Origin of the sequence: Bradyrhizobium shewense (assembly GCF_900094605.1) — a bacterium.
In the GTDB taxonomy this organism is placed as follows: domain Bacteria; phylum Pseudomonadota; class Alphaproteobacteria; order Rhizobiales; family Xanthobacteraceae; genus Bradyrhizobium; species Bradyrhizobium shewense.
In genome coordinates this window covers 170474-278998 of the sequence record NZ_FMAI01000011.1, presented here as the reverse complement: position 1 = coordinate 278998, position 108525 = coordinate 170474, and the positions used below count along the sequence as shown (strand labels likewise).

The window sequence follows — 108525 nt, the reverse complement described above, 5'->3', positions numbered from 1 at the left end:
CCCGCATCGCGTTCCGTCCCAACAGACATCATCCGGAACTGCCGCCAAGGCTCAAACGCTACAACCGCCTCATCGCGCGCCGACGAGCCCAGGTTGAGACCACCTTCGCCACTCTCAAACGCCGCATGCGACTGACTTGCATCCGCTACGTTGGTCTGATGAAGGCAAGCGGGCAGGTCCTGCTCGCCTCGATCGCCTTCAACATGAGGCGGTGGGCCACGATCGCGGCCTGAGCCGCCCGCCGAGGGCGACCACTACAGACTTGGCTGGCAATTGCCGTAACCACGGCCCTTCTCCTGCCGTCCTCAACTTCAAAAGCCGATAACGCAACAGGCCCCTTGTGGGAGAAGGTGGCGCGAAGCGCCGGATGAGGGGTCTCTATCGGCAGGGGAAGGTGTGGAAAGATACCCCTCACCGAAGTGAGCTTGTGTGTGCCGTCCTCCCTGCCCTCTCCCACAAGGGGCGAGGGCACATCAACGCGCATCTCGCCTTATTGCCGCGCAGACGACAGCCTCAAGCCACTGCCGCCGGGATCGGGCGCGGGCTCACGACGTATTCGCGCATGACCTTGTCGTTGGCATCGACCTCGATCAGCGCGACGTCGTAGGTCCAGAGATCGGCCAGGTGCTGCAGCACCCGCTTGGCGTCGGTCTCGTTGAGCTGCGAGCCCTTGATGACGTGGTGGTGCAGGATCAGCCGGCGGTCGCCGGAGAGATCGACGTCGACCACCTCGATATTGGCGTCGATGAAGCCGACATCGTGCTGCCGCGCCAGTTCGCGCCGCACGCGGCGGAAGCCGCGCTCGTCGTGGATGGCATCGACCCGGATGCCGGCGCGCTCCTCGGGATCGTCGTGCAGATGGAACATGCGGAAGTGCCGCATCAGCTTCGGGCTCAGGAACTGCGCGATGAAGCTCTCATCGCGGTAGTTGGCCCAGACGTCGCGCAGCACGCCCATCACGTCGCCCTTGCCGGCGATGTCGGGGAACCATTCGCGGTCCTCGTCTTCCGGCTTGGTGACGATGCGCTCGATGTCCTGCATCACGGCAAAGCCGAGCGCATAGGGGTTGAATCCGGAGAAGCGCGGGTCGTCGAATTCGGGCTGGAACACCACATTGGTGTGCGATCCCAGGAATTCGAGGAAATTGCCGTCGGTGATGCGGCCCTGCTCATGCAGCTTGGTCATGATGCGATAGTGGACGTAAGTGGCCGTCCCCTCGTTCATGACCTTGGTCTGGCTCTGCGGATAGAAATATTGCGCGATATGGCGGACGATGCGCAGCAGCTCGCGTTGCCACGGCGCCAGCCGCGGCGCACTCTTCTCCAGGAAATAGAGCAGGTTTTCCTGCGGCAGGCCGAGCAGCTTGCGGCGGCGCTCGATGCTGAGCGCGGACCGGCTCTTGGCGGCGCCCTTAGGCACGGTGCGCCAGAGGTCGTTGAAGACCTCCTCCTCGTGCTGGCGGCGCCGCCCTGCCCGCTTCTCCTCGGCGCGCAGGTCCAGCTTCTTCTTGCCGGGATAGCGGTCGATGCCGTGCGACATCAGCGCATGCGCGGCATCGAGCGTGCGCTCGACCTCGACGCGGCCGTAGCGCTCCTCGCATTGCATGACATACGTCTTGGCGAAGTCGAGATAATCCAGGATGCCGTCGGCGTCGGTCCACTGCTTGAACAGATAGTTGTTCTTGAAGAAGTGATTGTGGCCGAAAGCGGCGTGCGCGATCACCAGGGTCTGCATCGTCGCCGTATTCTCCTCCATCAGATAGGAGATGCATGGCGAGGAGTTGATCACGATCTCATAGGCGAGCCCCATCAGGCCCTTGCGATAGGACGCCTCATGGAAGGCGAATTGCTTGCCGAACGACCAGTGCTTGTAGAACAGCGGCATGCCGACGGAGGAGTAGGCATCCAGCATCTGCTCGGCGGTGATGACCTCGATCTGGTTCGGATAGACGTCGAGCCCGAGATCTTTCGTCGCCACCACCTCGCACGCATCGGTGATGCGCTGCAAGGTGTGGAAATCCCAATCCGCGCCTTCGAACAATCGTTCCGTCATGGAGCGGCTTTCTCCTGGGCATTTTCGCGGCGCTGGAACAGATCGTGGAACACCGGAAAGATCTCGCTGCGCTCGCTGACCTTGCGCATCGAGAGCGGTGCGCCGCCGTTGCGCAGGCGGTCGTAAAGGGTCCAGAGCGAGGAGTCGGAGAGATCGAAGGCACTGCCGCCGGATTCCCCGACCTCGAGATAGGCAAAGAACTGGCAGACCGGCAGGATCTTGTCGGTCAGCAGGAGCCCCGTGAGCTCGCCGTCGGAATAGGAATTGTCGCCGTCGGAGGCCTGCGCGGCATAGATGTTCCAGTCCGACGGATTGAAGCGCTCGCGCACGATCTCGTGCATCGCCTGCAGCGCGCTCGAGACCAGCGTGCCGCCCGAGGCCGGGCCATAGAAGAAAGTCTGCTCGTCCACCTCCTCGGCGCGGTCGGTGTGGCGGATGAACACGATCTCGACGTGCTTGTAGCGGCGCTTCAGGAAGACGTAGAGCAGCATGTAGAAACGCTTGGCGAGATCCTTCATGTGCTCGGACATCGAGCCCGACACGTCCATCAGGCAGAACATCACCGCCTGCGCCACCGGCTTCGGCACCGTCTCGAAGCGGCGGTAGCGGATGTCGAGCGGATCGATGAAGGGAATGCGCTTGGACTTCGCCTTCAGCTTTTCGAGCTGGGCGAGAAGCACCTCACGCTCGTCCTCGTCCGTACACGCGGCGATCGCGGCTTCCAGTTCCTCGATCTCCTCCCTTCGGGGACGCTTGAGCGCGATGCGGCGCGCAAGCGCGAGCTTCACCGTCCGGCTCACCGAGATGTTGGCGGGCGAGCCCGACGTGGTGTAGCCGGCGCGCTGAATGCCCTCGCTCTCGGTCTGCGCGATCTTGCGCTTGGCAAGATCCGGCAGCTCGAGATCGTCGAGGAAAAGATCGACGAACTCATCGCGGGAGAGCACGAAGCGGAAGGCATCCTCGCTGTCGCCTTCGCCCGGGCCGGAATTCTTGGCGCTGCCCTGGCCGGAGCGCTGCAGATAGTCGCCCTCGATGAACTTCTTGTTCCCGGGCAGCACCATGTCGCGCGTTCCGCCTTCGCGGCGGAAGCGCGGCTCGTGCATGCCGTCGAGCGGTATCGTGACCTCACCACCCTCCAGGACGTCCTTGATGTCGCGTTCCTGCGAGGTCTTCTTGACGGCGCCCTGCACCAGGGATTTGGCCCGACGCAAGAACCGCTGGCGGTTCTCAAGACTCTTGCCGCCTGGATTCAGGCGCCTGTCAATAATGTGAATGGGCACTTTACCATCCGCCTCAACCGGCCTGCTTCACACGCATGTACCATTCGACGAGCCGGCGAACCTGACGCTCGGTGTAGCCACGCTCCACCATGCGTGCGACGAACTCGCCGTGCTTCTTCTCCGTCTCGCCGTCCTTCTTCGATCCGAAAGAAATGACCGGAAGCAGGTCCTCGACTTGCGAGAATATCCTCTTTTCGATCACGTCGCGAATCTTCTCGTAGGAGGTCCAGGTCGGATTTTTGCCACCGTTCTGGGCCCGCGACCGTAACGAGAATTTGACGACCTCGTTACGGAAGTCCTTGGGGTTGGCAATGCCCGCCGGCTTCTCGATTTTGGTCAGCTCCTGGTTCAAAAGCTCGCGATCGAGCAGCTGGCCGGTGTCGGGATCCTTGAAATCCTGGTCCTCGATCCAGGCGTCGGCATAATCGACGTAGCGGTCGAACAGATTCTGGCCGTAATCCGAGTAGGATTCCAGATAAGCCTTCTGGATCTCGTTGCCGATGAACTCGGCGTAGCGCGGCGCCAGATCTGCCTTGATGAATTCGAGGTAGCGCTTCTCGACTTCCTCGGGCAACTGCTCGCGCTTGATCGACTGCTCCAGCGCGTACATCAGGTGGACGGCGTCGGCGGCGACTTCCTGCGGATCGTGGTTGAAGGTCGCGGCCAGGATCTTGAAGGCAAAGCGGGTGGAGACGCCATCCATGCCCTCGTCGACACCAGCGGCATCGCGGTATTCCTGGACGCTGCGCGCCTTCGGATCGGATTCCTTCAGGCTTTCGCCGTCGTAGACCCGCATCTTGGCGAACACCGTGGAATTCTCGTGCTTGCGCAGGCGAGACATCACCGAGAACCGCGCCAGCGTCTCCAGCGTCGAGGGCGCGCAAGGCGCCGCCGCGAGTTCGGATCCCTGAATCAGTTTCTCGTAGATCTTCTGCTCCTCCGTGATCCGCAGGCAATAGGGCACCTTGATCACGCAGATGCGGTCGATGAAGGCCTCGTTGTTCTTGTTGGCCTTGAAGCTCGACCACTCCGCCTCGTTGGAGTGCGCGAGGATGACGCCGGTGAACGGGATCGCGCCGATGTTTTCGGTGCCGATATAGTTGCCTTCCTGCGTCGCGGTCAGCAGCGGGTGCAGCATCTTGATCGGCGCCTTGAACATCTCGACGAACTCGAGCACGCCCTGGTTGGCGCGGTTGAGGCCGCCGGAATAGCTGTAGGCGTCGGGGTCGTTCTGCGCGTAGGTCTCGAGCTTGCGGATATCGACCTTGCCGACCAGCGAGGAGATGTCCTGGTTGTTCTCGTCACCGGGCTCGGTCTTGGAGATCGCAATCTGGCGCAGCCGCGACGGCTGGATTTTTGCGACACGAAACTGGGAGATATCGCCGCCGAAGGCTTCCAGCCGCTTGTAGCACCAGGGGCTCATCAGGCCGGTGAGACGACGGCGCGGAATGCCGTATTTCTCTTCCAGCATCGGCCCGAGATGATCGGGATCGAACAGGCTGAGCGGGCTCTCGAACACGGGCGAGAGTTCATCGCCGGCCTTGAGCACGTAGATCGGATGCACTTCCATCAGCGACTTCAGCCGCTCGGCGAGCGAGGATTTGCCGCCGCCGACCGGGCCGAGCAGATAGAGGATCTGCTTGCGCTCTTCGAGACCTTGCGCCGCATGCCGGAAGAAACCGACGATGCGCTCGATCGTTTCTTCCATGCCGTAGAACCCGGCGAAGGCCGGATAGGTACGGATCGTACGGTTCAAAAAAATACGGCCAAGGCGGGTATCCTTGGCCGTGTCAATCGTCTGGGGGTCACCGATCGCTGCTAGTAGTCGTTCGGCCGCGTTCGCGTATTTCATGGGATCGCTTCGACACGATTCCAGATATTCCGCCATCGACATGTCGTGCTGGCTTCTCGCCTCGAACGACCGAGCGAAAGCGTTGAATAGAGAATCGTTGTACATGATCCCTCTCCGCGTGAGTTCCGCTACAAGCTGAAACGAAAGCAGTTACCGGACCGTTCCTCAGGCCATTTCGAATCAGCGTGAGCACATGACGATCATTGGACACCCGGGTGCAGACACGACGCAACGCACAACGTAGGCACTCGTTGAGTTACGAACAGGCACCTGCCCGTAATTTGTGCGAATCTCTATCTATATTGGCTCATTTCCAGAAAATGTCACTTGGTCGCAACATCCGGGCGTTACCGGGGATGAGACCATCCGGCGTTGCAGCATAGCGAGCTGCGAGCGGCGATCTTATGACGCTTGTACGGCGAAGCCTTGAGCGCCGCCTTGGTTGCCGCGTTCATCTTCCTGCTGCAATGCGGCGCGCGGAGTGCTGGCAGCGTGACGGTCGCGGCAAGCGCGCAGCAATGTGTCAAAATCGGTCGCCAGGCCGTCCGACGGGATGACGATGCGATCGTTTCGCGCGCAACGGGCCAGATCGCGGATGCCGCAGAGCTGCTGCTGCAAGGCCGGCGTCGGCGTCAGCACGATCATCTTGTGGCCGCGGCTTTCCTCAGCCGAAATCTCTGCAATCGAATCCCATGGCAGAAATTCATTGCCGATACGGAGATCGCGGATGCCGTAGGGGGTGACGACCACCACCGCCCCCCGTTCGGCGGGCAGCATCCAGATCAGCCGGCAGGTCACCAGGCCGAACAGCGCGACGCCGGCATAGCCGAGCGTCGTGTCGTAGTCGCCCAAACCGTCCCACAAGTCGAAGGCGAGGCTCGCGCTGAGCAGGGTCATCGCAAAGCCCGCCGCGACCAGCAGCCGCAACTGCGTCGCGCATCGCCTGATTTCGAGATCGCGGGATGCGTCGATGGTCATGGCCGATTGCTGGCTGTCGGCGACAGCAAATGCCAGACCTTCAGGATGGGCGTGCATGCTCTTCCCCAGCATGGCCATTCGCGGCCGAACCACGATGCACCAGACGGACCGGAATCCGCTGATGGCACTCCACGCAGCCACTGGCTGACGACGAAGCGGCCGGAGTTACGCAACGAGACCCGGCCGAACCTTCGGCCAACGACTTTTTACGCAACGACCGCTACTGCCGCCCGGATCGCCATGATCGCGACGGAGTTACACTGGAGGGTATGACGCCTGTACCCTTGATTGGTTCCCTCCCGGGAGCATGTAAGCTAGAGGATAGCGCGTCAGGACCGGCGCGGAAACCCCTCGCCCGCAGGCTTGGAGATAAATAAGCATCATGAATCCCGTCAAAGAACTGGAAAAGCACGGACAAGCCGTCTGGCTGGACTTCCTGGCCCGCGGCTTCATCGCCAAGGGCGACCTGAAGCGGCTGATCGACACCGACGGCGTCAAGGGCGTCACCTCCAACCCCTCGATCTTCGAGAAGGCGATCGGCAGCTCGGACGAATATGACGCCCCGATCGGCAAGGCGCTGAAGCGCGGCGACCGGACCGTGGCCGATTTGTTCGAGGCCGTCGCGATCGAGGACATCCAGAACGCAGCCGACGTGCTGCGCCCGGTCTATGACCGCCTCAAGGGCGGCGACGGCTATGTCAGCCTGGAGGTCTCGCCCTATCTCGCCATGGACACATCAGGCACGGTCACTGAGGCGCGCCGGCTCTGGAAGGATGTTGGCCGCAAGAACCTGATGGTGAAGGTGCCGGCGACGCCGGAGGGCCTGCCGGCGATCGAGCAGCTGATCGGCGACGGCATCAGCATCAACATCACGCTGCTGTTCTCCAAGGCGGTCTACCTGGAGGTCGCCGAAGCCTACATCTCCGGGCTCGAGAAATACGTGGCAGGCGGCGGCGACCCCTCGCATGTCGCGAGCGTGGCCAGCTTCTTCGTCAGCCGCATCGACAGCGTGGTCGACAAGCAGCTCGACGACAAGATCGCCCGCGCCAACGACCCATCCGAGAAGGAGCGGCTCGCCGCGCTCAAGGGCAAGATCGCGATCGCCAACGCCAAGGTCGCCTACCAGGACTACAAGCGCCTGTTCTCGGGTCCCCGCTGGGACAAGCTCGCCGCCAAGGGCGCCAAGCCGCAGCGGATGCTGTGGGCCTCCACCGGCACCAAGAACAAGGATTACAGCGACGTCCTCTATGTCGAAGAATTGATCGGCCCCGACACCATCAACACCGTGCCGCCGGCAACGCTGGATGCATTCCGCGACCACGGCAAGCCGCGCGACAGCCTGGAGGAGAACGTCGACGACGCCTACCGCGTGCTGGAAGAGCTTGAGCGCTCGGGCGTCTCGCTCGATGCCATCACCGAGGAGCTCGTCAAGGACGGCGTCAAGCTGTTCGCGGACGCCGCCGACAAGCTCTACGGCGCCGTCGCCCACAAGCGCGCCACGGTGCTTGGGCCCGCGCTCGACCGCCAGCTTCTTTCGCTCGGCGACGGGCTCGGCAAGGCCGTGGTGAAGAGCACGGAGGAATGGCGTGCCTCCGCCAAGATCCGCAGGCTGTGGCAGCGCGACAAGTCGGTCTGGACCGGCACGGACGAGGACAAATGGCTCGGCTGGCTCGACAGCGCGGCCAAGGCCGACGTCGCCGATTACGAGGACTATGCCGGCCGCGTGAAGGGGCAAAAGTTCTCTGACGCCGTCGTGCTCGGCATGGGCGGATCGAGCCTCGGGCCGGAGGTGCTGGCCGAGACTTTCGGGAAAAAGCCCGGCTTCCCGAAGCTGCATGTGCTTGATTCCACCGACCCGGCGCAAGTGCGGGCGATGGAGGCCCGGATCGACATCGCCAACACCGTGTTCATCGTCTCCAGCAAGTCCGGCGGCACCACCGAGCCGAACGCGATGAAGGACTATTTCCATGAGCGCGTTGCGCAAGCGCTTGGCCCGAAGGCCAAGACGGGCTTCCGCTTCATCGCGGTGACCGATCCCGGCTCGTCGCTGGAGAAGGCCGCCAAGAAGCTGAACTACGCCCGCATCTTCCATGGCGAGCCCTCGATCGGCGGACGCTATTCCGTGCTGTCGCCGTTCGGCCTCGTGCCGGCGGCGACCGCCGGCATCGACGTCAAGACCTTCGTCAAGCATGCGCTCGCCATGGCGCGCTCCTGCGGACCGGATGTGCCGCCAAGCGAAAACCCCGGCGTGCAGCTCGGCCTCGCCATCGGCCTCGCCGGCCTCGAAGGCCGCGACAAGGTGACGATCCTGTCGTCGAAGAAGATCGCCGATTTCGGCGCCTGGGCCGAGCAGCTCATCGCGGAATCGACCGGCAAGGAGGGCAAGGGCCTGATCCCGATCGAGGGCGAGCCGCTGGGCGACCCTTCTGTTTATGGCAACGACCGGTTCTTCATCGACATCCGCATCGAAGGCGAAGCGGACGCCGCCCATGACTCCAAGCTTGCCGCGATCGAGGCGGCCGGGCATCCCGTGGTGCGCATCGTGATGAAGTCGATTGACCATCTCGGCCAGGAGTTCTTACGCTTCGAGATGGCGACCGCTGTGGCGGGCTCGATCCTCGGCATCAACCCGTTCGACCAGCCGGACGTGGAAGCGGCCAAGATCAAGACCCGCGAGCTCACGGCATCGTTCGAGAAGACCGGCGCCTTGCCGGAAGAGCAACCGGTGGTCAGCACCGATGAGGCCGATCTCTATACCGACGAGGCCAACGCGACTGCGCTGCGCGCCGCCGGCGCCAACGGCGACCTCACCTCGTGGCTCAAGGCGCATCTGTCGCGCTCCGGCGACGGCGATTACGTCGCCCTGCTCGGCTATATCGCCCGGGACAAGGTGACCATCGACGCGCTCCAGGCCATGCGGCTCGAAGTCCGTGAGAAGCGGCAGGTCGCAACCTGTGCCGAATTCGGACCGCGCTTCCTGCACTCCACCGGGCAGGCCTACAAGGGCGGGCCCGACAGCGGCGTGTTCCTCCAGATCACCGCTGACGAAGCCAAGGACCTGGCGGTGCCGGGCCAGAAGGCTAGCTTCGGCGTGATCAAGGCGGCGCAGGCACGCGGCGATTTCGACGTGCTCACCGAACGCGGCCGGCGTGCGCTGCGCGTGCACCTCAAGGGCGGGCTCAAGAAGGGTCTCGCGGCACTCAATGCGGCACTCAACGACGCGCTGAACTAAGGGAATATCGCAGATGCAACTCGGCATGATCGGCCTCGGTCGAATGGGCGGCAACATCGTTCGCCGCCTGATGCGCCACGGACATTCGACCGTGGTCTACGACAAGGACGCCAAGGCCGTCGCGGGCCTTGCCGCGGACGGGGCAGTCGGCTCCTCAACGCTCGAAGACTTCATCTCGAAGCTCGAGCGGCCGCGCACGGCCTGGGTGATGCTGCCTGCGGGGCACATCACCGAGACGACGATCGACACCATCGCGGGCGTGATGCAGGCGGGCGACGTCATCATCGATGGCGGCAACACCTTCTGGCAGGACGATGTCCGCCGCGGCAAGGCGCTGAAGGAACGCGGCATCCACTATGTCGACGTCGGCACGTCGGGCGGCGTCTGGGGTCTCGACCGCGGCTATTGCATGATGATCGGCGGCGAGAAGCAGGTGGTCGACCGGCTCGATCCGATCTTCGCCGCGCTGGCGCCCGGCGCCGGCGACATTCCACGCACGGAAGGACGCGAGGGCCGCGATCCCCGCATCGAGCAGGGTTACATCCATGCCGGCCCGGTCGGCGCCGGCCACTTCGTCAAGATGATCCACAACGGCATCGAATACGGCCTGATGCAAGCCTATGCCGAAGGTTTCGACATCCTCAAGAACGCCAACATCGAGGCTCTCCCGGCAGATCACCGCTACGATTTCGATCTCGCCGACATCGCCGAAGTGTGGCGGCGCGGCAGCGTGATCCCGTCCTGGCTGCTCGACCTCACCTCGACGGCGCTCGCCGACAGCCCGCAGCTCAGGGAATATTCCGGCTTCGTGGAAGATTCCGGCGAAGGACGCTGGACCGTGAACGCGGCGATCGACGAGGCCGTGCCGGCCGAAGTTTTGACCGCGGCGCTCTACACACGTTTCCGTTCCCGCCAGGAACACACTTTCGCCGAAAAAATTCTCTCCGCGATGCGCGCAGGTTTTGGCGGCCACAAGGAGCCGAAGCAGCCGGGCGCGGCGAAGCCCAAATAAGAGCTCAGTAAGCGTACCCAAGCGAAGGCCGACAATTCGTGACAAAAGACCCGCAAGTAAAGCGCAAGCCGGAAAATTGCGCCTTCGTCATCTTTGGCGTGACCGGCGACCTCACCCATCGCCTGGTGATGCCATCGCTCTACAATCTGGCGGCCGAGCATCTGTTGCCGGAAAAGTTCTGCGTCGTCGGCGTGGCCCGCAGGGGGCAGTCAGATGACGAACTGCGCAACAGCCTGTTGAAGGGACTGCGCCAGTTCGCGACCCGTCCCGTGGACGACGACATCGCAAAGAAGCTGCTGGAATGCGTGACCTTCGTCGAGGCCGATCCGAAGGACCCGCCGTCGTTCGATCGCCTGCGCGAGCACCTGGATTCGCTGGAATGCGCGCAGGACACCGGCGGCAACCGGCTGTTCTATCTGGCAACGCCGCCCACTGCGTTCGCACCGACGGCGCGCGAGCTCGGCCGCACCGGCATGATGAAGGAGAACGGCGCCTGGCGGCGGCTGGTGATCGAAAAGCCGTTCGGGACCGACCTCGCCTCGGCCAAGGCGCTGAATGCCGAGTTGCTGAAGATCATGGACGAGCACCAGATCTACCGGATCGATCATTATCTCGGCAAGGAGACCGTGCAGAACATCCTGGTGCTCCGCTTTGCCAACGGCATGTTCGAGCCGATCTGGAATCGCAACCACATCGATCACATCCAGATCACCGTGGAGGAGAAGCTCGGCGTCGGCCATCGCGGCGGCTTCTACGATGCCACCGGCGCGCTGCGCGACATGGTGCCGAACCATCTGTTCCAGCTGATGTCGCTGGTGGCGATGGAGCCGCCGGCAAGATTCGACGCCCATTCCGTGCGCTCCGAGAAGGCCGAGGTGCTCACGTCGATCCAGCAGCCGAGCCGGGAGGAGGCGCTGAAAAACTCGGTCCGCGCGCAATATCTCGCAGGCCGCGTCGGCGATGACGATATCCCGGACTATCGCAAGACCGAGGACGTCAAGTCCGGCAGCAGCACCGAGACCTTTGTTGCGCTGAAGCTGATGATCGACAATTGGCGCTGGGCCGGCGTGCCGTTCTATTTGCGCACCGGCAAGGCGCTGGGCCACAAGCGCACCGAGGTCGCGATCAAGTTCAAGCAGGCGCCGCTGTCGATGTTCTCAGGCACGACCGTCGATCGCCTGTCGCAGAATTTTCTGACCATCGGCATCGCGCCGACCGAGACCATCGAGCTTCAGTTCAACGCCAAGATTCCAGGACCGAGCGTCACGATCGACGGCGTCGAGATGAAATTCCGCTACGGCGATTATTTCCGGGCCGATCCCTCGACCGGCTACGAGACGCTGATCTACGACTGCATGATCGGCGACAACATCCTCTTCCAGCGCGCCGACGGCATCGAGGCCGGATGGCAGGCAGTGCAGCCGTTCCTGGACGCCTGGAAAAGCGCGGGCACCAACGGCATCGAGACCTATGAAGCCGGCAGCGACGGCCCGGCCTGCGCCGACGAGCTGCTCCGGCGCGACGGGCGAAGCTGGCGGAAATTTTCGTGATGGCGGCGGCCGGACTGCCGGAGCTGATCGTCGCGGCCGACGCCGGGGCGCTGGCCCAGGCCGCAGCCGAGCGGGTGATGGCGCGGATCACGGCCAACCCCTCCCGCATCGCGATCTGCCTCACCGGCGGCTCCAGCCCGAAGAAGCTCTATCAATTGCTCGGCAGCGACCCCTGGCGCGGCAAGATCCCGTGGAACCGCGTGCACTGGTTCATCGGCGACGAACGCTTCGTGCCCGAGAGCGATCCCCTCAACAACATGGCGGTCGCGCGCGCCACCTTTCTCGACCGCAATGCGCCGTCCGGCCATATCCACCCGATCCCGACCACGGCTGACAATCCGGACCGAAGCGCCGAGGCCTATGCGCGCGAGCTGCAGGCCTTCTACGGGTCTGAAAGCCTCGATCCGGCCCGGCCGTTGTTCGACCTCGTCCTGATGGGCGCCGGCCCCGACGGCCACACCGCCTCGCTCTTCCCGGGCTTCCCCGAAATCGAGGAGACCCAACGCTGGGTCGTCGGGGTGCCCAAGGCCAATGTCGCGCCTTTCGTGCCGCGGGTCTCGCTCACTTTGCCCGCTCTGGCCTCCTGCCGCGAAATGCTGTTCGAGATTGCCGGGCACGACAAGCAGCCGATCTTGACGCGCCTCCTCAATGGCGAGACTCTGCCGGCGTTGCGCGCGCGCTCGAATGGTGAGACCGTCTGGCTGGTCGACAGGGCCGCGCTTCCGGAGGGGATTCGTGGCGGGCGTTGAAGCAACTTGTGCATTGATCGTGATGGGCGTGTCGGGTTCGGGCAAGAGCACGGTTGCGGAAGCACTCGGCGAGCGGCTCGGCTGGCGCTTCGAGGACGGCGACAGCTTTCATCCCGCCAGCAACGTCGAGAAGATGCGGGCCGGCCATCCCCTCACCGACGAGGACCGCTGGCCCTGGCTCAACGCCATCGCCGACGAAATCGCACAGGTTTGCGACAAGGGCGGGCATATCATCATCGCCTGCTCTGCGCTGAAGCACACCTATCGTGACGTGCTGCTGCGTGGACGCGACGACGTCCGCTTCGTGTTCCTGAAGGGAACCAAGGAGCTGATCGCCGAACGGCTCGCGCAGCGCAAAGGTCATTTCATGCCACCTGGGCTACTGACGAGCCAGTTCGACACGCTGGAGCCGCCGGAGGCGGGCGAGCACGTCATCACCGTCTCGATCGACGAAACCGTCGAAGCGATCGTGGACGGCGTGGTGCGACAGCTGAAGCTGGGCGGGGCGAAGCGCTGAGACCTGGAAACCTGAAGGTTCTGTCATGACGCAAATCTCCCTCGTGGTCTCCGATGTCGACGGCACGCTCCTGACCAAGGACAAGACGCTGACCGAACGCGCGAGGAGTGCTGTGCAGCGGCTGCACAAGGCCGGCATCGGCTTCACCATCACCTCCAGCCGTCCCGCCATCGGCATGCGCTTCCTGATCGAGCCGCTGGCGCTGTGGCTCCCGGTCGGCCCGTTCAATGGCTCCTCGATCGTCGATCCCGAGATGCGGCCGGTCGAGCAGCACCTGATCCCCGCAAGCGCGGCCGAGCGGTCCTTGCAGATCCTCCGCAAGTTCGGCGCCGACATCTGGCTGTTCACCACCGACAAGTGGCTGATCGACAATCCCAGCGGTAAATACGTCGCGCACGAGCAGCATACGATCCGCTCCGATCCCACCATCGTGACGGACTTTTCGCCTTACCTTTCGAGCGCCTGCAAGATCGTCGGTGCCAGCGCCGACGCCGCCGGCCTTGAGGCTTGCGAGAAGGCGATGCAGGAGGCGCTCGGCAGCGAGGCCACCGCGGTGCGCTCGCAGACCTATTATCTCGACATCACCCCGCCGGGCTTCAACAAGGGCACCTTCGTCGAGGCGATGGCCAGGCGCCTGGGCATTGCGACCGGTGCCGTCGCCACCATCGGCGACATGCAGAACGACCTTGCGATGTTCGCCGTCAGCGGCATCTCGATCGCCATGGGCAACGCCACCGACAACGTCAAGGACCAGGCGACGCACGTCACTGCGAGCAATGAGCAGGATGGTTTTGCCGAGGCGATGGAGATGATCTTGAAGCGGAATGGGGTGGGGTGAGACCTGATGTGACGAGCCTCGACTAGCGCCCAACGACGGTGCTAACCCTCCCCCCTTGTGGGGGAGGGTTAGGGAGAGGGGTGGCCAAGGAAAAGGTGCCTTTAGTAATTCCCAAGCGCTGGTGCGCGGTCGAGAGAATCCCCGTGTGGGTACCCCCCTCCCTCCCCCTCCCCCGCAAGGGGGAGGGAACGGAGAGAGTCCCACAGCCTACTACTTCGATCGCTGCACCGCCGGCTTCTCGCTCTCCTGTCTTGCCGCCGACAGATTATGCGCGGTGTTGATCAGCGCGATGTGCGTCAGCGCCTGCGGAAAGTTGCCGGTCTGGCGCCGCGCGTCGGAATCATATTCCTCCGCCAGCAAGCCGACATCGTTCGCGATGCCCACGACGCGATCGAGCAAGACCTGCGCCTTGTCGAGATCGCCGGCGAGCACATGGGCATCGGCGAGCCACAAGCTGCAGGCCAGGAACGCGCCTTCGAGCGGCGGCTGCCCCGCAGGCAGCTCGCGTGGATCGTGCCGCAGCACGAAGCCGTCGCGCATCAGGCATGTCTCGACCGCGGCGATGGTGCCGCGGATGCGCGGATCCGACGGCGGCAGAAAGCCGACGGCCGGCAGCAGCAGCACGCTGGCGTCGAGCAGTTTCGAACCGTAGGATTCGACGAAGGCATTTTCCTCCACGTCGAACCCCCGGTTGCAGACGTCGCGATGAATGGCCTCGCGCAAGGTGCGCCAGTGCAGAAGCGGCGCCTTGAAGCCGAAGGTCTCGGCGCTCTTGATGCCGCGATCGAACGCGACCCAGGTCATCACCTTGGAGAAGACGTAGTGCCTGGGCTGGCCGCGCCGCTCCCAGATGCCGTGATCGGGCTGGTCCCAGACTTCGGCCAGATGATTGAGCACGGCACATTCCAGCGACCATGTCGTTTCATCATCGAGCTTGAGCTTGGCCATGCGCGACTGGTGGAAGGCGTCGATCAGTTCGCCGTAGACGTCGAGCTGGAGCTGCGCATGCGCGGCATTGCCGACGCGCACCGGCTTCGCGCCCTCATAGCCGTCGAGCCAGCCCGCCTCCCATTCCAAGAGCCGCCGCTGGCCCCAGATGCCGTACATGATCTGCATGTTCGCCGGCGAGCCGGCGGCCGCGCGCAGCAGCCAATTGTGCCAGGCCAGCGCTTCCTCGGTGTATCCCGAGTTCATCAGCGCCAGCAGCGTGAAGGTGGCATCGCGCAGCCAGCAGAAGCGATAGTCCCAGTTCCTGCTGCCCCCGAGCTTTTCCGGCAGCGAGGTGGTGGGTGCCGCGACGATGCCGCCGGTCGGCGCGAAGGTCAGCGCCTTCAGCGTGATCAGCGAGCGCATGACGAGGTCTTGATAGTCGCCGTCGCGGGTGCAATGGCCGCACCAATCCTGCCAAAAATTTTCGGTGTCCTGAAGCGCGATCTCCGGATCGATCGGCGCGGGCGGCTCCAGATGCGAGGGGCCGTAGGTCAGCACGAAGGGTACCGTCTCGCCGGCCTTCACCTCAAAATCGGCAACCGTGGTCAGATCCTCGCCGCGAGTCTCGACAGGCGTGCGCAGCACGGTCATATCCTGGCCGGCGATGGCCATCAGCGAATGGTCGATCCGCCGCACCCAGGGGATATCGGTACCGAAGCCGAAGCGGATGACGAGCTCCATCCGCATCTCCACCGCGCCGCTGACGCCGCGGACCAGCCGCACGATGTCGGACGCCTTGCCGCGCGGCGGCATGAAATCGATCAGCGCGACGGTGCCGCTGTTCGTCTCGAAACGCGTTTCGAGGATGAGAGTGTTGCCGAGATAGCGGCGTGAGATGCTGGTGACGTCCTCGGCCGGCGTAACCAGCCAGCGGCCGTTCTTATCGCTGCCGAGGATCGCTGCAAAGCAGGCATCGGAATCGAAGGCGGGCCAGCACAGCCAGTCGATCGAGCCGTTGCGCCCGACCAGCGCCGCGGTCTCGCAATCACCGATCAGCGCATAGTCCTCGATCCTCTGAGACAATGTCGTGCGAGCCTTGAAAGAGCCCTTGTAACCCTCGCGCGTCAACTCCCGCCATTCAGCGAACGTTCCCGCGTCGCGGCTCGCAAGGCCGTGAGGTCGACCTTCGAGGCGATCTTGTCGAGCGCAACGGGAAGGCGCTGACGCCAGTTCGGATGTTCGTCGATCGTGCCGGGAATGTTGGGCTGGTCGATCACGCCGAGCAGATCCTCCATGGAGACCGCGAGCAGCCGCGACGGCGTGCGCGACAGGAAGGCGAGCACCGAATAGAGGTCGTTGGCTCGAATGCCGTTCTGGCGCAGGATCTCGTCGAGCCTGCCGAGCGCATCCCAACGCGCCTGGTCATTCTCGCCAGGATCGAGCCCGAGCGAGCGCTTCATCTTGAGGTCGCCGAAGGAGCGCCAGCCGGCATAGGTCGACAAATCATGGGTGTTCAGCGTGACCAGCGCATTGGGCCGGTAATGGTCGACGTTGCGGAAATGGCCGGCATCGTCGCGCTCGAACATCATGACGAGATAGGACCAGATGCCGAAATCCTGCATGGTCTCGCGAAAACCTTCCGGCACGGTGCCGAGGTCCTCGCCGATCACGATGCATTTGTGGGCCGCGCTCTCGCGCGCCACGGCGCCAAGCAGCGCCTCGAACGGCATCTGCACATAGGCGCCGTTGTCCGGCTTGAAGCCGCGCGGCACGAGATAAAGCCGCTTCAGGCCGAGCACGTGGTCGAGCCTGATGGCGCCGGCATGGCGCATCGAGGCCGCCAGCATGTCGGCGAACGGCACGAAGGATTGCGCTTCCAGACCGCCGGCGTTGAAGCCGGCAAGGCCCCAGTCCTGGCCGATGGTGTTGAGCACGTCGGGCGGCGCGCCGACGGCGAGATGACGGGAGATCGCCATCTGCTCGTTCCAGGCATCGAAGCCGTTGGACTGTACGCCGACGGCGACATCAAGATAGAGCCCGACGCGCATGCCGAGCTGGCCGGCCAGCTCCTTGGCCGCATGCAGCTGGCTATCTGCGGTCCATTGCGCGAATTCGACGAATTCGACCTCGCGCTTGTCAGGCCCATTGCGCAAGCCGGCGCATTTCGCCTCATCCGGTTGCTGCCATTCGACCGGCCATTCCCACCATGGCGCGGTGAAACGATGGCGCAGCACCTCGAAGCAGGCGAAGCGGGACAATAGCGGCGCGCGGGCGGCGCGGAAGGCGTCGAACGCCTTGCGGCGCGCCGCGCTTGCCGTCGTCACGAAGCTGTCAAAGGCGGCGCGCAGGCCCAGCCATTTCAACGCCGCCATGTCGGCATAGGGGACGCGATCGCCCTGGCGCAGACGGGCGGCGGTCGCGGCGGCGTCGGGCACGAGGTCTGCGGAGAATTCGGGAATGGCCTCGACGTCGATATAGAGCGGGTTGAGGAACAGCCGGCTGTTCGGCGAATAAGGGCTGCAATCGGCCGGGTGGTCGTCGAACAGGACATGCAGCGGATTGAGTCCGACACCGTCGGCCCCGAGCTGCTTTGCGAGCCGGACGAGATCGGCAAGATCGGTGAAATCGCCGATGCCCCAATTGCGGTCCGAACGGACGCTGTAGAGCTGCACGGCAAGCAGCCAGCCGCGATCGAAATCGCCGCCAAAGGCGCGCTCGGGCGCCACGATCATCGGCACCTCTTCCGTCACACCTTCGGCATCGGTCAGTGTCAACCGGTGGTAGCCGAGCGGCAGGCCGGCAGGCCAGGCGATCACGGGCTCGCGGGCCTCGCCCTCGGCGATCACCTCCGCCTTTGCGGTCAATTTCCACTTCAGCGGCGGCGCGCCGATCGTCGCCAATTCGGTGCGCGGGTGCCCTAAGGCGCGGACCACGACCGGCCCGCCGACGAAGCGGTAAACCCGCTTCTCCGGCAGGGCGTCGAGGATGGATTTGAGGGCCACGGGATCGGTGACCCGCAGCTTTCCGAGGGCGTCGATGAATTCGGATTGAACGCCCTTGATGCGGGCTTGAGCTAAAAGATCCATTCGGCACGCAGCTTGCAGGCCACCCTTTTGCCGGGGGCATCAATTTTAACGAGACGGTGGAAGACGTTAGTCAGCCCTAACTCGCAGACCGCGCTACCCGTTCCCGAGGGAACTAATGACACACAACCGGCTTTCTATATAGGTACCAAGCGTAGGTTCCCGACAAGGGAAACGGGCTCCTGCTTTCTTGTCAATGGCATCACCGTGAACAAGACAATTCAAACTGTCGAAAGTGCCGCAGCCGGCAGCGCTTTCCTGATCGAGGACGTCTATCCCGCAATCGACGCCGGCCGCTTCGCCGTAAAGCGGATCGCGGGTGAGCGCATGGAGGTGTGGGCCGATGTCTACCGCGATGGCGACGCCGTGGTCGGGGCCGCGCTGATCTGGCGCCGCGAACAGGACCGCGACTGGAAGCGCGAGCCGATGGACCATCGGGGCAATGACCGCTGGTCCGGCGGATTCACACCCGTTGAGCCCGGCCAATATATCTACGCGATCGAGGCCTGGACCGACGAGTTCGCCACCTGGTCGCACGGGGTCGCGCGCAAGCAGCGAATGGGTGCCGATGTCAGCCTCGATGCGATCGAGGGGGCCGGGCTCCTGACCAAGGCGCATGGCGCGCGACAGGACGCGGCGGCGGTCATCGTCAGACAGTGCGAGGATTATCTTCAGACTGGCGACGTCGCCTCGCTGCTTGCGGCCGAGCTCGGCAATGCCATGGCAGAGAGCCAGTCCCGGCCGGACCTGACCCGCTCGCAGCCTTTCCCGCTGACTGTCGACCGCGACAAGGCGCGCTTCGGCGCCTGGTATCAGATGATGCCGCGCAGCCAGAGCCAGGTCGCCGGCCAGCACGGCACGCTGCGCGACTGCATCGCCCGCGTGCCTGATATCGCCGCGATGGGTTTTGACGTGCTCTATTTCACGCCGATCCACCCGATCGGCCGTCGCCGCCGCAAGGGCCGCAACAATGCGCCGGTGGCAACCGAAGGCGAGCCCGGCTCGCCCTACGCGATCGGAGCCGCTGAGGGCGGCCACGATGCGCTGCATCCCGAGCTCGGCACCATCGAGGATTTCCGCGCACTGGTCGCGACCTGCCTGGAATACGGCCTCGAGCTCGCGCTCGATTTCGTCGTGCAATGCTCGCCCGACCATCCCTGGCTGACGCAGCATCCGGAATGGTTCAAATGGCGGCCGGATCGCTCGGTGCGGACCGCGGATGGACCCTATTCGGACATCGTGATCCCCGATTTCAACTCCGTCGACAGGGCCGGGCTGTGGAATGGGTTTCGCGACGCCATGCTGTTCTGGATCGACCAAGGCGTCACCATCTTCGCCATCGACAACCACGACACCGCGCCGCTTGCGTTCTGGGACTGGCTGATCCGCGACATCCGTCGCCGGCATCCCGAGGTGATCCTGTTCTCCAAGACGTTTGCCCGGCCGAAGCTGATGAAGGGCCTCGCCAAGCTCGGCTTTGCGCAGTCCTTCACCTATTTCCCGTGGCGCACGACGAAGTGGGAGCTGGAGCAATATCTCGGCGAGCTGACGCGCTATCCCGAGCGCGACTTCTATCGGCCGAACCTGTTCGTCAATACGCCCGACCTGCTGCCCTATCATCTCCAGGGCGGCGAAGCCTGGGCGTTCAAGTCACGCGTTGCGCTGGCGGCGACGTTGTCGGGCAGTTACGGCGTCTACAGCGGGTTCGAGCTGCTGGAACACGAGGCGATGCCCGGCCGCGAGGAATATCTGGATTCCGAGAAATACCAGATCCGGCAACGCGACTGGGAACGGGCCGGCAACATCAAGTCCTACATCGCCGCGCTCAACCGCATCCGCAACGACAACGCCGCGCTCCAGCAAACGGCGAACTTGCGGTTTCTCGGCATCGACGACGGCGAGACCATCGCCTTCGTCAAGGAAGCGGCTGAGCCGGCCAATACCGTCGTCGTCGTGATCGCGCTTTCGGGCCATTCGCGCGAATGCTGGCTGCCGCTCGGCGACGTCACCGTTGACGCCGGCGGTCAGCGGCACCATGTGACGACACTCGAAAACCTTCTCACCGGCGAACAGTCCCGCATCGAATGGGGCGGGATCAAGTTGCGTATCGATCCCGACCGCGATCCGGCGCTCTTGTTCCGCTGCCTGGCGTAAGGGGTCACGCCATGAATGTTCTGTCTTCCGTCGACACCAAGAAGCTTGAGGCTGCTGAGATCGTGGATGAGCTCTGGTACAAGGACGCCATTATCTATCAGCTCCACGTCAAGGCCTTCGCCGACAGCAACAATGACGGGATCGGCGATTTCGCCGGTCTGACCGAGAAGCTGCCCTATCTCCAGGAGCTCGGCGTCACCGCGCTGTGGCTGCTGCCGTTCTACCCCTCGCCCGGCCGCGACGACGGCTACGACATCGCCGACTATGGCTCGGTCAATCCCGATTTCGGGACCATGAAGGATTTCAAGCGCTTCATCCAGGAAGCGCAGAAGCGGGGCTTGCGCGTCATCACCGAGCTCGTCGTCAACCACACCTCGGACCAGCACAACTGGTTCAAGCGCGCGCGCCGCAGCCATCCGGGCTCCAGCGCCCGCAATTGGTATGTCTGGAGCGACACCGACCAGAAATACCAGGGCACGCGGATCATCTTCACCGACACCGAGAAGTCGAACTGGACCTGGGATCACGAGGCTGGCGCCTTCTACTGGCACCGCTTCTTCTCGCACCAGCCGGATCTCAATTTCGACAATCCGCGCGTGGTCAGCGCGCTGATCCAGGTGATGAAGCGCTGGCTGGACGCCGGCGTCGACGGCTTCCGGCTCGATGCCATTCCCTATCTGTGCGAGCGCGAGGGCACCTCGAACGAGAACCTTCCCGAGACGCATGCGATCATCAAGCGCCTGCGCCAGGAGCTGGATTCTTACTCCAAGGGCAAGCTGCTGCTCGCCGAGGCCAATCAATGGCCGGAGGACGTGCAGGAATATTTCGGCCGTGGCGACGAGTGCCACATGGCCTACCACTTCCCGCTGATGCCGCGCATCTACATGGCGATCGCGCAGGAGGACCGCTTTCCGATCACCGACATTCTGCGCCAGACGCCTGATATTCCGGCGAGCTGCCAATGGGCGCTGTTCCTGCGCAACCATGACGAACTCACGCTGGAGATGGTCACCGACGTCGAGCGCGACTATCTCTGGACCACCTACGCCAACGATCCCCGCGCCCGCATCAATGTCGGCATCCGCAGGCGCCTTGCGCCGCTGATGGACAATGACCGGCGCAAGATCGAGCTGATGAACTCGCTGCTGCTGTCCTTCCCCGGCACGCCGATCATCTATTACGGCGACGAGATCGGGATGGGCGACAACATCTATCTCGGCGACCGCAACGGCGTGCGGACGCCGATGCAGTGGAGCCCCGACCGCAACGGCGGCTTCTCGCGCTGTGACCCGGCCCGCCTCTACGCGCCGCTGATCATGGACCCCGTCTACGGCTACGAATCCGTGAATGTCGAAGCCCAGTCGCGCAGCCTGTCGTCGCTGCTCAGCGCCACCAAGCGGCTGATCTCGGTGCGCAAGTCGACGCTCGCTTTCGGCCGCGGCACCATGACCTTCATCCGCCCGGCCAATCGCGCCGTGCTCGCCTATGTCCGGCAATATCGCGACGAGGTGATCCTCTGCGTCGCCAATTTGTCGCGCGCCGCGCAAGCGACCGAGCTCGACCTGTCGCCCTGGAAGGACCGGATCCCGCAGGAGATGCTCGGCCGCACCCGCTTCCCCGCGATCGGCGAACTGCCCTACATGATCACGCTGGGGCCCTACGGCTTCTACTGGTTCCAGCTCCAGGAGCGCGACAAGTCCGAGCCGGTGACGCCGCGCGCGGTGCCGGAGTTCGAGACGCTGGTGGTGCCGGTAAACTCGAACTGGGTGTCGCTCGCCCGCGAGCGCGGCGTGTTCGAGCGCGACGTGCTGCCGGGATTCTTGTCACGGACGCGGTGGTATCCCGAGCACAATCCCAAGCAGATCAAGACCACGCTGACCTCGGCGGTGCCGTTCTGCGACATCGGCGACAACAGGCCCTGGATCGCTTTTTTCGAGAAGGCCGACCAGGACGCCGCGTCGCGCTACGTGCTGCCGATGCAGATCGAGTGGGTGCGCTTCGACCGCGAGCGCTTCAACCCGAAGGCACTCGCCGCCGTGCGCCAGGGCGCGCGCGAAGGCACGCTGCTCGACGTGGCGACCGATCAGATCTTCATTGGCCTGTTCCTGCGCAACCTGTCGCAGAATTTGGTGGTGGAAGAGAACAATCTGCGGCTGGAGTTCAAGGCGACCAGCCGCTTCGCCGATTACACCATCAAGGAGCCCGAACGCATCCGCGCGATCGAGCAATCGAACAGCACCGCGCTGGTCGACAACCAGTACGTCGCCAAGCTCTATCGCCAGCTCGAAAGCGGCATCAATCCCGAGATCGAGATCGGCCATTATCTCACCGAGGTTGCGCGCTTTGCCAATACGCCGGCGTTGCTCGGCAGCGTCGAGCTGGTCGAAGGCAATCAGCGCAGCACGCTCGGCGTGCTCCATGCCTATGTCGAGAACCAGGGTGACGGCTGGACCGTGACCACGGGTTATCTCGATCGCTATATCGACGAGCAACGCGTGTTGTCGGCAGGCGAAGCGCCGCGCGAGACCCAGGAGCAAGCCCCTTATCTGCACTTCATCGCGCAGATCGGCCGGCGGCTCGGCGAGTTGCATGTCGCCCTTGCGGCGGCAAAGCCGGACGATCTCGCCCCGGAGCCGATCGGCCCTGCGCACGTCAAACGCCTCGTGTCCGACCTCAAGGCGCGGGCCGAGCGGGTTTTCGAACGGCTGGCCGACAGCCGCGACGGCCTGCGGGAGGCGGATCGGCCGCTGATCGACCGGCTCGCCGCCGTGCGCGCGTCCCTGCCCGACCACCTGAACGCGCTATTGCCTTCCGGGATCGGCGGGCTGAACATCCGTCATCATGGCGACTTCCGCCTCGGGCAGACTCTGATCGTGAAGGACGATATCTTCATCATCGACTTCGACGGCGATCCGCGTCTGCCGCTGGCCGACAAGCGGCGCAAGGCGCCGGCCGCGCGCGACGTCGCCCGCCTGATCCGCTCGATCGATCTTTCGGTTAACGCGGCGCTGAGCCGTGCGCTCACGGGTGCTGCCGACGAGCAGGGCCGGATCACCGCCGCGCTCGACGAATGGCGCGAGCGAACCGCCGCGACCTTCCTGTCCGCCTATCGCGAGGCCGTGACCGATCGACGGCTATGGCCGGAGGATCGGCAATCCGCGGAAGGCCTGTTAAGGTTTTTCCTGCTTGATCAAGCCTTCGATGAAGTAGAGTACGAGCTGTCCAACCGGCCTGAGGGGCTCCATGCGCCGCTGACCGGACTGCTTCGCATTCTGTCCAGTGCCGGGAGCGAAGCCCATGCCTAAATTGCCTGCCGAGGCCTATGCGATCATCGAGGGCCGCCACTCCGACCCCTTTCACTATCTCGGACGGCATCCCGAGGGCGATAAAAGCGTGGTGCGCGCTTTTCTCCCCGAGGCCTCAAATGTCGAGGCAGTCGGCGAGCATGGCGAAGTCGCTCCGCTCGACCGCGTGCACGATTCCGGCCTGTTCATCGGGGCCCTGCCCAATGGCTCGAAGCATTATCAGCTGCGCGCAAAGTTCGGCGGCAACGTCGTCGAGTTCGAGGACGCCTACCGCTTTCCGCCGATCCTGACCGATTTCGACCTCTATTTGCTCGGCGAAGGCACCGATCAGCGCCTCTACGACAAGCTCGGGGCGCATCCGATGCGGCTCGAGGGCATCGACGGCATCGGCTTCGTGGTACTGGCGCCGAACGCACGCCGCGTTTCCGTGGTCGGCGATTTCAATTTCTGGGACGGACGGCGCCATCCGATGCGGGTGCGCGGCGCCGGGTATTGGGAATTGTTCATTCCGCATGCCAAAGCCGGCGATCACTACAAGTTCGAGATCATCGGCCCGCACGGCCATCTGCTTCCGCTGAAATCAGACCCGATGGCCTTTGCCAGCGAAGTGCGGCCGAAGACGGCCTCTATCGTGTTCGACGAGGCGGATCTGGCGCGTCCGCGCCCGGCGCCCGACGGCATCAATGCGCTGTCGGCGCCGATGTCGATCTACGAGGTTCATCTCGGCTCGTGGCGTCGCAAGAACGGCGATGAATGGCTGACCTATCGCGAGCTGGCCGAACAGTTGCCGGCCTATGCCCGCGACATGGGCTTCACCCATCTCGAATTCCTGCCCGTAAGCGAGCATCCCTTCGATGGCTCCTGGGGCTATCAGCCGACCGGCCTCTATGCGCCAACCAGCCGCTTCGGCACGCCGGAGGATTTTGCCGCCCTCGTCGATGCCTGCCACCGCGAAGGCGTCGGCGTGCTGCTCGATTGGGTGCCCGGTCACTTCCCCGACGATCCGCACGGGCTCGGCAGTTTCGACGGCACCGCGCTCTACGAGCACGCCAACCCGCTCCAGGGCCGCCACCTCGACTGGGGCACCTTGATCTACAATTACGGCCGCACCGAAGTGACGAACTTCCTGGTGTCGAATGCGCTGTTCTGGATGGAGCGATATGCCATCGACGGCTTACGCGTCGATGCCGTCGCGTCCATGCTCTATCTCGACTACAGCCGGCCGCCCGGCGCCTGGATCCCGAACCAATATGGCGGCCGCGAAAACATCGAGGCCATCAACTTCCTGCGCCGCTTCAACACGGAAGTCTTCGCGCGCTTCCCGCAGGCGACTACGGCGGCCGAGGAGTCCACCGCCTGGCCGCAGGTCTCGCGCCCGGTCGAATTCGGCGGGCTCGGCTTCGGCTACAAGTGGAACATGGGCTGGATGCACGACACGCTGAACTACATCAGCAAGGATCCGATCCATCGCAAGCACCACCACGGCGACATCCTGTTCGGCCTGCACTACGCCTTCTCGGAAAACTTCATCCTGCCGCTCTCGCATGACGAGGTCGTGCACGGCAAGCGCTCGATCCTCGGCCGCATGCCCGGCGACGAGTGGCAGCGCTTTGCGAACTTGCGCGCCTATTACAGCTTCATGTTCGGCCATCCCGGCAAGAAGCTGTTGTTCATGGGCGCGGAAATCGCCCAGAGCCGCGAATGGAATCACGACCAGTCGCTCGACTGGCACCTGCTCGAATACAAGTATCATTCCGGCATCCAGGAGTTGATCCGCGACCTCAACCGGCTCTATCGCGCGGTGCCGGCGTTGCACCAGATGGACTGCGACCAGGCCGGCTTTGAATGGCTGATCACGGATGACGCCAACCGCAACGTGTTCGCCTGGCTGCGCAAGGGATTTGACGAGCAGGCGCGGTGTCTCGTCATCATCAACTTCTCTCCCAATGTCTATCGCAACTATCGCGTTCGCGTGCCCTTTGCCGGCAAGTGGAAGGAAGTGTTCAATTCGGACTCCGCCCATTATGGCGGCAGCAATGTCGGGAACATCGGTGAGGTTCATGCCGTTGGAGGCAAGGCGCCCGAGCTCCGCCTCACCATTCCGCCGCTCGCCGCGATCTTCCTCGTTCCGGAAAGCTGACACATGCGCCTGACTGCTGGATCGCCTGCACGCCTCGGCGCAAGCTGGGACGGACGCGGCACCAATTTCGCGCTGTTCTCGGCGAACGCACAGAAGGTGGAACTCTGCCTGTTCGACGCGCAAGGCCGCCGCGAGCTCGAGCGCATCGAGCTGCCTGAAAGAACCGAGGATGTCTGGCACGGCTATCTCAACGACGTCTCGCCGGGGCAACTCTACGGCTATCGCGTGCACGGCCCCTACGAGCCCGAGCATGGCCACCGCTTCAATGCGAACAAGCTGCTGCTCGATCCCTATGCCAAGCGGCTCGCGGGACGCCTGGTCTGGAGCGATGCGCATTTCGCCTACCGCACCGGGAGCCCGCGCGAGGATCTGTCCTTCGATCGGCGCGACAATGCCCGCGGCATGCCCAAGGCCGTCGTGGTCGACGAGACCTTCAACTGGGGCCGCCGCGAAATTCGCCCCAATATCCCCTGGGAAGACACCGTCATCTACGAGGCCCACGTCAAGGGTTTGACTCAGAAGCGCGATGACGTCCCGCCGAACCTGCGCGGCACCTATGGCGGGCTGTCCTCGCCGGCGATGATCGAACACCTGAAGAAGCTCGGCGTCACCACGGTCGAGCTGCTGCCGGTGCACAGCTTCGTCGATGACCGCATCCTGGTGGAGAAGAAGCTCGCCAATTACTGGGGCTACAACTCGCTCTCCTTCTTCGCGCCGGAGCTGCGCTACGCCCAGGACAATGCCCTCGACTCCTTCCGCACCACGGTGGCGCGCCTGCACGATGCCGGCATCGAGGTGATGCTCGACGTCGTCTACAACCATACCGCCGAAGGCAACCATCTCGGCCCGACGCTGTGCTACCGCGGCATCGACAACGCCTCCTATTACTGGCTCAACCGCGAGAACCCGCGCTATTACGACGACTTCACCGGCTGCGGCTCGTCGGTCAATCTCACCCATCCGCGCGTGCTGCAGATGGTGATGGATTCCCTGCGCTACTGGGTCGAGGTCTGCCACGTCGACGGCTTCCGCTTCGACCTTGCCACCACGCTCGCGCGCGGACCGAACGGTTATGATCGCGGCATCTCGTTCCTGACCGCGATCCGGCAGGATCCGGTGCTCGCGACCGTCAAGCTCGTCGCCGAGCCCTGGGACCTCGGCCTCGGCGGTTACCAGGTCGGCGCATTCCCCTCGCAATGGTCGGAATGGAATGATCGCTATCGCAGCGCCATGCGCCGCTACTGGAGCGGCGAAGGCAGCCTGATCGGCGACATCTCCAGCCGGATGACGGCGTCCTCCGACCTGTTCAACCACGACGGACGGCGGCCGCGCGCCAGCATCAACCACATCACCGTCCACGACGGCTTCACGCTTGCCGACCTCTTCAGCTACAACGAGAAGCACAACGAGGCCAACGGCGAGGACAACCGCGACGGCTCCAACGACAACCACAGCAACAATTGCGGTGTCGAGGGTCCGACCGACGATCCTGATATCATCGCCCTGCGCCGTCAGCTTCGCAAGAACGTGCTGGCCTGTCTGATGCTGGCGCAGGGCGTTCCGCTGATCCTCGCCGGCGACGAGGTCGGCAACTCGCAATCCGGCAACAACAACGCCTATTGCCAGGACAACGAGATCGGCTGGGTCGGCTGGGACAATCTCGGTAAAGAGGGCGACGACATGGTCGATTTCGTCGGCCATCTCGCCGACATCCGCCGCCGGTTCTCGCAGCTTCGCAGCCATCGCTGGCTCGACGGCCGCCCCGCAGACGGCGTGTCGTACGGCGCGTTGTGGCTGACACCTGCGGGTGACGAGATGACGGAGAACGACTGGAAATTCCCGGAGGGAAGATTCCTCTCCTATGTGATGGGCCCGGTGGAACCGGGTGGGGCCGCGATCTTTATCGTACTGAACGCCGCCCCCGAAGAGATCGCATTCAAATTGCCCAAAATGACCGAATACAAGAGCTGGCAGCAGATCTTGAACACGACCGATGCCAAGCTGAATACGGTCGAGTTCCCGCCTGGGAGCGACAGCAAGGCGCCGCCGCGCTCCGTGCTCGCCTTCGCGGGGGCGCTATGAGGCCATCCTTCGGGGCGAGGCCAACAAAGGACGGCGTGTCGTTCCGCCTGTGGGCGCCTGGCGCGCGCCGTGTCGACCTCCTGCTCGACCGAAGACACGCGATGCAGCGCCGGCAGGATGGCTGGTACGTAGCCGAGATTTCCGGCCTCACCGCCGGCAGTCCCTACAAGTTCAGGATCGACGACGAGATCGAGGTGCCCGATCCGGCTTCGGCCTTTCAGCCCGAGGATGTGTTCGGCCCGAGCGAGGTGATCGATCACGACACCTTTTCGTGGCGTGCGCGCGATTGGCGCGGCCGGCCCTGGGAAGAGACGGTGCTGATCGAGACCCATGTCGGCACCTTCACCTCTGAAGGCACCTATCGCGCCATGATCGACAAGCTCGATCATCTCGTCGCAACCGGCATCACCGCGTTGGAATTGATGCCGCTGGCCGATTTCGCCGGGCGCCGCGGCTGGGGCTATGACGGCGTGCTGTGGTACGCGCCCGACAGCGCCTATGGTCGGCCCGAAGACCTGAAGACGCTGATCGACGAAGCGCATCTGCGCGGGCTGATGGTGTTCCTCGACGTCGTCTACAATCATTTCGGGCCCGAGGGGAATTATCTCGGCCGCTATGCGCCGACCTTCTTCACCGACGCACACACGCCCTGGGGCAGTGCGATCGATTATCGCGTGCCGCAGGTGCGCGCATTCGCGGTCGAGAACGCGCTGTCCTGGCTCAGCGACTACCGTTTCGACGGCCTGAGGCTGGATGCCGCCAATCACATCATGGCAATCCCCGGCGAGCAGTCGATGCTGCAGGACCTCAGCGTCGCTGCCGGCGAGCTTGCCAAGGCCACGGGGCGGCACATCCATCTCGTGTTGGAGAACGGTGACAATCGCGCCAGCCTGCTCGACGCGGCGCAGGAGCCGCCGAACGGCAAATATCGGGGACAGTGGAACGACGATTATCACCACGTCTGGCACGTGATGCTGACCGGCGAGCTCGCCGGATACTACGCGGATTATCAAACGCCGCGGCTCGATCTCGCCCGCGCGCTGGCCTCCGGCTTCGTCTACCAGGGCGAGGTTTCGGAGTTCTGGGGCAAGAAACCGCGCGGCGAGCCGAGCGGCAAGCTGCCGCCGGCGACCTTCGTCAATTTCCTGCAAAACCACGACCAGATCGGCAACCGTCCGCTCGGCGACCGGCTCGAGAGCCTGGCATCATCGAAGCAGATCGAAGCGGCGCTTGCAGTGACCCTGCTCGCGCCGATGGTGCCGATGCTGTTTCAGGGCGAGGAATGGGGCTCCACGGCGCCTTTCCCGTTCTTCTGCGATTTCCACGGCGAACTGGCCGATGCTGTCCGCAAGGGACGTAAGCAGGAATATGCCTGGGCTTACGAAAAGTACGGCGACGAGGTGCCCGACCCGCTCGATCCGGCAACGTTGCAATCGGCCGTGCTCGACTGGACCGGCCGCACGCCGCAGCAGGACGCGCGGCTCGCGCTGGTCCGGGAGCTGCTCGCGCTTCGCCGCAAGGAGATCATGCCGCGGCTGAGCGGCGCGAGTTTCGGCGAGGCCGAGGCGGCTGACAGCGGCCTGCTCACCGCGCATTGGCGCATGGGCGACGGCACCCTGCTGCGACTGACCGCCAACCTGTCGGACCACGAGATCGTCTGCAACGTCAGCGCGGGTACGCCGATCTGGGGCGGCGAGACCGGCGACCGGCTTCCGCCCTGGTCGGTGGTCTGGCGCCTCGGAGGTTAGGATGCCTCCCGCCATTCCGCTCGCGACCTACCGGCTTCAGCTCACCGCGGATTTCGACTTCGACAAGGCCGCCGCGGTGGTGCCCTATCTGAAAGCGCTGGGGATCACGCATCTTTATGCCTCGCCGGTGATGAAGGCGCGCAAGGGCTCGACCCATGGCTACGACACCGTCGATCACAGCCAGTTCAGTCCGGAGCTTGGCGGCGAGGCCGGCTTCGCCCGGCTGAGCGAGGCGCTGACCAAACACGATCTCGGCCTCATCATCGACTTCGTACCCAACCATGTCGGCGTACATTTCGCCGACAATCCCTGGTGGCTCGACGTGCTGGAATGGGGTCAGGCTTCGCCCCACGCGGTCTCCTTCGACATCGACTGGGATCAGCTCGCCTACCGCGCCCGCGGCGGCGTGCTGCTGCCCATCCTCGGCGCGTCCTATGGCGAGGCGCTCGAGCGCGGCGACATCGAGCTGCGCTACGATTCGGACCAGGGAAGCTTTTCCGCCTGGTATTTCGAGCATCGCCTGCCCATCGCGCCGGAGCGCTATGGCGAGATGCTGCGCATGATCGTCAAGGACGCGGATGCCGCCGAGACGGAGGCTGGCAAACTTCTACTGTCGCTTGCGGCGCGCTATACGGGATTGCGCCGTCCCAACCGCAAGGAAGCCCCCGCGTTCAAGGCTGAGCTCAGGGAGATCCCTGGTGCCGCCGAAATCATCGCACGCGGCCTTGCCGCCTATCGTGCCGCTAAGGATCGTCCCGCGCAGACGCTGGCCCTGCATCATCTGCTCGAACGCCAGCACTATAAGCTCGGGCACTGGCGGCTCGCCTCCAGCGATATCAACTATCGCCGCTTCTTCGACGTCAACGGCCTCGCCGGTCTGCGCGTCGAGGACGCGAGCACCTTCGCCGCCACGCACCGGCTGGTGAAGCAGCTCATCGCCAGCGGCAAGCTGCAGGGCATCCGGCTCGATCACATCGACGGCCTGCGCGACCCCGCGCAATATTGCCAGCGGCTGCGCCGGCTGGTGCGCGACGCGCAAGGAAATACAAAGCCATTTTATACCGTGATCGAGAAGATCCTGTGCGAGCACGAACGCCTGCCGCACCTCGCCGGCGTTCAGGGCACCACCGGCTATGAATGGATGAACGTCATCACCCATGCGCTGGTCGAGGCCGGGGGACTGGGGGCGCTGGACGAGACCTGGCGGCAGGTCAGCAACCGGCCGCCGCGGCTTGCACCTTACGTCAAGGACGCCAAGCGGCGCGTGCTGGAGACGCTGCTCACCAGCGAGTTCACCGTGCTGACGCGCCTGCTCGCGCGCATCGCCAACGGGCATTACTCGACGCGCGATTTCTCCGCCGACAGCCTGCGGCAGGCGCTCGAGCTTTATGTGCTGCATTTCCCGGTGTACCGCACCTATCTGACCAACAGCGGCCCGACGGCGCCCGACCGCAAGCTGATCGATGACACCATCGCGCGCGCCCGCGCCGAATGGTTCGCCGCGGACGAAGGCATCTTCGACTTCCTGCGCGACGCGCTGACCATGGACCTGCTCAAGCCCGGCCGCCCCCCGCACAGCGCCCCGCGCGTGCGCCGTTTCGCGCTGAAGGTGCAGCAATTCACCGGGCCGATGATGGCGAAGTCGCTGGAGGACACCGCGTTCTATCAATTCCACCGACTGCTCGCGCTGAACGAGGTCGGCGGCGATCCCGCCAGCACCGGGCTCACGATTTCCGCCTTCCACGAGACCATGCAGGCCCGCGCCAGGGAATGGCCGCTGGGAATGACGGCGACCGCCACCCACGACACCAAGCGCGGCGAGGACGCCCGCGCGCGCATCGCGGCGATCAGCGAAATTCCCGGCGAATGGACCAGCGCGGTGGCGCGCTGGAAGGTGCTGAACGCGCCGCACCTCACGCTCCATGGCAATTACCGAGCGCCGTCGGCGACGTTCGAATACATGCTCTACCAGACGCTGCTCGGAGCCTGGCCGCTGCAGGGGCCGGTCGATGCCGGCTTCGTCGAGCGCATCCAGGCCTATGCGCTGAAGGCCGCGCGCGAGGGCAAGGAAGAGACGAGCTGGCTCAACCCGCATGAAGCCTATGAGAACGGCTTCAAGAGCTTCATCGACAAGATCCTCGATCCCGCACTATCCAGTGAATTCCTGGATTCACTGCAAACGCTGGCCCGGCGCCTGGCCCTGCTCGGCGCCTTGAATTCTCTAAGCCAGCTCACCCTCAAGGCGACGCTGCCCGGCGTGCCCGACTTCTACCAGGGCACCGAGTTCTGGGACCTGTCACTGGTCGACCCCGACAACCGTCGCCCGGTCGATTTTGGCGCGCGGCACGCGGCGCTGAGTTCACTGGACGATCCGGATTGGCGTGGCCTGACCAAGAGCTGGCCCGACGGCCTGATCAAGCTGGCCTGGACACGGCGTCTTCTCAAACTGCGCAATGAACTCGCCGACGTCTTCGCTCAAGGCGACTATCAGCCGCTGGCGGTGCGCGGCGCACATGCCGACCATGTCATTGCCTTCGCCCGCCGCCATGGCCGCGCTGCGGCGATCGTCGTGGTCGGGCGCCAGTTCGCGCCGTTCACCCAAGCGGGCCGGGAGTGGCCCGCGCTGGAAGGATTTGACGCGGCCGTCGATATCACAGGCTATAGCGCGACGGGCCATGAGGGTCACGAACTGCCGATCACGCAGGCTTTTCGTGATTTTCCCGCCTCTGTCATCGAGGCCCGCACGGCAAGCGCCATCAGGCCGGCGCGCCCGCGCGTGCGCGCCTGAAGCTACTTTCCGTCGTCCTTGGTCAGCAGCAACTGCCCGCGCTTCCTGATCGTGGCCTGCGCCATCTCGGCAAAGCGCTGCAGCAGCCAAGGCAGCACCACCTGGACCTTGACATGGTCTTCGGCGACGTCGACCTGACCCGTCGCGATCTGCCCGAGCGCGCGAATGCGAAACGCCATGCTGTCGCCGGTCCAGCGCTCCTCCTCGACCTGCATCACGGGAATGCTGGCTGCCGCCCGGCCAAGCCCGGTCTTGAGCCGGCGGACCGCCTCCTCGCGGCCGAGATGATGCGGAATTGAAACGACAAGCGGTGCTGACATGGCCTTGCCCCGTGATGATCGATCCTCACATAGTCATGCCGGACGAAGCGGCAAAGGTTCCATGCAACTTGGACCTGTAGCCCTGTTTCAAAACCGGAACTTAAAAACCTGCGGCAAGTTGCCCTCGCACAAGGGGACAGGTGCAAACGACCCTTTCATCGAAGGGCTGAGGAGATTCGCATGTCAATCGGTACGATCATTCTGATCATTCTGGTCATCGCCCTGCTTGGCGGCTTCAGCGGCATCGGCGGCGGCCCGTTCTACGGCACCGGCTATTACGGCGGCGGCGGCCTCGGACTGGTCATCGTCATCCTGTTGATCCTGCTGCTGCTGGGACGGATCTAACGGCATTCTCGATGTCGTAAGGTGGGCAAAGGCGCTCTTGCGCCGTGCCCACCTATTTGTCGTAATGAAAAAGATCCGTTACAACGAAAAAGAACGTGGGCACGCTTCGCTTTGCCCACCCTACGGGCGCAGTGCCCGGAGCGCGACCTACTTCTTCTTCCCCGCAAGCTTCTTCATGGCCGCCTTGATCGACGCGGCCGCATCGTCATAGTCCTCCCACGCCTTTGACCGCGGCAGCAGGCCCGGCACGGTCCGCAGCGTATAGCGCTTCGGATCGAGATCGCTCTTCACCTGAGCCCAGGTGACGGGCATCGAGACCGTGGCACCGGCCCGCGCCCGCGGCGACAGCGGGGCCACCGCCGTCGACATCCGGTCGTTGCGCAGATAATCGAGGAAGATCTTCCCCTTGCGGAGCTTCTTCGACATGTTGAGCAGATAGCGCTCTGGATCGTCGTCGGCCATCCACTGGCAAACGCCTTGCGCGAAGGCCTTGGCTTCCTTCCAGCTCACCTTGTCGCGCGCGCCGTGAAGCAGCGGCACCACCACATGCAGGCCCTTGCCGCCCGTGGTCTTGCAGAAGCTTTCCATGCCGACGTCGGCCAGCCGCTGCCGCATCTCCTTGGCGGCCTCGACGACATCGGCGAACTCCACATCCGGCGCCGGATCGAGATCGAACACCAGCCGGCCCGGCGTATCGTAGGCATCAGGTGCGCAATTCCAGGGATGCAACTCGACACCGCCGATCTGCGCGACGGCGGCCAGCCCTTCGACGCGATCGATCTGCAAATACGGTTTGCGATCGCCTGAGACCTTGGCCAGTTCGAGCAAATTCGAGGTGCCCTGCATCGCATGACGCTGGAAGAACGTCTCGCCGCCGATGCCGTCGGGCGCACGCACGATCGAGCACGGGCGCCCTTTCAGATGTTCGATCATCCAGTCGCCGACCGCCTCGAAGTAGCGCGCGAGATCGAGCTTCGTCGCGCCCTCGCCGTCACCGCCGTCGGGCCACAGCTTCTTGTCCGGCTTGGAGATGACGACGCCCATCACCTCGGCGGTGCCGGTGTCCTTTGATCGCTTGGCTGTCTTCGCCGCGCGCTTGCTGGGCGTGGGCTCGGCGAGCTCGGTGTCGACGGGCGTCTCCGCCTCGACTTCCTCGGCGGGCTTGTCCTGCCGCAAGCCCTTGAACGCGGCCTGGCGGATATTGCCGTCGGCGGTGAAGCCGGCGAACTCGATCTCGGCCACGAGCTCCGGCTTCAACCAGTGAACCTCGCGGCTCTTCTTCGGCGCGTTCTTGCCGCCGAAGGGGCTCTCCTTGGCCTCCATGGCCTTCAGGGACGGCATGATGCGCTTGACCGTGTCGGCGCCGAAGCCGGTGCCGACCATGCCGACGAAGACGAGATGATCGCCGCGATGCACGCCGGCCATCAGCGAGCGGAATTTGCCGTTGGTGGTCTTGTAGCCGCCGATCACCACCTCATGGCCGGCGCGGCACTTCGCCTTGGTCCAGCTCTCGGTGCGGCCGGAGCGATAGGGCGCGTCCAGCTTCTTCGACACCACGCCCTCCAGCTCGAGCTTGCAGGCCGATTGCAGCACCGCATCGCCGCCGCTCTCGAAATGCTCGACATAGCGGATCTGAGCCGATTTCCGCTTGCGCGCTCCCAGCAGCTGCTTCAGCCGCGCCTTGCGCTCGCCGAGCGGCAGACGCCGAAAATCGAGATCCTCCGCGAACAGGAGGTCAAAGGCAAAGAAGATCAGCTCTTCGGTCTTGCCGTCCAACAGCGCGGCCTGAAGCGAGGAGAAATTCGGCGCACCGTCGTGATCGAGCGCCACGATCTCCCCGTCGATCATCACGTCCGGCAGCGCCCCGGCTTCCTTCGCGATCGACGCAAACTTGTCGGTCCAGTCGAGGCCCTTGCGCGTCTTCAGCGTCGCCTTGCCGTCCTCGACCCGGAGCTGCACGCGGTAGCCGTCGAATTTGATCTCGTGGCACCAGCCCTCGCCGCCCGGCGGCCGCTCGACCGACGTGCAGAGCTGCGGCGGCACGAAATCCGGTATCTCGGTGACCTTCTTGCCACTGGTGGCAGTTGTGGCCTTCTTCTTCGCCGCCCCGCTCTTAGAGATCTTGCCGCCCTTCAACGCCGTGCGCGGCGCCGGCTTGACCGTCTGGCCTTTCGCTTCCTCGGCCCGGTTGGATTGCCAGACCGCGTCGGCCTTGGTCTTGGCACCCTTGGCCAGCATGAACGGCTTTGGCGCGCGACCCTTGCCCTCGGCGATCTGCTCCATCGCACGGCCGGAGGCGACGGATTTGTCCTCATCGAGAATGTCGTTCCTGGCCCCTTCGCGGACAAATTCGTCGCGATGCTTGATCAAGAGCCAGTTGGTGCGCTTGCCGCCGGTACGGTCGTTGCGCATGCGGACCAGGACCCAGCTTCCGTGCAACTTGTCCCCATGCAGGGTGAATTTCAGATCGCCCTTCTTGAAGCCGCGCTCGGGATCTTCCGACTCCCAGGTGCCGCGATCCCACAGCATCACCGTGCCGCCGCCGTACTGCCCTTCCGGAATCGTGCCTTCGAAATCGCCATAGTCGAGCGGATGGTCCTCGACCTCGACCGCCAGCCGCTTGTCGTGCGGATCGAGCGAGGGACCCTTGGTCACCGCCCAGGACTTGAACACGCCGTCGAATTCGAGCCGCAAATCGTAATGCAGCCGGCTTGCATCGTGCTTCTGGATCACAAAGCGCCGCTGCTTCGACGGCGTCACCACGGTCTTGCCCGACGGCTCCGGCGTCTTCTCGAAATCACGTTTCTGTCGATAGGTGGAGAGTTTTTGCAGCACGACCGGTCCCGCTTCTCTTTCGGGGATTCAAGCCTATCACGGCCAAAGTCCCATCCGGAACCAAAACCCCGCGGGGCGGTTGGGGTTCCAAAACGCCTTGAAAACGCTGGAGAATGGAATGGCCCCGCGCGCCTATTGGAAGGGAACGTTGAAGCTCTCGCTGGTCAGCTGCCCGGTCGTGCTTTATCCGGCGACCACGGCGGCCGAGAAGACGCGGTTTCACCTGATCAACCGCGAGACCGGCAACCGGCTCAAGCAGCAGATGATCGATGCCGAGACCGGCGATGTCGTCGAGAGCGACCAGAAGGGCCGCGGCTACGAGCTGCGCAAGGGCAAATATGTCGAGATCGAGCCGGAGGAGCTCGAGGCGGTCCAGATCGAGAGCAACCATACCATCGACATTGAGAGCTTCGTGCCGAGCGAGGAGATCGACCAGCGTTACCTCAACCATCCCTATTACCTGGCACCCGACGGCAAGGCCGCGGTCGACGCGTTCGCGGTGATCCGCGACGCCATGAAGGACCAGGAGCGTGTGGCGCTCGCCAAGATCGTGCTCACCAACCGCGAGCACATCATGGCGATCGAACCGCTCGGCAACGGCCTGCTCGGCACCACACTGCGCTTTCCTTACGAGCTGCGCGACGAGGACCAATTCTTCGACGACATCAAGAGCCCGAAGATCACCAAGGATATGGTCGAGCTCGCCAGCCACATCCTCCAGACAAAGGCGGCGCATTTCGACCCTGGCAAATTCAAGGATGAGTATGAGAACGCGCTGAAGGCGTTGGTCAAGCGCAAGGCCAGCGGCAAGAAGATCGAGCTGGCGGAGCCCGAGGAGCGCCCCAGCAACGTCGTCAGCCTGATGGATGCGCTGAAGCAGAGCCTGAAGGGACGTGGCGGGAAAAAGACGGCTGCGAAGTCGCATGCCCGCCGTGCCACGGGGCGACAACGGCCTGCGAAGAAGGCGCATCGTTCGACGGCGCGACATCGGAAGGCGGGTTAACTGCTTGCCCAGCACTCGATATCGTAGGGTGGGCAAAGGCGCAACGCGCCGTGCCCACCAACTTTCCATGATCGCGAAAGATCGTGGGCACGCTTCGCTTTGCCCACCCTACAGCTCCTCAGGATGAGGATCGACAGCTAATCCCCCGCCTTCAACCGGTACCCGATCCCCGTCTCGGTCAGCACATATTGCGGCCGTTCCGGATCGGCTTCGATCTTCTGGCGGAGCTGGCGGACATAGACTCGCAAATATTGCGCATCGGTCAATTCGTCCCAGAGCTCCCTCAGCAGGAAGCGGTGGGTGAGCACCTTGCCGGCGTGCTGCACCAGGACGCGCAGAAGGTCGTATTCTTTCGGCGACAGCTTCACATCACGTTCGCCGACCTTGACGATGCGGCGGACGAGATCGACCGAGAGATCGCCGGTGCGGAACACCGGGCGCTCGCCCTGGACCTGGAGCTGATGCCGCAGCGCAGCGCGCAGGCGTGCCAGGAGCTCGTCCATGCCGAACGGCTTGGTGAGATAATCGTCGGCGCCGAGATCGAGCGCCTGTACCTTGCCGGCTTCGTCGCCGCGGCTCGATAACACCACGATCGGCACGCCTTCGTTGCGGGCACGGATGGTGCGCAGCAATTCGTGCCCCTGCACGTCGGGCAGGCCGAGATCGAGGATGATCAGCGCCGGCTCCTCAACGAGCTTCTCCAGTGCGATCTTGCCGTTCGACGCTTCCAGGATCTCGTAGCCTTGCGTCGTCAGCCCCATCCGCAGCAATTTGCGGATCGGCGGCTCGTCGTCGATGACCAGGACCTTGATCGGGGCAGCGCTCATGCGGCGGTATCCAAGGCGCGGCTCTCTGCCGGAACGGGAAGACGGATGGTGAGGACAGCGCCACTGCGGTCGCTGCGGTTGGCGGCCGAGATCGTGCCGCGCATTGCCTCGACGAAGCCGCGCGAGATGGCGAGCCCGAGCCCGGTGCCGGGTCGGACATGATCGCCTTTCTGCACGCGGTAGAACTTGTCGAACACGCTCTCGAGCTCATCAGGCGGGATGCCGCCCCCCTCGTCCGCGATCTCGAGCACGACATGATCGCTGTCGCGCCGGCTGCGGATCGAGATGGTGGTCTCGGGCGGCGAATATTTGGCGGCGTTGTCGAGCAGGTTGAACAGCACCTGCTCGAACAGCACCGCATCGAGCTGCAGCATCGGCAGATCGGCGGCCAGCACGAGATCGACCTCGTGCGCGGTGAGAATCTTGGCTGCGCGCCGCAGCGCGCTGCCCACGATCTCACTGAGATCGTGTAGCGCCGCGTTGGGTACGACGGCACCCGATTCGAGCTTGGTCATGTCGAGCAGATTGGCGATGAAGCGGTTCAGCCGCTCGGATTCGTCGATCACGGTCGCGAGCAGGTCGCGCTTCTCGGTGTCGGAGAGGGCGCTGGCGAGATCGCGCATGGTCGAGGCCGCCCCCAGCACCGAGGCGAGCGGCGTCTTCAAATCGTGCGAGATCGAGGTCAACAGCGCCGAGCGCAGCCGCTCGGACTCGACGGTGCGCTTGACACGGTCCATGTCCTCGACCAGCAGCACGCGCTCGATCGCCAGCGCGCCCTGATCGACCAGCGCGTCGAGCAGGCGGCGCTGGTCCGGTGTCAGCAGCGGACCGGTGCGGTCATCGTCGATGCCGATGACGCCGATCGGGCCGCGCCCGGTGCGCATCGGCAGGAACAGCCGTTTTGCACCCGGCAGCGTATCCGAGCCGCGGCCGGCGGGGCGGTCGTTGCTCCAGGCCCAGTTGGCGGCGGCAAGATCGGCCTGATCGAGCTCGTCCTCGGGCGGATAGCCGGATTTCACCGTGAGCAGGCCTTCTTCCGGCAGCAGCAACACCACCCGGACTTTTAGCATCAACGCGATCTGGTAGGCCGTCGCCCACAGCACGTCGTCGAGCGTCGCGGTGCCGGCGAGCTTGCGGCTGAAAGCGTAGAGCTGCTCGTTCATCCTGATCCGGCCGATGGCGGCATCGGCCTGGGTGCGCACGCGCGCCGCGACATTGGAGACGATCATCGCCACCACCATGAACAGCACGAAGGCGGCGACGTTGGTCGGGTCGGTGATCGTGAAGGTGTGGATCGGCGGCAGGAAGAAGAAATTGTAACAGAGCGAGGCTGCGACAGTCGCCAGCAGCGACGGCCATAGTCCGTAGCGGACCGCGACCGCCACCACCGCCGTCAGCAGCACGAGGTCGACGTTCTCGATGCCGAACCGCGGCTGAATCAGTTCGGCGGCGCCAAGGCCGATCAGCACGATGCCGAGAGCCTTCAGATATGGCAACGGATTGAACGGCTCGGACCGCACGGCGGTCTGCACCGCCGTCTTGGGCGCCGCTTCGCCCGGCAGCTCGTCGCCGGCGATGACATGAACCGTGATGTTGCCGGCGCGGCGCACCAAATCGTGCACGACGGAGCCGCGTGTCATCTCGAACCAGCGCGAGCGGGTCGACTTGCCGATCACGATCTGGGTGACGTTGTTGCCTTGCGCGAAGTTGACGACGTCGTCGGCGATGCGGCGACCGACCGCGGGAATGGTCAACGCCTCGCCGCCGAGCGATTCCGCGAGCCGCAGCGTATCGGCCAGCCGGTCGCGCTGCTCGTCGGACAATTGCAGCGATCGCGGCGTCTCGATCGAAACCGCGGTGAATGGCGCATGCAGCCGGTCCGCCAGCCGCTTGGTGTAGCGGACGAGACCGGCCGCGCGCGGATCCTCGCTGACGCAGACGAGGATGCGCTCGCCCGCAGCCCAGGGCCCGGGAATCGCATTGGCCTGCATGTGGTTGAGGAGCTGCTCGTCGACCCGCTCCGCGGTGCGGCGCAAAGCGAGCTCGCGCAACGCCGTCAGGTTCCCCGGCGAGAAATAATGCTCCAGCGCCCGCTCGGCCTGCTTGGGCACATAAACCTTGCCCTCCTTCAGGCGCTGGATCAAATCGTCGGGCGTGAGGTCGATCAGTTCGATCGCGTCGGCGCGATCGAACACCGAATCCGGCACGGTCTCGCGCACCCTGACATGGGTGATCTGGGCGACGACGTCGTTCAGGCTCTCGATGTGCTGGATGTTGACGGCGGTGTAGACGTCGATGCCGTGGGACAGCAACTCCTCGACGTCGAGATAGCGCTTGGGATGGCGACTGCCGGCCGCGTTGGTGTGGGCGAGCTCGTCGACCAAAGCGATCTGCGGCCGACGCGCGATCACCGCATCGAGGTCCATCTCCTCGACGATCTGCCCGCGATAGTCCAGCCGCTTTCGCGGGACCATCTCGAGCCCGCGCACCAGCGCCTCGGTCTCGGCGCGGCCGTGGGTCTCGACGAAGCCGACCACGACGTCGATGCCGGACTTGCGCTTGGCGTGGGCGCTTTGCAGCATCTCATAGGTCTTGCCGACGCCGGGAGCGGCGCCGACGAAGATCTTCAGCTTGCCGCTCGCGCTCCCTTCCCGCCGCGCTGCTTCCAGCAGCGCCTCGGGCGACGGACGTTGTTCGGGATCGCGGCGCTCTCGGACCATTTTGCCAATATAATCATCTGCCTGACGCGAGCCTAGACCGCTACCTGGCGGCGGCGCGATCCAGCGAGCGATTCAGTGCCAGAACGTTAACCCTGGGTTCGCCAATCAGGCCGAGCAAGGGGCCTTCGGTGTTGGCGGTCACGATCTGCTTGACCTGATCCTCCGGCATATTCCGCGCCTTGGCCACGCGCGGCACCTGGAATTGCGCCGCTTCCGGCGAGATATCAGGATCGAGGCCGCTGGCCGACGTCGTCACCAGGTCGACCGGCACGGCAGCGTTCGGATTCTCAGCCTTGAGCTTGTCTACATCTTCCCTCAGCCGGTCGGCCAGCGCCTTGCTGGTCGGGCCGAGATTGGAGCCACCGGAATTGGCGGCATTGTAGGGCGCGGGCACCGTCTTGGTCGAATCATTGGGGTCCGGCGCAACCGTCGCCGAGGGACGGCCGTGGAAGTATTTGTCGTCCCTGAACTCCTGCCCGATCAGGGCGGAGCCGATCACCTTGCCGTCCTTCTCGATCAGGCTGCCTTGGGCCTGCGCCGGGAAGAGCGCGCCGGCGATGGCCGTCATCGCCAGCGGATAGGCAAGGCCGGTGATGGCGGTGAGCACCAGCAAGAGGACGATGGCGGGGCGGATTTCTCTGAGCATGTTGGTCTCCTAAGTCTTCGTCGTTGCGCGCGGTGCCTTGCGCCGCGCGCCGACGGTTCAAGCCAGGTGCAAGGCGGTCACAACGAGGTCGATCGCCTTGATACCGATGAAGGGAATGACGATGCCGCCAAGGCCGTAGATCAACAGATTGCGCCGGAGCAGCGCACCGGCACCGACCGCGCGATAGGCGACGCCCTTCAGCGCCAGCGGAATCAGCGCGATGATGATCAATGCGTTGAAGATGATCGCCGACAGGATGGCGCTCTGCGGGCTCGACAGGTTCATGACGTTGAGCACATTGAGCTGGGGGTAGAACGCCAAAAACATCGCCGGAATGATCGCAAAATACTTTGCGACGTCATTGGCGATCGAGAACGTCGTCAGCGCGCCGCGCGTCATCAGCAGCTGCTTGCCGATCTCGACGACCTCGATCAGCTTGGTCGGGTTGGAGTCGAGGTCGACCATATTGCCGGCCTCGCGGGCGGCTTGCGTACCCGTGTTCATGGCGACACCGACGTCGGCCTGCGCAAGCGCCGGGGCGTCGTTGGTGCCGTCGCCGCACATCGCAACCAGCTTGCCCTTGGCCTGCTCGTCCCGGATCAGCTTGAGCTTGTCCTCAGGGGTCGCCTGCGCCAGAAAATCGTCGACGCCCGCCTCCGCTGCGATGGCAGCCGCCGTCATCGGGTTGTCGCCGGTGATCATGATGGTGCGAATGCCCATGCGGCGCAGCTCGGCAAAACGCTCGCGGATACCGCCCTTGACGATGTCCTTGAGCTGGATGACGCCGAGCAGCTTGCCGTCCCTCGCGACCGCCAGCGGCGTGCCGCCGGCCTTCGAGATCTCGTCCGCGATGGTCTGGATCTCGCGGCCGAGGTCCGACAGTGCCGCCGGCTGGATCGCCCGCGCCGCGTTGCCCGAAGCAACCGCCAGCGGCGCGCCGCCGCCGACATAGTTCAGCATCGCATCGACCGCGCCCTTGCGCACCGACGAGCCACCGGCGTCGACGCCGCTCATGCGGGTCTGCGCCGTGAACGGGATGAAGGTGGCGCCAAGCTCCGCCATGTCGCGGCCTCGGATGCCGTATTTCTCCTTTGCCAGCACCACGATGGAACGGCCTTCCGGCGTCTCGTCGGCGAGCGAGGCGAGCTGCGCCGCGTCGGCGAGCTCCTGCTCGGTCACTCCCCGAACAGGACGAAACGCGGTCGCCTGCCGGTTGCCGAGCGTGATGGTGCCGGTCTTGTCGAGCAGCAGAGTGTCGACATCGCCGGCGGCCTCGACGGCGCGGCCCGACATCGCCAGCACGTTGAAGCGCACCAGACGGTCCATGCCCGCAATGCCGATCGCGGACAGCAGCGCGCCGATCGTGGTCGGGATCAGCGTTACGAACAGTGCGACCAGCACGATCACCGAGATCGAGCCGCCGGCATAGGCCGCATAGCTCGGAATGGTGACGGTGGCGAACACGAAGATGATGGTGAGACCGGCGAGCAGGATGTTGAGCGCGATCTCGTTCGGCGTCTTCTGCCGCTCGGCGCCTTCGACCAGCTTGATCATGCGGTCGATGAAGGTCGAGCCTTGCGCCGCCGTGATGCGGACGCGGATCCAGTCGGACAGCACCTGCGTGCCGCCTGTCACCGCCGACCGGTCGCCGCCGGATTCGCGAATGACGGGCGCGGACTCGCCGGTGATGGCGGCCTCGTTGACGGAGGCGACACCCTCGATCACCTCGCCATCGGAGGGAATGGTATCGCCGGCCTCGACCAGCACGATGTCGCCGACCTTGAGGCTCGTGCCCGGCACCATCTTGAAGGCCCGGCCCGCACCGGTCAGGAGCTTGGCCTGGCTCTCGGTGCGGGTCTTGCGCAGCGATTCGGCCTGCGCCTTGCCGCGGCCTTCGGCCACCGCTTCGGCAAAATTGGCAAACAGCACCGTGAACCAGAGCCAGACGATGATCTGGAAGGTGAAGCCGAGGCCTGAGCCGCCGGTGATGATGTCGCGCAGGAAGATCACCGTGGTGAGCGCGGCCACGATCTCGACCACGAACATCACGGGGTTCTTCACCATCAGCCGCGGATCGAGCTTGGTGAAGGAGGCGCGGATCGCGGGCATCACGATCTTGGGATCGAGCATTGCCGAGACGGCAGCACGTTTTTGCAGTTTCGTCGTATCCATGGAGGTCACTCCAGACATTCAGAAGAGGTTGCCGGCGTTCATCGCCAGATGTTCGACGATCGGGCCGAGCGCGAGCGCCGGGAAGAAGGTCAGGCCGCCCATGATCAGGATGACGCCGACGACGAGGCCGACGAACAGGCCCCCCGTGGTCGGGAACGTGCCCGTGGACGGCGGGATCGACTTCTTCTCCGCGAGCGATCCCGCGATCGCCATGGCCGGGACGATCATGAAGAAGCGGCCGACGAACATCGCGCTTGCGAGCGTGAGGTTGTAGAAGAAGGTGTTGCCGGTGAGGCCTGCGAAGGCCGAGCCGTTGTTGCCGGTCGCCGAGGTGAAGGCATAGAGCACTTCGGTGAAGCCATGCGGTCCGGCATTCGCCGTCGAGGCGACGGCCGCCGGATAGACCACGCCGACGGCGGTCCAGCCGAGGATCATCAGCGGCAGCACCAGGATGGCCAGCATCGCCATCTTGACCTCGCGCGCCTCGATCTTCTTGCCGACATATTCCGGGGTGCGGCCGACCATCAGTCCGGCGACGAAGATCGCGAGGATGACGAACAGCAGCATGCCGTACATGCCGGCGCCGACGCCGCCGACGATGATCTCGCCGAGCTCGATATTGATCAGCGGGATCATGCCGCCGAGCGCGGTGAAGCTGTCATGCATCGCATTGACCGCGCCGCATGAAGCGGCCGTCGTGACGACGGCGAACAGCGAGGACGCGACGATGCCGAAGCGGACCTCCTTGCCCTCCATGTTGCCGCCGGTCAGGCCCAGCGCATGGAGCATCGAGGTTCCGTTCGCTTCCGCCCAATAGGTGATGGCGACGCCTGCGACGAACAGCACGCCCATCACGGACAGGATCGCCCAGCCCTGGCGCTGGTTGCCGACCATACGGCCGAACACGTTGGTCATCGCGGCGCCGAGCGCGAAGATCGAAAGCATCTGCACGAAATTCGACAGCGCAGTCGGATTTTCGAACGGGTGCGCCGCGTTGGCGTTGAAGAAGCCACCGCCATTGGTGCCGAGCATCTTGATCGCCACCTGGGAAGCGACCGGGCCGACCGCAATGGTCTGCCTGGCGCCCTCGAGCGTGGTCGCCTCGATATACGGGCCGAGCGTCTGCGGCATGCCCTGCCAGACCAGGAACAGCGTGTAGACCACGCAGATCGGCAGCAGCACGTAGAGCGTGCAGCGGGTGACGTCGACCCAGAAATTGCCAACCGTGCGCATCGAGGCGCGCGAGAAGCCGCGGATCAGGGCCATCGCCAGCGCGATGCCGGTTGCCGCCGACAGGAAGTTCTGGGGCGTCAGGCCTAGCATCTGGACGAGATAGGATAGCGTGCTCTCGCCGCCGTAGTTCTGCCAGTTGGTGTTGGTGATGAAGGAGACCGCGGTGTTGAAGGAGAGATCCTCGGCGACCGCGCCCTGCCCGGCCGGATTGAAGGGCAACACGGCCTGAAGCCGCATCACACCGTAGATGATGAGGAAGCCGCCGACATGGAACAGCAACATGGCGACCGTGTAGGTCAGCCAATGCTGCTCGCGCTTCTCGTCGACGCCGGAAATCCAGTACACGCCGGCCTCGATCGGGCGCAGCACCGGCGACAGGAACGTCCGCTCGCCGCCGAACACCCGCGTCATGTACCAGCCGAGCGGCTTGGTCAGCGCGACGATGATGGCGCAAAACAGAATGATCTGGAGCCAACCGATCACAGTCATGGAATCAACCCTTCAGGCTTGGTGTCCGGCGCAACAGCGGCAGGAGCACCGTCAGCAGGCAGGCGACGAGCACGGCGTCCGCCAGCAGCAATTCGACGAGCAGCAGCACGGGTCAGAACCGCTCGGGCCGCAGCAGTGCATAGGTGAGGTAGACCAGCAGACCGAACGAGACGGCACCGGCGAGCGCATAATCGAAGATCATGGTTTGCTCCGTCATAGCCGTTCGCAGGCGTAGGTGTAGCCGATCGCGAGGGCGAAGAAGCCGAAGCCCAGCGCCAGCATCAGAATGTCCATCATGGCGATACTCCTCATTGCGCCATCAAATCCGGCGCAACTTTCTCTCGGTGACCCGGCGGCTCGCGAAGGAAATGGAACGCATTTCCACGGGCGACAGCCCGGACTTTTGACCGTGCTGAAGTGCCACCCCGCTCATAGGTTTTCGAGATGAGGGCTATGGCAAATATATAGGAATCTCATAAAGGCGGGGGCGATGCTCCATTGGGCGATGGTCGCGCACCCCGGCTGTCGTCCCAGACAAGCGAAGCGCAGATCCGGGACCTCAGCGCGAGCGCTTGCGCTCGTCGCGATAACCACAGGGAGTGGTTCGACGAAGGTTCGTGGTGACGAGCTTCGTACGACAACATCTCCCTGGGGCTATGGGTCCCCGCTTTCGCGAGGACGACAGTCGTGAATTGGGCGACAAGACTGCGCCTCTCACCCGCCCCCCACTTATGAAATCCCTATATCTCTCGCCCGATCCCCATCTCGTTTTCAAATGCACTCCCCGCCATCCTGGCAATGCCGGCCGACTGACCGACGCCAATTCCAGGAGGCCCGACATGACCGCCGCTCTCCGACTCCTCGACCCGCCTTCCCTCGGCCAACAGCTTCGCACGGCACCGGCGATGACCCGGCCGTTGATGCTCGACATCATCGCGCACGCCGGCAGGCGCGTCCCCTCGCTCGGCCAAGGCGAGCGCGCCGCACGCATCATGCGCCTGATCGACGTTGAAGCCTGGGCCGATGCGGCGCTGGCGCTGATCGAGCTCGAGCTGCCGATGTGGCAGGTCCGCCGCATCGCCTATGACGAGGGCGAGTGGCATTGTGCACTGTCGCGCGAGCGAGAGCTGCCGGACTGGCTGGATGCCGCGGTCGAGGCGCGCCATTCCGACCTCGCGCTGGCTCTGCTGTCGGCCTTCATCGAGGTCCGGGCATTGGCCGCGGACGTGCCGCGGCCAAGCGTTCCTTCCGTTCGTCCTGTGCTGGATCCGCTTTACGAGCCGCTCGCTTGCGACAATTTCGGCTAGGCAGCCTCGCACTGTTCGCGCAGGTCCACCTCGTCAACGATGTAGCCTGAGCGACCGCCGTTCCCGGCTTTATGACCTTCCTATGAGATCGCCGCGGCTCCACCCTCGAAATCATATTCGTCACTAAGGATATTGAGCGCGCAGGCAGGGACACGCGTCCCGAGCCGGCATCGTTCAGAAGGAATAGATCCGTGAAACTCGTCGAACCTCCCTCGTGCAGCTCGCTTTCGACCATCGTCTTCATCGGCAGGAATCGCCGCGGACAATGGGTCGCTCAGGAACAACACGGCCTCTATGGCGGCCTGTTCGTCAGCCGTGCGCAGGCGATCAAATATGCGCTGTTCGAGAACGGACGGCATCCCGAGACCATTGTCGAGCTGCCGCGCGAGATCGAGCTCGACATGGCCAGGAGCCCCACTCCAGACATCTCGCACCGCGCCGCCTGAGCCGGCGACCTTACGGCGAAGCACCATGTTCATCCCTCCAGCTGCCTGGTTCACCGGCTTCATTCCGGACCTGCCGACGCCGTTCGATGCGGCTGACGCGGTCGATCTCAAGGCGTTCGCCGCACTGTGTGAACGGCAGGTCGCGGCCGGCGTTCCAGCCATCGTGGTCTGCGAGACGGCCGGCGAGGCACCGACGCTCTCGCCGGCCGAGCAGGAGCTCGTCATTCGCACCGCGGTCGACGTCGCGCGCGGCCGCGTGCGGATCATCGCGGGCGCGATCTCCAATGCGACCAGCCACGCCATCGAACTCGCGCGGCGCGCGGAAGCTGCCGGCGCCGATGCCGTCATGTCGGTCGTGCCCGCCTACAACAAGCCGATGCAGGAGGGCACGCTCGCGCACTTCCGCGCGGTCGCCGGCGCGATCGGATTGCCGGTGATCCTGCACGACGTGCCCTCCCGCACGCTGCGGCCACTGGCCGACGAGACGCTCCTGCGCCTGGTCGAGTCCCGCCAATTCGTGGGCCTGCGTGACGGCAGCGGCGACATCACCCGCCCGATGCGCCTCGCCCGGCATCTGCCGGCCGGCTTTCGCTCTCTATCCGGCGACGACGTTACCGCCTTCGCCTACATCGCGGACGGCGGCGATGGCGCGATCTCCGAGGTCGCCAACATCGCGCCGGATCTCTGCCGCACGATCTTCTCGCAGGTCAGGCAAGGCCGGCTGCAATCCGCACGCTATCTGCACAAGCGCCTGATCCCGCTCGTCACCTGCCTCTCCAGGGAGAGCCCGGCGGCCCTCAAGGGCGCCCTCGGCATGCTCGGCTTGATGCGGCCGGACACGCGGCTGCCGATCGTGCCGCTCAACCCCGCCGGCCAGGCGGAGATCGCCAGGGCCTTCGCCGCCATCGCAGACGAGGAACTGATCGATGGCGTCGGCGCCTGACTATGACATTCCTATACGGAGGCCCCGGGGCTCATCTCGCAATCCTACGCCGCGATCATCATCCTACGGGATGGATTGGGGCGGCTCTCGCCGCGCCACAGAGAAGGACTTCCGACAATGTCGATGCTGACCCACGGCCTTGAACGGCCTCTCGCCTGGGCGGAGCGACCGCTACAGATATCGGCAACGCGCAATGCCCAGCTCAAACGCCTCGCATTCGGCGCTCTGACCCTGCTCTCGATGGGCAGCGTGCTCACCGCGCTCATTGCGCTGCGAACCGCAATCTATGTCTGGCATCTCCACGCCTGAACCCGCAGCGGCAGACATCATGACCCTGCAGATGTGTGAGGAGGCCGCCATGGCTGCCATCGCTCTTCAAGCCGCGCACCGTGTGCCGAAGTCACGAACTGGGGCGCTCGACATTGGCGCGGCGACCGCCCTCAAGCCGCTCGATCCCGATGTCGTCAGCCCCGCCATTCCCGCCTTCTTCATTGGGCATAACCGCGCCGGCCTCTGGGTTGCCCGCGAGGCCCAGGGCCGCGCCGGCGGTCTCTTCCTGCTCAAGAGCTCCGCGGTCGAATTCGCCAACGGCCGGAGCGCACCGGCCCGATGCGCACTGGTGTTTCCGGCCGAGGCCTTCGAGCTCGACGTCGAGAACCAGGGCAATCCGCTGGTCGCACTGGCAGCACGATGGCTGGAGGGCGTGACGCGACATCTGGCCCGCCTTGCGAGGTAACGACATGATCGAACTCAAGATCGTCATCCTGGTCGCATTGATGGGCGCATTGCTGCTGGGCATGCGGGTCACCGCGCGCCCGGCCTCGGACGGCTAGCATGCAGCCGTTCAAGGGAAATCTCGAGCAGGCGGTCACAATGACCATCCTGACCATGACGCTGAGCCTGATTTGGGGCGCGATCCTGACGCTCGTGATCACGCTTGTCGCGCGCGGGCTCGGCGTCTAGCTCCTCGCTTCCCGCTCGATCAGCCGCGCCAATTCCGCCGCCGTGACCTCGATCGGCCGGCCGCTGCGCTCGACGCGGGCTTGGATCAGCGCACCCTGGAGCGACGACGTGCAGAGCACGGCAAGTGTTTCCGCCCGCGGCCTGGCAAACCCGTCGGCGACAAGCTTGTCACGCAGGATGGACAGTCGCGCCGCATAGGCCTTGCGACCGGCATCGGACACGGCACGCTCGCGCGGCGCAAGCTCGAGCAGCACGGTCGTGATCGGGCAGCCGTTGCGAAAGCCGGAGCCCTGCATCCACCCCGCCAGTAGTCTTGCGTGCGCTCGCAAGAGGTCGGCGGTCGAGCTGCACTCTTCCGCGAGCTTGGCGACCGTCGCCGCGACGCGGCGGCCCGCCTCCTCCACCGCCGCCACCGCAATCGAGGATTTTCCATCCGGAAAGTAATGGTAGAGCGAGCCTTTTGGTGCACCGCTGACGTCGACGATGTCGTTCAGGCCGGTCCGGGCATATCCCTGACGGCGGAACAGCGTCACCGCAGCATTGATGATGGGCTGGCGGTGTTTTGGCACGGCCGGCATGACGCTCTCCCCTTCGCACGAAATTATATTGATTGGTCTACATCAGCCTCCGACAGTCAAGCCTGGATCATAACTAGGCAAATGCCAATGGGAGTGACCTTCGAGGTAAACGACGGCGTCGCGCGGATCGGGCTCGACGACGGCAAGGTCAATGTGATGTCGACCACCATGCTGGGCGAGATCGGCGCCGCCTTCGACCGGGCCGAGACGGAAGCCGAGATCGTGGTGCTGCGCTCGGCGCGGCCCGGCATCTTCTCCGCCGGCTTCGATCTCAAGGTGTTCGCCGCCGGCGATGCCGCCAAGAGCCTCGAGATGGTCCGCGCCGGCGCCGAGCTCGCGCTGCGGCTGATGTCGTTTCCGCATCCGACAATCGGCGTGATGGAAGGTCATGCCTTTCCGATGGGGACGTTCCTGCTGCTCGCCTGCGACGTCAGGCTGGGCGCGCGCGGGCCGCACCGCATGGGGCTGAACGAGGTCGCGATCGGCATCGCGCCGCCGAGCTTTGCCATCGAGCTCGCGCGCAGCCGCCTGCATCCGGCCTGGCTCAGCCGCACCGTCACGCTCGGCGAAATGTACGAGCCCGAGGAGGCGCTGACCGCCGGCTTTCTCGATCGCGTGGTCGCGCCGGAGAGGGTCGACATCACGCTCGAGGAGGTCATCGTGGCATTGCGCGCGATCCACAAGCCGTCGCATGCAACCGCAAAGAAGCGCCTGCGCCAACCGGCCACGGACGCGATGCGTATGGCGATCAACCGTGAACTGACCATGGCTGCCTATGAGGCGAGCAGCCGGGCGCGCAGCGCGGTGGCGATGCCCGGTTGACGCCGCCTGTCCGGCGGAAAAGACCCGGCCGATCTGGCGCAATTCTAGGGAACCGTGTAGAGCGGTTGCATGAGCACTGCCAATGTCAACGTCGTCGCCCACCCCCTGGTCCAGCACAAGCTCTCGCTGATGCGGGAGAAGGATCGCTCGACCAAGAGCTTTCGCGAGATCCTGAACGAGATCGGGATGCTGCTCGGCTACGAGGTGACGCGCGATTTGCCGCTGGAGCTGGTCGAGATCGAGACGCCGATCGCACCCATGCAGGCGCCCAAGATCGCCGGCAAGAAGCTCACGCTGGCGCCGATCCTGCGCGCCGGCGTCGGCTTCCTCGACGGCATGCTGGCGCTGATGCCCTCGGCGCGCATCGCCCATATCGGGCTCTACCGCGACCCCGAGACGTTGCAAGCCGTGGAATATTACTTCAAGGCGCCGCAGGACCTGTCGGATCGCACCGTGATCCTGATGGATCCGATGCTGGCGACCGGCAACTCGGCCTGCGCCGGCGCCTCCCTGCTCAAAGCCCGCGGCGCCCGCGACATCCGCTTCGTGTGCCTTCTGGCTGCGCCCGAGGGCATCGCGCAGTTCCAGACCGAACACCCGGACGTGCCGATCTGGACCGCCGCGATCGACGAGCGGCTCAACGACCACGGCTACATCGTGCCGGGCCTGGGCGATGCCGGCGACCGGATGTTCGGCACCAAGTAGACAGGTTGGCGCGATCGGGTTACTCCCCTTGCCATGAGTGCCAACGCGTCTTCGCTGCAATCGCTGATCCGGACCGAGGCCGCTGGCGATACCGCCTTCGTATGCGACGGGACATCGGTCTCGCGAGCTGAGTTCTCCGAAAGGGTCGAGCAGACCGCGGCCTGGCTTGCGGCGCAAGGCATCGGCAAGGGCGACGTGATCGCGGTCTGGCTGGTCAACCGGATCGAATGGGTCACGCTGCTGTTCGCCGCCGCCCGCCTTGGCGCGATCGTCGCGGCCGTCAATACCCGCTACCGCAGCGCGGAAGTCGCGCATCTGCTTCGTTTGTCCGGCGCCAGGCTGATGGTGGTCGAGGCCGCATTCCGCTCGGTGGATTTTGCCGCGATCCTCGCCGACATCGCCAAGGACGAAATTCCCGCGCTGCAACGGCTCGCGGTAATCGGCGCGGATGCGATCCCTGCGCACTGGCCCTGTGTGCGCTTCGATGCCTTCGACACACCCTATCCGCCGGCGCCAGCTCAAGATGACGTCGATCTTCCGGTACTGCTCTACACGACATCTGGCACCACCAAGGGGCCGAAGCTGGTTGCGCATTCGCAGCGCACGCTGGCCACGCACGCCACCTCCGTTGCCCACGCGCTTCAGCTTGATCCGCAGCGTCACGCGCTGCTGGCCATGCTTCCGTTCTGCGGCACGTTCGGCATGACGAGCCTGCTCGGCTTTGTCGCAGCCGGTGCAACCATTCACGTGCTCGACGCCTTCGAGGCGGCGCCGGCGCTGAAGATCCTCAGCGAGCACAAAGTCACCCACTCGTTCGGCTCGGACGAGATGTTCCGGCGTATCCTCGCCCTCAGCGATGCGCCACACCCATTCCCGCATCTCGAAGCCTGCGGCTTTGCCGCATTCCAGCCTGGCTGGCGCGAGCTTGCTGCGAAGGCCGAGGCGCGCGGCCTGCCGCTGTTCGGCCTCTATGGGTCGAGCGAGGTTCAGGCCCTATTCTCGATCGCCCGCACCAGCGACACCTTTTCCGACCGCATTGAGGGCGGCGGCTGGCCGATGTCACCCGAGGCAAGCGTGCGCGTGCGCGACACCGAGACCGGCGAACTTGCGGCCGAAGGCGTTTCCGGCGAGATCGAGATCAGCGCGCCGTCACGCTTCCTCGGCTATTTCAACAACCTGGATGCGACGCGCGATGCGATCACCGCGGACGGGTTCTTCCGCACCGGCGACATCGGCCGGTTGCGCGGCGACGGTTCCTTAGTCTACGAGACCCGCGCGGGCGACGCCATGCGGCTCGGCGGCTTCCTCGTCGCACCCGGCGAGATCGAGGACGAGCTCAAATCCTGTGCCGGCGTGGCCGACGCCCAGGTGGTTGCAGTCGATCTCAAGGGTCAGGCGCGCTGCGTCGCCTTCGTGATCCCGGCGAAGGAGCCGCCAATGCAGGAGACGCTGGTCGCGCGCCTGCGCGAGCGGCTCGCCGGCTACAAGATCCCGGCCCGGATCTATGTCGTGGAGGCCTTCCCCGTCACCGACAGCGCCAACGGCGTCAAGATCCAGCGCGCCAGGCTTCGCGCCATGGCGATGGAGCGGATCGCCGCCGAATAGGCGGGCCGATTTGGTTTGCGCACAAGGCTCGTTCAGTACGACTTCGCGAGCCCCAGAACCTTCTCCGCGATGAAGCTGAGCGCGAGTTGCGGGCTGACCGGCGCGATGCGCGGGATCAGCACTTCTCGCAAGTAGCGCTCGACATGGAATTCCTTGGCGTAGCCGAAGCCGCCATGAGTCATCACGGCCTGCTCGCAGGCCGAGAAGCCCGCTTCGCCCGCAAGGTATTTTGCGGCATTGGCCGCAGCGCCGCACGGCATGCCCTTGTCGTATTGCCACGCCGCCGACATCACCATCAGCCAGGCCGCCTCGAGCTCGACCCAATTCACCGCGAGCGGATGCTGGATGCCCTGGTTCTTGCCGATCGGACGGTTGAACACCACGCGCGTCTTGGCATATTCCGTGGCCCGCGCCAGCGCCAGCTTGCCGAGGCCGACCGCCTCCGCCGCGATCAGGATGCGCTCGGGGTTCATGCCTTCGAGGATGTACTGAAAACCCTTGCCCTCTTCGCCGATGCGATCCTCCATCGGGATCTCGAAATCTTCGAAGAACAGCTCGTTGGAATCGACGATCTTGCGGCCCATCTTCTCGATCTCGTGGACCTTGATCTTGTTGCGGTCGAAATCGGTGTAGAACAGGCTGAGGCCATGGGTCGGCGAACGCACCTCCTCCAGCGGCGTGGTGCGGGCAAGCAGCAGGATCTTGTGCGCGACCTGCGCGGTCGAGATCCACACCTTCTGGCCGTTGACGATGTAACGGTCGTTCTTGGCGACCGCGCGGGTCTTGAGCTGCGTGGTGTTGAGGCCGGTGTTGGGCTCGGTGACGGCGAAGCAGGCCTTCTCACGGCCCTCCACCATCGGCGGCAACATGCGCCTCCGCTGCTCCTCGGTGCCGAACACGACGACGGGATTGAGTCCGAACACGTTGATGTGCACGGCGGATGCGCCGGACATGCCGGCACCGGATTCGGCGATGGTGCGCATCATGATCGCAGCTTCGGTGATGCCGAGCCCCGAGCCGCCATATTCCTCCGGCACGCAGATGCCGAGCCAGCCGGCGTCGGCAAGTGCTTTATGAAAATCGTGCGGGAAGCCGCCGTCATGGTCCTTCTTCAGCCAGTAGGCATCCGGAAAGCCTTCGCAGATCTTGGCGATGGCATCGCGAATGGCTTCCTGCTGATCGGTGAGCGCGAAATCCATGTTCTTGATCTCCTTGTCGGGGAGCCGCGACCGCCATCTCCCGTCTCTTCGCGTTCCCCGCTCAAAGGCCGGGCCGCTTGCTTCGCGCCCTGACGTGCCCTTGCCTGGGTTCTTAGCTCGAAAAACCGCGTACAGATACGTGAATTTGTCTATCAAGTGTGTCTACCATGCATAGGGTCATGCGACGTAAAGCTATGAGCGCGCCGTTATTTCGCAGGGAGGAAACCGCGATGGCCGGACTTTATTTCGAAGACTTTTCCGTAGGCCAGGAGTTCAGGCATCCGCTAACCCGGACCGTCACGGAGATGGACAACACCATGTTCAGCCTGCTGACGCTCAATCCGCAGCCGCTGCACATCGATGCGAATTTCGCCGAAAAGACCGAGTTCGGCCAACGCATTTTCAACAGCCTTTACACCCTCGGCATCATGATCGGCATGACGGTCTATGATACGACCATGGGGACCACCGTTGCCAATCTTGGCATGACCGACGTCACCTTTCCAAAACCGGTCTTCCATGGCGACACGTTGCGGGCCACGACAAAGGTGCTCTCGGTGCGGGAATCCAAATCGCGGCCCAAAGCCGGCATCGTCGAGTTCGAGCACCATGCCTTGAACCAGAACGACGAGATCGTCGGCAAATGCCGCCGCATGGCGATGATGCACAAGAGGCCGGTCTGATGCGTTCGATGCTGTTCGTGCCGGGCGATTCCCCGCGCAAATTCGAGAAGGCGAGCGAAGGCAAGGCCGACGCGCTGATCATCGACCTCGAGGATTCCGTCGTCACCGAGAAGAAGGCGGAGGCGCGCGGGTTGACCCTGACGATGCTCAAGGGCCAACGCGGCTCGCACCAGCTCTATGTCCGCGTCAACGCGCTCGACACCGGCATGACGCTCGCCGATCTCGCCGCGGTGATGCCGGGCAGGCCCGACGGAATCGTGCTGCCGAAATCGCAGGGCGGTGATGACGTAAGGCAGGTCGCAACCTGGCTCGAAGCCTTGGAAGCCGCGGCCGGCATCGCGATCGGCACCACCCGCATCGTCTGCGTGGCGACCGAAACCGCGGGCTCGATCTTCGGGCTCGGCAGCTACAAGGGCTGCTCCCCTCGCCTCGCCGGCCTGATGTGGGGCGCGGAAGATCTCTCGGCTTCGCTCGGCGCCACCGAAAAGGCGTCCGGCGGCGTGTTCCACAGCCCCTATCGTCTCGCGCGCGATCTCTGCCTGATGGCGGCGGCTGCGGCCGAGGTGGCGCCAATCGATACGGTCTATACCGACATCGACAACCTCGCCGGTCTCGAGCAGGAAACACGCGCGGCGCGCCGCGACGGGTTTTCCGCCAAGGCGCTGATCCATCCCAAGCACGTCGATGTCGTCAACGCGGCGTTCGAACCGACCGAGGCCGAACGCACCTGGGCGGAAAAAGTGATCGCGGCATTCGCCAGCAATCCCAATTCCGGCACGCTGCGGCTCGACGGCCAGATGATCGACAAGCCGCATCTTCGCGCCGCGAAGAAGATCCTCGGCCAGCCCTAGGCAGCCGGGGGCTGCGGCCGAAAGCGTCGGCTTGAAGCTGCGGCCTTAGTCGAACCCCTGAACCGGCGGCGCCGAGGCTTGCGCCGGAGCGGCGGGAGCGGCCTGAACTGGCGGAGCCGGATTGCCGGCAGCTCGCATCTGACCGTTGGCTGCCATCGCCTCGCGGGTGCGCGTCGGGCTTCTGGTCGCGGCCGCGCGGCGCGGCGGCGGCCGATGTCCTGCCGAGTGAGAACCTCTCATACCCCAGGACCGAGCGATTGACGGTCCAGCAGTGTAGCCGATCAAGGCTCCGGCAACCGCACCGACTGGGCCCAGCACGACCGCGCCGGAGACGGCGCCGAGCGCCGCATCGCCCGCGCGCTCCTGCGCAACCGCGCTCACGGGCACACACGCCAGCATTGCGACAGCAGTAATTAGAGCCTTGGTCATCGGAGCGCCTCCCTCGCGGGAAATCACTCGTTCTCAAATATGGCCACAGGAGGTTCGCTTGCCGGCCAACAAATGGCAATCGACTGGTGGAACCCGGCAGCGGATTGACGATGGTTTCCCTCTCCTCGCGAGCGGGAGGGTCGTCGCATTTGACTTCGGCAACACCTCGCCGCGCGCCTCGTCCTTCGAGACGACCGCTTCGCAGTTTCCTCACGATGAGGCTAAGCAGCATCGTACCCGTTGAACTGCCGCTACGCATTCCGTCCTCATCCTGAGGAGCCCGCCTAAAGCGGGCGTCTCGAAGGATGGCCGCAGGAACGGCTCTCAAACGCGCTCGCCCCGCCGCGCGGGACGAAGCGAGAGCAACTACACGATCTTGATCGACATATCCGGCAAGCCCTCGAGCTTGCACAGCAGTACGTCGCCCTTCACGACGGGACCGACATTCTCCGGCGTGCCGGAATAGATGATGTCACCGGCTTTCAATTCGAAGGCTTCCGACAGCTTTGCGACCTGCTCGGCCACGTTCCAGATCATCTTGCTGAGATCCGAGTTCTGCTTCACCGTGCCGTTGATCGCCAGCGAGATGGCGCCCTTGTCGAAATGCCCGGTCTTGCTGGCCGGATGAATCGGGCCGATCACCGCGGCGTGGTCAAAACTCTTGCCGATCTCCCAGGGCTTCTTCTCCGCGGCCATGCCGTTCTGGAGGTCGCGCCGGGTCATGTCGAGGCCGAGCGCGTAGCCATAGACGTGGTCGAGTGCCTGATCGACCGGGATATTGGTGCCGCCTGATTTCAGCGCGGCGACCAGCTCGACCTCGTGATGATAGTTCTTGGTCAGTGACGGATAGGGATGATCGGCGACCTCGCCGACCGCGACGTTCTGGATCGCGTCGGTCGGCTTCTGGAAGAAGAACGGCGGCTCGCGGTTCGGGTCCGAGCCGCGCTCGATCGCGTGCGCGGCGTAGTTGCGCCCGATGCAGTAGATGCGGCGGACCTGAAACACCTGGCTCTCGCCGACGATCGGGATCGTGACCATCGGCACCGGAAAGATCGGCTTCGGTCCGGCCTGCGCTGCGGCCGGCGCCGCTTCGGCGATGCCCGCCGCGGTCATCGCGGCTGCGGCAGTGAGCACGTCACGTCGAGACGTCTTCGTCATGGTTCTGTTCCCTGGCTTGGGGGAAGTTTCCTCAAGGGCGTTCTTAGAACCAAACGACCGGCAGGCCAATGGCCCGTCCGCTACACCTTGAGCCGCGAGATGATCGACATCATGATTTCAGCGAACTCCGCGCCGTCTCCGGCGCCATCAGCGTCGCGACGATCGTGATGATCGAGAGTGCGATGATGTAGACGGACACGGCCCAATACGAGCCGGCCCACGCCAGCAGCGCGGTCGCAATCAGCGGCGAGAAGCCGCCGCTCAGCGCCGCCGCGACATTGGCCCCGAGCGAGGCTCCGCTGTAGCGGACCTGGGTGCGGAACAGCTCCGGCATGAACGCGGCCTTCGGCCCGAACAGCAGCGCATGGGTCAGCGTCATCGTGACGACGAGCGCCAGCGTGATCAGCGCCGGCTCCTTCGTATCGAGGAACCAGAACAACGGAAACGCCAACGCCACCGAGAACACGCCGCCGGCGAGATACAGCGCTTTGCGGCCGAAGATGTCGGACAGCCAGCCGGCGAGCGGCAACGTCGCGAACTCGACGAGGGCGGCATAGACCACGGCATCCAGGATCACTTGGCGCGGCAGCCCGAGCTTCGTCGTGGCATAGACCACCGTGAAGACGGTGAGGAGATAAGCAAGCCCGACCTCCGACACCGTGATGCCGATCGCCAGCAGAAAGCTGCGCCAGTCGCGGCGGAGCACTTCCAGCACCGGCTGCGCCAGCACCTCCTTGCGCTCGACCACCTCCTTGAAGTGCGGCGTCTCCGCGAGCTTGAGCCGCACGATGAAGCCGACACCGACGAGCAGGATGCTGATCAGGAACGGCACGCGCCAGCCCCAGTTCAGGAAATCGGCTTCGGGCAGCTTGGTCATCAAGCCGAAAATGCCGGTCGAAGCGGCAACACCGACGGGAAAGCCGATCTGCACCAGGCTGCCATAGAAGCCGCGGCGATTGCCGGCATGCTCGATCACCATGACGACCGCGCCGCTCCATTCGCCGCCCAGGCCGATGCCCTGGACGAAGCGCAGCACGATGAGCAGGATCGGCGCCCACACGCCGATCTGGTTGTAGGTCGGCAGGCAGCCGATCAGGAAGGTGCCGAGCCCCATCGCGATCATGGTCGCGACCAGCATGGTCTTGCGACCGAGCCGGTCGCCGTAATGCCCGATGATGGCGCCGCCGATCGGCCGCGCCACGAAACCGACCGCATAGGTCGAGAACGCCGCCAGCGTGCCGACGAAGGGATCGAAGCTCGGGAAGAACAGCTTGTTGAAGACCAGCGCCGCCGCCGTGCCGTAGATCAGGAAGTCGTACCATTCGATGGCGGTGCCGAGCGCGCTCGCCCACACCACATGCGCCGTCGTCGATTTCTCCGCCGCCGCGGAGACTTCCGTTGCTGCCGTCATGCCCTGCCCCAGAGATTCCCGAGAGCATCATGGCCAATCGTGCCTAGGGTTGCAACCTGCAGGGGTGATGGCTCTCACAGGATAACAACGCGGGATTATGTGCGCAGATGTCGCAACATCCGTCATTGCGATGAGCTCTTGCGACGAAGCAATCCAGGCTGCCTCCGTGGAGAAAGTCTGGATTGCTTCCGCCTTCGCCAAGGCTTCGGCGAACAAGTCGCTGCGCTCGCAATGACGGGTGCCCAAGCAGCGGTGCCCCCTGTCGTCCGACCCGCCGAGAGGAACTCATTCCAACGCCTAATTCATCATTGACAAACTATTTTGCTTATATCTAATTTATCTCAAGAACAGCCAGCCGCGCCATGCGGCCAATAAAAGAGAGGAAACGACGATGAGAGGGCTTCTGGCCTGCGCCATGCTCGCGGCCATGACTTCGGCAGCCATGACCACAGCGGCCACTGCACAAGTCTCCGACGACGCGGTGCGGATCGGCGTGCTGACGGATCTGTCGAGCTGGGGCCGCGACAACTCAGGGCCGGGCTCGGTCGAGGCCGCCAAGATGGCGGTGGAGGAATTCGGGCCGACCGTGCTCGGCAAGCCGATCGAGATCATCAGCGCCGATCACCAGATGAAGACCGACGTCGGCGTGCAGATCGTGCGCGGCTGGTTCGACAACAGCAAGGTCGACGCCGTCGTCGACATCCCCAACTCCGGCATCGCGATCGCCGTCCACAACATGGTGCGCGAGCGGGGCAAGGTCGCGCTGCTCTCGGGCCCCGGCGCAAGCTCGCTGACCGACGAGCTGTGCAGCCCGAACACCGTGCACTTCACCTACGATACCTACGCGCTGTCGAAGGTGACGGCCTCCGCCGTGATCAAGGAGGGCGGTAAGTCCTGGTACTTCATCACCGCGGACTACGCCTTCGGCCAGCAGCTCGAGAAGGACGCTACGCGCTTCGTCAACGAGATGGGCGGAAAGGTCCTGGGCGGCGTCAAGCATCCGACCAACACCGCGGACTTCTCCTCCTTCGCGCTCCAGGCCCAAAGCTCGAAATCCGACGTCGTCGCCTTCGCCAATGCCGGCCAGGACACCGACAACGCGATCAAGCAGTCGGGCGAGTTCGGCCTCGTCCAGGGCGGCCAGAAGCTCGTCGGCCTCCTGATGTTCGACACCGACGTGCACGCGATCGGCCTCAAGGCCGCGCAGGGCACCTACATGACCACGGCCTCGTACTGGGCCATGGACGAGGCAACGCGCGCCTGGTCGAAGAAGTTCTACGAGCGCACCAAGGTGATGCCGACGATGATCCAGACCGGCGTCTACGGCTCGGTGCTGCACTATCTCAAGGCCATCAAGGCGGCCGGCACCGACGATTCCGCCAAGGTGACGGCCAAGATGCGCGAACTGCCGATCGAGGATACATTCGTCCATGGCGGCAAGTTGCGCGAGGACGGCCGCGTCATCCGCGACATGTATCTCGCCAAGGTGAAGAAGCCCGAGCAGTCGAAGGAGCCGTGGGACTATCTGGACATCGTCAAGACCGTGAAGGGCGAGGACGCCTTCCGCCCGGTCTCCGAGTCCAAATGTCCGCTCCTGAAGAAGTGAGGCCAAGATGACCGGCAGCGAGCATAGCGCAATTGAGACTTACGAGTGCGATGTGCTCGTGGCCGGATCAGGCTGCTCCGGCATGTCGGCCGCGATCACCGCGCGCCATCGCGGCCTGAATGTCCTGATCGTTGAGAAGGAGCCGCGCTTCGGCGGCACCACCGCCCGTTCCGGCGGCTGGCTCTGGATTCCCGGCACCTCGCTGGCAAAGGCCTACGGCATCGCCGAGACGCCGGAGCAGTCCCGCACCTATTTGCGGCATGAGGCCGGCAACAATTACGACGCCGCGCGCGTCGATGCATTTCTCTCGGCCGGTCCCGAGGCCGTCGATTTCTTCACCGCCAAGACCGCGCTCCGCTTCGACATGCCGCTGGTGTTTCCCGACTATCACGCCGAAGCACCCGGCGGCGCGCAAGGCGGTCGCTCCATGGTAACGCGCCCGTTCGACGGCCGCGAGCTCGGCGACCTCATCAAGACGCTGGGCATGCCGCTCCCCGAGCTGACCGTGTTCGGCATGATGCTGGGAAGCGGCAAGGAGATCATCCACTTCATGCGGGTGACGAAGTCGCTGACTTCCGCGGTCTACGTCGCCAAGCGCTTGTCGCGTCACCTGATGGACGTGCTGCGTTACGGCCGCGGCATGACGTTGACCAACGGCAATGCGCTGGCCGGACGGCTGGCGAAATCCGCGCAGGATCTGAAGATTCCGATGTGGCTGTCCTCGCCGGTGCGCGAGCTGACGGTCGAGAACGGCGCGGTCACCGGCGCGATCGTTTCGCGCGAGGGACGCGAGGTGCGAATCCGCGCGAGGCAAGGCGTCGTGCTGGCCTGCGGCGGCTTCCCGCATGATGTCGAACGCCGCAGAAAAATGTTTCCGCACACGCCGACCGGCAACGAGCATTTCTCGCCGGGGCCGACCGGCAACACCGGCGATGGATTGCGTCTTGCGGAGCGCGCCGGCGGACATATCGAGGATCGGCTGCCGAACGCGGCGGCCTGGGTGCCGGTGTCGCTGACCACGCGCAAGGACGGCTCGAAGGGCGTGATGCCCCATTTCATCGATCGCGCCAAACCCGGCGTGATCGCGGTGATGCGAGACGGCAAGCGCTTTGCCAATGAGGGCAATTCCTATCACGACTTCGTTCAGGCCATGATCAAGGCCGCCAAGCCCGGCGAGGAGATCGCCGCTTTCCTCGTCTGCGATCACAAGACGCTGCGCAAATACGGCCTCGGCTGCGTGCCGCCCTTCCCGATGCCGCTGGGTCATCACCTCGATACCGGCTATCTCATGCGCGGCGATACGCTGGAGGCGCTGGCGGCCAAGACCGGCATCGACGCGGCGGCGTTCATCGATACCGTCAAGCAGTTCAATGCCACCGCGCCGCAAGGCCATGATGCCGCCTTCGGCAAGGGCTCGAAGGCCTATAACCGCTACCAGGGCGACGCGATGCACGGCCCCAACCCCTGCGTCGCGCCGATCGAGAACGGGCCGTTCTATGCCATCAAGATGGTGGTCGGCGACCTCGGCACCTATGCCGGCATCGTCACCGACGAGAACGCGCGGGCGCTCGATGCCGAGGGCCGGGTCATTCCCGGGCTCTATGCCGCCGGCAACGACATGGCGAGCATCATGGGCGGCAATTACCCGGGGGCCGGCATTACGCTTGGGCCAGCGCTGACCTTCGGCTACATTGCCGGCCGTCATCTCGCCGACAGCGCCGCCAAGCGCGACGCGGCGTAAGCCACGCCAGGAGGCGCATGAAGAGGGAAAGCCGCGGCATCCAGTCCATCGAGGTCGGCGGAGAGCTGCTCCGCGCGCTCGCAAGGTGCGGCGAGCCGATGATGCTGCGCGATCTCGCGCGCGAGGCCGGCATGTCGCCGGCCAAGGCGCACCCTTACCTCGCCAGCTTCTCCCGCATCGGGCTGATCGAGCAGGACGAGACCACCGGCCGCTACGAGATCGGCGCGCTGGCGCTGGAGCTCGGCCTGATCAGCCTGCGCCGCCTCTCCGGCGTGCGCATCGCAAGACCGAAGATCGCCGCGCTCGCGAGCCAGATCGGACATGCGGTCTCACTGGCAGTCTGGGGCACGTACGGCCCGACCGTCGTCCAGCTCGAAGAGCCGGCCCAGCCGGTCCACATCGTGATGCGCGCGGGCTCGGTGATGGCGCTGCTGGAGACGGCCACGGGCCGCGCCTTTGCGGCGTTCCTGCCGGAGAAGACCATCAACGCCGCGCTCGAGAGCGGCCTCGATCGTCACGGCGTCGGCTACAATCCGAAGCGCACCGTGAAGGGCCCGAAGGTCGCCGAGATGCTGACGGAGGTCCGCAAGCACGGTCTCGCCCGCGCGCTCGGCGATCCCCTGCCCGGCGTCAACGCGTTCTCGGCCCCCGTGTTCGATCATTCCGGCCATGTCGCGCTGGTGATCACGGCGATGGGGCCTGAAGGCACGTTCGATGCGCGCTGGGACAGCCCGATCGCGCATGCCTTGCGCGACTGCGCCGGCGGTATCTCGAAGCGGCTGGGTTACGGGATGACGGTCGCGGCGGAGTGAGGGCCTACTTGTCCTTCACCGGCACCGTGTAATTCAGGATCAGCCTTCCGCCATCAGGATAGATCGTCTGCCCGGTGATGTAGGACGCATCGTCGCTCGCCAGGAACGCGACGACCGAGGCCACCTCGCTCGGCTCGCCGCCGCGGCCTGCCGGCGTGCGTGACATCACGGTCTTGCGGGCATCCTCGGAGGTGTAGATGGATGACGCCACCATGTCGGTCAAAATCGTGCCCGGTCCGACCGCGACGACGCGGATGTTGTGCGGGGCGAGCGCGACCGCGGCGACCGAGGTGAGCTGCTTCATGCCGCCCTTGGACATCGCGTAGGTCGCCAGCGCCGGGATCGCCAGCAGCGCGTTCACCGAGGACATGTTGATGATGACCCCGCCGCCGCCTTGCGCGATCATCTGCTTCGCCGCCGCCTGCACGCCGAAGAACGCGCCCTTCAAATTGATACCGATGATCTCGTCGAATTCGTCCTCGGAAATCTCGAGAATGTCCCGGTTGCGGGCGACGCCGGCATTGTTGACCATGATGTCGAGCCGGCCGAATTCCTTCACGGCGGTGGCGACGAGCTGGTCGACATCGGCGCGCTTGGCGACGTTGCCGACGACGGTGCGCAAGGCCTCCGGATGTCCGAGCTCGGCAGCCGCCTTGGCGAGGCCCTCGGCATCGACATCCGAGATCACGACCTTGACGCCGTCATCCAAAAATCTCTTCGCGCAGGCCTTGCCGATGCCGCGCGCTGCGCCAGTGATGGCGGCGACCTTACCGGATAGCTTCATGGTCTCACTCCAGATAAGAGAACTTCAATTCGCCGCCGACCGCGTCGTCGCCGGCATGTAAATCTGCGCGTAGCCTTCCTTGATCGCGGCGGTGATGCGGTCGAGGCGGCGGTCGATGTGCTTTTCCAGCACGGAGACGCAAATCCCCTCATTGCGCGCCTTGAGGCCTTCGACCACGGCGCGGTGCTCGCCTTGCGTATTGGAGCGGTTGACGCGGTCCATGTCGATCCAGCGCACGAAGCGGATGCGGGCGTTGACGTTGCGCAGCACGCGCAGCATCTCGGCATTTTCAGACATCGCCATCAGCCGCTCGTGAAAGGTCTCGTCGAGCTCAACCTGCTCCAGCGAGGAGCGCTCGCCGGGATCGGGGCCGGTGGCTTCGAGGAACTTCAAGAGCGAGTCGATATCTTCGTCCCTGGCGCGCTTGATGGCAAGGCGGATCGAGGCGACCTCGATCGACTTGCGCAACTCGTAGAGATCAAAGATCTCGCGCGCGTCGAGCTCGCGGCAGAAGAAACCCTTGCCCGGCGTGAAGCGCAGGAAACCCTCGGTGTTGAGACGGTTCAGCGCCTCGCGCAGCGGCGTACGGCTGACGCCGAGGCGTTTGGCGAGCTCGCCTTCGTTGAGCCGTTCGCCCGGCTTGAACGCGTAGTTCACGGCCATTGCCTTGAGCTGTTCATAGACACGATCGACGATACTGTCGGAAGCGAGTTCCACGTTGCTGTTCATAAGTTGCACTTGGGCTCGAACACAGCCGAATATAGGGGGGACGCGGGCGCGATGGCAATGCGCGGGGGCAGAGCTAGCAGAAGTTACTCAAGCCTTTTGCGACGATCGGAATCACGCAAAGACGCGCGGGCGCAGTCCGGCGTGAAACCAGGTGATCATGGAATAGATGTCGTAGACCGGCAGGCCGACCTCGGCCTGAAGCGCCGCCGCATAAGGCGGCATGTTGGTGCATTCGAGCACGATCGCGCCGACATCGGGATTTTTGGCAACGAGCTGCTTGCCGGCCTCGACCACGTCGCGCTCGGCCTGCGCGATGTCCATGTCGTCCTTCTCGGCCTTGATCAGGACGCGGAAGAATTCCTTGCCGTTCTCGGTGCCGACCAGCGGGGTGTCGAGCGGTACCCCCGCGCCTTCGAGATGGGCCGGCGTCAAGGTCGAGCCCGACACCGTGACGAGGCCGACGCGCTTGCCCGGCGGCAAGGTCGCCTGCACCCACGGCACCTGCATCAGCGACGAGGTCGCGACGGGAACGCCGACTGCGGCGGCGATCTCCTTCTGGAACAGCGAGAGAAAGCCGCAATTGGTGGTGATGGCCTCGGCGCCGAGCCGGACCAGATCCTTGGCCGCATCGATGAAGTCGGGCAGCAGGCCCGCCGCGCCCTCCAGCACCACCTTCTCCGGCGAAGCGCCGCTCACCACGCGATAGAGCACGGGGAATGGCCAGGTCGTGCCGTTCCCCATGTCTCCGGGAATGCGGGGGAAGCGCGCTTCCAGCATCAAAATGCCGAGCGGCGCGCCATAGATGGCCTTGCCGCCGCGAGCGATGCGGGAGGACGAGTTGGCTGAATGGGTCATGCTGCGACCTCAGAGGAAACGTTCGGGCGCAAACGGCGCCAGCGGAATTTCAGGCGGCTTGCCGCTGAGGAGCTGCGCGACGAGCCGGCCGGTGCGGGCCGAGCCGACCAGACCGACATGGCCATGGCCGAAGGCATAGACGATGTCGCGCGAGGCGCGCGCATAGCCGATGCAGGGGCGTCCGTCCGGCATGCTCGGCCGATGCCCGAACCAGGTCTTGATGCGCGAGGGCGGAATATCTTTCGGAAGTTTTGGAAACATGCTGATGAGGTGGTTGCGCAAGATCTCGGCGCGCTTCCAGTTCGGCGCGGCCTCGAGGCCGGCGATCTCGACGGTGCCGGCGGCGCGCAGGCCCTTATCGGTCCAGTTCACCACCATCTTCGCATCCGACGCCATCATCGAGCTGCGCGGACCTGATTCCGGGTGCTCGATCATGACGTGATAGCCGCGCTCGGTCTCGAGCGGCAAGGGATCGCCGACCGATGCGGTGAGCTGCTTCGAGCGGGCTCCGGCCGCGACGACGGCAGCATCGCAGGCGATCTCGCCGGTCTCGGTAATGACGGCCACGAGCTTGTCGCCATTCAACCTCAAGCCGGTCGCCCTGGCCCGCACATGCGTAACGCCGCTCGCGATCGCATGATTGGCAAGCGCCGCGACATAAGCACCGGGATCGCGGCAGCGCCCGGCCTCCTCCACCACCACGCCAAAGGTGTAGCGCGCATGCAGATCGGGCTCGCGCTGGCGCATCTCGTCGGCGTTGAGCTCCATCCACTCGACGCCGACCTTCTTGCGCAGGCGCCAGCCGAGATCGTTGTCGAAATTGCCGCGCGACGGAAACACATGCATCACGCCATTGCGCTCGATCAATTCAGAAACGCCCGCTTCTTCCGCCAGCTTCCGGTGCAGCAGCGGCGCGTCCCTCAACAGGTCGCGCAGCGCAAAGGCGGTCTTCTCGACCCGCGCCTCGGTCCAGCCCGAGAGCAAATATTTGACCAGCCAGGGCAGCGCTTTCGGCAGATACGACCAGCGGATCGCGAGCGGCCCGAGCGGGTCCATCAGATAACCGGGCACCTTCTTCCAGATGCCCGGCTCCGCCGGCGGGATCACCGAATGCGACGACAGCCAGCCGGCATTGCCATAGCTCGCCGCCTGTTCGCCGCCGGGCTCGCCCGGATCGATCAGCGTGACGCGATGGCCCTCGCGCAGCGCCTCGATGGCGCTGATGACACCGACCGCGCCGGCTCCGATGATCGCAACGTGGCGACCGGTCGTCATCGCCTACGCCTTCACCGCGGGCGCAAAGTCCTTGCCGACCGAGATCGCGCGCGGATCGATGATGCAGTGGAGGATCGACGGCTTGCCGGAGGCCAGCGCACGCTCGAACGCCGGCGCGAATTCTTCCGTGCGCTCGACGCGCTCGCCATGGCCGCCAAACGCCTTCGCGTACATTGCAAAGTCGGGATTCTTGAGCTGGGTGCCGACGACGCGGCCGGGATAGTCGCGCTCCTGATGCATGCGGATGGTGCCGTATTGCGAATTGTCGACCACGATCACGACCAGCGGCGCGTCATACTGCACGGCGGTCGCGAACTCCTGACCGTTCATCAGGAAGCAGCCGTCGCCGGCAAAGGCGACGACGGTGCGATCCGGATATTGCCGCTTGGCGAGAACCGCCGCCGGGACGCCGTAGCCCATCGAGCCTGAGGTCGGCGCCAGCTGCGCCGCAAAGCTGTGGAAGCGGTGATGGCGGTGAATCCAGCCGGCATAATTGCCGGCACCGTTGCAGACGATCGCGTCCTTCGGCAGCCGGTCGCGCAGCCAGGTCATGACCTGGCCGTACTGGAACGTGCCCGGCAGCTCGCGGGCCTTCTCGGTCCAGGCGAGATAATCGGCGTGCGCCTTGGCGGCCTCGCCCTTCCAGGCCACCGCGCCTGATGGCTTGAGCGTCTCGACCGCGGCGGCGAACGCGGCGGGCGTCGCCTGGATCGCGAGCGCCGGCTGATAGACGCGGCCGAGCTCTTCGGAGCCCGGATGCACATGGATCAGCTTCTGCTGCGGGTTCGGAATATCGAGCAGCGTGTAGGACGAGGACGGCATTTCCGACATGCGGCCACCGACGAGAAGAACGACATCGGCGTTATCGATGCGCGCCTTCAGGCCCGGGCTCGGCCCGATGCCGAGATCGCCGGCATAATGCGAATGGTCGGCATCGATCAGCGAGGCCCGGCGGAACGAGGTCGCGACCGGCAGGTCGAAGCGCTCGACAAAGCGGGCAATGCTCTTGGTGGCGTCATCGGTCCAGCGCGAGCCGCCGAGGATGACGAGCGGCGCCTTGGCGCCGGCGAGCATGACACCGAGCTTTTCGATATCGGCCGGCGCGGGCCAGCTCACGGCAGGCTCGATGCGCATGGCATCGGCTACGGCGGCGGTCTCGGTCAGCATGTTCTCCGGAAGCGAGATCACGACGGGACCGGGACGGCCCTGCATGGCGACGCGGAAGGCGCGCGCCACCAGCTCCGGAATGCGATCGGGACGATCGATCTCGACCGCCCACTTCGCCATGGTGCCGAACACCGCCTTGTAGTCCAGCTCCTGGAACGCCTCGCGCTCGCGCATGCCGGTGTCGACCTGGCCGACGAACAGGATCATCGGCGTCGAATCCTGCATCGCGATGTGGACGCCGTGGCTGGCATTGGTCGCGCCGGGGCCGCGGGTGACGAAGCAGATGCCGGGCCGGCCCGTGAGCTTGCCATAGGCCTCCGCCATCATCGCCGCGCCGCCCTCGGCGCGGCAGATCATGACGTCGATCGGGCTGTCATGCAGCGCATCGAGCGCGGCGAGATAGCTCTCGCCCGGCACGCAGGTGACGCGCTCGACGCCCTGGGCGACGAGCTGATCGATCAGGATCTGGCCCCCGGTGCGGGTGTTGCGGATGGTCATGACGGCTCCCTCAAGGCTCTGGCGATCAAGGCTTGGGCGATGCGCCTCACCGCCTCTCGATCATTTGGTTCGACGCTGGCGTAGGACAGGCAGGTAGAGCGCGCAAGATCGAAAGGCTTTTCGCCCCCTGCGCAGGCGTCATGCCCGCCTTTGCCGTTTGCACGACCGCCCATTTGTCGGGCTTGGTGGAGGAATTGCGGTTGATACACCGCCGCCTGCCTGTCCCGGACGCAACGCCTGTTAGCGTAGCGGGCGACACAGCCACGATGGCGTAGCCCGGATGGAGCGCCAGCGTAATCCGGGACGGTGTGAGAGCCGGGCGAAGGCCCCGGATTACGCTAACGCTCCATCCGGGCTACGAGCGCTGAGATGGTTAGGCCTGACGGTGCATTAAGCCGCAATCAAGCGATGGGCTACCGGGCTTCGACGTCTTCGTTTACGATCCGGCCGAAACCAAATCGTCGAGGACACCGGATGCAAACCATCGGTCTGATCGGGGGCATGAGCTGGGAGAGCACGGCGCTCTACTACAAGCTCATCAATGAGCGGGTCCGCGACCGCATCGGCAAGCTGCATTCGGCTCCGCTGTTGCTGTATTCCTACGATTTCGAAGAGATCAAGCAGATGCAATACGCGGGTCGCTGGAGCGAGGCGGCGGCCAGCCTGGCAGAGGTCGCGCGGCGTCTTGAGGGCGCCGGCGCGCGAGCGATCGTGCTGTGCACGAACACGATGCACAAGCTGGCGCCCGACATCATCTCCAGCGTGACCGTTCCGTTCATCCACCTTGGCGACGCGACGGCGCAGCGGATCCGGGCGAAAGGATATCGGCGGGTTGGCTGCTCGGCATCAAGTTCACGATGGAGGAGGACTTCTACATCGACCGGCTGCGCGCGCATGATCTCGACGTGCTGGTTCCTCCCACTGAGGCGCGCGCCGACGTGAACCGCATCATTTACGAGGAGCTGTGCCTTGGGGTTGTCGCAGATCCCTCGCGCCACCGCTACCAGGAGGTGATGGCAGCGCTGGTCGCCGCCGGTGCGGAGTGCATCATCCTCGGCTGCACCGAGATCACGATGCTGGTCGGCCCTGACGACACATCAGTGGAGACGTTCGACACGACGGCCATTCACGCTGAGACGGCGGCAGATTTCGCCATCGGGTGATGCGATGTCGGCCGTCGCCGAGCCCCGCCTCTATCACCGATGCTCGATCGCGCGGATCGCGCCGCGAAGCTCGGCGAGACCGCGCAGGCGGCCGATCGCGGTGTAGCCGGGGTTGGTGCGCTTGGTGGCGGCGAGGTCGTCGAGCATGCGGTGGCCGTGATCGGGGCGAAACACGATTTGCTTGTCCGGTGCACGCCGCGCGTTCTCCTTGAGCAGCGCCTTGAGCACCGCGACCATGTCGACGTTGCCGTCGAGATGATCGGATTCGTAGAACGACAGCCCGTCGGCCTCGCGCTTGGTGGCGCGGAGATGGGCGAACCCAATGCGCGGGCCGAAACGCTCGGCCATTTCAGGCAGATTGTTCTCAGCGCGCACGCCGAGCGAGCCCGTGCACAGGCAGATGCCGTTGGCCTTCGACGGTACGGCGTCGAACAGCGCCTGATAGTCATCAGCGCTGGAGGCGATACGCGGCAGGCCGAACAGCGGCCGCGGCGGGTCGTCCGGATGCAGGGTCAAGGACACCCCGAGCTGCTCGGCCACCGGCGTCACGCGCTTGAGGAATTCGGCGAGATGCTGCCGCAGGATTTTTGGCGTGATGTCGCGATAGGTCTCGAGCCGGTCGCGGAATTGCGGGATGGTCATCGGCTCGGTGGTCGAGCCCGGCAGCGCGCTGGCAATGACCATGACGAGATAGTCGATATCGGCCTGTCTCATCTTCTCGAACAGCGCTTTCGCGCGCGCTTGCTGCTCGGGCGAATATTCCTGGACCGCGGCCGGCCGCTTGAGGATATGCAGCTCGAAGGCGGCAAAGCGGTCCTGGTCGAAGCGCATGGCGCGGGCCCCGTTCGGCAGCTCCCACTCGAGGTCAGTGCGGCACCAGTCGACCACAGGCATGAAATTGTAGCAGATGATCTTGATGCCAGAGGCCGCGACAGCTTCGAGGCTCGCGATCCAGGCCTCGATCGACTTGGTCGCCTTGCCGCCAAGCCGCTTGACGTCGTCGGGGATCGGAATCGATTCCACCACCGACCAGGTCAGCTGCGAGCGCCCCGGCTGGCCGCGCTCGATGAAGTTCTTGCGCTCCTCGACCGCCTTGCGGGTCCAGGCCTCGCCGATCGGCACCTGATGCAGCGCCGAGACGATGTCGGTCGCCCCGGCCTGCCTGACATCGTCGAGCGACACAGGATCGTCGGGCCCGTACCAGCGCCATCCCTCTAACATCATGGATCCCTCCGATCAGTTCGCGATCAGCACGACCTTGACGCTCTGCGAGCGGTCGAGCGCCAGCCTGAGCGCATCGGGCGCGGTCGACAGCGGACGCTCGGCCGTGACCAGCGACAGCACGTCGACGCTGCCATTGGAGATCAGTTCCACGGCGGTTGAGAATTCGAAGCCGAAGCGGAACGAGCCGCGCAGGTCGATCTCCTTCGCCATCACCGCATTCGACGGCGTCGGGATCTGGCCGCCCGGCAGATTGCCGATCTGCACCACGATGCCGCCGCGCCTGACGATGCCGATGGCGCTCGCAAGGCCCGCGGCCGTGCCGGAGACTTCAAACGCGACGTCGTAGGGACGGGACGCAGCCTGCGCCTTCAGGCCCTCTTCCCCGGCCGACACGTTCTCGACATGCGAAGCACCGAGCTTGGTCGCAAAAGCCAGCGGCGCCGGCGCGATGTCGGCGACCGTCACGTCGGCCATGCCGGCGCGGTGCGCGGCGAGCATGGTCAGAAGCCCGATCGGGCCGGCACCGAAGATGATGCCGCGCTTGCCCTCGATGTTGCCGGCGCGCGCAACCGCGTGCAGGCAGACCGAAAGCGGCTCGGCCAGGGCTGCGGCCTGGTAGGACACATGGTCGGGAATCTTCACGCACTGCGCGGGGATCGCGTCGAAATAGTTCGCAAAACCGCCCTGCATGTGCGGCGTCTTCGAGGCCGAGCCCATGAAGTAGATGTTCTCGCACAGGTTCGGCCGGCCCTCGCGGCAGGCGACGCAATGGCCGCACCAGCGCGACGGATTGACGGCGACGCGGTCGCCGACCTTCAGGTTTGCAGCCGCGCCGGAGATCTCCACGACCTCGCCCGAAATCTCGTGGCCGAGCACCAGCGGCGACTTCACCACGAAATCGCCGGTGCGGGCATGGCGGAAATAGTGCATGTCTGAGCCGCAGATGCCGCCGGCGCCGAAGCGGATGCGCACCATGCCGTCCGCGAGCTTGTCGAGCGGATGCTCGACCATGCGCAGATCTTCGGGCCCGAACAGGGTAGCGGCGAGAGCGGAGGAGGTCATTTGGAGAGTCCCATGTATTTAGGCAGCCAGAGGGTCAGTTCGGGAATGTAGGTGATTGCGATCAGCGCGAGCATCAGCGGCACCAGCCAGGGCAGGATCGCGACCGTGGTGCGCTCGACCGAGAGTTTGGCGACGCGGGCGAGCACGAATAGCACCATGCCGAGCGGCGGATGCAACAGGCCGATCATCAGGTTCAGCGTCATGATCAGGCCGAAATGAATCGGATCGATGCCGAGCTTGAGCACGATCGGCAGCAGGATCGGCACCAGGATGGTGATCGCCGCCGTGGTGTCGATGAAGCAGCCGACGAACAGGATCAGGATGTTGGCGAGCGCCAAAAACACCCATTTGTTGTGGGTGACGCTGAGCATCCAGTCCGACAGCGTCTGCGCCGCCTGCGACACCGTCAGCAGCCAGGCGAAGATCGAGGCGGCGGTGACGATGAACAGCACCGAGGCCGTGGTCTCGATGGTGTCGAACGTCGCCTTCGCCACCGTCTGCAGCGTCATGGTGCGGTAGCGGACGAGACCGAGGAACAGCGACCAGATCACGGCGGCGACCGCGGCTTCCGTCGGCGTGAACCAGCCGAGCGTCATGCCGCCGATCAGGATCACCGGCGCCATCAGCGCCATCACCGCCGAGAAGTCGAAGTACCAGTCGATTGCCAGCAACGTGCCGAGGCCGATGACCACGGCGACGTTGATCGAGAGGCCGGCCAGCACCATCAGCCAGATCGCCATCGGGAAGGACAGCACGATGAGGATCTCGAGCCCGGCCGAGCCGAGCTGCGGCCAGGAGAACGGTGTGTCGCTGCCCCATTTGTTCTTGTGCGCGAAATAAGTGACCGTCGCCATCATGAACAGCGTCAGCACGACGCCCGGGATGACGCCGCCGAGGAACAGCGCGCCGATCGAGACGTTCGCCATCATGCCGTAGATCACGAAGGGCAGCGACGGCGGGATGATCGGCCCGAGCGTCGCCGAAGCCGCGGTGACGCCGACCGAGAACTCGGTGGAGTAGCCGTGGTCCTTCATCGCCTTGATCTCGATGGTGCCGAGACCGGCGGCATCCGCGATCGCGGTGCCGGACATGCCGGAGAAGATCACCGAGCCGATGATGTTGACGTGGCCGAGGCCGCCGCGCATCCAGCCGACCAGGGCGACCGCGAATTTATAGATGCGGCCGGTGACGCCGGCGATGTTCATGAGGTTGCCGGCCAGGATGAAGAACGGCACGGCGAGCAGCGGAAAGCTCTCGACGCCGGCGATCATGCGCTGCGCCAGCGTGACGTCGGGCGTCACGCCGCTGACCAGGATGTAGAGCAGCGACGACGCGGCCATGGCGATCGCCACTGGAACGCCGAGCAGCATCAGGATGAGAAAGCCTCCGAGCAACAGCAGCATGATGTCAAATCTCCGATCCGTCATAGGCACCTGGTCGTTCGAGGACCGAGTAGCCTTGCCGCCAGTGTTGCAGCGCCGCCTGCAACGAGCGCACGAACATCAGCACGAAGCCGAGCAGCACGGCGTAATAGACGTAGTTCTTGGGAAAATTGATCGTCGTCATCTGCTCGTCGCCGATGATCTGGATGTAGACCCAGACCAGCTTGATGGCGTAGCCGAAGAAGGCGATCCGGATCAGGTCGATCACCGTCGACAGAGCCCGCGCCACGAGGTGCGGCAGGTAGCGATAGACGAGGTCGACCTGGATGTGCCGCGACAGCCGCACGCACATCGAGGCGCCGATGAAGACCACGCCGATCAGGCAATAGGTCGCGATCTCCTCGGTCCAGGCGTAGCTGTCGTTGAGCACGTAGCGGGTGAAGAACTGGAGGAAGACGGCGAGCGCCATCACCCAGAAGATCGCGAGCGCCACCCAGTCCTCGAACGCGTAGATGCCGAGGTCGACCTTCGGCGTCGCCTCCTCCTCGAAGGTATGGGCGATCTCGTCCGCGGTGATCTGCCGGTGTATTTCGGCGGTGGACATGGGTTGCTCCTCAAACTTGCAGCACGTGATTAACACGTCATTCCGGGGCGGCTCGAAGAGCCGAACCCGGAATCTCGAGGTTCTCAGGTGCGCAATTGCGCACCGTAGTTCTCGCTTCGCGAGCCCCGGAACGACAGCGCTAGTTATTTCACCGCCTGGATCTTTTCCCAGTCAGCCTTGCGATAGCCGAAGGTCTCGAAGGCGACGTTCTTCAGCACGGTGTCGCGGAACTCGTTCTTGTCGACCTCGGTCACGCTCAAGCCCTTCTCCTTGAAGAAGGCGACCAGCTTGGCCTCGTTCTGCTTGATCTCCGCGGTCGCCTTGGCGGCGGCCTCCTGGGCGACGTCGGTGAAGATCTTCTTGTCTTCGTCGGAGAGCTTCTTCCACAGCGCGCCGGCGACAACCGTGTTGAGGTGATCGACGATATGGCCGGTCAGCACGATGTGCTTCTGCACCTCGTAGAACTTCTTGGCCTCGATGGTGGTCAGCGGGTTTTCCTGGGCCTCGACGGTGCCGTTCTGGAGCGCGAGATAGACTTCGGCGAAGGCGATCGGCGCGGTGTTGGCGCCGCAGGCGCGCGGCATCGCGAGATAGGCCGGCACGTCCGGCACGCGCATCTTCAGGCCCTTCATGTCGGCGCAGGTCTTGATCGGCTTGTTCGACGAGGTCTGGCGTACGCCGTAATAGGTCACCGCGACGATGTGGTGGCCGCTCTTGTCCTCATAGCCCTTGGCGAGCTCCTTGAAGATGTCGCTCTTGGTGTAGGCGAGCAGATGATCGGCATCGCGGAACGTATAGGGATAATAGGTCACGCCGATCGGGGGGAAGCTCTTGGCCGCGAAGCTCGAGCCGGAGATGATGATGTCGACCGAGCCGAGCGACAGGCCCTGGTTGATGTCGGCTTCCTTGCCGAGCTGCGAGGCCGGATAGACGTCGATCGCATAGCGCCCGTTGGTGCGCTTGCCGATCTCCTGCGCGGCCCAGACCGAAGCGGTGTGGAACGGCTCCGAGGTCTCGTAGACATGGGCCCATTTGAGCTTGGTCTGCGCCACGCTGGCCTGGGTGGCAGCCAACAGCGTTGCGGCGGACATCACTGCTGCAATCGTCATTTTCTTCAACATCGACTTTTCCTCCATCGTTCAAGTCTGCTTCTTGTTCGCCCGCCCCAGCACGGATGCGGGCCGTACAATCTCATCGCCGCCGCGCGCTGCCGCTCTTGGCCTGCTTCTTCGGTGGACGCTTTGGTGCCGCCGGCTTCGCCGGGGATCGCGCGGTGCGGCTCCGCCCCGAAGACGATCCCGGCGCGTTCTCGGCGCCGAAATTCTGCGCGAAGCGCTCCTGCGACCGCGCCAGATGAGCGCGCATCGCCTCGCGCGCGGCTTGCGGATCGTGCGCCGCGATCGCCTCGCGCACGGCGCGATGCTCGTCGAGCGCGGTGCGCCAGGTGCCCGGACTTTCGAAATAATGCGCGAGCTGCGCGAAATAGGGATTGAGGCGCTGGTCGAACAGCTCGCCGACCACGCGCACCAGAACGGCGTTGCCGAGGCTGCCGGCGATCGCGACGTGGAATGCGCGGTCGTGCACCATCGAGGCTTCGCCGGGATGCTCGACATTCTCCATCGCGAGGAGCGAGGCGTCGATGCGGGCGATGTCGTCCCTGGTGGCGACGCGCGCGGCCTGTTCGGCGATGGCGCTTTCGAGGAACTCGCGGGCGCGCAGCAGCTCGAACGGGCCCTCGATGACGGACGCGGCTGCGGGCGCGGCGATTGCGGCAGGCTCGATCACATAGATGCCGGAGCCGACGCGGATGCGCAGGCGGCCTTCGACCTCGAGCGCGATCAGGGCTTCGCGCACAGTCGGCCGCGACACCCTGAGCTGCTCGGCGAGCTCGCGCTCGGTCGGCAAGCGGCTGCCGACCGCGTACTCGCCGCTGTCGATCAGGCTTCGCAATTGATCGGCGACCTGGCGATAAAGCCGTCTCGCCTCCACAGCTTCCAGCGGCACGCTGGTCCTCCCGAAAGGGTCGCGCGGGGCACCTGAAATGCCCACGGCCCGCCAATTTTGGAAAATTGGTCTTACCAATTGACCGGAGCATTGACCCGATACGGGCGCCATGTCAAGCAGCGGCAAAGCAAAGGGGAGACGTCCATGCGCCCAGGTTCAACGCGCCTTGGCCGCGCCAATCTCGACCGGCTGGCAGCTGGCATCCGCCGTCCGGCCTACGACCGGTCGCGCATCACGCCCGGCATCGTGCATCTCGGCCTCGGCGCGTTTCATCGCGCGCATCAGGCCGTCGTCATCGACGATTGCCTTGCGGCAGGCAGCTCGTCCTGGGGCATCGTCGGCGCCAGCCTGCGCAGCCCGGATACGCGCGACGCCCTCGCCCCGCAGGATCATCTTTACACCGTTGCCGTGCGCGCCGCCGAAGGCACCGAGCATCGCGTCATCGGCGCGCTGCTCGACAGCCTCGTCGCGCGCGAAAGCCCGGCAGCGTTGGTCGAGCGGATGGTCGATCCCGCCATTCGCATCGTCTCGCTGACGGTCACCGAGAAAGGCTATTGCCACACGCCGCAGACTGGCGATCTCGACGAACGGCATCCTGATATCGTGCACGATCTGAACAATTTCGACGCGCCGCGCTCGGCGCCCGGCTTCATCGTCGCTGCGCTGGCGCGGCGGCGCGCACTGGGCGCCCCGCCCTTCACCGTGATGTGCTGCGACAACCTCGCCGCCAACGGCCACACCGTGCAGCGCATCGTGACGCAGTTCGCCGCGCTCCGCTCCAGGGAACTCGGCAAGTGGATCGTGGATAATGCCGCTTTCCCCTCAACCATGGTCGACCGCATCGTGCCGGAGACGAATGATGCCGACCGCGATGCGGTCGCGAACGCGCTCGGCATGCGCGACGCCTGGCCCGTGATGACCGAGCCGTTCACGCAATGGGTGGTCGAGGATCGCTTCACGGCAGGCCGGCCCGACCTTGCCGCCGCCGGTGTCGAGCTCGTTGCCGACGTCAAGCCGTTCGAGCTGATGAAGCTGCGGCTGCTCAATGCCAGCCATTCCGCCCTGGCCTATCTCGGTTATCTCTCAGGTTACGAGACCATCGCCGACACCATGCAGGATCCGCATTTCGCGCGCCTGGCCGCGCAAGTGATGGAGGAGGCCGCGGTGACGCTGACGATGCCTGTCGGCACCGACCTTGCCGCCTACCGCGCCTCGCTGCTCAAGCGTTTTGCCAATCCGGCGCTGCATCACCGCACCTGGCAGATCGCAATGGACGGCTCGCAAAAGCTGCCGCAGCGGTTGCTCGGTGCGATGCAGGACCGCCTCGGGAGGGACCTGCCGATCGCAACGCATGCGCTCGCGGTGGCCGGCTGGATGCGCTATGTCGCCGGCCTCGACGAGCAGGGCCGCACCATCGACGTGCGCGATCCCCTCGCCGCCGAATTCGCCGCGCTGGCGCGCGAGGCCGGGCCTGTTGCCGAGCGGCTCGCGCCTGCGCTGCTCGGGGTCGAGAAGGTATTCGGGCCGCTGGGCGCCGAGCCGCGCCTGCGCGAGGCCGTGACCACGGCGCTCGGCCGGCTCTACAAGGATGGCGCGCGGCGTGCCGTAGAGACACACGTCTCGGTGTGACTACAAAGCGGGCAATGCTGCACTGCGTTCAAAGTCGAACGGAAGTCGCGCTTGATTTTTGCCTGGCCTTGCCCCACCCGAGAGCGATGGCAAAAGACAGTAAGATCATCGCCGCCAACGCGGCCTTTTACGCCGCATTCTCGACCGGCGACTTCGACGGCATGGAACGAATGTGGGCGGACGACGACGGCATCTCCTGCATCCATCCCGGTTGGCCGGCCATCATCGGGCGCGCCACGGTGATCGGAAGCTGGCGCGACATCCTGCAAAACCCGGAGCGGCCGCAGATCGTCTGCGCCGAGCCGCAGGTCATCGTCGACGGCGACAGCGCCCGCGTGCTCTGCATCGAGATCGTCGACGGCACCGCTCTGGCCGCCGCCAACCATTTTCGCCGCGTTGGCGACGAGTGGCGCCTGGTGCACCACCAGTCGAGCCCGATCGCGCAGATTGTCGAGCAGGCTGAGGACGATAGAGCGAGCCACCGGGTCCACTGAACGCCGCCAGCACCCGGGCTTGAGCTACTGTGCATGGGGTTGTTTTTCAGTTTCTTGTTTGGCGACCCCGAGCTCCGACAGGTCATCCAGCACGGCCCGCGCCGCGGAAAAATCATCATCCGCGAAGAACATGCTCCGGGTGATCAGAACCGGAATGCCGGCGCGAGAGGCCGCGATCAGGCCATTGGCAGAATCCTCGATGGCGACGCAGTCGGCCGCGTCCAGCTGCAGCCGTGCCAGCGTTTCCAGATAGACGTCCGGCGCGGGTTTCTTGTGCCTGACGTCGTCACCGGCGACGATGGCGTCGAACTCTGCAGCCCAATCCGCCCCCAGCGCCTGCGACAGCAGCGCATCGATGTTGCCGTGCGAGGTCGTGGTCGCAATCGCGAGCCGCTGGCCGCGCGCCTTCGCCGCGGCGAGCAGCTCGATCACGCCCGGCCTTAGGGAACAGCAGCCGGTTTCGACCAGCCCGGCGTAATGCGCGGTCTTGATGCGGTGAAGCGCTGCAATGTCCGCATCCGACAGGGCCGGCGCGATCCCTAGCCTTTCCTGGTAGGCGCGCATGCGCTCCTTGCCGCCGGTCACCCGCAGCAGGTCCTTGTAGACGGCGCGGTCCCACTGCCAGTCGAGACCGTGGCGAGCGAAGGCATGGTTGAAGGCCTGCCGATGCAGCTCCTCGGTCTCGGCCAGGGTGCCGTCGACGTCGAAGATCAGCGCGGCGGCGCGCCGGACCAGCTCACGCGCCGGTGCGAAAGCCAGCGCCTCTGCTTGCATGATCGATGCCTCCCTGTGACAGGCGAACATCGCCCGAGGCAGGAGGCGAGACAAATCGCAATATCTTTTGCCGGACCCAAAAATCTCTTATGAGCAAACGACGCGCGACGGCGCGGACGGGAACTTTCGACCTGCACAGGAGACGCATGCGGCTCTTCATCCTTGGCCTCGGCTATAGTGCGCGGCATTTCGCCCGCAAACATGGCGGCAGCTTCTCGCATATCGCCGGCACCGTGCGCGATCCCGCGCAGCGGAACGACCTCGCCGGGATCGAGGTCCACGCCTTCTCCGGCGAGCCCCCCGCACGCGAGACGATCGAGCAGGTCCGCGATGCCAATGTCCTTCTCATATCGATCCCGCCCGGTAGCAGCGCCGATCCCGCCATCGCCACGTTCGGCGATGTGCTGGCGACGGGCCGCCGCAAGATCGTCTATCTCTCCACCATCGGCGTCTACGGCGATCACGCCGGCGGCTGGGTCGACGAGAGTACTCCGCCGCAGGCAACGCTCGACCGCGCCCGCATGCGGGTTGCCGCCGAGCAGGCCTGGATGGACATTGCGCGCGGCGATGCCGCGATCCTGCGGCTTGCGGGCATCTACGGCCCCGGCCGTAACGCGCTGGCGACACTGCGGGCCGGGACAGCCCGCCGCGTCATCAAGCCGGGACAGGTCTTCAACCGCATCCACGTCGACGACATCGCGAGCGCGATCATGGCTGCCATTCACCACCGAGGCGGCGGCATCTGGAACCTCTGCGACGACGAGCCGGCGCCGCCGCAGGATGTGATCGCCTATGCGGCGAAACTGATGGGCGTTGCGCCACCGCCCGAAGAGGCGTTCGCGACGGCCGAGATGTCGGCGATGGCCCGCAGCTTCTATGCCAGCAGCGCCCGCGTCTCCAACGCAAAACTGAAGCGCGAGCTCGGCGTCACGCTTGTCCACCCAACCTATCGGCACGGCCTTGATGCGCTGTGGCATGCAGGCGAAGCACGATAAGGCACCGCCGCGTCCGGCACGTCCCAGACATGCCCTGCCCGCGCTTGACTTCGCGCCGGTGCAGTCGTGATCTAGGCGTGCAACGAGCCACTCACACAACGAGCTCGTGCGGGAGGACATAATGAACAAGACGATCGCTATGATCGCGGCGGCGGCTGCCGTCATCACATTCGGCACGGCCATCGCCGCGCCGCTGCCCGAAGCCAAACCCGATGACGTCGGCTTCTCCAGTCAGGGCCTTGCGCGCCTCGACAATTTCTTCGCCCGCGAGATCGCCGCCAAGCGCGTGCCCGGCGCGGTGGTCGCCATCGCGCGCGACGGCAAGCTCGTGCACTACAAGGCTTACGGCATGCTGGATCCGGACAAGGGCACGCCGATGCCGATCGATGCGATCTTCGCGCTGGCCTCGATGACCAAGCCGATGGCCGCGGTCGCGAGCCTGACGCTGATGGAGCAGGGACGGCTGCCGCTCCAGGCCAAGCTGTCCGATTACTATCCCGGCTTTGCCGACATGAAGGTCGGCGTGACCGAGGCCAACGGTTCGCTCAAGCTGGAGCCGCAGGCCTCGCCGATCTTCATCCACGATCTCTACCGGCACACCTCCGGATTGATGTATGGCGGCCGGCCCGACAGTTCGAGCCCGGTGGCCCGGCAATATCCTGACGGCGTCGCACCCGCGATCGAAGGCGACACCCAGGCGTTCATCGACCGCATCACCAAACTGCCGCTGGCGCATCAGCCCTCGACCGAGTTCGAATACGGTTTTTCGATCGACGTGCTCGGCGCCGTCGTCGAGAAGGTGAGCGAGCAGAAGCTCGGCGAGTATCTCGCCGCCAATGTCTGGCAGCCGCTCGGCATGAAGGACGCGACCTTCCACCCGACCGACGCGCAACGCCCTCGCCTCGCCCGCCCCTTTGCCAACGATCCGCTGACGGGCAAGCCGCAGGCGATCAAGCTGCTCGACACCCCGACCAAGTTCGACTGCGGCGGCGCCTGCTCGTTTGCGACGGTCGGCGACTACGCCCGCTTCGGGCAGATGCTGCTCAACGGCGGCGAGCTCGACGGCCAGCGCATCCTCGGTCCGAAGACCGTGCATCACATGACGACCAACCACCTTGGCCCCGAGATCAAGAACAACGTGGCCAATGTCGAGCCGCATCGCGGCGGCTTCGGTTTTGGCCTTTCGGTCGCGGTTCGCACCAGCGAAGGGCTGTCGTCGGTCCCCGGCAATCCCGGGGAGTTCACCTGGAACGGCGCCTACGGAACGCAATTCTTCTGCGACCCGAAGGAGCGTCTCGTCGTCGTGGTGGGAACGGCTGCGCCCGGCGAGCTCAGGAAGTATTATCGCGAGCAGGTTCAGGACATCGTCTATGGCGCGATGGTGAAGTAAGATCGGCACGCATTGAAAGAGAAAGGGCGGCCGATCGGGCCGCCCCTTGTTTTGACCAGCGTCAGCTCAACACGCCGTACTTCTTGAACCAGGCCTGCGCCTGCTTCCAGGCATCTTCCGCGGCGTCCTTGCGGTAGCTGCCGCGATAGTCGGCATGGAAGCCGTGCGGCGCTTCGGGGTAGATCTTGAATTCGGCCGTCTTCTTGCTCTGCTCGAGTGCGGCCTTCATCTGCTCGACCTGGGCGACGGGAATGCCGGTATCGGCGCCGCCGTAGAGGCCGAGCACCGGCGCCTTCATCTCGGGCGCGAGCTGCATCGGGCTCTTCGGCAGCAGCGGATTTTCGGGGTCGACCAAGGTGCCGTAGAAGGCGACGCCGGCCTTGAGCGTGCTGCCATGGGCGGCATATTCCCAGACGGTGCGCCCGCCACGGCAGAAGCCGATGATGCCGAGCTTTGCGGTGTCGCCGCCTTGTGATCCAGCCCAGGCCGCCACCGCGTCCAGATCGGACAGCAGCTCCGCGTCCGGCTTGGAATTGACCACCGGCAGCAGATCCTTGACCTCGGCGACCTTGGTCAGATCGATGCCTTTGCGGAAGTAATAATCGGGCGCGATGGCGAACGCGCCAAGCTTGGCGAGGCGCCGCGTCACGTCCTTGATGTATTCGTGCAGGCCGAAAATTTCCATCGCCACGATGATCACCGGCGCCTTGGTGTTGCCGGCGGGACGGGCGAAATAGACGGGCATCTCTTCGGAGCCGACCTTGATCCTGGCGTCACCGACTTGAAGACCATTGGCGTCGGTCGTGATCGCCTCGGCGCGCACGGGCCCGGCCGCAAGCGTGTAGCCGGCGGCGACGGCCGCGGTCGCGCTCATGAATCCACGTCGCGAGACCGGGGCGACTTTCGTCAACCCGACGACGTCGGAGGTCATGGTGGTTTCGAAGCTCATCGGTCTATCCCTTGCTGCTGCCTATGCTGGTGCCCCGGGGGCGACGCATTCGCCAATAGTTGCCGGCGAGATGCAAATCACCAGCCTGCGAGCATGCGCGCTTTCAGGCCAGACAGTGCCGTTTCTGCACCGGCGCAGTCTCGGGCATCGGGCTCATCGCGACAAAGTTAGACGACTACGGCACGCCGGAGGCGACGGCGGCTGCGATCGCTCGTGCGCCGACTTAACCGTCTAGCTGCACCGCATCGCAACATCCATTAACCGAAAAAGACGACTCTCCCTCGGCTGGCCACACCGCCAGGCGCTGCAGGTGATGCGCATGTGCGCGCATTCGACACGCTCACCCGCAACAAATGGGCACCGCAGTGGCCACGATGACACATCATGTTGCTCGCGCATCGCACATCGCCGTCAATCACGCGCGAGCCGTCGTCATTTGATTGAAATTTTCGGAGGACTTGAGCCGTGCGATTTACTCGAACTTTCTTTGTGACGCCCTAGTTCCACGGCCGGAAGTTCCATCTCTGCAACGGAGAGCTTCTTCCCCACGCGGTCCGCCGTCCGGCAACGGACGAAGGGTCACGCGAGGACTTCATTCTCGTTTGCGCACCCCAAGGCTCAATTGAATAAAGCTTTATCCGATCTGGAATTGAAATGAATTTGGCTCGCGAATCGATTGAACTGTTGGAGCAGGTCGCACGAATCCTGTGGTTCGAAGGCACCAAGCACGGCTTGCGCGACCGCGAGTGGATGGCGCTGCGCTTCCTTTCCCGCGCCAATCGCTTTTCGCGGACGCCTTCGGCGCTCGCGAGTTACGTCGGCACCACGCGCGGCACCGCCTCGTTCATCATCGGGGAGCTCGAGCGGCTGGGTTATATCGAGCGAAAACGCTCGGCCACCGACAAGCGCTCGGTGATGCTGAGCGTGACGCAGCAGGGCAAGAAGTTCCTGGTGCGCGCCCCCGTCAGCGTTCTCATCGAGGCGATTGCCGTTCTCGACGACGAGGTCAAGATCCGCTTCCGCGACACGTTCCGGCACGTGCTGGATCAGTCGGACGCGGCCGAGCAGCGGCACCACACCGACGTTTGCAAACGATGCATCTTCCTCCGGGAGGAGCGCACCACCAACGACAGCAAGGCAGCGGCCGAGTTCAGCTGCCGCCTGTTCCGCTCGCCGATCGCGGAGGCGGAGGTCGATCTGCTATGCACCAGCTTCGAGCATCACCGCCAATAGAGGACAGCCCTCGATCAGGGCGTCGCCTTGCGTGACGAATAGATGACACCGCCGCTCGCCTCCACCACCAGGCGCCCGTTCTCGCTCCTGATCTCCTCGATGCGGCCAAGACCTGGCACCTGCTGTCCCAGCACGGCCTCGATGACGCCGTTCGGACCCTGCAGGATCGCAATGCCTTCATAGGCTTGGCGGACCGACCAACCCTTGATCACCTTCCGCGGCGCCGGCGCGCACTCGGACGGGGACACCGAGCCCGTGAACTCGGGCGCTGCGACCGAGGCCACCATCGATCCTTGCTGTGGCGAGGGCTGCGATTGCACCATGGCCGGCGCCGGAGCCGGCGTCTGAATCTGCGCTTGAGCGAGCTTGTCGAGCTTCACCGTCGAGGACGAGCTCACCCGCTCGATACGGTCCAAATTCTCGGCGAACCTGCCGAAACGGTCATTGGTCGCCTTGCTCGACTGATCCACCGCGGTGCGCAGGCCGTCGAGATTTTCCGACACGCCCGACACCTGCTTGCGCAGATGCGCGACGGTCTCGCGCAGATTCCTGATCTCCGTATTGGCTGCAACGTTGTTCTGGGCGGGCTGCGTGGTGAGATAGGCGATCACGCCGGTGCAGGCGCAGACCACCAACATGGCGGCGACCGCCAATGTCGCGAGCGGCGCAACCCAAGTCGGACGGGGCGGCGGCGGCTTGGCGACGATCACGGCCGGCTTGATCACGGTCGGCGCAGGCTTAGGGATCGCCATCTTGTCGAGACGCGCCTTGGCGCGAATACGTTTCAGCCCCTCGAGTGCCTCCTTCGCGAGAGCTTCATCGCTTGCCGCGGCCGACGCTCGCTTTGCGCCCGCAGCAGGGCTGGGCGCTCGTGCCGTATCGTCCTTCGTATCGCGTACTTCGGGAGCCGGCTTCGTCGTTGCGGAAACATCAGTGGTCGCGTTGGGACGAGCTTGTCCATCGGACAACATGTGAAAATGCTCCGTTCGGTTCGATCTGTCGAACGGTGACGTTATTTGCCGAAGCTTGCCTGAAACGTGCGCATCGAAAACTTTTCCATCGCGCGCGATGCGACGTCGCATGAGTCAATCGCGTCATGGACGTGGCAAGAGTGCGACTCGAAAGACACACACTCGCCAAGATTTCGCCAAGCTGGAGTCTCGCCGCCACACGTGAGTCGAATTGTCGCACGGGAAACACGCCCACGAGAGTCAATCCCGGGTTGAAAACCCCTCGATATGCCTGATCCACCACACCACCTAAAATAGCTGTGATTGTACGGGGATGCGGAACCTTAGACCCATCACGATGCAGAACTAGTTTAGTTTCCAAATCAACTGATGCGTTTGAATATATCAAGAAACAACCCGAAACAAACCAACAGCATCAAGCACACGTAGCAATCGCTTTGTTACGCACGCTTGATCGGAAATCGGCAATTGTTACGGTCCTACTCAAGTGATTCTCGCCAGTTGGCGAGGAGATCGACACAGATTCAGTGGCGTTCGGACGCGATGAGCAACTTGGCGCAACTGTTCTAGGTCGTTTCTCAATCCGCCCCGCGAGGTGATCCGTAAGACACCCGCCGGGCCTCACGCAGTAAGCGTTCAGTATCGAGTTGAAGTACCAGGCCTGCGAGACGCAGGCACTGAATGCGTAGGGCTGCCCGCGAATATCGAAACCATAACAACGGTTCGCGGGAAGGAATGTCGTCAAACAGCATCGTTGCCGAGCCGGGCATCACCACAACCAACCGGCCGCGACAGGTGCGAAACAGGGGCGAAAGACTGATGTATATTATCGTTGATGATCGCGAGAGCGTCGCGAACAGCTATGTCGGAGGGCTCGTTCGCGAAGGCGTATCGTCGATCGGCTTCTCCTCCGGAGAATTCTGGGACTGGCTGCAATCCGCGAATGAATCGGATCTGGCAGCGGTGGACGCCTTCCTCCTCGGGGATTGCGATGCCCGCGGAAGCCTGCCGCGGGCGATGCGCAAGCGTTCCTCGGCTCCCATCATCGCCATGAGCGGCCAGAAGATGCTCAAGAACACGCTGGAGCTGTTCGAATCGGGCGTCGACGACGTCGTGCACGTGCCGATCCACCTGCGTGAGATCCTTGCCCGAACGGCCGCGATCGCGCGCCGCCGGGTGGGCGAGTTGCCGAGGCCCTGCGAGAGCAGGATCCAGGTCTTCTTCAACGGCCGTGACCCCGAGATCGCGGGCCACGCCCTCACGCTGCCCCGCCGCGAACTGCGCATTCTCGAATATATGGTCAGCAATCACGGCAAGTGGATCACCAAGACGCAGATCTTCAACGCGGTCTACGGCATCTTCGAGTCCACTTTCGACGAGAGCGTGATCGAGAGCCACGTCAGCAAGCTGCGCAAGAAACTCCGCGACCGCCTCGGCTTCGACGCGATCGTGGCCCGGCGCTACGTCGGATACCGCCTCGACATCCCGGCCGGCGAGACCCTCGACGTGCCGATGCAGGAGCTCGACGAGGTCGGCATCATCCTGAACAGGGCGCATGCCGTCCCGGCAGCCTACCCGGTCGGCAACTGACACGGCACAAGCCTGCGGGCGAAACCGACAACGGCCTCTGCGAAGCACCTTCGCAGAGGCCGTTGCACGTTCGGGGGCGGAGACGATGGGATGAGCCCCGCTAGCACCTCGATGGCGGTGCGTTCCCTCCCCCCTTGTGGGGGAGGGAACGGAGAGAGCGCTCCTGTCGGCCGAACTCAATTGCCTCCAAGCCATCCCGACTTACGGCTTCTGCTGGAATTCTTCCCTGGAGACGTAATTGAAATCCTCGACCAGGACGTCCTGGACGACGTCAGCCTGCATCCGCTCGTTGACGCGCTGCTTGATGGCGGCCGTCAGGATGGAGAGGTCGTAGCGGGCGAGCTTCCTGAAGTCGAGACGGTCGTCGGCATAGATCCTGCGAAAGGCCTCGTCGACGACGAACGGCTCCGGCGGAACGTTGAGCTGGTGCATCGTCCGCGCCTCCACGGTGTAGACGAAGCGCGCGACGATATAGCCCTGCACATTGCCGTTCTCGACCATGGGCACGCTCAATGCCCGGGTCTTCTGGTATTGCAGCCCGTCGAGATATTCGTCCTTCGCCGGCAGCAGGCTGCCGTTCTCCTTCCAATAGGCCACGCCATAGCTCGTACCCGCGGTGAGGATGCATACCCAGAGCCCGGCCAGCACCAGTCTGATCATTTTCCGTCCTGCGCTGCGCGGCCGGTATAGGTGCCGTCCGACTCGGCCTCCTTGATCGCCTTGACGATGATGCCCGCGACCTCGCGCACCGCGTCGTAGTGCATTTCGAGGATCGAGCGATTCCGCTCGAGCTTCTCGCGCAGCCGCCGAATTTCCTCGGTGACCTCGACGTCGCCGCCGAGATGCATCCGCGCCCGCATCAGGCGGACAAATTCGAGCATGCTCCGGCTCTTCCGCGCGCTGAAGTCGTCGAAATCGATCTTCTGACGCGTCGTGAGCGCGACCGTCTCCTCCTCGACGATGCTCTCGAGCCGGCGGATCGCTGCCAGCAGGCCCCGCACTTCATCCGATCTCGCCGCATCCGCGCCGTCGACCACGGCCTCGCCGTTCATGATCGGCAGCAGCACCGGCAGCAGCGCATCGGCTTCTGCTGCTTCCGTCGTCATCACCCCGGTGTCCACGACCGGCTGCTCGATCACCATGGCCGCCGCGCTGTCTTGTGCCTGCATAGGAAATTCACCCTTCAACTTCTGTCACCCGTTCGCGGATCATCATCCGGCCTTGCCGGCACCGTTCGGCCCCGCCGGATTGGCGGCGGCCAGCTGCTTGGCGATGCCAATGCCGTTGCCCTTTGCCAGCTGGCTGCCAAGCTGCTCCGCCAGCATCGACTTCCAGACGCCGCCGGCCGTGCCCTTGCCAAAGACCTGCTCGGATTCCTTCGGCAACATCGTCTCGACGAAGGTCTGGAGGATGAAAGCTTCGAACTTCCGGTACACTTCGCCCGACGCCGGCGCCTTGATCATCCGCACCGGGGCCCCGTTCACTGCATCCGACTGCGCCTCGGAAACCTTCGTGGCGGGCTGCTCGGCAGCTGCCGCCGCCTTGCCGGCCTCCGCGTCCATCGTGGCGGCGAAGTCGGCATCGGAGGATTTCAGTGCATCGAGTTTCGCGGTCGCCGTGCGCTGGGTCACGGGATCGGCGGCCTCGAGGACGTCGAGAACGAGGTCGGGTGTCGCGGTCACGATCATGGCTTGTTCCGATTGGCTGGCCGTGGCGTCCACGCGCGCACGGCTGGGCTTATTCCCGTCATCTCCTCGAGGGAGCGCTTCTCGGCGTCACGGAGCTTGTCGGCCAGCGCCGCCTTCGCGACCTGCTCGAGCTGCTTCACGCGGCGGCTCTCGGCGCGGACCTGGTCGAGCTGCTGCGCGGCCTGCGTCTGGATCGCGCGCGCACCCACGCTCGTCCTGTTCAAGCGCCGCGCGATCGATTCGCTCGACGATCCCGCCGGCGGCTTGCCATCATTCAGGGCTCCCACCAGCCATTCCTGCTCGTCCTGCAGGCTTCTCTCCTGCTGCCGCAGCTGCGCGAGCTGCCATTCGGACAGCCGGAGCTGGAGCCTCACCAACGAAACCATCCGGCCGAGCTTGTCCGCGCGCGACGTCATCACAGACTCACTCCGCCAGCCAGGACGAGAGGCCGAGCATGAATTGCGTCAGCAGCTCGTCGCTCGTGAGGTAGAGCAGCAGGAAGCCGCCGAACAGCACGAAGGGCACGGAGATGAAATAGACCGGGATCGCCGGCGTCAGCTTGTTGATCAGACCGACCGCCAGGTTGACGATCACCGAATAGACGATGAACGGGCTGGCGATCCGCAGCGTCAGCACGAATGCTTCCGACAGGCGGCCGACGAGCAGGTCGAGCGCCATGCCGCCGCCGAGCCTGTCGCCGGGACGCCAGACGTAGTAGGAGTTCATCAGCCCCCGCAGGACCTGCCAATGCTGGTCGGTCATGAAGAACAGCGTGGTAACGGACACCATGATCAGCGGCACCAGCGCCGGCGCCGGATCGCTGTCGGCAACCGGCGTTCCCGGGATGTTGCTGAGCCCGATCGCGCTCGCCATCACCGTCGCCATGGTCTGGAGCGCGAGAAAGAACACCCGCCCGCCGAGCCCGATGACGCTGCCGACCACGAGCTCGGAGCAGATCAGGAGCGCCAGCGTCAGCGGCGCGGCGTTGTCCGTGAGCGGTTTCAGCACCGCGATCAGGATCGGCGTCAGCGCGAACGTCGTGACGAGCGCGACGAACAGGCGGACCTGGGCCGGAACGTTGACGCTGGAAAAGCCGGGCACCAGCATCAGGCAGGCGCCGATGCGGCAGAACACGATGAACGTCACCAGCACGCTGTCGGCAAGGCCGCTGATCACGACACGGCTCCGAGCGCCCTGATCTCGGCGCTGCGCGCGACTTCGACATGCGACAGGATCGGCAAGGTCGGGAACACCCGCTCCAGGATCATCCGGACATAGGGCCGGGCTTCCGGCGTCACCGCCAGCACCACGCTGGTGCCGTTCTCGGTGAACTTGCGGATCGCGGCGCTGGCCTCGGTCGCGAACTGCTCGATCAGGCGCGGATCGGCGTCGAACTCGACGACGTCGCCCTTGGCGTCGCGCTTCAGGCTCTGGTGGAACGCCAGGTCCCAGCGGTTGCCGAGACGGACGACGTTGAGCACGCCGTTGTCGGAGAGATCGCCGCAGATCTGCTGGGCAAGCCGCGTCCGCACGTGCTCCGCGACCTGCTCGGAGCGGCGCACGTGAGGTGCGATCTCGGCGATCGCCTCGAGGATGAGGTGAAGATTGCGGATGGAGACGCGCTCGGCCAGCAGGATCTTCAGGATCGCCAGCAGGCCGGAATAGGAGATCTGCGACGGGCAGAGATCCTCGACGAGACGCTTGTACTCGGGATCGAGCCGGTCGAGCAGCGCGCGCATGTCCTTGTAGGACAGGAGCTGGGCGAGGTTCGCCCGGATCACTTCGCTCAAATGCGTGAGCAGCACCGACAGATTGTCGACCGGCTTGCAGCCCTGCCGCTTGACTTCGTCCGTGAAGGCTTCCGTCACCCACAACGCTTTCATGCCGAAAGCGGGTTCGACCACCTCTTCGCCGGGCACGTCGGGCTTGCCGTCCTTGTCGACCAGCACCAGCACCTCGCCGAGCCTGAGCTCGCCATGGGCGACGCGGGTGTCGTGGATCCGGATCTGATAACCCTTGGGATCGATCGACAGATTGTCGCTGAGCTTGATCTCGGGAATGACGAAGCCGTACTGCTTGGCGAACTTCTTTCGGATCTTGGCGACGCGGTGGGCAAGCTCGGTGCGCGAGCCCAGCAGATGGACCGAAAGATGGCCGCCGAGCGCAAGCTCGATCTCGGCGGTCTTGAGCTGGTCCTTGACGGATTCCTTGGCCTCAGCCTGGGCGCGCTCGTCGGCCTTGCGCGCGTCCTCCTTCTGCTTCAAGGCCGCCTGCTGCTTCGGCAGGGAGTAGCCGACGAAGGCCATGACGCCGCCGAGCAGCACGAAGGGCGCCAACGGCAGCCCCGGCATCAAGGCGAGCACGAACATCATCAGCGCGGCGGCCGACACAGCACGGGGGTAGCCGCCGAGCTGACGCAGAACGGCCTGCTCGGCCGATCCTCTCGTGCCGCCCTTGGAGACCAGCAGGCCGGCCGACAGCGACACGATGAGTGCCGGCATCTGCGACACCAGACCGTCGCCGACGGAGAGCTTCGTGTAGACGTCGGCGGCGCGCGACAGGGTCAGCCCGTGATGGGTGACGCCGATGATGATGCCGCCGAAAATGTTGATCGCGGTGATGAGCAGGCCGGCGATGGCATCGCCGCGAACGAACTTCGAGGCACCGTCCATGGCACCGAAGAACGCGCTTTCTTCTTCGAGCTCGCGGCGCCGGCGCTGGGCCTCCTTGTCGTCGATCAGGCCCGCCGACAGATCGGCGTCGATCGCCATCTGCTTGCCGGGGATGGCGTCGAGGGTGAAACGGGCGCCGACTTCGGCGATACGCGTCGCACCCTTGGTGATCACGACGAAATTCACGGTGACCAGGATGGCGAAGATGATCAGGCCGATGACGAAGTCGCCGCCCATGACGAACTTGGAGAAGCCGGCGACGACGTGGCCGGCGGCCTGTTCGCCTTCCCCGCCGCGCGACAGGATCAGACGAGTGGTCGCGACGTTCAGCGCCAGCCGCAGGATGGTCGCGATCAGCAGCACGGTCGGGAAGGCCGAGAAGTCGAGCGGTCGCTGGATCCACAGCGCGACCATCAGGATCAGCGCCGACAGCGCGATCGAGAACGCAAGGCCGAGATCGATCAGGATCGGCGGGATCGGCAGGAACAGGATCGTGAGCATGGCCACGATACCGCCGGCGAAAAAGGCGTCGGCCCCCAATCGTCGTGGGGTCGGCAGGCTAGCAGCTAACGTATCGGCCATGGGTCACCGGCAGAGGGTCCACCCCTAATCTGCCCCGCAAAGCTTACGCGGGGATGGTGGCCGAAGCCTGCGCGGATCAGAAGCCGCGCTCGATCCGCGAATAGACCATCTCGGTGAAGGTGGAGAGGTGCGCGCCGATGAAGGAGCCGGAGACGGCAACGACCAGGAGAATGACGATGATCTTCGGAACGAAGGTCAGCGTCACCTCCTGGATCTGGGTCAAGGCCTGGATCAGCGCGATGATGGTGCCGACCAGCATCGCGGCGCCGACCGCAGGCCCGGAGGCGACGATGATGGTCCAGATCGCCGCCTGGACGATGTCGAGAGCGTCGCGTTCGTTCATGACTGGCTGATCGTGAGTCCCGGCCCGACCGCGACCTTGGTGCCGTTCTCGAGGGTCGCGATGGAGCCGTCGGCGTTGATGGAGACCGAGACGACCTTGCCGCTGAAGCTGGCGCCGGTGGCGTCGGTGAAGCTGACGGTCTTCCCGATCAGGCCGTTGGCCTGTGACAACGACTGTGAGGACAGCAGCGCATCCAGCTTCGAATTGGTCTGCATGGCCTGCTCGACCGTCGAGAGCTGCGCGAACTGGCTCATATATTGCGAGGTATCCATCGGATTGGTCGGATCCTGATTCTTCATCTCGGCGACGAGAAGCTGAAGAAACGTGTTGTAGTCGACGCTGTTGCTCGAGGTCGAATTGGTGGAGCCGGTCGAACTGGACGACTTGCTCGTGCTGTCGGTCGCACTGTTGACGTTCATGTACCTCTCCGCTGTCAGGCAGCCTGGAATGGGGACTCGGTGATGGCGCCGGCCAGGATGGCCTCCTCCACCGGGAACAGGGCGCGGATCCGCTTGAGCGCCTCGAAGTAGCGGGTCGCCTCGACCAGCTCGTCGACCGCGCCCAGTCCTTCCAGCATCTCGCGGCTCTCGCACACCGCGCACAGGGCCGCGTGATGCTGGGCATAGAGCGCCGCGGCGTCGCGGATGTCGGTCGGGTTCATCAGCATGAGCTGGACGATGAAGTAGAGCTGCCGCAGCGCCGTGGTGGCGTCGGACGCCTGCATGACCTGTCCTTCGAGCAGGAACATCACGTCGTTGACGAGCTCGACGGAGACCTTGCGGTCCACGCGCAGCACCGCGCCGTTGATGTAGATCCGTTCGCCCGCCCGCAAGGAGATCTTCATCAAAGAGCGTCTCGGATCAGGCGGTTGATTTCGATGAGCTGCATCACGTCGTTCGATCTCTCCTCGCGGAGGCGATCCGCCTCCTTGACGACCCAAAGGCCGATCGAGATGATGTCGGCGCGCAGCTTGTCCGGGAGCCCGTTCTCGGGGTGCGAGAGATCCTCGATGAAGATCGTCCACAGCCGCCGCACGTAGAGCAGGCTCTCGACCAGATCCTCGAGGCGGAACACGCCTCTCTGAATCCGCTCGAGCCGGTCGATGCCGAGGCTGAGCGCCTGCCGCTCGCGGCCCCGCGCCTCGTAACCGCTCTCGTCGACGACCGATTCATAGGCTTCAAACGTCATCAGCATCACTCTGCGCAGGAGACCGGATAACAAGACGAGGCCTGCGAGCCTCGGCTCTAGAGGTAGTTGATGAGGCTGATCTGCTGGAGCTGCGAGGTCAGCGCGAGCGCCGTCTTGATCTGGGTCTGCAGGGTGTTGACGCGGACCGAGGCCTCGGTCGGATCGACCGCCTCCAGCTTGACGATCTGGTCGTTGAGGATGTCCTTCTGGATCTTCAGCTTCTCGGTCGCGCCGGTGACCCGTTGCTGGATCGAGCCGACGGTACCGCCGAGCACGGCGAGATCGTTGATCGCGCCGCTGACCAGACCGATCGCCTTGTCGACGACGACCTGAAACGTGTCCTTGCTCAGGCTCGTATTCCCGAGATCGGTGAGCATGGTGTAGGCCTCGGCCAGCTTGCGGAAGCCGGGCTGGTTGGCGCTGACCGAGCTGTCGACGACCTCGGTCGTGGAGATGCGGCTCGACAACGTCTGGTCCGTGGCCGACGACCAGTTGGCGTTCCAGGCCGGGCTTGCGAACTCGGTGTCAAAGGCATTGTCGAGGAAATTCTGCATCTGCGCCGGCGTGATGGTGCTCACGCCGGGTGCAGACTGCGAGAAGCCGAACGTCGCCAGGAAGTCCGCATCGACCTGGTTCTTGCTGGCCGAGCCGGCCGTGTAGTTCGTGATGGGCACGGTCTGCGTATCGATTCCGCCGAACAGATACGACCCGTTGTAGGAAACGTTGAGCGCGCCGATGACGTCCTGAAGGTTCGCGGACGCGCTCGGCAGGATGATCTTCGCGCCGCTCTCGGCGTCGCGGGCCGCGATCAGGTTCTTGAGGAATTCCGACGCGGTCTTGCCGAGTTGCGTGATCCGGTTCTGGGTCACGTCGAGGCGCCCCGCAACCAGCTCGTTGGTGTCGACGAGCTGATCGGCGAAGTTGAAATCGGCGCGCAGCGCCACGTCGCGGCCCGTTCCCGTGCCGAGCTCGAGGCCGACATCGGCGAAACGGCCGGTGGTCGCCTCCTTCGAGGCCTTGGTCAGCGCGCTCTGGTTGTTCGTGATCGACGACCTCAACGATGAAGACAGCATCAGGGTCGAGATGTAGTTCGCGCTCATCATGACTTAATTCCCCACGGCAGCCAGCAGGCTCTGCAGCATCTCATCGACGGTGGAAATGATCTTCGACGACGCCGAATAGGTGCGCTCGACCTGGAGCATCAACGACATCTCGTCATCCATATTGACGCCGCTGACGTTGGACAGTGCCGCGGTGCTGCGGTCGAGCAGCGTATTCTGGTACTGGACATTGTCGTCGGCGGTCTTGCGTTGGCTTTCGATCCAGCTCGCCGAGGAAGACGCGAACTCGATCACGCTGCCGCTCGGCTTGCCCTGGGCCGAGGCGTCGAACGGCTGCGGCGCTTCCATCTTGTTGATGAGCTGCTGCAGCCGCGCCGAGAAGCCGGCATTGCCGGTCGTGTTGTAATTATAGGCGGCAACGCCGCTGATCGCGCCGTCGCGCAGCAGGTTCGGGTTTCCGCCCACGGCCGGATCGACCGAAGCGGCAACCGAGATCCTCCCGGCGAGGCCCACCGAGATCGTGGCGCTCGCGGGCATCGCGGGCGCGCCGGGATAAGTGAACAGGCCGGGCCGGTCCGCCAGCGTCGGGACAGCTGACTGGTCGCTTTCCTTGAAGGCGTCGATCAGGCCGCGCGCGATCTCGTCGAGCTGGCTCTGATACGTGACCGTGTCCTTGTCGCGCAGTTGGGCCAGGCCGGCGAGCTTGCCGGACTTGAGCGGCATGACGGAATTGGCACCGGTCACGGGAACGCCGTCGATGAAGACGGCATTGCCCGTGGTGCCGGCGGTATAGGCGTTGGTCGGCGCAAAGCTCACGGTCCGCGCCGTCTTGTCGAACAGCACGACGCCGCTGTCGGTATAGAGCGCGGCGTCTCCGTTGGGCCGGATCGACATCGAGACGCCGACCTCCTGCGACAGCCTCGATACGATGCTATCGCGCTGGTCGAGATAGTCGGTGACGTCGTCGCCGGAGATCGTGCCCTTCACGACGGCGGTGTTGACGGTCTGGAACTGGGACAGCAGCTGGTTGATGTTGGCGACCGAATTCGCCATGTCGGCGTCGGCCCCCTCGCGGACCGACTGCACCGTCTTGGTGGCCTGGTTGAGCCCGGTCACCATGTCCTTGGCGGACGTCACGGCGGCCTGCGCCAGGGTCGCATTGTCGGTGGAGTTGGCGTATTGCTGCAGCGCCTGCTTCAGCTTGTTGAGCTGGGCGGTCGGCGACTGCTCGAGCTCGGGATCGTCCACTGTCGCGGCCGCGATCTTCTGCAGGCCGTCATAGATCACGCTCTGCTTGGCCGACGACGAGGTCGCGGTCAGCACGTTCGAATAGAGACCCGAACTGGCCGCACGCTGGATCGCCGCGACATAGACGCCGGTGCCGGGGAGGTTGTCCAGCACGGCGATCTTGCGCGAATAGCCGGTGGCGCTGGCACCGGCGATGTTGCGCGAGATCGTCGACGACTGGATGCCCGACGCCATGAGCGAGGCGCGAGCGGAGTCGAGAGCGGCGGTAAGGGACATGATCTGCTCTTGCCGGGGGTGAGCGCCGAAGAATTCAGCGCTTCAGGTTGACGACGACGTCGAGCAGGTCGGCGCCCGTCTGGAACGATTTCGAGTTGGCGGTGAAGCCGCGCTGCGCCTCGATCATCCCGGTGAGCTCGTCCGCGAGATCGACGTTGGAGTCCTCCAGCGCACCGGACTGGACCGTGCCGAGCCCGCCGGTGCCGGCATTCCCGGCCTGCGCATTGCCGGAATTCATGTTGGTCGAATAGACGTTACCCGGCTCGGGGGTCAGATTGTCGGGGCTCGCGACGTCGGCGAGCATGATCGTGTAGAGCGTCAACTGCTGCCCGTTCTTGAGGATCGCCGTCACATGGCCCGCCTCGTCGACATCGACCTTGTCGATCGCCGCGGGCACGCTGCCGTTGACGGTGGCCTTGAAGCTGAAGTCGGCTCCAACCTGCGTCATGTTCGACAGGTCCATGGTCATCGCCGCGCCGCCCGGGACCGTGAACGTAAGGCCCGTCGGGCTCGCCGCGGCCAGCGCGCCCTTTCCGGTCGCGGTGGTGTCGAAGGTGAAAGTGGTGGCGGCGGCGAGCGAGGTGCCCGTCGCGGAGTTGTAGACCTGAACCTGCCAGGTATCCGAGCCGGCCGCCGTCGCGGTGTGGGACATATAGACGTCGAGCGTAACGGCCTGACCGATATTGTTGTAGGCGACGATCGAGCTCTTCGACGAATATGACGCCGGACCTGGCGGACCGGCAATGACAGCCGCCTTCGGATCGAGATTGCCGGTCGTTAAGGTCCCCGCAGTCGACGGCACCGGCACCTGCGAGACCTGGGCGATGTTCACGATCTGCATTCCAGCCAGGCTGTTCTGCGAGAAATTGGTCACTTTACCGGGCTGGCCCAGAAGGTAGTAGCCGGCCGCGTTGACGAGGTTGCCCTGAGCGTCCGGCACGAAGGAGCCGGCGCGCGTCAGATATTGCTGCGTGTTGGTGGCGTTCGAGACCACGAAGAAGCCGTTGCCTTGCACGGCAAGGTCCGTGGACGACGTCGTGAACTGCGTATGCCCGGCGTCGCTGATGGCGTAACGGACGGTCGTCTCGACAGCGCCGGAGTCGTAATTGCCAGAGCCGCTCTTCAGGATCAGCGAGGAGAATTCGGTCGAAGCCCGCTTGTAACCGGTGGTGTTGACGTTCGCGATGTTGTCCGAAACCGTCGACAGCTTGTTGGACTGCGCGCTCATACCGGAAACGCCGGTGCGCATAACACCATACAGGCTCATGAAGTGGGCTCCTTTGGTAGGTTGCAGTTACAATGGGGGATCTTGCTTGCGCGGGGCTGATGGTTCGGAACCATGCACAACTTCACGTCGTCATGTCGTTTTCGGCTGACAGAACGAGCGCGCCTTGTCGGTCCAGGCGCCGAAGCCGCTCGACACGAGGTGAGCCACGATGTGACAGACATAGCGCTTCTGCGCCGGCTGATTGTTGGGGCCGGCATTGTAGCGAGCCACCGCCATGGTCCAGCTGCCCTCGCGCTGCTTCAGCTCTTTCAGGAAGCGCGCGGCATATTCGACGTTCTTCGCGGGATCGAACATCGCGCGCACCGAGACGAACTTGTCGCCGTGATAGTAATGATTGATCTGCATGCAGCCGAGATCGATCAGCTTGATGCCCTTGCCGCGCATGGCCTCGAAATTTGCGATCGCATCGTCCATGTCCCTGGCGAACACGGTCTGGCCGTCGGCGCCGAGGGCGTAAGGATGCAGCGCGCCGCGACGCCCGGTCTCGGTGAGACCGACTGCATAGAGAATGCCGAGCGGAATCCCATGCTGCTGGGCCGCGCGCGCCATCTCGCGCTCGCAGGGGCGCGCGGCGTCGGCGGCCGCGTCCGCGGCGCCCGCATTACAGATAAACAGGGCCGCGACGAAGATGCGGCGCCACGTCCTGGTCATGACGCGTCTCCTGGCTGGGCTGGCGCTCCTGGCGGGCCTGCTTCGCGCCGCCATCGGATTGCCCCGACGACGTGCCTGCGCCACCGAACGCACCTTGCGACTGCGACGAGGGCTGTTGCTGGCCCGAGAGCTGCGGCTGCGACTGGCCGGAGCCGCTCTGGAATCCATCCAGCGAGCCGTGCTGCACGGGCGCGACGTCGGCGACATAACCCGCCGTCTGCATGAGATCGCGGATCTGGTCGCGCTGCTGATCCAGCATCTGGCTCGTGTCCTTGCGCGCGGCCGCAAGGTGGACGGACACTTCGGTGCCGACGAGACGAAGGCGCACGGTGACGTTGCCGAGCGCGGGCGGCTCAAGATTGATGGTCAGGATCTTGAGCGGCTGATCCGGCGCATTGGTCTGGGATGCTGCGGGATCGGGCGCTGCGGACGCCGCCGGGGTTGCGGAGTCCTTCAGTTCGGCGACGACCGCATTGGCGACTTGTTGCGGGGCGTTGAACTGCGCCGGGGGCAGATGGGTCTCCTGCTGGACCACGGTGACCTTGGTCGTCTCGGGCAACGCGTCGCGCGTCGAGACCTTGGCGGCGTGTTCGACATTGGCCGTGACCGCCTCGAAGCCTGATGTCGCGGGCATGGCTTTGGCGGAAGCCTCGCTGCCTGGCTGTGCGGCCGCGGCTTGCGATGCATCGCCTTGTGCACGCGCGCCGGTCGGAACGGCAGCAGACGGCGCGGAATCCGCCGTCGTTGCCTTCGCCATGCCTGTGGCCGCAACTTCGCGCTTCGTCCCGGATGAGCGCTCGTCGCGCGCGGGCACGTCTTTCCTGTCGCCCGACTGCGACGGCATTTGCGGCTTCGCGGCCGATGCGGCAACGAGATCCTGTGCCACGATCGCGGGAGCGTTCGGGCGGTTCGAAACGTCCGGCTTCGGATCATGCCCGACTGGACTTTGCGTCTCCGACGATTTGTCGGTTGTCTGATCGCCAGCCTTGAGCACGTCGGTCGCCTCGGTGCGCTCGTCCGTCTCATCCTTCGACTTGTCCTTGCCCGCTGGGTGGGCCAGACGCGTGCGCAGCGCTCCGGCCTTCGCGGTCGTATCGCTGCCCTCATCGTTGAGTGCCTGCTTGGCGAGGTTCGAGACGGTGTGGAGCAGATCGTTGAACGACGAGCCAGCCTGCGGTTTGCCCCCGGCGCTCTTTGCCGAACGCGACGTGCCGCGGATGTTGAGGCTCTCGGCGAGACCCGAGAAAAGCTGTCCGGAGGTTCCACTGAGCTTGGTCATGGGCGGCGGTCCCTGGTAAGGAGTTCGAGTTCGCCGAGCTGCTTCTGCGCGCGCGCGAGCGTCACGGTTGATGACGCCAGATCGAGACGCGCCGGCGTTGCCGGAGGCTTGTCGGCAGCAGTGGCGGATCCGCCCGGAAGCGGCTTGCGAATATCGAGCGCGAGCTGCACCGTGGCATTCAAAAGGGGGACGTCCCGCTCGGGCAGCTTCGACCGGTCGACTGCCTTCAGCTCGGCAAGACCGCCGTCATACTCGTTGGCGAGCGCCCGCGCGGCGCCGCGGAAGAAATGCGCCCGCTCGCGATCCGCCGAGGCGTCGGCGCTGAGCGTCAGCGCCCGTTCGCCGGCAAGCCGCGTCACGGCCAGCTGCCCGCGCACCATCGCCGCGCGCGCGATCACGAGATAGAGCTTGAGGCGGCTCGCGCGATCAATCTGCTCGAGCAGCGCTGCGATCCGCGCGAAGCGGCGATCATCGAGCGCCAGACTCGATTGCGTCAGGCCCGAGGAAAAGCGCTGCCAGAAATCGCCGGCATAGATCGAGTTACGGTAATGGCGGATATAGGCCAGCGCCAGGAACTCGAACTTGTCGAAATCCTCCGCCTGCCCCACCAGCAGGATCTCGCGCCGCAACGCCGCCTCCTCCACCAGCGTGCCAGGCAGGAGCAGGCGCGCGTCGTCCAGACGCTCGATCGCGAGCGATGCCTCGGAACGTGCGAACAACGCACCCTGGACCAGCGCGACCTGTCCGCCGAGGCCGGAGGACAGCGTCCGCGGCCCGACGTCCTTGAGCAGCTCCCGCGCTTCCTCCTGACGGCCCTCGACATAGGCGAGCGCGCCGTTGAACAGCCGCTCGTCGACGTTCATCTTGTCGCGCGGCAGCTTGCGGACGATTTGCGGCGCGCCGCCGCTGAGCAGGTAGATGACCGCAGCCTGGCTGTTTTGCGCATTGCTCCACACGCCCGGATCGGCGGCGAGAAACTTCTCTCCGATCTGCCGGATCAGCGCGATGTGGCTGCCATGCGCGGCCGTGTCACCGTTGGCGATGCCGTCCTGCACGGCTTGCAACGCGCGGACGAGCTCATAGGGCTCGCCCGACTGGCGCGCGGGTTGTGCGAGCGCGTTCGCTGCCGTGAACGGCAGGAGCAGCAAGGCGGCGCAGAGGAGCGGCCTCATCAAGGGCGCTTCTCACGAATCAGGATCTCGATCCGGCGGTTCTGCGCGGCCGCCGGATCGTTCGGAAGCTTCGGCCGTCGGTCGGCATAGCCTTCGACATGCTCGATCCGCATTGCGTCGACGCCGGAGCGAACCAGCATGTAATAGGTCATCTGGGCGCGGGCGGTCGACAGCCGCCAATTGTCGTAAGTCTCAGAACGATACGGTCGATTGTCGGTATGGCCGCGGACGATGATCATGCCCTGGCGTTTCGTCAGCAACGGCCCGATCTTGTCGATCACGCGGATCAGCTCGGGCCGCGGCTCGGCCGAGCCGACCGCGAACATGCCGAAGCTCGCATCGTCGGTCAGGCTGATCAGGAGGCCCTCCTCGACCTGACGCACCTCGGCCGCCGGCCCGGCGCCCGCCTTGATGTCCGAGAGCGCGTCCGCGATCGCGGCCTGAAGCTGCTTGACGGTCGGCTGCTGGGTTTGCGCCGCATCGCGCGGCTCGGACTCCTTCGTCGTATCGTTGGGACGTGCCTGCGCGGCGGCGTTGGCTTGAAGGCTCGCCTGAGCGCTGCCCTCGCGCGGGGCTTGCGCCGGCGCGGGCCCCGGCGGCAGCAACGGCGACAGGTTTGCGGACGACGCATCCGCGTTCGGCGCCAGGCTTCCGCCGGCATCGTCCGCCTTGGCACGACGGGCCTGCGGCTCGCCCTGATTTGTGCCTGAGGCGCCGTCGCGCGCGGAGGCATTCGGCTTGGGCTCGCTCTCGATCAAACGATCGGCGTCCTTGGATGCTTGCGGCGCCAGCTTCCAATAGCCGGGGTCGAAGGGATCGCGGTAGGCGTCACCGCCCTTTAGGCCATCCTCTTCGGCGGACGTCAGCGCGCCGGCGCGCCGCTGTCCCGTGGACTGGTTGGCGCTGTTCGCGATCTCGGAGAGCGTCGCATAGGGATCACGGAACAGGACTTTCTCTTCATAGGAGGCCGGCTTCTCGGCCGTCGGCGAGTCGCCGCGACGTTCCTCGTTCGAGCCGGCCGGCTGACGCTTGCCATCCTGACCTTCGAACGAGGTCGGCTCCTTCTTTGAGAGATTCTTCAGGCCCTTCGGCGCGGGGGCATTTTCCGCGAGCTGGATCGGATTGAAATAGCTCGCGACGACCTGCTTCTGATCCTGGTTGAGCGCGTTGAGCAGCCACATGACCAGGAAGAACGCCATCATCGCGGTCATGAAGTCCGCATAGGCGATCTTCCATACGCCGCCGTGATGCGCCTCCTCAGCGAAAGCGCTGCGCCGGCGGACGATCACGAGTTCATGCTTGACCTCTTCCATGGCGGGTTACCGGCGTGCTTCCTTCAGGCGTTCGCTCCAAGCCGTGATCTGCGTCTCGATCACGGTCTGGTCGGCCACGACGCGAACCTCCAAGGTGTCGGCGGCCTCGTACTCGATGCCGGTGCGCCTGGACGTCTCGAGCTGCGTCTTCACGAGGTCGAGCAGCTCGCTCGGGCCGGTGACCTTGAACGCCGGCACCGGCGAGTTGCCGGTCAGCGCCGCGATCTGCTCGACCAGCGATCCGATCGCCTTGTCGCGGACCGCCTCGGTGAGGAACGGCAGTAATATCCGCGCCACGGAGCTTGCGATGTTGGTCTCGATCTCGCGGCAAGCCGTCTCGAAGCCGCTGACGATCGCGACTGCCTGCTGGTCGTTCCATTTGGCGCGCTCTTCGCCGAGACGGATCGCGCTGCGGACGCGCTCCTCGGCAAGCCTGGCCTCGCCTTCCGCGACGCCGGCCGCATGGCCGCGGCGGTAGGCGTCGTCCAGGAGATTGGCTGGCGGGGCTTCCGCCTTCAGCGCTGGAGACGGCGACTGCGGCAGCGGCTGCGAATGGGCCTGGGGCTGCGGCGGAGGCTCGCGCATGACCTCCTTCGGCCTCGTCAGCACGTCCTGGATCCTGGGCGGCGGAGGCGGCGGCGATTTGACCCGGCCGTTCGCGTCGAACTGCGTCAGGAATTTTCCGATTGCCGCGTTCATGCCGCCTCCTCGCGTCGCATCCAGTCTTTAAGGATCGCTGCGGCTTGCGCCTGGTCGAGCCGGACGATCTGCTCCAGTCGCTTCTGCGGCGTTCGCTGCATCTTGCCTTCGAGATCTTCGACGAGATTGAGCTCGGGGTCCTGACTCTCGGCCAATGCAAGGGCCGCAGCAGCCTCGATCTCAGCCGCCTCGGCGGCCTCCACCTGCTCCTGCTCCGCGCGATGGGTCAGAATACCGTTGACCGCCGGCCGCAAGCCAAACCAGACCAGCATCGACGCAACGGCCAGGATCGTCACCGCGTTGATGACGCTGCCGAGCTGCTTGTTGATCATCTCGACGAAGCTGATCGGTGGCACCGGCGCCATCTCGCGCGAGCCCTCGATGAAGTCGACGGCCGTCACCTGGATCTGGTCGCCGCGCTGCTTGTCCAGTCCGCCGGCCGTCGCCGCGAGCTGGCTGATCTCGGCGAGCTTGCTGTCGACGATGGCCTGGTTGCTCTTGTCGCCGAGATCGGCGACCAGCCGCGCCCGATTGACCAGGACGGCGATGAAGAGCTTCTTCACCGAATAGCCGTCGCTCACCGTCGTCGTGGTCTTGGACGAGACCTCGAAGTTGGTGACGTCCTCGCGGCGGGTCTTGTCCTCGCTGGAGTTCTTGCCGCCGCCGGCGTTGACCTGTTGATCGGGAAGGTTCTGCTGCACCGTGGTCGGCGTCGAACGGTCGGCGTTCTGCGAGGATTCCTTCTCGCGCACGTTCCGCACCGAACGCTCGGCCCGGCTTTCCGGATCGTAGACGGTCTCGTTGATCTGCCGCTTGTCGGTGGAGAGCTGTGGTGCGACGCTGACTTCGAAATTGTCGAGGCCCAGATAGGGCGTCAGCGCCTTGCGGATGTTCTCCTGCACCATGCCGCCGACCGTCTTCTGCAGGCTCGCCATCTTGGTCGGGGCAGCGGTCGCCTCGTCCTCTTCGGCGAGCAGCATCGAGCCGTCGGCATCCAGCACCGTCACTTTGTCCCGGTTCATGCCTGGAATGGCGGCGGCGACGAGATGGCGGATCGACTGCGCCGTGCGGGCCTCGATCGCGCCGTCGGTGCGCAGCACGACCGATGCCGAAGGCGGCTGTTGCGTCGCGCGGAACGAGCCGCGCACCGGCAGCACGATATGCACCCGCGCCGCCTTGACGCCCTTCATCAACTGCACCGTGCGCGCGATCTCGCCTTCCAGCGCCCGGAGCTTGGTGACCTCCTGCATGAACGAGGTCAGGCCGAGCGAGCCGATCTTGTCGAACAGCTCGTAGCCGGAATTGGCGCTGGTCGGCAGCCCCTTCTCGGCCAGCAGCATCCGCGCCTGCATAGTCTGGCTCGGGCGCACCGAGAGCGCGTCGCCGGCCGTATTGACGTCGAAGGTGATGTTCTGCTCGCGCAGCGCGGCGCCCATGCGCGTCACGTCTTCGCGGGTGAGGCCGGTATAGAGCGTCTCGAATTCAGGTCGGCTCAGATAGTATGCGCCGCCGACGACGGTCACGAGAACGGCAAAACCGATCAGGCCCAGGGCCATCAGGCGTCGCGGCCCAAGCTCCAGCAGATTGTTGAGCAGTTGCTGTACCTGCGCACGACTGAGCATATGACCTCGTACCAATGCGAACGTACGGGACACTCCGCTGCCAACCTTGTCTGAAGGTTGCGCGAGGACACGAATGTGTCAGTTCGCAGGCGAGGCGTTGCAATTTTACAAGAAGGCCTATTTTACGAGAAGCCCTGGCGACGCAATCAGGTCGGCGGCAACGCACGCCGGGACGCCTGGCCGCACGATCGGCCGCTGCGCGTCGCATGAAATTCAACGTCGGGAGATCGATTGCGGACGACTTGTGCCGCGTCCGCCGGTCACGGCGGGGACCGTGCTCCCTTAAGGGAGCACGGTCGTTTTCGAAAGCGCCGCTTAGCCGCGGAACAGCGACAGGATGCTCTGGCTGTTCTGGTTGGCGATCGAGAGCGCCTGAACGCCGAGCTGCTGCTGGGTCTGCAGCGCCTGGAGCCGGGTCGATTCCGCGTTCATGTCGGCGTCGACGAGCTGGCCGATACCACGATCCACCGAGTCCATCAGCGACTTCACGAACTCAGTGTTGTTCGAGATGCGGTTCTTGATGGCGCCGAGGTTGGCGGCGGACTGGCTGACCGTGTTGATCGCGGCGGTGACCTGCGCGATGTAGGTATCGATCGTGGTCTGGTCGGCCGTCGAGTCGGTCAGCGCACCGATGTTGAGGCTGTCGACCGACGCGCTGCCGCTCACGGTATCGAGGATACCACTCGTGCTCGAGGTGTAGAGCGAGTAGTTGGCGACCGTCACCGTGATGGTGTTGATCGTCGGCGTGGCGCCGACGCGCGAGAACGACGACACCAGGTTGACCGTCGCCGGGGTGGAGGCGTTGGTGCTCAGCCAGTTAACGCCGTTGAACGTCGCCGCATTGGCCACGTTCTTCATGTCCTGCTGGATCTGGGTGATTTCCGACTGGATCTTCTTGCGGTCGATACCGGCGGTCTTGGCTTCGACCAGCAGCGCCTGGAGCTTGGTCAGGCCGGAGTTCTGGTCGCCGATGACCTTGTTCAGAGCGGTGTATTCGGTGTCGACGGTCGCAGCCGACAGACCGAGCGAGTCGGAGACGGCGGAGAGCGCGGCGTTGTCGGCGCGCATCGAGGTCGCGATCGACCAATAGGCCGAGTTGTCCGAAGCGGTCGAGACGCGCTGGCCGGTGGAGATCCGGTTTTCGGTCGTCTGCAGGCTGGCGCTGACATTCCGGAGGGTCTGGAGCGCAGTCATTGCAGCGGAGTTGGTAAGCAGGCTGGAAGCCATCTTTGATGTCCTTTTGAAAACAGATTGGATGGGGACATACCGGGCTTGCACCGGTACGACAGGGCGGCATCATGCCTTTGGGCTGCGGAAATGCGCGTAAACCCAATCCGTCGTAGCGGCGAGACTAGCCAGCGAAGCTTGTGCGGGGCTTGTGGCACCGTGCCCCCGCTGCAACAGGGCAGCCGAAATCACGGTGCGCGCGTCGGGCAAACGAAAGGGCCGCGCTTCGCGAGAAGCGCGGCCCTCCCGAGATCGTCTAAAGGCTTAGCGGAACAGCGACAGGATGCTCTGGCTGTTGTTGTTGGCGATCGAGAGCGCCTGAACACCGAGCTGCTGCTGGACCTGGAGGGCCGCCAGGCGGGTGGACTCCTGGTTCATGTCGGCGTCGACGAGCTGGCCGATACCGCGATCCACCGAGTCCATCAGCGACTTCACGAACTCCGAGTTGTTCGAGATACGGTTCTTGATGGCGCCGAGGTTGGCGGCGCCCGAAGACACCGTGCCGATCGCTGCGGTGACCTTCGCGATGTAACCATCGAGAATGGTCTGGTCAACAGACGAGTCGGTCAGTGCACCGATGTTGAGGCTGTCGACCGACGCGCTGCCGCTCACCGTGTCGAGGATACCACTCGTGCTCGAAGTGTAGAGCGAGTAGTTGGCGACGGTCACCGTGATCGAGCTGGTGGTCGGCGTGGAGCCGACACGCGAGAACGACGACACGAGATTGACGGTCGTCGGCGTGGAGGCGTTCGTGCTCAGCCAGTTGACGCCGTTGAAGGTCGCCGCGCTGGCGACGTTCTTCATGTCCTGCTGAATCTGGGTGATTTCCGACTGGATCTTGCTGCGATCGATACCGGCGGTCTTGGCTTCGACCAGCAGCGACTGGAGCTTGGTCAGGCCGGAGTTGCTGTCGCCGAGGACCTTGTTCAGAGCGGTGTACTCGGTGTCGACGGTCGCGGCCGACAGACCGAGCGAGTCGGAGACGGCGGAGAGCGCGGCGTTGTCGGCGCGCATCGAGGTCGCGATCGACCAGTAGGCGGCGTTGTCCGCGGCGGTAGCCACGCGCTGGCCGGTGGAGATCCGGCTCTGCGTGGTGGAGAGTTGCGAGCTGACAGACCGCAGGGTCTGGAGCGCGGTCATGGCGGACGAGTTCGTGAGCAGGCTTGACATTGCGAATGTCCCTTTATGTACGCGTTACATTTTCATCAGGGGACATACCGGACTTGCACCGGTACGGAGGGGCGGCATCATGCCTTTGGACCGATATGGGTGAGGTCCAACCCGCCGTGACGCCTTGCTAACACGTCGAATCTTGCCGGCGGATTAAGATCGGCTTGAATTCCTCAGCAATATCATATGGTTAATATTACTTTCCGCTAACCATAACGAGCCGGGCCGACGATCGCCGCCGTTACGAGAACGACCGCACAAGTCCGGAGGCGAGCAGATTCCAGCCGTCGATCAGCACGAAGAACAGCATCTTGAACGGCAGCGCCAGGATCGTCGGCGGCATCATCATCATGCCCATCGACATCGTCAGCGTCGCCACGATCATGTCGATGACAAGGAACGGCAGGATGATGAGAAATCCGATCTCGAACGAACGCCTCAGCTCGGAGATCATGAAGGCCGGGATGATGACGCGCAAATCGACGCGCTTGTCGTCGAACTTCTTGCGAAAGCTCTCCGCGGCGAGCGACTCGAAGGTCTGCAGATCCTTGTCGCGGACATGAGCCAGCATGAACTCGCGGAACGGATCCGTGATCTTCAGATAGGCCTGCTCTTCCGAGATCTCGTTCTTCATCAGCGGCTGGACGCCGGTCTCCCAGGCGCGGTCGAAGGTCGGCGCCATCACGTAGAAGGTCATGAACAGCGCGAGGCTGATCAGCACCAGATTGGCCGGCGTGGTCTGCAGGCCAAGACCGGCGCGCAGGAACGACAGCGCCACCGCAAATCGCGTGAAACTCGTCACCATGATGAGCAGTCCCGGCGCCACCGACAGCACCGTGATCAGCGCCATCAGCTGGATGATCCGGCCGCTGGTCGAGCCGTTTCCGGGCGGCAGCAGCGAGTTGAGGTCCGGAATCTGAGCGAGCGCCACTTCGGGCAGCACGACCAGAACCAACGCGAGCGGCAGGATTTTCACTCTCACTGAATCACCAGGGTCTCAATGATCAATTCGCGCACCTTGCCCGACGAGCGGATATTGGCGCGGTCGGTCAGGTCGTCGCGCAGATGCTGAAGCCCGCGCGATCCCTCGAATTGGGTCACGGTCGCCGACCGCAGATAGGTGACGATGTCCTCGCTGATGTGGGCGGCCAGGATGCCGGCGTCTTCGTCGCTCATGCTCTCGGTCACCATGGAGGCTTCGATGCGGGCCCAGTTGTTGGCCGGCGCGGAGAGATTGGTCACGATCGGGGACAGCTTCCTGAGCCGCGCGCTGCCGGCGTAGCTCGAGGCAAGCGGCGGCGGTGTGGCGGTCTTCTTCGCGTCGGCGACGCGCTCGGCGGCCGCGAACAGATGCAGCCCGGCCAGCGCGCCCGCACCGATCGCGACAAGGGTCAGCGCTACGATGGCCCCAATCAGGCGCATCACGTCCCCTGCCCTCGCGATGCGGCCAGACCGGCGCGAACTTCAGAATGGTGCCACGGCGTCATAGATCCGATGTCCCCATCCAGGCTGCTGCACGTCGGACAGATTTCCGCGACCGCCATAGGAGACGCGGGCCTCGGCGATCTTCTCGTAGGAGATCGTGTTGGTGCGCGAGATATCGCGCGGACGCACGATGCCGCCGACGTTGAGCACGCGCATCTCCGTGTTGACGCGAAACTCCTGCGAGCCGCTGATCATCATATTGCCGTTCGGCAACACGTCGGTGACGATGGCCGCGATCGAGAGCTTGATATCCTCGGTACGATCGATCTGCCCGTTGCCCTTGATCTGGGTATTGGTGCTGAGGTTGGCGTTGGTCGATCCCTTGTCGCTCCACCCTGCGACGTCCATCAGCCAGTCGAGCCCGAACTTGACCTGCGAATCGCGCGAGCGGCCGGTCTTGTTGTCGAGCTTGGCCTTGTCCTGCATCGAGATGATCACGGTCACGACGTCGCCGGTGCGCCGGGCGCGGGGATCGCGGTAGAGGTCGGTGCCGTCGTCCCAGGTCGAGCGATAGCTGACAGGCGTGCGCATGCGCGGCGTCACCGGGATCGGATCGGCCTGGGTCCTCAGGCCGCTGCCGACCGGCGACATTTGCGGGCCGGTCAGGACCTCGGACGGATCATGGAAGCATCCGGCCAAGGGCACGGATGCCAGCACGAGCGAGAGGATGAGGATCGGCTTTTTCATCTATTGGTCTTTCCGTCATCCACGCGACGCATTCCGCCAAGCAGGTCGGCGAGGTGCGCCGCGCGTGCCGTATCCATCTCGTTGAAGATCGCGCTCGAATTCCTCGGGCTGAGCTTGGCGAGCACGGCGGCGGCGGTCTCGTCCGCCATGCCGGCAATCTGGGTCGCCGCGGCTTCGGGCTTCATGCGCGAATAGATCTCGACGACGCTGGCTTCGGCCTTCTTCAGGAAGTCATCGCGCAACGCCATCCACTTTTCGTATTCGACGCGCTTGGCCTCGACCTCGGCGATCCGCTCGCGCAGCAGGCTCTCGGCCTTTTCCAGCTCCTTGAGCTGCCAGGCCAGCCTTGCATCGACGGCAGGATCGGCGACGTTGCTGCAGAACAGGGCGACTTCGTTGTCCGCGGATGCCGCGGCCTGTGGCGGCGCAGGTTTCGGCGGTGCCGTGACGCTGCCGGGCTTGGCCGAACGCGCCGGTGGAGATGCTGGCGGAGGTGCTGCCGCCGGCGTCCCGGAAGCGGGCACCGCGCCAGTGGTCGCAGGTCCCTGGTCTTCGGCCGCCCAAGCCGTCGCCCGGATCGACGCATTGTCGCCAGGCATCGCCGTGACCGGCTGCGGCTTCTGCGGGCCGGAGGCGCGGGCGCGCGCGAAGGAGAGCAGGTTGAGCGGCTTCGATTGCTTGGCCTCATCCAGGGCCAGCACGGGCGACGCGCTCGCGAGCGCCGAGGCCGCGACCAGCAGGAGGAGTTTGGCTTTGTGATCCAGCTTCAGCATCGGGCCGCGTGCGATTCTCGCTCGAGACACGAGCATTGAGCGACCAAGCTTGCACGACGCTTGCGCATCATTGCACGATGACATCGGCCTGGAGCGCACCAGCCGTCTTGATTGCCTGCAGGATCGCGATGATGCCCGACGGTTTCAGGCCGATCTGGTTCAACCCGCGCACCAGGCGCTGCAGATCGACCCCGCTGAGGATCGCCACCTGGGATCCGGCCTCGTTGGCCTCGACCACGGTCTGCGGGACCACCACGGTCTGCCCTCGCGAAAACGGCGCCGGCTGCGACACCACGGGCATCTCCGTGACACGCACCGTCAGATTGCCGTGCGTCACGGCCACGGTCGATATCCGCACGTCGCGCCCGATCACGACCGTGCCGGTGCGCTCGTTGATCACCACCCGTGCCGGCGTATCAGGTTCGACCGTCAGTTCGCCGATCTCGGCAAGGAAGCGGACAGGGCCGATGTGGCGCGGCTTCGACAGCACGATGGTACGGTAGTCGCGCTCGAAGGCGATCTGCGCGCGGTAGCGTCCACCGGCGTAGCGGTTGATGGCGTCCAGGATGCGCGTTGCGGTGACGAAGTCGGGGTTCTTCAGCTGCAGCACCAGGAACTCCATCTCGTGGAGACTTCCCTGCACCTCGCGCTCGACCAGCGCACCGTTCGGGATGCGCCCGGCCGTCGGCGTGCCCTGACTGACGTTCTGCGCCTGGCCTCCGACGCTGTAACCGGCCACCGTGATCGCGCCCTGCGCCACCGCGTAGACGGCGCCATCCGCTGCGCGCATCGATGTCATGACCAGCGTACCGCCAAGAAGCGACGTCGCATCGCCGAGTGACGACACGGTCACGTCCATGCGCTCGCCAGGCCCGATCGAGGGCGTCAGGTCAGCAGTCACCATCACGGCCGCGACGTTGCGCGTGCGCAGCGTCGTCGGACGCGTCGGATTGTTGGTGCTCGTGGTCTCGTTCCTGACGTTGATGCCCATGTTCTCGAGCATCGATTGCAGGGACTGCTCCGTGAACGGAGCGTTGCGAAGCGTGTCGCCGGTGCCGTTCAGGCCGATGACGAGGCCGTAGCCGACGATCTGGTTTTCGCGCAGACCCTTGATGTCCGCGATGTCTTTGATGCGGACGGCGGCATGGGCGCTGGCGGCCGAAAGCAGCAGGACGAGCGCAAGCAGGATT

Annotated in this window: 94 protein-coding genes and 1 pseudogene (1 of these 95 running past the window's edge); 36 read left to right on the top strand and 59 right to left on the bottom strand. The window is 64.8% G+C overall.

Annotation, left to right across the window (positions count from 1 at the left end; genetic code table 11):
- Positions 1-233 (top strand): transposase (locus tag GA0061098_RS22395; protein ID WP_165637529.1); only part of this gene is annotated, 233 nt, incomplete at its 5' end.
- Between the two features lie 280 nt (positions 234-513).
- Here GA0061098_RS22395 and GA0061098_RS22390 read toward each other — a convergent pair.
- The 4 genes from GA0061098_RS22390 to GA0061098_RS22375 form a co-directional block, all read right to left on the bottom strand.
- On the bottom strand, positions 514-2052 hold the full coding sequence (locus GA0061098_RS22390; protein WP_091961101.1) for a SpoVR family protein: 1539 nt from the start codon (positions 2050-2052) through the stop codon (positions 514-516).
- Positions 2049-3326 carry a YeaH/YhbH family protein gene (locus GA0061098_RS22385; protein WP_208610670.1) on the bottom strand — a complete coding sequence of 426 codons (1278 nt, stop codon included), beginning with the start codon at positions 3324-3326 and terminating at the stop codon, positions 2049-2051. The genes GA0061098_RS22390 and GA0061098_RS22385 overlap by 4 nt, the downstream gene beginning before the upstream one ends.
- A gap of 19 nt (positions 3327-3345) precedes the next feature.
- Positions 3346-5289, bottom strand: coding sequence for a PrkA family serine protein kinase (locus GA0061098_RS22380; RefSeq protein ID WP_091961095.1), 1944 nt, complete (start codon positions 5287-5289; stop codon positions 3346-3348).
- A 297-nt stretch (positions 5290-5586) separates the two neighbouring features.
- Positions 5587-6240 (bottom strand): STM3941 family protein, encoded by a 654-nt coding sequence (locus GA0061098_RS22375; RefSeq protein WP_091961091.1) that lies wholly within the window; start codon positions 6238-6240, stop codon positions 5587-5589.
- 304 nt (positions 6241-6544) lie between these two features.
- Here GA0061098_RS22375 and GA0061098_RS22370 point away from each other — a divergent pair, with 304 nt between their 5' ends.
- The 6 genes from GA0061098_RS22370 to GA0061098_RS22345 are packed head-to-tail and all read left to right on the top strand — an operon-like array spanning position 6545 to position 14060.
- The gene (locus tag GA0061098_RS22370) at positions 6545-9394 is read left to right on the top strand and encodes a bifunctional transaldolase/phosoglucose isomerase (protein ID WP_091961088.1); all 2850 of its coding nucleotides are present in this window, start codon (positions 6545-6547) and stop codon (positions 9392-9394) included.
- Positions 9395-9407: 13 nt separating this feature from the next.
- Entirely contained in the window at positions 9408-10406 is a 999-nt protein-coding gene (gnd, locus tag GA0061098_RS22365; RefSeq protein ID WP_091961085.1) for a phosphogluconate dehydrogenase (NAD(+)-dependent, decarboxylating), read from the top strand.
- Between the two features lie 38 nt (positions 10407-10444).
- Entirely contained in the window at positions 10445-11956 is a 1512-nt protein-coding gene (gene zwf / locus GA0061098_RS22360) for a glucose-6-phosphate dehydrogenase (RefSeq protein WP_091961080.1), read from the top strand.
- Positions 11956-12705, top strand: a complete 750-nt coding sequence (gene pgl / locus GA0061098_RS22355; RefSeq protein ID WP_165637528.1) for a 6-phosphogluconolactonase — start codon at positions 11956-11958, stop codon at positions 12703-12705. The genes zwf and pgl overlap by 1 nt, the downstream gene beginning before the upstream one ends.
- On the top strand, positions 12692-13222 hold the full coding sequence (locus tag GA0061098_RS22350; protein WP_091961072.1) for a gluconokinase: 531 nt from the start codon (positions 12692-12694) through the stop codon (positions 13220-13222). The genes pgl and GA0061098_RS22350 overlap by 14 nt, the downstream gene beginning before the upstream one ends.
- A gap of 25 nt (positions 13223-13247) precedes the next feature.
- Positions 13248-14060: an HAD family hydrolase gene (locus GA0061098_RS22345; protein ID WP_091961068.1), complete on the top strand. Its 813-nt coding sequence runs from the start codon at positions 13248-13250 to the stop codon at positions 14058-14060.
- Positions 14061-14270: 210 nt separating this feature from the next.
- Here the strand turns inward: GA0061098_RS22345 and GA0061098_RS22340 are convergent, their stop codons facing one another.
- Together GA0061098_RS22340 and malQ are read right to left on the bottom strand one after the other, a co-directional pair.
- On the bottom strand, positions 14271-16073 hold the full coding sequence (locus tag GA0061098_RS22340) for a glycoside hydrolase family 15 protein (RefSeq protein ID WP_091961171.1): 1803 nt from the start codon (positions 16071-16073) through the stop codon (positions 14271-14273).
- 41 nt (positions 16074-16114) lie between these two features.
- Complete coding sequence (gene malQ / locus GA0061098_RS22335) at positions 16115-18076, bottom strand: 4-alpha-glucanotransferase (protein ID WP_091961065.1); 1962 nt, start codon at positions 18074-18076, stop codon at positions 16115-16117.
- A gap of 204 nt (positions 18077-18280) precedes the next feature.
- Here malQ and GA0061098_RS22330 point away from each other — a divergent pair, with 204 nt between their 5' ends.
- The 6 genes from GA0061098_RS22330 to treY are packed head-to-tail and all read left to right on the top strand — an operon-like array spanning position 18281 to position 32290.
- A complete protein-coding gene (locus GA0061098_RS22330) occupies positions 18281-20227 on the top strand; it encodes a maltotransferase domain-containing protein (protein WP_091961062.1) in 1947 nt (648 codons plus the stop codon).
- An 11-nt stretch (positions 20228-20238) separates the two neighbouring features.
- Positions 20239-23532: a maltose alpha-D-glucosyltransferase gene (gene treS, locus GA0061098_RS22325; protein ID WP_091961057.1), complete on the top strand. Its 3294-nt coding sequence runs from the start codon at positions 20239-20241 to the stop codon at positions 23530-23532.
- Positions 23525-25672: a 1,4-alpha-glucan branching protein GlgB gene (gene glgB, locus GA0061098_RS22320; RefSeq protein ID WP_165637527.1), complete on the top strand. Its 2148-nt coding sequence runs from the start codon at positions 23525-23527 to the stop codon at positions 25670-25672. The genes treS and glgB overlap by 8 nt, the downstream gene beginning before the upstream one ends.
- A gap of 3 nt (positions 25673-25675) precedes the next feature.
- Positions 25676-27754: a glycogen debranching protein GlgX gene (glgX, locus tag GA0061098_RS22315; protein WP_091961048.1), complete on the top strand. Its 2079-nt coding sequence runs from the start codon at positions 25676-25678 to the stop codon at positions 27752-27754.
- Positions 27751-29502, top strand: a complete 1752-nt coding sequence (gene treZ / locus GA0061098_RS22310; RefSeq protein ID WP_091961043.1) for a malto-oligosyltrehalose trehalohydrolase — start codon at positions 27751-27753, stop codon at positions 29500-29502. The genes glgX and treZ overlap by 4 nt, the downstream gene beginning before the upstream one ends.
- 1 nt (position 29503) lies before the next feature.
- Positions 29504-32290 (top strand): malto-oligosyltrehalose synthase, encoded by a 2787-nt coding sequence (treY, locus tag GA0061098_RS22305; RefSeq protein WP_091961039.1) that lies wholly within the window; start codon positions 29504-29506, stop codon positions 32288-32290.
- Positions 32291-32292: 2 nt separating this feature from the next.
- On the opposite strand, the gene GA0061098_RS22300 is transcribed toward treY, so the two are convergent.
- Positions 32293-32610 (bottom strand): polyhydroxyalkanoic acid system family protein, encoded by a 318-nt coding sequence (locus GA0061098_RS22300; protein WP_028145680.1) that lies wholly within the window; start codon positions 32608-32610, stop codon positions 32293-32295.
- 180 nt (positions 32611-32790) lie between these two features.
- Here GA0061098_RS22300 and GA0061098_RS22295 point away from each other — a divergent pair, with 180 nt between their 5' ends.
- Entirely contained in the window at positions 32791-32955 is a 165-nt protein-coding gene (locus GA0061098_RS22295; protein ID WP_007595743.1) for a DUF3309 family protein, read from the top strand.
- Positions 32956-33102: 147 nt separating this feature from the next.
- Here GA0061098_RS22295 and ligD read toward each other — a convergent pair whose 3' ends face one another.
- Positions 33103-35790, bottom strand: a complete 2688-nt coding sequence (ligD, locus tag GA0061098_RS22290) for a DNA ligase D (RefSeq protein ID WP_091961035.1) — start codon at positions 35788-35790, stop codon at positions 33103-33105.
- 118 nt (positions 35791-35908) lie between these two features.
- Here ligD and ku point away from each other — a divergent pair, with 118 nt between their 5' ends.
- Positions 35909-36793, top strand: coding sequence for a non-homologous end joining protein Ku (gene ku / locus GA0061098_RS22285; protein ID WP_091961031.1), 885 nt, complete (start codon positions 35909-35911; stop codon positions 36791-36793).
- A gap of 137 nt (positions 36794-36930) precedes the next feature.
- Here ku and GA0061098_RS22280 read toward each other — a convergent pair whose 3' ends face one another.
- The 6 genes from GA0061098_RS22280 to GA0061098_RS22255 form a co-directional block, all read right to left on the bottom strand.
- Positions 36931-37620 carry a response regulator gene (locus GA0061098_RS22280; RefSeq protein WP_091961027.1) on the bottom strand — a complete coding sequence of 230 codons (690 nt, stop codon included), beginning with the start codon at positions 37618-37620 and terminating at the stop codon, positions 36931-36933.
- Positions 37617-40340 (bottom strand): sensor histidine kinase, encoded by a 2724-nt coding sequence (locus GA0061098_RS22275; protein WP_091961022.1) that lies wholly within the window; start codon positions 40338-40340, stop codon positions 37617-37619. The genes GA0061098_RS22280 and GA0061098_RS22275 overlap by 4 nt, the downstream gene beginning before the upstream one ends.
- A gap of 40 nt (positions 40341-40380) precedes the next feature.
- Positions 40381-40986, bottom strand: coding sequence for a K(+)-transporting ATPase subunit C (locus tag GA0061098_RS22270; protein WP_091961019.1), 606 nt, complete (start codon positions 40984-40986; stop codon positions 40381-40383).
- A 57-nt stretch (positions 40987-41043) separates the two neighbouring features.
- Positions 41044-43158: a potassium-transporting ATPase subunit KdpB gene (kdpB, locus tag GA0061098_RS22265; protein ID WP_091961016.1), complete on the bottom strand. Its 2115-nt coding sequence runs from the start codon at positions 43156-43158 to the stop codon at positions 41044-41046.
- 18 nt (positions 43159-43176) lie between these two features.
- Complete coding sequence (kdpA, locus tag GA0061098_RS22260) at positions 43177-44880, bottom strand: potassium-transporting ATPase subunit KdpA (protein ID WP_091961014.1); 1704 nt, start codon at positions 44878-44880, stop codon at positions 43177-43179.
- A gap of 112 nt (positions 44881-44992) precedes the next feature.
- A complete protein-coding gene (locus GA0061098_RS22255) occupies positions 44993-45082 on the bottom strand; it encodes a K(+)-transporting ATPase subunit F (protein ID WP_018641117.1) in 90 nt (29 codons plus the stop codon).
- Positions 45083-45719: 637 nt separating this feature from the next.
- On the opposite strand from GA0061098_RS22255, the gene GA0061098_RS22250 reads away from it, so the two are divergent.
- From GA0061098_RS22250 to GA0061098_RS47000, 6 genes are all read left to right on the top strand, one after another.
- The gene (locus GA0061098_RS22250) at positions 45720-46187 is read left to right on the top strand and encodes a hypothetical protein (RefSeq protein ID WP_165637526.1); all 468 of its coding nucleotides are present in this window, start codon (positions 45720-45722) and stop codon (positions 46185-46187) included.
- 191 nt (positions 46188-46378) lie between these two features.
- Positions 46379-46633 (top strand): hypothetical protein, encoded by a 255-nt coding sequence (locus tag GA0061098_RS22245; protein WP_165637525.1) that lies wholly within the window; start codon positions 46379-46381, stop codon positions 46631-46633.
- 25 nt (positions 46634-46658) lie between these two features.
- Positions 46659-47576, top strand: a complete 918-nt coding sequence (dapA, locus tag GA0061098_RS22240; RefSeq protein WP_091961008.1) for a 4-hydroxy-tetrahydrodipicolinate synthase — start codon at positions 46659-46661, stop codon at positions 47574-47576.
- A 117-nt stretch (positions 47577-47693) separates the two neighbouring features.
- Entirely contained in the window at positions 47694-47885 is a 192-nt protein-coding gene (locus GA0061098_RS22235; protein ID WP_091961006.1) for a hypothetical protein, read from the top strand.
- A 49-nt stretch (positions 47886-47934) separates the two neighbouring features.
- Positions 47935-48312 carry a hypothetical protein gene (locus GA0061098_RS22230; protein ID WP_347337538.1) on the top strand — a complete coding sequence of 126 codons (378 nt, stop codon included), beginning with the start codon at positions 47935-47937 and terminating at the stop codon, positions 48310-48312.
- A gap of 98 nt (positions 48313-48410) precedes the next feature.
- Complete coding sequence (locus tag GA0061098_RS47000; RefSeq protein WP_283808000.1) at positions 48411-48539, top strand: hypothetical protein; 129 nt, start codon at positions 48411-48413, stop codon at positions 48537-48539.
- On the opposite strand, the gene GA0061098_RS22225 is transcribed toward GA0061098_RS47000, so the two are convergent.
- Positions 48536-49117: a TetR/AcrR family transcriptional regulator gene (locus GA0061098_RS22225; RefSeq protein ID WP_091961002.1), complete on the bottom strand. Its 582-nt coding sequence runs from the start codon at positions 49115-49117 to the stop codon at positions 48536-48538. The genes GA0061098_RS47000 and GA0061098_RS22225 overlap by 4 nt on opposite strands.
- 87 nt (positions 49118-49204) lie before the next feature.
- On the opposite strand from GA0061098_RS22225, the gene GA0061098_RS22220 reads away from it, so the two are divergent.
- From GA0061098_RS22220 to GA0061098_RS22210, 3 genes are all read left to right on the top strand, one after another.
- A complete protein-coding gene (locus GA0061098_RS22220; RefSeq protein ID WP_245323472.1) occupies positions 49205-49939 on the top strand; it encodes a crotonase/enoyl-CoA hydratase family protein in 735 nt (244 codons plus the stop codon).
- A gap of 69 nt (positions 49940-50008) precedes the next feature.
- Positions 50009-50644, top strand: coding sequence for a uracil phosphoribosyltransferase (upp, locus tag GA0061098_RS22215; protein ID WP_091960996.1), 636 nt, complete (start codon positions 50009-50011; stop codon positions 50642-50644).
- Positions 50645-50677: 33 nt separating this feature from the next.
- Positions 50678-52249 (top strand): AMP-binding protein, encoded by a 1572-nt coding sequence (locus GA0061098_RS22210; RefSeq protein WP_091960993.1) that lies wholly within the window; start codon positions 50678-50680, stop codon positions 52247-52249.
- A gap of 32 nt (positions 52250-52281) precedes the next feature.
- Here GA0061098_RS22210 and GA0061098_RS22205 read toward each other — a convergent pair whose 3' ends face one another.
- Entirely contained in the window at positions 52282-53448 is a 1167-nt protein-coding gene (locus GA0061098_RS22205) for an acyl-CoA dehydrogenase family protein (RefSeq protein WP_091960990.1), read from the bottom strand.
- Between the two features lie 179 nt (positions 53449-53627).
- Here GA0061098_RS22205 and GA0061098_RS22200 point away from each other — a divergent pair, with 179 nt between their 5' ends.
- Positions 53628-54131 carry a MaoC family dehydratase gene (locus tag GA0061098_RS22200; RefSeq protein WP_347337537.1) on the top strand — a complete coding sequence of 168 codons (504 nt, stop codon included), beginning with the start codon at positions 53628-53630 and terminating at the stop codon, positions 54129-54131.
- Complete coding sequence (locus GA0061098_RS22195; protein ID WP_165637524.1) at positions 54131-54982, top strand: HpcH/HpaI aldolase/citrate lyase family protein; 852 nt, start codon at positions 54131-54133, stop codon at positions 54980-54982. The genes GA0061098_RS22200 and GA0061098_RS22195 overlap by 1 nt, the downstream gene beginning before the upstream one ends.
- A 45-nt stretch (positions 54983-55027) precedes the next feature.
- Here GA0061098_RS22195 and GA0061098_RS22190 read toward each other — a convergent pair whose 3' ends face one another.
- The 3 genes from GA0061098_RS22190 to GA0061098_RS22180 all read right to left on the bottom strand — a co-directional run bounded on the left by GA0061098_RS22190 (position 55028) and on the right by GA0061098_RS22180 (position 57980).
- Positions 55028-55411 (bottom strand): hypothetical protein, encoded by a 384-nt coding sequence (locus tag GA0061098_RS22190; protein ID WP_049814890.1) that lies wholly within the window; start codon positions 55409-55411, stop codon positions 55028-55030.
- Between the two features lie 366 nt (positions 55412-55777).
- Positions 55778-56569, bottom strand: coding sequence for a fumarylacetoacetate hydrolase family protein (locus GA0061098_RS22185; RefSeq protein WP_091960981.1), 792 nt, complete (start codon positions 56567-56569; stop codon positions 55778-55780).
- A gap of 109 nt (positions 56570-56678) precedes the next feature.
- Positions 56679-57980, bottom strand: coding sequence for an MFS transporter (locus GA0061098_RS22180; protein WP_091960978.1), 1302 nt, complete (start codon positions 57978-57980; stop codon positions 56679-56681).
- A gap of 391 nt (positions 57981-58371) precedes the next feature.
- Here GA0061098_RS22180 and GA0061098_RS22175 point away from each other — a divergent pair, with 391 nt between their 5' ends.
- Genes GA0061098_RS22175 through GA0061098_RS22165 form a run of 3 tightly spaced genes read left to right on the top strand, consistent with a single transcriptional unit; the run spans position 58372 to position 62139 of the window.
- On the top strand, positions 58372-59586 hold the full coding sequence (locus GA0061098_RS22175; protein ID WP_091960975.1) for an ABC transporter substrate-binding protein: 1215 nt from the start codon (positions 58372-58374) through the stop codon (positions 59584-59586).
- Positions 59587-59593: 7 nt separating this feature from the next.
- Positions 59594-61327, top strand: a complete 1734-nt coding sequence (locus GA0061098_RS22170) for an FAD-dependent oxidoreductase (RefSeq protein WP_091960971.1) — start codon at positions 59594-59596, stop codon at positions 61325-61327.
- A gap of 17 nt (positions 61328-61344) precedes the next feature.
- The gene (locus GA0061098_RS22165; protein ID WP_091960968.1) at positions 61345-62139 is read left to right on the top strand and encodes an IclR family transcriptional regulator; all 795 of its coding nucleotides are present in this window, start codon (positions 61345-61347) and stop codon (positions 62137-62139) included.
- Positions 62140-62143: 4 nt separating this feature from the next.
- Here GA0061098_RS22165 and GA0061098_RS22160 read toward each other — a convergent pair whose 3' ends face one another.
- The 5 genes from GA0061098_RS22160 to GA0061098_RS22140 all read right to left on the bottom strand — a co-directional run bounded on the left by GA0061098_RS22160 (position 62144) and on the right by GA0061098_RS22140 (position 67447).
- Positions 62144-62923: an SDR family NAD(P)-dependent oxidoreductase gene (locus GA0061098_RS22160; RefSeq protein ID WP_091960965.1), complete on the bottom strand. Its 780-nt coding sequence runs from the start codon at positions 62921-62923 to the stop codon at positions 62144-62146.
- Between the two features lie 24 nt (positions 62924-62947).
- Complete coding sequence (locus tag GA0061098_RS22155) at positions 62948-63652, bottom strand: GntR family transcriptional regulator (RefSeq protein WP_245323470.1); 705 nt, start codon at positions 63650-63652, stop codon at positions 62948-62950.
- A 111-nt stretch (positions 63653-63763) separates the two neighbouring features.
- Positions 63764-64507 (bottom strand): aspartate/glutamate racemase family protein, encoded by a 744-nt coding sequence (locus tag GA0061098_RS22150; protein ID WP_091960959.1) that lies wholly within the window; start codon positions 64505-64507, stop codon positions 63764-63766.
- A gap of 9 nt (positions 64508-64516) precedes the next feature.
- Positions 64517-65782 (bottom strand): NAD(P)/FAD-dependent oxidoreductase, encoded by a 1266-nt coding sequence (locus GA0061098_RS22145; RefSeq protein ID WP_091960955.1) that lies wholly within the window; start codon positions 65780-65782, stop codon positions 64517-64519.
- A gap of 3 nt (positions 65783-65785) precedes the next feature.
- Complete coding sequence (locus GA0061098_RS22140; RefSeq protein WP_091960952.1) at positions 65786-67447, bottom strand: thiamine pyrophosphate-binding protein; 1662 nt, start codon at positions 67445-67447, stop codon at positions 65786-65788.
- Between the two features lie 369 nt (positions 67448-67816).
- Here GA0061098_RS22140 and GA0061098_RS22135 point away from each other — a divergent pair.
- Positions 67817-68610, top strand: a pseudogene (locus tag GA0061098_RS22135) (aspartate/glutamate racemase family protein).
- A 33-nt stretch (positions 68611-68643) separates the two neighbouring features.
- Here the strand turns inward: GA0061098_RS22135 and uxuA are convergent.
- The 6 genes from uxuA to GA0061098_RS22105 all read right to left on the bottom strand — a co-directional run bounded on the left by uxuA (position 68644) and on the right by GA0061098_RS22105 (position 74886).
- Positions 68644-69834 (bottom strand): mannonate dehydratase, encoded by a 1191-nt coding sequence (uxuA, locus tag GA0061098_RS22130; RefSeq protein ID WP_091960948.1) that lies wholly within the window; start codon positions 69832-69834, stop codon positions 68644-68646.
- Positions 69835-69846: 12 nt separating this feature from the next.
- Positions 69847-70896, bottom strand: coding sequence for an L-idonate 5-dehydrogenase (locus GA0061098_RS22125; protein WP_091960944.1), 1050 nt, complete (start codon positions 70894-70896; stop codon positions 69847-69849).
- Entirely contained in the window at positions 70893-72299 is a 1407-nt protein-coding gene (locus GA0061098_RS22120) for a TRAP transporter large permease (protein ID WP_091960939.1), read from the bottom strand. The genes GA0061098_RS22125 and GA0061098_RS22120 overlap by 4 nt, the downstream gene beginning before the upstream one ends.
- Positions 72300-72303: 4 nt before the next feature.
- A complete protein-coding gene (locus tag GA0061098_RS22115) occupies positions 72304-72882 on the bottom strand; it encodes a TRAP transporter small permease (RefSeq protein ID WP_091960935.1) in 579 nt (192 codons plus the stop codon).
- Between the two features lie 143 nt (positions 72883-73025).
- Entirely contained in the window at positions 73026-73991 is a 966-nt protein-coding gene (locus GA0061098_RS22110; protein WP_409362392.1) for a sialic acid TRAP transporter substrate-binding protein SiaP, read from the bottom strand.
- Positions 73992-74073: 82 nt separating this feature from the next.
- Positions 74074-74886: a FadR/GntR family transcriptional regulator gene (locus tag GA0061098_RS22105; protein ID WP_091960925.1), complete on the bottom strand. Its 813-nt coding sequence runs from the start codon at positions 74884-74886 to the stop codon at positions 74074-74076.
- A gap of 144 nt (positions 74887-75030) precedes the next feature.
- On the opposite strand from GA0061098_RS22105, the gene GA0061098_RS22100 reads away from it, so the two are divergent.
- Positions 75031-76515: a mannitol dehydrogenase family protein gene (locus GA0061098_RS22100; RefSeq protein WP_091960921.1), complete on the top strand. Its 1485-nt coding sequence runs from the start codon at positions 75031-75033 to the stop codon at positions 76513-76515.
- A gap of 86 nt (positions 76516-76601) precedes the next feature.
- A complete protein-coding gene (locus GA0061098_RS22095) occupies positions 76602-77009 on the top strand; it encodes a nuclear transport factor 2 family protein (protein ID WP_091960917.1) in 408 nt (135 codons plus the stop codon).
- A 24-nt stretch (positions 77010-77033) separates the two neighbouring features.
- Here GA0061098_RS22095 and GA0061098_RS22090 read toward each other — a convergent pair whose 3' ends face one another.
- A complete protein-coding gene (locus tag GA0061098_RS22090) occupies positions 77034-77783 on the bottom strand; it encodes an HAD family hydrolase (RefSeq protein WP_091961168.1) in 750 nt (249 codons plus the stop codon).
- Between the two features lie 146 nt (positions 77784-77929).
- On the opposite strand from GA0061098_RS22090, the gene GA0061098_RS22085 reads away from it, so the two are divergent.
- Together GA0061098_RS22085 and GA0061098_RS22080 are read left to right on the top strand one after the other, a co-directional pair.
- Complete coding sequence (locus GA0061098_RS22085) at positions 77930-78778, top strand: SDR family oxidoreductase (RefSeq protein ID WP_091960915.1); 849 nt, start codon at positions 77930-77932, stop codon at positions 78776-78778.
- A 121-nt stretch (positions 78779-78899) separates the two neighbouring features.
- The gene (locus tag GA0061098_RS22080) at positions 78900-80168 is read left to right on the top strand and encodes a serine hydrolase domain-containing protein (RefSeq protein ID WP_091960912.1); all 1269 of its coding nucleotides are present in this window, start codon (positions 78900-78902) and stop codon (positions 80166-80168) included.
- Between the two features lie 61 nt (positions 80169-80229).
- Here the strand turns inward: GA0061098_RS22080 and GA0061098_RS22075 are convergent, their stop codons facing one another.
- Positions 80230-81117 (bottom strand): dienelactone hydrolase family protein, encoded by an 888-nt coding sequence (locus tag GA0061098_RS22075; RefSeq protein WP_091960909.1) that lies wholly within the window; start codon positions 81115-81117, stop codon positions 80230-80232.
- A 654-nt stretch (positions 81118-81771) separates the two neighbouring features.
- Here GA0061098_RS22075 and GA0061098_RS22070 point away from each other — a divergent pair.
- Positions 81772-82350, top strand: a complete 579-nt coding sequence (locus tag GA0061098_RS22070; protein WP_091960906.1) for a MarR family winged helix-turn-helix transcriptional regulator — start codon at positions 81772-81774, stop codon at positions 82348-82350.
- A 14-nt stretch (positions 82351-82364) separates the two neighbouring features.
- On the opposite strand, the gene GA0061098_RS22065 is transcribed toward GA0061098_RS22070, so the two are convergent.
- The gene (locus GA0061098_RS22065; RefSeq protein ID WP_091960904.1) at positions 82365-83321 is read right to left on the bottom strand and encodes a hypothetical protein; all 957 of its coding nucleotides are present in this window, start codon (positions 83319-83321) and stop codon (positions 82365-82367) included.
- A gap of 819 nt (positions 83322-84140) precedes the next feature.
- Here GA0061098_RS22065 and GA0061098_RS22055 point away from each other — a divergent pair.
- Positions 84141-84911: a response regulator transcription factor gene (locus GA0061098_RS22055; protein ID WP_165637522.1), complete on the top strand. Its 771-nt coding sequence runs from the start codon at positions 84141-84143 to the stop codon at positions 84909-84911.
- Positions 84912-85112: 201 nt separating this feature from the next.
- Here the strand turns inward: GA0061098_RS22055 and GA0061098_RS22050 are convergent, their stop codons facing one another.
- The 26 genes from GA0061098_RS22050 to flgI all read right to left on the bottom strand — a co-directional run.
- Complete coding sequence (locus GA0061098_RS22050) at positions 85113-85571, bottom strand: hypothetical protein (RefSeq protein WP_028145722.1); 459 nt, start codon at positions 85569-85571, stop codon at positions 85113-85115.
- A complete protein-coding gene (locus GA0061098_RS22045; RefSeq protein ID WP_091960894.1) occupies positions 85568-86080 on the bottom strand; it encodes a flagellar biosynthesis protein FlgN in 513 nt (170 codons plus the stop codon). Before GA0061098_RS22045 ends, GA0061098_RS22050 begins: the two co-directional genes overlap by 4 nt.
- Before the next feature lie 42 nt (positions 86081-86122).
- Positions 86123-86599 (bottom strand): rod-binding protein, encoded by a 477-nt coding sequence (locus GA0061098_RS22040; protein WP_165637521.1) that lies wholly within the window; start codon positions 86597-86599, stop codon positions 86123-86125.
- Entirely contained in the window at positions 86596-87015 is a 420-nt protein-coding gene (locus GA0061098_RS22035) for a hypothetical protein (protein WP_091960885.1), read from the bottom strand. Before GA0061098_RS22035 ends, GA0061098_RS22040 begins: the two co-directional genes overlap by 4 nt.
- Before the next feature lie 7 nt (positions 87016-87022).
- Complete coding sequence (gene fliR, locus GA0061098_RS22030) at positions 87023-87775, bottom strand: flagellar biosynthesis protein FliR (protein ID WP_091960881.1); 753 nt, start codon at positions 87773-87775, stop codon at positions 87023-87025.
- Positions 87772-89853, bottom strand: coding sequence for a flagellar biosynthesis protein FlhA (gene flhA, locus GA0061098_RS22025; protein WP_091960878.1), 2082 nt, complete (start codon positions 89851-89853; stop codon positions 87772-87774). The genes fliR and flhA overlap by 4 nt, the downstream gene beginning before the upstream one ends.
- 76 nt (positions 89854-89929) lie before the next feature.
- Positions 89930-90196, bottom strand: a complete 267-nt coding sequence (fliQ, locus tag GA0061098_RS22020) for a flagellar biosynthesis protein FliQ (protein ID WP_018318462.1) — start codon at positions 90194-90196, stop codon at positions 89930-89932.
- On the bottom strand, positions 90193-90615 hold the full coding sequence (gene flgD / locus GA0061098_RS22015) for a flagellar hook assembly protein FlgD (protein WP_018318461.1): 423 nt from the start codon (positions 90613-90615) through the stop codon (positions 90193-90195). The genes fliQ and flgD overlap by 4 nt, the downstream gene beginning before the upstream one ends.
- 14 nt (positions 90616-90629) lie before the next feature.
- The gene (flbT, locus tag GA0061098_RS22010) at positions 90630-91040 is read right to left on the bottom strand and encodes a flagellar biosynthesis repressor FlbT (RefSeq protein WP_091960875.1); all 411 of its coding nucleotides are present in this window, start codon (positions 91038-91040) and stop codon (positions 90630-90632) included.
- A complete protein-coding gene (gene flaF, locus GA0061098_RS22005; RefSeq protein WP_028145728.1) occupies positions 91040-91384 on the bottom strand; it encodes a flagellar biosynthesis regulator FlaF in 345 nt (114 codons plus the stop codon). Before flaF ends, flbT begins: the two co-directional genes overlap by 1 nt.
- Before the next feature lie 56 nt (positions 91385-91440).
- The gene (locus GA0061098_RS22000) at positions 91441-92487 is read right to left on the bottom strand and encodes a flagellar hook-associated family protein (RefSeq protein ID WP_091960872.1); all 1047 of its coding nucleotides are present in this window, start codon (positions 92485-92487) and stop codon (positions 91441-91443) included.
- 3 nt (positions 92488-92490) lie between these two features.
- Complete coding sequence (gene flgK / locus GA0061098_RS21995) at positions 92491-93969, bottom strand: flagellar hook-associated protein FlgK (RefSeq protein WP_091960869.1); 1479 nt, start codon at positions 93967-93969, stop codon at positions 92491-92493.
- Positions 93970-94003: 34 nt separating this feature from the next.
- Entirely contained in the window at positions 94004-95236 is a 1233-nt protein-coding gene (locus GA0061098_RS21990; protein ID WP_018318456.1) for a flagellar hook protein FlgE, read from the bottom strand.
- A gap of 90 nt (positions 95237-95326) precedes the next feature.
- A complete protein-coding gene (locus GA0061098_RS21985; RefSeq protein WP_091960866.1) occupies positions 95327-95908 on the bottom strand; it encodes a transglycosylase SLT domain-containing protein in 582 nt (193 codons plus the stop codon).
- Positions 95859-97187: a flagellar hook-length control protein FliK gene (gene fliK / locus GA0061098_RS21980; RefSeq protein WP_091960864.1), complete on the bottom strand. Its 1329-nt coding sequence runs from the start codon at positions 97185-97187 to the stop codon at positions 95859-95861. Before fliK ends, GA0061098_RS21985 begins: the two co-directional genes overlap by 50 nt.
- Positions 97184-98362, bottom strand: a complete 1179-nt coding sequence (locus GA0061098_RS21975) for a chemotaxis protein (RefSeq protein WP_091960861.1) — start codon at positions 98360-98362, stop codon at positions 97184-97186. The genes fliK and GA0061098_RS21975 overlap by 4 nt, the downstream gene beginning before the upstream one ends.
- A complete protein-coding gene (locus tag GA0061098_RS21970; RefSeq protein WP_091960858.1) occupies positions 98359-99672 on the bottom strand; it encodes a MotB family protein in 1314 nt (437 codons plus the stop codon). Before GA0061098_RS21970 ends, GA0061098_RS21975 begins: the two co-directional genes overlap by 4 nt.
- Before the next feature lie 6 nt (positions 99673-99678).
- Complete coding sequence (locus GA0061098_RS21965; RefSeq protein ID WP_091960853.1) at positions 99679-100371, bottom strand: hypothetical protein; 693 nt, start codon at positions 100369-100371, stop codon at positions 99679-99681.
- On the bottom strand, positions 100368-101993 hold the full coding sequence (gene fliF, locus GA0061098_RS21960) for a flagellar basal-body MS-ring/collar protein FliF (protein WP_165637520.1): 1626 nt from the start codon (positions 101991-101993) through the stop codon (positions 100368-100370). The genes GA0061098_RS21965 and fliF overlap by 4 nt, the downstream gene beginning before the upstream one ends.
- 315 nt (positions 101994-102308) lie before the next feature.
- Positions 102309-103220 (bottom strand): flagellin N-terminal helical domain-containing protein, encoded by a 912-nt coding sequence (locus GA0061098_RS21955; protein WP_091960846.1) that lies wholly within the window; start codon positions 103218-103220, stop codon positions 102309-102311.
- Positions 103221-103484: 264 nt separating this feature from the next.
- Positions 103485-104390, bottom strand: coding sequence for a flagellin N-terminal helical domain-containing protein (locus GA0061098_RS21950; protein WP_091960843.1), 906 nt, complete (start codon positions 104388-104390; stop codon positions 103485-103487).
- A 241-nt stretch (positions 104391-104631) separates the two neighbouring features.
- On the bottom strand, positions 104632-105372 hold the full coding sequence (gene fliP / locus GA0061098_RS21945) for a flagellar type III secretion system pore protein FliP (protein WP_091960840.1): 741 nt from the start codon (positions 105370-105372) through the stop codon (positions 104632-104634).
- Entirely contained in the window at positions 105369-105812 is a 444-nt protein-coding gene (locus tag GA0061098_RS21940; protein ID WP_165637519.1) for a flagellar basal body-associated FliL family protein, read from the bottom strand. The genes fliP and GA0061098_RS21940 overlap by 4 nt, the downstream gene beginning before the upstream one ends.
- A gap of 42 nt (positions 105813-105854) precedes the next feature.
- The gene (gene flgH / locus GA0061098_RS21935; RefSeq protein ID WP_091960834.1) at positions 105855-106562 is read right to left on the bottom strand and encodes a flagellar basal body L-ring protein FlgH; all 708 of its coding nucleotides are present in this window, start codon (positions 106560-106562) and stop codon (positions 105855-105857) included.
- Complete coding sequence (locus GA0061098_RS21930) at positions 106559-107335, bottom strand: MotE family protein (protein ID WP_165637518.1); 777 nt, start codon at positions 107333-107335, stop codon at positions 106559-106561. The genes flgH and GA0061098_RS21930 overlap by 4 nt, the downstream gene beginning before the upstream one ends.
- A 67-nt stretch (positions 107336-107402) precedes the next feature.
- On the bottom strand, positions 107403-108525 hold the 3' portion of the coding sequence (gene flgI, locus GA0061098_RS21925; RefSeq protein WP_091960828.1) for a flagellar basal body P-ring protein FlgI. It continues 8 nt past the right edge of the window; only the last 1123 of its 1131 coding nucleotides appear in the window; its start codon lies off the right edge, out of view; the stop codon is at positions 107403-107405.

Bases quoted from the DNA above. Each gene is read 5' to 3' on its own strand.
- GA0061098_RS22200 (WP_347337537.1), top strand. From the start codon at position 53,628: ATGCGACGTAAAGCTATGAGCGCGCCGTTATTTCGCAGGGAGGAAACC.
- GA0061098_RS22210 (WP_091960993.1), top strand. From the start codon at position 50,678: ATGAGTGCCAACGCGTCTTCGCTGCAATCGCTGATCCGGACCGAGGCC.
- GA0061098_RS22000 (WP_091960872.1), bottom strand. From the start codon at position 92,487: ATGATGAGCGCGAACTACATCTCGACCCTGATGCTGTCTTCATCGTTG.
- GA0061098_RS22150 (WP_091960959.1), bottom strand. From the start codon at position 64,507: ATGACCCATTCAGCCAACTCGTCCTCCCGCATCGCTCGCGGCGGCAAG.
- GA0061098_RS21990 (WP_018318456.1), bottom strand. From the start codon at position 95,236: ATGAGCCTGTATGGTGTTATGCGCACCGGCGTTTCCGGTATGAGCGCG.
- GA0061098_RS22185 (WP_091960981.1), bottom strand. From the start codon at position 56,569: ATGACGAAGACGTCTCGACGTGACGTGCTCACTGCCGCAGCCGCGATG.
- GA0061098_RS22195 (WP_165637524.1), top strand. From the start codon at position 54,131: ATGCGTTCGATGCTGTTCGTGCCGGGCGATTCCCCGCGCAAATTCGAG.
- GA0061098_RS22035 (WP_091960885.1), bottom strand. From the start codon at position 87,015: ATGACGTCGCGCGCGGACAAGCTCGGCCGGATGGTTTCGTTGGTGAGG.
- treY (WP_091961039.1), top strand. From the start codon at position 29,504: ATGCCTCCCGCCATTCCGCTCGCGACCTACCGGCTTCAGCTCACCGCG.
- GA0061098_RS22190 (WP_049814890.1), bottom strand. From the start codon at position 55,411: ATGACCAAGGCTCTAATTACTGCTGTCGCAATGCTGGCGTGTGTGCCC.
- flgD (WP_018318461.1), bottom strand. From the start codon at position 90,615: ATGAACGTCAACAGTGCGACCGACAGCACGAGCAAGTCGTCCAGTTCG.
- GA0061098_RS22390 (WP_091961101.1), bottom strand. From the start codon at position 2,052: ATGACGGAACGATTGTTCGAAGGCGCGGATTGGGATTTCCACACCTTG.
- GA0061098_RS21940 (WP_165637519.1), bottom strand. From the start codon at position 105,812: ATGCGCCTGATTGGGGCCATCGTAGCGCTGACCCTTGTCGCGATCGGT.
- GA0061098_RS22220 (WP_245323472.1), top strand. From the start codon at position 49,205: ATGGGAGTGACCTTCGAGGTAAACGACGGCGTCGCGCGGATCGGGCTC.
- kdpB (WP_091961016.1), bottom strand. From the start codon at position 43,158: ATGGATACGACGAAACTGCAAAAACGTGCTGCCGTCTCGGCAATGCTC.
- malQ (WP_091961065.1), bottom strand. From the start codon at position 18,076: ATGGATCTTTTAGCTCAAGCCCGCATCAAGGGCGTTCAATCCGAATTC.
- GA0061098_RS22110 (WP_409362392.1), bottom strand. From the start codon at position 73,991: ATGACGATTGCAGCAGTGATGTCCGCCGCAACGCTGTTGGCTGCCACC.
- GA0061098_RS22055 (WP_165637522.1), top strand. From the start codon at position 84,141: ATGTATATTATCGTTGATGATCGCGAGAGCGTCGCGAACAGCTATGTC.
- GA0061098_RS22065 (WP_091960904.1), bottom strand. From the start codon at position 83,321: ATGTTGTCCGATGGACAAGCTCGTCCCAACGCGACCACTGATGTTTCC.
- GA0061098_RS22300 (WP_028145680.1), bottom strand. From the start codon at position 32,610: ATGTCAGCACCGCTTGTCGTTTCAATTCCGCATCATCTCGGCCGCGAG.
- GA0061098_RS22145 (WP_091960955.1), bottom strand. From the start codon at position 65,782: ATGACGACCGGTCGCCACGTTGCGATCATCGGAGCCGGCGCGGTCGGT.
- GA0061098_RS22045 (WP_091960894.1), bottom strand. From the start codon at position 86,080: ATGCAGGCACAAGACAGCGCGGCGGCCATGGTGATCGAGCAGCCGGTC.
- GA0061098_RS22050 (WP_028145722.1), bottom strand. From the start codon at position 85,571: ATGATCAGACTGGTGCTGGCCGGGCTCTGGGTATGCATCCTCACCGCG.
- uxuA (WP_091960948.1), bottom strand. From the start codon at position 69,834: ATGATGTTAGAGGGATGGCGCTGGTACGGGCCCGACGATCCTGTGTCG.
- gnd (WP_091961085.1), top strand. From the start codon at position 9,408: ATGCAACTCGGCATGATCGGCCTCGGTCGAATGGGCGGCAACATCGTT.
- GA0061098_RS22380 (WP_091961095.1), bottom strand. From the start codon at position 5,289: ATGTACAACGATTCTCTATTCAACGCTTTCGCTCGGTCGTTCGAGGCG.
- GA0061098_RS21930 (WP_165637518.1), bottom strand. From the start codon at position 107,335: ATGCTGAAGCTGGATCACAAAGCCAAACTCCTCCTGCTGGTCGCGGCC.
- GA0061098_RS21955 (WP_091960846.1), bottom strand. From the start codon at position 103,220: ATGGCTTCCAGCCTGCTTACCAACTCCGCTGCAATGACTGCGCTCCAG.
- GA0061098_RS21985 (WP_091960866.1), bottom strand. From the start codon at position 95,908: ATGACCAGGACGTGGCGCCGCATCTTCGTCGCGGCCCTGTTTATCTGT.
- GA0061098_RS22090 (WP_091961168.1), bottom strand. From the start codon at position 77,783: ATGCAAGCAGAGGCGCTGGCTTTCGCACCGGCGCGTGAGCTGGTCCGG.
- GA0061098_RS22140 (WP_091960952.1), bottom strand. From the start codon at position 67,447: ATGACCATCCGCAACACCCGCACCGGGGGCCAGATCCTGATCGATCAG.
- upp (WP_091960996.1), top strand. From the start codon at position 50,009: ATGAGCACTGCCAATGTCAACGTCGTCGCCCACCCCCTGGTCCAGCAC.
- GA0061098_RS22120 (WP_091960939.1), bottom strand. From the start codon at position 72,299: ATGCTGCTGTTGCTCGGAGGCTTTCTCATCCTGATGCTGCTCGGCGTT.
- GA0061098_RS22230 (WP_347337538.1), top strand. From the start codon at position 47,935: ATGGCTGCCATCGCTCTTCAAGCCGCGCACCGTGTGCCGAAGTCACGA.
- treS (WP_091961057.1), top strand. From the start codon at position 20,239: ATGAATGTTCTGTCTTCCGTCGACACCAAGAAGCTTGAGGCTGCTGAG.
- flgK (WP_091960869.1), bottom strand. From the start codon at position 93,969: ATGTCCCTTACCGCCGCTCTCGACTCCGCTCGCGCCTCGCTCATGGCG.
- flaF (WP_028145728.1), bottom strand. From the start codon at position 91,384: ATGACGTTTGAAGCCTATGAATCGGTCGTCGACGAGAGCGGTTACGAG.
- GA0061098_RS22095 (WP_091960917.1), top strand. From the start codon at position 76,602: ATGGCAAAAGACAGTAAGATCATCGCCGCCAACGCGGCCTTTTACGCC.
- fliK (WP_091960864.1), bottom strand. From the start codon at position 97,187: ATGACCAAGCTCAGTGGAACCTCCGGACAGCTTTTCTCGGGTCTCGCC.
- GA0061098_RS22180 (WP_091960978.1), bottom strand. From the start codon at position 57,980: ATGACGGCAGCAACGGAAGTCTCCGCGGCGGCGGAGAAATCGACGACG.
- GA0061098_RS21970 (WP_091960858.1), bottom strand. From the start codon at position 99,672: ATGGAAGAGGTCAAGCATGAACTCGTGATCGTCCGCCGGCGCAGCGCT.
- GA0061098_RS22250 (WP_165637526.1), top strand. From the start codon at position 45,720: ATGACCGCCGCTCTCCGACTCCTCGACCCGCCTTCCCTCGGCCAACAG.
- GA0061098_RS47000 (WP_283808000.1), top strand. From the start codon at position 48,411: ATGCAGCCGTTCAAGGGAAATCTCGAGCAGGCGGTCACAATGACCATC.
- GA0061098_RS22160 (WP_091960965.1), bottom strand. From the start codon at position 62,923: ATGAAGCTATCCGGTAAGGTCGCCGCCATCACTGGCGCAGCGCGCGGC.
- GA0061098_RS22165 (WP_091960968.1), top strand. From the start codon at position 61,345: ATGAAGAGGGAAAGCCGCGGCATCCAGTCCATCGAGGTCGGCGGAGAG.
- GA0061098_RS22125 (WP_091960944.1), bottom strand. From the start codon at position 70,896: ATGACCTCCTCCGCTCTCGCCGCTACCCTGTTCGGGCCCGAAGATCTG.
- glgX (WP_091961048.1), top strand. From the start codon at position 25,676: ATGCGCCTGACTGCTGGATCGCCTGCACGCCTCGGCGCAAGCTGGGAC.
- GA0061098_RS22100 (WP_091960921.1), top strand. From the start codon at position 75,031: ATGCGCCCAGGTTCAACGCGCCTTGGCCGCGCCAATCTCGACCGGCTG.
- GA0061098_RS21965 (WP_091960853.1), bottom strand. From the start codon at position 100,371: ATGAACGCGGCAATCGGAAAATTCCTGACGCAGTTCGACGCGAACGGC.
- ku (WP_091961031.1), top strand. From the start codon at position 35,909: ATGGCCCCGCGCGCCTATTGGAAGGGAACGTTGAAGCTCTCGCTGGTC.
- GA0061098_RS22070 (WP_091960906.1), top strand. From the start codon at position 81,772: ATGAATTTGGCTCGCGAATCGATTGAACTGTTGGAGCAGGTCGCACGA.
- GA0061098_RS22280 (WP_091961027.1), bottom strand. From the start codon at position 37,620: ATGAGCGCTGCCCCGATCAAGGTCCTGGTCATCGACGACGAGCCGCCG.
- glgB (WP_165637527.1), top strand. From the start codon at position 23,525: ATGCCTAAATTGCCTGCCGAGGCCTATGCGATCATCGAGGGCCGCCAC.
- GA0061098_RS22275 (WP_091961022.1), bottom strand. From the start codon at position 40,340: ATGGTCCGAGAGCGCCGCGATCCCGAACAACGTCCGTCGCCCGAGGCG.
- GA0061098_RS22155 (WP_245323470.1), bottom strand. From the start codon at position 63,652: ATGAACAGCAACGTGGAACTCGCTTCCGACAGTATCGTCGATCGTGTC.
- GA0061098_RS22255 (WP_018641117.1), bottom strand. From the start codon at position 45,082: ATGATCTTCGATTATGCGCTCGCCGGTGCCGTCTCGTTCGGTCTGCTG.
- dapA (WP_091961008.1), top strand. From the start codon at position 46,659: ATGTTCATCCCTCCAGCTGCCTGGTTCACCGGCTTCATTCCGGACCTG.
- fliQ (WP_018318462.1), bottom strand. From the start codon at position 90,196: ATGAACGAACGCGACGCTCTCGACATCGTCCAGGCGGCGATCTGGACC.
- fliF (WP_165637520.1), bottom strand. From the start codon at position 101,993: ATGCTCAGTCGTGCGCAGGTACAGCAACTGCTCAACAATCTGCTGGAG.
- GA0061098_RS21950 (WP_091960843.1), bottom strand. From the start codon at position 104,390: ATGTCAAGCCTGCTCACGAACTCGTCCGCCATGACCGCGCTCCAGACC.
- GA0061098_RS22345 (WP_091961068.1), top strand. From the start codon at position 13,248: ATGACGCAAATCTCCCTCGTGGTCTCCGATGTCGACGGCACGCTCCTG.
- GA0061098_RS22175 (WP_091960975.1), top strand. From the start codon at position 58,372: ATGAGAGGGCTTCTGGCCTGCGCCATGCTCGCGGCCATGACTTCGGCA.
- GA0061098_RS22040 (WP_165637521.1), bottom strand. From the start codon at position 86,599: ATGATCGTGACCGCGACACCCGACCTCGTTCTCGACGTCCTCGAGGCC.
- kdpA (WP_091961014.1), bottom strand. From the start codon at position 44,880: ATGACTGTGATCGGTTGGCTCCAGATCATTCTGTTTTGCGCCATCATC.
- flbT (WP_091960875.1), bottom strand. From the start codon at position 91,040: ATGAAGATCTCCTTGCGGGCGGGCGAACGGATCTACATCAACGGCGCG.
- GA0061098_RS22370 (WP_091961088.1), top strand. From the start codon at position 6,545: ATGAATCCCGTCAAAGAACTGGAAAAGCACGGACAAGCCGTCTGGCTG.
- GA0061098_RS22235 (WP_091961006.1), top strand. From the start codon at position 47,694: ATGTCGATGCTGACCCACGGCCTTGAACGGCCTCTCGCCTGGGCGGAG.
- GA0061098_RS22225 (WP_091961002.1), bottom strand. From the start codon at position 49,117: ATGCCGGCCGTGCCAAAACACCGCCAGCCCATCATCAATGCTGCGGTG.
- GA0061098_RS22075 (WP_091960909.1), bottom strand. From the start codon at position 81,117: ATGAGCTTCGAAACCACCATGACCTCCGACGTCGTCGGGTTGACGAAA.
- GA0061098_RS22115 (WP_091960935.1), bottom strand. From the start codon at position 72,882: ATGTCCACCGCCGAAATACACCGGCAGATCACCGCGGACGAGATCGCC.
- flgH (WP_091960834.1), bottom strand. From the start codon at position 106,562: ATGAAAAAGCCGATCCTCATCCTCTCGCTCGTGCTGGCATCCGTGCCC.
- GA0061098_RS22085 (WP_091960915.1), top strand. From the start codon at position 77,930: ATGCGGCTCTTCATCCTTGGCCTCGGCTATAGTGCGCGGCATTTCGCC.
- pgl (WP_165637528.1), top strand. From the start codon at position 11,956: ATGGCGGCGGCCGGACTGCCGGAGCTGATCGTCGCGGCCGACGCCGGG.
- GA0061098_RS22170 (WP_091960971.1), top strand. From the start codon at position 59,594: ATGACCGGCAGCGAGCATAGCGCAATTGAGACTTACGAGTGCGATGTG.
- GA0061098_RS22375 (WP_091961091.1), bottom strand. From the start codon at position 6,240: ATGGCCATGCTGGGGAAGAGCATGCACGCCCATCCTGAAGGTCTGGCA.
- GA0061098_RS22270 (WP_091961019.1), bottom strand. From the start codon at position 40,986: ATGCTCAGAGAAATCCGCCCCGCCATCGTCCTCTTGCTGGTGCTCACC.
- GA0061098_RS22295 (WP_007595743.1), top strand. From the start codon at position 32,791: ATGTCAATCGGTACGATCATTCTGATCATTCTGGTCATCGCCCTGCTT.
- treZ (WP_091961043.1), top strand. From the start codon at position 27,751: ATGAGGCCATCCTTCGGGGCGAGGCCAACAAAGGACGGCGTGTCGTTC.
- GA0061098_RS22205 (WP_091960990.1), bottom strand. From the start codon at position 53,448: ATGGATTTCGCGCTCACCGATCAGCAGGAAGCCATTCGCGATGCCATC.
- GA0061098_RS22080 (WP_091960912.1), top strand. From the start codon at position 78,900: ATGAACAAGACGATCGCTATGATCGCGGCGGCGGCTGCCGTCATCACA.
- flhA (WP_091960878.1), bottom strand. From the start codon at position 89,853: ATGGCCGATACGTTAGCTGCTAGCCTGCCGACCCCACGACGATTGGGG.